This is a genomic window from Streptomyces sp. NPDC032745, assembly GCF_055579465.1.
Genome location: NZ_JBVING010000022.1, coordinates 1 through 90,130, shown reverse-complemented (window position 1 = coordinate 90,130; position 90,130 = coordinate 1). Strand labels below are relative to the sequence as shown.

Sequence of the window (90,130 nt, the reverse complement as noted above, 5' to 3'; positions counted from 1 at the left end):
AGAAACTCTCCCCCCCCCAGACCCAAAAGAAACACACTCTTGATGGTGGGGCCCCCCCCCCCCCCCCTCCCCCCCCCCCCACGCCGGTTTCGCGTCTCCGGGCTCAGCCGCGGGAGCGAAGCCGCCGCAGGAGCACGAACAGAAGCGGAAAGCAGGAACGGAGGGCCCGCGGCGCGTGTGCGCCGCGGGCCCTCCGTTCTCGCCGAACCGCTGGGGCTACTCGCCCCGGCGCAGGCTCGGCTTCAGGTCCTTGAAGCGGGCCAGCAGCCCGTTCACGAACGAGGGGGACTCGTCCGTCGAGAATTCCTTGGCCAGCTGGACGGCCTCGTCGATGGCCACGGCGTCCGGGGTGTCGTCCACCCAGATCAGCTCGTAGGCACCGAGCCGCAGGATGTTCCGGTCCACGACCGGCATGCGGTCGAGTTCCCAGTCCACGGCGTAGGTGACGATCAGGTCGTCGATGCGGTTCACCTTGTCGGCGTAACCCTCGACGAGATCCATCGTGAAGGCGCTGACGGGCGGCTGCCGGTCGTCCGACCGCGCGTGGCGGATCCAGTCCGCGAGGACCTCGCGCACGGGCACCCCGCGCTGGTCGGCCTCGAACAGGATCTGGAAGGCGCGCTTGCGCGCGTTGCTGCGGGCAGCCACGGTTAGCTGCTCACCCGGCCGAGGTAGTCGCTGGTGCGGGTGTCGACCTTGACCTTCTCGCCCGTGGTGACGAAGAGCGGGACCTGGATCTCGTAGCCGGTCTCCAGGCGCGCCGGCTTGGTGCCACCGGTGGAGCGGTCGCCCTGGACGCCCGGGTCGGTGTGCTGGATGACGAGCTCGACGGCGGCCGGGAGCTCGACGTAGAGCACCTCGCCCTCGTGCTGGGCGACCGAGGCGGTGAAGCCCTCGATCAGGAAGTTGGCGGCGTCGCCGACGGCCTTGCGGTCGACCATCAGCTGGTCGTAGGTCTGCATGTCCATGAAGACGAAGTAGTCGCCGTCCATGTACGAGAACTGCATGTCGCGGCGGTCGATGGTGGCCGTCTCGACCTTCGTGCCGGCGTTGAACGTCTTGTCGACGACCTTGCCGGAGAGCACGTGCTTGAGCTTGGTGCGCACGAAGGCCGGGCCCTTGCCGGGCTTGACGTGCTGGAACTCGACGACGGACCAGAGCTGGCCGCCGTCGAGCTTGAGCACCATGCCGTTCTTGAGGTCGTTCGTGGAAGCCACGGTTGCGGAATCTCCTGCACTGGAAGACCACGGGTGCGCGCACAGCCCGCCGCGGCGGGCTAGAGCGCGAGCAGCTCCTTGGTCGTAATGGTGAGTAGCTCGGGACCGCCGTCCGCCTCGGGGCGTACGACGAGCGTGTCATCGATCCGGACACCTCCCCGGCCCGGGAGGTGAACCCCCGGTTCGACGGTGACCGGCACGCAAGCGTCCAGTTTACCCATTGCCGTAGGTGCAAGCTGCGGGTCCTCGTCGATTTCGAGGCCGACGCCGTGTCCGGTCCACGGAGCGAGCGATTCACCGTGGCCTGCGGAGTCCAGTACGGAGCGCGCGGCACGGTCGACCTCGCGGTACGCGGCACCGGGCACGAGGGCCTCGCGTCCTGCCCGCTGGGCCGCGAAAACGAGATCGTAGAGCTCGATCTGCCAGTCGGCCGGGCTGGTGCCGATCACGAACGTCCGGCCGATCTCGCAGCGGTAGCCGCGGTAGTTGGCCCCGAGGCAGACGGAGAGGAAGTCGCCCTCCTCGACCCGGCGGTCCGACGGCCGGTGCCGGGAACTGCCCGAGTTCGGCCCGGTGCCGACGGAGGTCGGGAAGGCCGGTCCGTCGGCCCCGTGGTCGACGAGGCGGCGCTCCAGCTCCAGGGCGAGGTGGCGTTCGGTACGGCCCACCAGGATCGACTCCAGCAGTTCGCCGAGCGCCTGGTCGGCGATCTCGGCGGCGATCCGCAGGCAGGCGATCTCCTCCTCGTCCTTGACGAGGCGCTGCTGCTCCACGGAGGTCCCGAGGTCGGCGAGCCGCAGTTTGGGCGCGACGGAGCGCAGGGCGCGGTGCCGGGCAACGGTGAGGTGGTGCTCCTCGACGGCCAGCGATTCGACGCGCAGGGAGCCGGCCATGTCTCCGGCCGCGACGGCCGCATCGCTGCCGGGGGCGGCCAGCACGGAGAGTCTGAGCCGGTCGTCGAGGCGGCCCTCGTCGGCTTCGCCGCTGGGCGGGCCGACGGTGAACAGCATGTCCTCGCCGCCCGGCCCGACGAGCAGGACGGCGCCCGGCGGGGACGCCCCGGCGAGGTAGCGGACGTTCGCCGGACGCGTGATCAGTGCGGCGGCGTTCCCCGCGGCGGCACAGCGGTCGCGAAGCAGGCCCCGGCGGGCCGCGTACACGTCTGACATGTCTTCGAGCGTACGAGCGCCCCGCGCATCCGGCCTGGTGAGCACGCCCGTACGAGGGCCCGGCCGCGCGGGGCGGTCAGAAGGCGGGTGCCGCGATGGCTCGGGCCAGGGCTTCGTCCAGGGCCCGAGCCGTGCCTTCCACGTCGAGGTCCGAGTTGTCGATGATCGGCAGGCCGGAGCCGTACCAGCCGGCCATCCGGCCGTGGATGCGGGCGACTTCCTCGTCCGAGAGGCGCCGGTTCCCCGAGCGGGCGGCATTGCGCTCCAGGACGATCTCCAGGCCGGGCAGGAGGACGACGGGCAGCAGGGCGGGGCCGACGTGGCGCTTCCAGCCGCCCAGGCCCACCACGGGCCGGTCCGGGAAGACGGCGTCGTCGAGGATGCACGAGATCCCGTTGGCCAGGAAGTTGCGGGCGGCGAAGCCGCAGGTGCGGCGGGCCAGCCGGTACTGGGCCTCGGAGTGGTCGTTCCAGCCGGCCTGCGGGTCCGCGAAGCCCGAGCACACCCATTCCCGGACGTCGTCCAGGCTCACGTGCGCGGTCGGCACCGGCCGGGTGCCGGCCCAGTGCCGGGCCACCGTGGTCTTCCCCGCGCCCGCCGGGCCGATCAGCAGCACGGCCAGCGTGGCGCCGCCGGTGCCGGCCGCCGCGGGCGGCAGCGGAATGTGCCCCGTCGTGGCCTCGGGGCCGGACGGCGGTGGCGGCGGCACGTGCGACGGCGGTGCCTGCGGCGGTGCAGGCACCGGCCACCCCTGCGCAGGGGGTATCGGCGGCTGGGGGGGCGCCGCCGGATGATGTCCCGGCTGCCCCCAGCCCGCGCCGCCGCCCCCCACTCCTTGCTGCATCCGCTGCCACTCCGTCTCGTTCCACCGACTGATGCGAGAACGTTATATGACCGCGGGGGCGGAGCCGCCCACCAGCACCGTCACACTTCGTCCGCCAGCGCGCGCAGCGCCAGCCGGTACGAGCCGATGCCGAAGCCCGCCACCGTCCCGGTCGCCACCGAGGCGATGACCGACGTGTGCCGGAACTCCTCGCGGGCGTACGGGTTGGAGATGTGCACCTCGATCAGCGGCGCGGTGCGCTGCGCCGCCGCGTCCCGCATCGCGTACGAGTAATGCGTGAAGGCGCCCGGGTTGATCACGACCGGGATCTTGCCGTCCGCCGCCTCGTGCAGCCAGCGCACTATGGCGCCCTCGTCGTTGGTCTCGCGGACCTCGACGTCGAAGCCGAGCTCCTCGCCCAGTGTGCGGCAGCTCTCGACGAGCCCGGCGTACGAGGTGGCCCCGTACACGTCGGGCTCGCGCGATCCGAGCCGGCCCAGGTTCGGGCCGTTCAGTACGAGCACCTTGCGGCTCACGCCGACACCTCGCCGTACGCCGCGATGAGGTGCGCCGGGTCGGGGCCCTCGAGGACGGTGGGCTTGGCCAGTCCGTCGAGGACGATGAAGCGCAGCAGGTTGCCGCGGGACTTCTTGTCGACCTGCATGGTCTGGAGCAGCTGGGGCCACTGGTCGCCGCGGTAGGTCAGCGGCAGGCCGACGGAGGCGAGGATCTCCCGGTGCCGGTCGGCCGTCGCGTCGTCGAGCCGGCCGGCGAGCCGGCCGAGTTCGGCGGCGAAGACCATGCCGACCGACACGGCGGCGCCGTGCCGCCACTTGTAGCGCTCGTTCTTCTCGATGGCGTGCGCGAGGGTGTGCCCGTAGTTGAGGATCTCCCGCAGGCCCGATTCCTTCAGGTCGCTCGAGACGACCTCCGCCTTGAACCGGATCGAGCGCACGATGAGCTCCGCGGTGTGCGGACCGTCGGGTGTGCGGGCCGCCGCCGGGTCCGCCTCGATCAGCTCGAGGATCACCGGGTCGGAGACGAAACCGGCCTTGATGATCTCGGCGAGGCCGCTGACGTAGTCGTGGACCGGCAGCGAGTCCAGCGCCGCCAGGTCGCACAGCACGCCGGCCGGCGGGTGGAAGGCGCCGACCAGGTTCTTGCCCTCGGCGGTGTTGATGCCGGTCTTGCCGCCGACGGCCGCGTCGACCATCGCGAGGACGGTGGTCGGCACGGCGATCCAGCGCACCCCGCGCAGCCAGGTGGCCGCGACGAAGCCCGCGAGGTCCGTGGTGGCTCCGCCGCCGACGCCGACGATCACGTCGGTGCGGGTGAACCCGGACTGGCCGAGCGCCTTCCAGCAGTACGCGGCGACCTCGGCCGTCTTGGCCTCCTCGGCGTTCGGCACCTGGATGGCGACCGCCTCGTAGCCCTGCCCGGCCAGGTCGTCGCGCAGTGCCTCACCGGTCGAGGCCAGCGCCTCGGGGTGGATCACGGCGACCCGCTGGGCCTTGGTTCCGATCAGTGCGCCGAGCTCGCCGAGCAGCTGCCGGCCGACCAGCACGTCGTACGCGTCGTGTCCGGCTACGGCGCCGACCTGGATGCGCGTCACCTGGTCTGTCATACGTCCTTCAACTCCAGAGCGTCGAGGACCGCTTGGGCGACCTCTTCGGGGGTGCGGTCGTCGGTGGCCACCACGACGCGCGCGACTTCGGTGTACAGGGGGCGCCGGGCCTCCATCTGCTCGCGCCACTGGCGGCGCGGGTTGACGGCGAGCAGCGGGCGCGCGGCGCCCAGGCCGACGCGCCGGACGGCTTCCTCGACGTCCATGGAGAGATAGGCGACCGGCAGGCCGGCCAGCAGCTCCCGGGTGCCCGCGTCGAGGACGGCGCCGCCGCCGAGGGCGAGGATTCCGGTGTGCTGGGCGAGGGCGGCGGCGACCGCCTGCCGCTCCAGCTCACGGAAGTACGGTTCGCCCTCGTCGATGAAGATGTCCGAGATCTCGCGGCCCTGGGCCGCGACGATGTCGGCGTCGGTGTCCCGGTAGGGGACGCCGAGCCGTTCGGCGAGCAGCGCCCCCACCGTGGACTTGCCGGACCCCATGGGGCCGACGAGGACGACCAGTGGTCCGCCCGTCACCGGATCTGCAGGTTGTCGAGGTACGAGCGGACGTTGCGCCGGGTCTCGGGCACCGAGTCGCCGCCGAACTTCTCGACGACCGCGTCCGCGAGGACGAGGGCGACCATCGCCTCCGCGACGATGCCGGCGGCGGGGACGGCGCAGACGTCGGAGCGCTGGTGGTGCGCGGCCGCGGCCTCGCCGGTGGCGACGTCGACCGTGGCGAGCGCCTTCGGGACGGTCGCGATCGGCTTCATGGCGGCCCGTACGCGCAGCAGTTCACCGGTGGTCAGACCGCCCTCGGTGCCGCCGGAGCGGCCGGAGGTGCGCTTGATGCCCTCGGGGGTGGACACGATCTCGTCGTGCGCCTGCGAGCCCGGTACACGGGCCAGGTCGAAGCCGTCGCCGACCTCGACGCCCTTGATGGCCTGGATGCCCATCAGCGCGGCCGCGAGGCGGGCGTCCAGCCGGCGGTCCCAGTGCACGTGCGAGCCGAGGCCGACCGGGACCCCGTACGCGAGGACCTCGACGACGCCGCCGAGCGTGTCGCCGTCCTTGTGGGCCTGGTCGATCTCCGCGACCATCGCCTTCGACGCGTCCGCGTCGAGGCAGCGCACCGGGTCCGCGTCCAGCTTCTCCACGTCCGCGGGGGTCGGGTACACGCCGTACGGGGCCTTGGCCGCGGCCAGCTCGATGACGTGCGAGACGATCTCGATGCCCGCGGTCTCCTTGATGAAGGACCGGGCGATGGCGCCGAGGGCGACGCGGGCGGCGGTCTCACGGGCGCTCGCGCGCTCCAGGATCGGCCGGGCCTCGTCGAAGCCGTACTTCTGCATGCCCGCCAGGTCGGCGTGGCCCGGGCGCGGACGGGTCAGGGGGGCGTTGCGGCCCGTCTCCTTCAGCTCCGACGGGTCCACGGGATCGGCCGACATGACCTTCTCCCACTTAGGCCACTCGGTGTTGCCCACCATGACGGCGATCGGCGAACCCAGGGACAGACCGTGGCGGACGCCGCCGAGGAAGGTCACCTCGTCCTGCTCGAACTTCATCCGCGCACCGCGCCCGTACCCGAGCCGGCGCCGCGCCAGATGGTCGGCCACCAGCTCGGTGGTGACCGGAACGCCGGCGGGAAGCCCCTCCAGCGTCGCCACCAGCGCCGGACCGTGCGACTCCCCGGCGGTCAGCCAACGCAACCTGCTCAACGATGCTCCTCATGCTCGCGCCTGGTACTGCGGCGGCGCGGCCGGGTGCGCGGCCCGGACCCGCCATACCCGATCCTCCCACGTCCGGGCCGGTGCACCGCCCTCCGGTCCAGCTGGCGGACGCCGGTGCACCCTCCCCACCCTGGCGGGTCCGGTTTCACGCGAGCAAGATCAGTGTGCGCAGTGCATCAGGTGTGCCGCCCGGGCCTCAGTGGCGGGCGCGCAGGGCGGCCTCGCCGGCGGCCCGTATGGCGGCCAGCGGCGCGGTGTGGCGGCCGGTCATCTGCTCGACCTGGAGCACCGCCTGGTGGACGAGGAGGTCCAGGCCGCCGAGGAGGCGGCCGCCGCGCTGCGACCAGGCCGCCGCGAGGGCGGTAGGCCACGGGTCGTACAGGACGTCGAACAGGGTGCCCGGGCCGGCCGGTACGGCGGCTGCCAGCCAGTCCGTGGCGCTGGCCGGCGTGGTCGCGATGACCAGCGGCGCGCCGAGCCCGTCGGCCGCGTCCGTCCAGTCGGCCGTGCGGACGGCCACGCCGAGGCGCTCGCCCCACTCCTGCATCTCGTCGGCGCGGGCCCGGGAGCGCACGTACACCGTGACCTCGCCGGAGCAGATCCGGGCGAGGGCGGCCAGTGCCGAGGAGGCGGTGGCGCCGGCGCCGAGGATGGTGGCGTTCTCCACCTTGTCGACGCCGCGCTCGTGGAGCGCGGCGACGATGCCGGGGATGTCGGTGTTGTCGCCGAGGCGCCGCCCGTCCTTCGTCAGGACGACCGTGTTGACCGCCTCGACGGAGGCGGCGGTGTCGCTGATGCCGTCGAGCAGCGGGATGACGGCCCTCTTGAGCGGCATCGTCAGCGACAGCCCGGCCCACTCGGGGCCGAGGCCGGCGACGAACTGCGGGAGCGCGGCCTCGTCTATCTCGAAGCGGTCGTAGGACCAGTCGCCGAGGCCGAGTTCCTGGTACGCGGCGCGGTGCAGCACCGGTGAGAGGGAGTGCTCGATCGGTGAACCGAGCACGGCTGCGCGTATCACTGCCCTGCCTTCTTCCGTTCCTCTTCGTACCGCTGGCGGTTCTGGTTGTGCTCGGCGTTCGTCACGGCGAAGAGGGTCTCGTTCTCGTTCACCGACACGAAGTAGTACCACGGTCCGGCGGCCGGGTTGATCGCCGACTTGAGCGCGTCCGGGCCCGGGTTGCCGATCGGGCCGGCGGGCAGGCCCTTGATCTTGTAGGTGTTGTACGGGTCGTCGAGCTTGCGCAGGTCGTTGACGGCGCCGACGTCCAGGGTGCTCTGGCCCTTGATGTAGTTGACCGTGGAGTCGAAGTCGAGCAGACCGTACGTCTCGGTGTTGCCCGGCTTCAGACGGTTGTAGACCACCCGGGAGATCTTGTCGAAGTCGTGCTGGTACTTGCCCTCGGCCTGGACGAGGCTCGCGACGGTGACGAGCTGCAGCGGGTTCGCGAGGCCCAGCTTGGACGCCTGCCCCTGGAGGTCCGCGTTCGCGTAGGCCTCGTTGGACTTGGCCACCATCTGCTTGAGCAGCGACTGGGGGCTCGCGTCCTTGCTGAGGTCGTAGCGGGCCGGGTAGAGGAAGCCCTCCAGCGGGTCCTTGATGTCCTTGCTGTTGTTGGCCCACCCGGGCAGACCGAGGTTCTTCGCCTCCTTGGCGGCGATGTCCTTGGTCGTGCCCTCCTTGAGCTTGAGCTTGTCGTCGATGGCCTTGTAGACCTGGATGTTCTTCCATCCCGGGATGACGTCCAGGGCGTTGACCCCGGCGCCGTTCACCATGAGGTCCACGGCAGCCTTGCCCGACATGTGCTCCTTCATCACGTAGGAGCCTGCCTGGATCGCACCGCCCTTGGGGTTGGCCTTGGCGGCGGCGACGAAGGCGTCCGCGCTCTTCACGACGCCGTGCGCCTTGAGGATGCGGCCCATCTCACCGACGCCGGTGCCCTTGGGGATGTCGATGGCGACGGAGCCCTCGCCCTCGCCGGCGTAGTCCTCGCCGGTGCTGAACTTGGACTTGATGTAGTCGTAGCCGTAGTAGCCGCCACCGCCGATGACGGCCACGATGACGACGGCGGCGATCAGGCAGGCCGCGCCGTTGCGGCGCTTGGGCTTGCCCTTCGGGCGGCCGCGGCGTCCACCGGCGTTCGACTCGTCGGAATCGTCGTCGCCTCCGCCACCGGGCAGGATCGAGGCCTCCTCGGCCTCTTCGTCGGCGTACTCCGCCTCCGGCTCCTGCTCGGGCTCCGTGGCCAGGTGGCGCCGGCCCGGGGGCTGCGGCGGCGGGTAGGCCTCGGGGGTGCCGTAGAGGTCCGGGGCCTCGCCCGGGTAGCCGCCGACGGGCTGCTGGGCGTACGGGTCCGCGCCGAGGTACGGGTCGGCCTGCGGGACACCGGTGTACTGGCCCTGGCCGGTGTCCCAGCCCTGGCCGTCGTACACCGGCTGCTGCTGCGGCTGCGGGTGCAGCAGCTGTTGCTGCTGCTGGTGAGCCTGGTGGGGCTGCTGCGGGGCATAGCCCTGCTGCTGCTCCGGGTACTGCCCCTGCTGCCCGTACTGCTGCTGGTACTGGGGGTCCTGGTGGTACTGGTTCTGCTGGTACTGCGGGTTCTGCTGGTACTGCTGCGGGTCCTGCTGGTACTGCTGCTGGTACTGCGGCTCCTGCGGATGCTGCTGCGGGCCACCGGCATAGGGCATCTGAGCCTGCTGGGCCTCGTGCCCGGTCCACCCCTGGTCCCCGTACAGGGGGTCCTCCGGGTGCCACGGTTCGGGGCCACGGCCCCGGCCATACTCAGTCATCGATCCCCTAGAGCCGCGAGACGGAGGCAACGGCTACATCCGCCGCGGCACCCGGTTCCGCCTCTGAAGTGGTGGGCGACGACTGTTCGAATGCCGCCGCATCGCGCGGAACGTTACCGTATCGCGATCAGACAACCACTTCGACGCACTCACCGGGCGGATTACCTGATACCCGTTCGGTCTCAAGAGCGTTCTGAAGGATCACCACTGCGGCCGCCTGGTCGATCACCGAACGGCCCTTCTTCGCGTTCCTCCCCGAGGCCCGCAGCCCCTGGGCGGCGGTGACCGTGGTCATCCGCTCGTCCACGAGACGGACCGTCACCGGCTTGATTCCCTTGGCGAGTTCCGTGGCGAAGGCGCGCACCTTGGCCGCGGCCGGCCCCTCCCGCCCGCTGAGCGAGCGGGGCAGGCCGACCACGACCTCCAGGGGTTCGTACTCCTCGACGAGCTGCCGCAGCCGCCGGTGGGCGAAGGGGATGTCCCGGCCCGGAACGGTTTCCACCGGTGTGGCCAACACCCCATCGGGGTCGCACGAGGCGACCCCGATACGGGCGTCCCCGACATCGATGGCGAGACGGCGGCCGCGGCGCAGAGTCATGGTCAGACCGTCTCGACGACGAGGCGCTCGACCGCGGCGATGGCGTCGGGGATGGCGGCCGGGTTCTGGCCGCCGCCCTGGGCGACGTCGGGCTTGCCGCCACCGCCGCCGCCGAGGGTCTTGGCGGCGGTGCGGACCAGGTCACCGGCCTTGAGACCGCGCTCGCGGGCGGCCTCGTTGGTGGCGATCACGGTCAGCGGGCGGTCATTGGCCGTGGTGAACAGGGCCACGACGGCCGGGCGGTCGCCCTGGATGCGGCCACGGACGTCGAGGACCAGCTTGCGCAGGTCGTCGGCGCCGGTGCCGTCCGGGACGGTGCCGACGACGAGGGCGACGCCGCGGATGTCCTGGGCGTTCTCGGCGAGACCGGCGGCGGCCTGGAGGACCTTCTCCGCGCGGAACTTCTCGATCTCCTTCTCGGCGTCCTTCAGCTTGCCGAGCATGGAGGCGATCTTCTCCGGCAGCTCCTCGGGGCGGCCCTTGACCAGCTCCTGGAGCTGGGCGACGACCGTGTGCTCCTTGGCGAGGAAGTTGTACGCGTCCACGCCGACGAGGGCCTCGACGCGGCGCACGCCGGAGCCGATGGAGGACTCGCCGAGCAGCTTCACCAGACCCAGCTGGGCGGTGTTGCCGACGTGCGTGCCGCCGCACAGCTCCTTGGAGAAGTCGCCGATGGTCACGACGCGCACGCGCTCGCCGTACTTCTCGCCGAACTCGGCGATGGCGCCCTGCTTCTTCGCCTCGTCGATGCTCATGATCTCGGCGGTGACGTCGAGCTCACGGGAGAGCACGTCGTTGATCTTCTGCTCGACGTCGGTGAGGACCGTGCCGGGGACGGCGTTCGGCGAGCCGAAGTCGAAGCGGAAGCGGCCGGGCGAGTTCTCGGAGCCGGCCTGGGCGGCCGTCGGGCCCAGCGCGTCGCGCAGCGCCTGGTGGGTCAGGTGCGTGGCCGAGTGGGCGCGGGCGATGGCCCGGCGGCGGTTCACGTCGATGGCGGCGTACGCGGAGGCGCCCACCGTCACCTCGCCCACCTGGACGGAGCCCTTGTGCACGGAGACGCCCGGGACCGGCTGCTGCACGTCGCGGACGACGATGACGGCGCCCGAGTCGAGCTTGATGCGGCCCTGGTCGGCGAGCTGGCCGCCGCCCTCGGCGTAGAACGGGGTGCGGTCGAGGACGACCTCGACCTCGTCGCCCTCGGAGGCGGCGGGCGCGGAGACGCCGTTGACCAGGAGGCCGACGATGGTGGACTCGCCCTGGTTGGTGGCGTAGCCGGTGAACTCGGTGCCGCCGGCGTTGTCGGCGATCTCCCGGTAGGCGGACATGTCCGCGTGGCCGGTCTTCTTGGCCTTGGCGTCGGCCTTGGCGCGGTCGCGCTGCTCCTGCATCAGGCGGCGGAAGCCGGGCTCGTCCACGGAGAGGCCCTGCTCGGCGGCCATCTCCAGGGTGAGGTCGATCGGGAAGCCCCAGGTGTCGTGGAGCAGGAACGCCTTGTCGCCGGAGAGGACCGTGCCGCCGGCGGCCTTGGTCTCGGTCACGGCGGTGTCGAGGATGTTCGTGCCGCCCTTGACGGCCTTGAGGAAGGCGGCCTCTTCGGCGAGCGCGACGGTCTCGATGCGCTTGCGGTCGGTGACCAGCTCCGGGTACTGCTGCCCCATCGTGTTGATCACGACGTCGACGAGGTCCTGGACGACCGGGCCGGTGGCACCCATGAGGCGCATGTTGCGGATGGCGCGGCGCATGATGCGGCGCAGCACGTAGCCGCGGCCCTCGTTGCCCGGGGTGACACCGTCACCGATGAGCATCACGGAGGTGCGGATGTGGTCGGCGACCACGCGCATCGAGACGTCGGTGTTCTGGGCGGCGCCGTACTGCACGCCGGTCAGCTCGGTGGCCTTGTCCATGACCACGCGCAGGGTGTCGGTCTCGTACATGTTCTGCACGCCCTGCAGGATCATCGCGAGGCGCTCGAGGCCGAGGCCGGTGTCGATGTTCTTCGAGGGCAGGTCGCCGAGGATCGGGAAGTCTTCCTTCCCGTCGCCGGCGCCGCGCTCGTACTGCATGAAGACCAGGTTCCAGATCTCCACGTACCGCTCGTCGTTGACGGCCGGGCCGCCCTCGACACCGAACTCGGGGCCGCGGTCGTAGTTGATCTCCGAGCACGGGCCGCACGGACCCGGGACGCCCATGGACCAGAAGTTGTCCTTCTTGCCCAGGCGCTGGATGCGCTCGGCGGGGACGCCGACGACGTCACGCCAGATCGTCTCGGCCTCGTCGTCGTCGAGGTAGACGGTGATCCAGAGCTTCTCCGGCTCCAGGCCGTAGCCGCCGTCCGCCACAGAGCTGGTCAGCAGCTCCCAGGCGTACTTGATGGCGCCTTCCTTGAAGTAGTCGCCGAAGGAGAAGTTGCCGCACATCTGGAAGAACGTGCCGTGGCGGGTGGTCTTGCCGACCTCTTCGATGTCCGGCGTACGGACGCACTTCTGCACGCTGGTGGCCCGCGGGGCCGGGGGCTTGGTCTCGCCGAGGAAGTACGGCTTGAACGGGACCATGCCCGCGTTGACCAGCAGCAGAGTCGGGTCGTCCGCGATGAGCGACGCCGAAGGGACAACGGCGTGACCGCGCTCCTCGAAGAAGCTCAGCCAGCGGCGGCGGATTTCAGCCGACTCCATCAGTGGTCCTCATTCCGGTTGTGCGAACCCGCCGAGCGGATCTCGCGGGTGGTCTTGTCGTTCTGGATGGCCCGCAGCCGCCGCGGCCCCGGGAGGGCGGTGACGTTGCCGGGCCGGTCGGGATCCTGGTGCAATCCCAGTGCGTCGTTCAGCTCGTCCTCGCGCTGCGACATTCCCGCCTTCACGTCGAGGGCGAAGTCCTTGAGGCGGTGGCCCGCCTCCACGGCCTTGTCGGCGGCCTGGGCGGCGAGGCTCTCCGGTGTCAGCTTCTTGAGCTGGCGGTTGACCTTGGTGGTGGCCCACACGCCGGCGGCTGCGCCGGCGGTGAACCAGAAGGCTCGGCGGAACATCGGAGGTTTCAGCCCTTCTGCTTCCGGCGCCGGGGCGTCGGCACCGTACGGCCAACGATCACGCTACGCCGGGGCGCCTTCTGTGGCGCGTCTTCCGTGGATTTGCCCAGTGCCTTGCGGACCCCGTAGCCGAAGGCGGCCACCTTGACCAGCGGCCCGCCGAAGGTGGAGGCCACGGTGGAGGACAGTGCGGAGGCGTTCGAGGTGACTTCCTGGACGTCGCTCGCGATGGCGTCGACCCGGTCGAGCTGGGTGCGCGCGGAGCGGACCGTGGTGGAGGCGTCCGCCAGCAGCGGGACGGCCTGGTCGGTCACGTCGGCCACCAGCTTGGTCGTCGCCTTGAGCACCTGGGCCAGCCTCACCAGCACCACGGCGAGGAACGAGACCAGAATGGCCCAGAAGACGGCCACGAGGATCCCGGCCACCTCTCCACCGGACACGTTGCACCGCTCTCTGCCTGTTGATCACTACGTAGAAAAGTCGTTCTCCGACCCTATCGCGCCGGAGATCCACCGCCGTACCGGAATTCGCGGTCCGGCGGACCCGCCTTGTACGCAGCGCATGCGGACCAGTACCCTCCGTGTCCCATGCGACAGAGGCCCGTGCGACGGAGGACCTGCGGCAATCTTCCCTCGGAGCTGAGCCGCTTCGTCGGGCGGGGTGCGGAACTCGCCGAGGTGGGGAGGCTGCTGGAGGCCTCCCGGCTCGTCACCGTGACCGGCGTCGGCGGGGTGGGCAAGTCCCGCCTTGCGCTGGCGGCGGCCAGGGAGGCGGTCGGGGCGGCCGGTGCTGCGCAGGAACGCTACTGCGACGGCGTATGGCTGGCCGAGCTGTCCTGCGTACGCGATCCGGCGCTGCTCGGACTCACGCTGGCGGAGTCGCTCGGGCTCACCGACCACACCACGCGGCCGCCCCGGACGGTCCTGGCCGAGCACCTGGCCGAGCGGCGGCTGCTGCTGGTCCTGGACGGGTTCGAGCAGCTGGTCGAGGAGACCGCCGAGATGGTGCGGGAGCTGCTGCGCCGCTCCCCCGGCCTGCGGGTGCTGGCCGCCGGGCGGCGGCCGCTGGACCTCGAAGGGGAGCAGGCCTTCCCGCTCGCCCCGCCGGGCCCCGGGGAGGCGCTGGAACTGCTGGCCGAGCGGGCGGCGGCCGCCGATCCGGGCTTCGCGGTGACCGCGGCCAACCGGGCCGCGCTGGTGGAGCTGTGCACCCGGCTCGACGGGATCCCGCTGGCACTGGAGCTGGCGGCGGGGCGGCTGCGGGCGCTGTCGCCGGAGCAGGTGCTGACCCGGCTGGAGGACCGGTTCGCGCTGCTGACGGGCGGGGCGCGCGGCGCCCTGCCCCGGCACCGGGCGCTGCGTACGGCGATCGGCTGGAGCCACGAGCTGTGCACCGCGCAGGAGCGCCTGCTGTGGGCGCGGCTGTCGGTGTTCGCCGGGCACTTCGACCTCGATGCCGCCGAGTACGTGTGCGCGGGACCGGACCTGCCGGTGGGGTCCGTGCTGGACGTGCTCGGTGAGCTCCTCGCCCAGTCGCTGCTGGCCCGGGAGGAGACGGCGGCCGGGGTGCGCTACCGGATGCTGGAGACCGTACGGGTGTACGGGGCGGGGTGGCTGGAGTCGCTGGGCGACGCCCGGCGGCTGCGCCGGCGCCACCGGGACTGGTACCTGGGACTGGCGACGTGGTGCGAGCTGGACTGGTTCAGCCCGCGCCAGCAGGAGGTGGCCGCGCTGGTGGAGGCGGAGCTGGCGAACCTGCGGCTGGCGCTGGAGTGCTGCTTGGAGGATCCGGACGAGGCCCATCTGGGGCAGTACCTGGCGGGGACGCTGTGGTTCTACTGGGCCGGCTGCGGCCGGCTCACCGAGGGCCGGTACTGGCTGGACCGGACGCTGGAGCCCGGTCCGGCGGAGTCGGAGCACGCGGGGTCGCGGCTGAAGGCCCTGTGGGTGCTGGGCTACGTGGCGGCCCTGCAGGGCGATGCGGTGGCCTCGATGAGCGCCCTGTACGAGTGCCGGGACGGGGCCGCGCGCACCGGGAACCCGGTGGCGGAGGCGTACGCGGTGCACCGGCTGGGCTGCCTGGCGCTGGTCTCGGACGACATGGCGCGGGCCGGGGAGCTGCTGGGCTCGGCCCTGGAGCGGTACCGGGACGCCGGGGAGCTGAACAGCAACGTGCTGATGTGCCAGGTGGAGCTGGCGATGGCGCTGGCGTTCCAGGGGGATCCGGCGGGCGCGCTCTCGCTGTGCCGGGAGGTCCGGGACATCTGCGAGGAGCGCGGGGAGCGCTGGACGAAGGCCTACGCCCTGTACGTCCTCGCGTACGCGGCCCTGGACTCGGGGGCCACGGCCGAGGCCCGGCGGCTGCTGACCGAGTGCGTGACGATCAACCACGCCTTCCGCGACCTGGTCGGGCTGGTGCTGGCGCTGGAGCTGCTGGCTCTGGTCACGGCGGTCGAGGGCCGTCCGGCCGAGGCGGCGGTGCTCCAGGGCGCGGCGGAGCCGATGTGGGACGGGGTGGGTCTGCAGCTGTTCGGCTCGGGCTACTTCAACGCCCCGCGGCTGATGTGCCGGGAGCGGGCGGGCGAGCTGCTGGGGGCGGAGCGGTACGAGGCGTGTGCGCAGCACGGCCGGAGCCTGTCGCCGGAGGAGGCGGTCGAGCGGGCGCTGCGGGCGCCGGAGCCGGCGGCGGCGCCGCCGGAACCACTGCCGAGGCCCCGGGCCGGGGAGGCGTCGGGCACGGCGGGCACGGCGGGCGGTCCGAAAAACAGGAAGCCCGTCGGCTCCCCCAAGGGGGAACCGACGGGCTGACCAGCCTGTGAGGCTACGGCCGCTGGATCAGCGGGCGTAGTACTCGACGACGAGCTGCTCGTCGCAGATGACCGGGATTTCCTTGCGGTTCGGGTCGCGGTCCAGGCGGAAGGCCAGGGCCTTCAGGTTGACCTGCAGGTAGCGCGGGGTCTCGCCCTCGCCTGCGTAGCCACCCTCACGGGCAACCTGGAACGGAACCTTCTCGCGGCTGCGCTCGCGCACGGTGATGACGTCGTCCGGGCGGACACGGAACGACGGCTTGTCGACCTTGCCACCGTTGACCTCGATGTGGCCGTGAACGACCATCTGGCGGGCCTGGTAGATGGTGCGGGCGATGCCCGAACGCAGGACCAGGGCGTCGAGGCGACGCTCGAGCTCGACGACCAGCGCCTCGCCCGTCTTGCCTTCGGCCTTCTTGGCGCGGTCGTACGCGCGGGCCATCTGACGCTCAGAGATGTCGTACTGAGCGCGCAGACGCTGCTTCTCGAGCAGACGAACCTTGTAGTCCGAGTTCTGCTTGCGGCCACGGCCGTGCTCGCCCGGCGGGTAGGGACGAGCCTCGAAGTACTTGACGGCCTTCGGGGTCAGCGCAATGCCGAGGGCACGCGACTTCTTGACCTTGGGTCGCTTCTGGTTCACGGGGAACCTACCTCCATGTAAGTTAGGTGAGGCTTACCTTATCGAGGAGGACGTAATGTCTCGACCACATGGGATCCCCCTGCCCAGTGCGCACCGAAGTTCGGATTCCAACGAAACGGAATCCGCTTTCGACGACGATAAGCAAGGTCAGCCGCGTCCCAGGGAAGGCGTTCGGCAGCTCACCGGAGCCGAACGCGTACGAACCCTCGTAGAGTCCAACGCCTCAGTATCCCTCACGCTGCCGGGTGCTGTTGACCAGCTGCGATCTCTTGACCAGGCAGAGTTCGGGACAGGGATGCCGGCCGCTCGGACCGTCACCCCGGACGGGGACGTGATTCTCCTGGTGTCAGGGGAATCCACGGCTGCCAGGGCAGCCGCTTACGCCCAGGACGACGACCTCACCGCCGTGATCGAGATCACGGATGTGGCGCCGGTGTCCGTGCCCCATCGTATCCGAGGCCGTGCGTGGCTGGCCGGGTGGCTGACGCAGGTGCGCGGGGACGACCGCGCGGCCTGCGCGGCGCTGCTGGCGGACCGCCGGCCGGTGGGCGAACTCCTCGGGCTGCACGGCCGGCCGTCCTTCGTGATGCTGCGCCTGGAGGTCGGCGAGATCTCGGTGGACGACCTGTGGGGCGCGGAGCGCGTCGAACCGGAGGACCTGGCGACGGTGGAGCCGGACCCCATGGTGAACCACGAGACCGAGCTCCTCCAGCACCTGGCCGCCGCGCACCGCGACCGGATCGCGGACCTGTGCGCGCTGCTGGGCCCGCGGGAGAGCGCCGGCATGACCGCGGTGCCCCTGGCCCTGGACCGGCTGGGCCTGCGGGTCCGCTTCACGGGCGGCGGCTCCTCCTTCGACGCCCGCTTCGACTTCCCGGCACCGGTACGCGACGTCTGCGACCTGCGCCGGGCGATGCGCCACCTGTTCGCGGCGGCGGGCCACTAGGTCGTGTCGTCAAAGTCCCGTCTGGCTGGCGGGGCCTGGCACGCACGCTCGCCGCGTTGTCGTCGGTCACCGACGCTCCGCGTCGCTTCCCTCCTCCGCCTTGCGATCGCACGCACCAGACCCCGCCAGCCCCGCCCTTCCGGGCGGCCGACGCTACTTTGACGACACTCCCTAGCCTGCGGCCGGCGGGCAGGTGCCGAGCATGCCCTCCAGGGCGGTCTTCTCCGGCGGGGTCACCGACAGCCCGTACTTGGCCTTGATCCCGACGTAGCGGCGGGCGTACTCGCACCGGTACGCCGTGCGGGGCGGCTGCCACTTGTCGGCGGTCCTGCTGCCCTTGTCCTGGTTGGTCTGCTTGTCCACGGCGAGCAGGACGTCGAGGTCGTTCGCGTACGCGAGCCTGCGCTGCGGCGTCCAGGCGTACGCGCCGCCACGCCAGGCGGCGCCGAGCGCCACGATGTGGTCGGTCTGGATCTGCGAAGCCCGCCGGTAGGAGTACGGGAGGGTCTTGCCGGTGTACGGATCGTGCAGCACCCCGGAGACCACGACGCAGGGGTTGCGGTCGCTCTCGCGCAGGTCGCTCAAGTCGCGGCGCAGTACGTCGTCGCGGGTGTCGCAGCCGTTGCGCCCGCCGACGGCGTCGGTCTCGTCGGACCAGTACCTGCCGAAGTGCTCCCGCTTGTACGTCTGCCAGTTCTTGCCCCACTCGACGGTGAGCCCGGCCAGTTGCCGTCCGGCGGTGACGCCGTCCGGCGGGAACCCGGGGCCGGCGAGCGGCACCCGCCCCACCAGCCCGGCAGCGCTGGCCCTCGCCCGCCCGGCGTCCTGGTGATGGCACCCGCTGATCAACAGTGCCGCCGCAGTGGCGATGAGCACGGACCGACGTCCCATGCCCGGAGCCTAAGGGCTGTCCCGGCCGGGGTTCAGGCACCGCCGCGGAGGCGTTCGCGGACCTTTTCGACCACGTCCGCGTAGCGGGCCTCGGCGCCGTAGCGGGTCGGTTCGTAGTACCGCTTCCCGTGCACCGCGTCGGGGGCGTACTGCTGCGCAGCGATCGCGCCCGGCACGTCGTGCGGGTACACGTACCCCACCGCGTGGCCCAGCTTCGCCGCGCCCTTGTAGTGCCCGTCCCGCAGATGCGTCGGCACCGGGCCCGCCAGCCCCGCCCGGACATCCGCCAGTGCCGCGCCGATCGCGGTCGTCGCGGTGTTCGACTTCGGGGCCAGGGCCAGCGCGATCGTCGCGTGCGAGAGGGTCAGCGCCGCCTCCGGGAAGCCGATCATCGCCACCGCCTGCGCCGCGGCCACCGCGAGCGGCAGGGCCGTCGGGTCCGCCAGCCCGATGTCCTCGCTCGCCGAGATCATCAGGCGGCGCGCGATGAACCGCGGGTCCTCCCCCGCCTCGATCATCCGCGCCAGATAGTGCAGCGCGGCGTCCACGTCCGAGCCGCGGATCGACTTGATCAGCGCGCTCGCCACGTCGTAGTGCTGGTCCCCGTCCCGGTCGTACTTCACCGCCGCCCGGTCGACCGCCTCCTCCACCGTCTGGAGGCTGATCTCGGACTCCCCCTTGGCGATCGCCGAACCGGCACCCGCCTCCAGCGCCGTCAGCGCCCGCCGGGCGTCGCCGCCAGCGATCCGCAGCAGGTGCGCCTCCGCGTCCGCCGGCAGGGTCACCGCACCGCCCAGGCCCCGCTCCTCCGTCAGCGCGCGCCGCATCAGGGCACTCAGGTCCTCGTCCGTGAGCGGCTCCAGCGTGAGCAGCAGCGACCGCGACAGCAGCGGGGAGATGATCGAGAAGTACGGGTTCTCGGTGGTCGCGGCGATCAGCGTCACCCAGCGGTTCTCGACGGCCGGGAGCAGCGAGTCCTGCTGGGCCTTGCTGAAGCGGTGGATCTCGTCGAGGAAGAGGACCGTGTCCTTGCCGTACCCGCCGGCCGCCCGCTTGGCGCCCTCGATGACGGCGCGCACCTCTTTCACGCCCGCCGTGATCGCCGACAGCTCCACGAACCGCTTCTGCGTCGCCTGGCTCACCACGTACGCGAGGGTGGTCTTGCCGATGCCCGGCGGGCCCCACAGGATCACCGACGAGGCGCCGGCCGGACCGCCCGCCCCGTCCCCGACCAGCCGCCGCAGCGGTGATCCGGGCTTCAGCAGGTGCTGCTGGCCGACGACCTCGTCCAGGGTGCGGGGGCGCATCCGGACGGCGAGCGGGGAGCTCGCCGGATCCTTCTCCTGGCGTTCTTCGGCAGCGGCGGTGAACAGGTCTGGTTCCACACGGGAAGCCTATGCGAGCCCACCGACAGCGGGCCCCGGGCGCACGAGGCCGCCCGAGGCCGCCCTCAGGCGGTCCTCAGGAGGTCCAGAAGTCCCACCAGCGCGTCAGGATCAGCATGCCGATGATCCCGACGTGCAGGACGGGCAGCACCCAGGTGAACTCGTCGAGGAAGGACCGCAGCCAGCCCGGCGCGGGCAGCAGGCCCTCCCGCACGTTGTGCGCGGTGACGTACCAGAACATGAAGATCGTGGCGACCCACGCCAGGGAGCACCACAGGCACAGCGAGTTGATGTTGTACAGCGACTGGTACATCAGCCAGGCGCAGAAGACGACGCCGAACAGCATGCCCGCGTTGAGGGTCAGCCAGTACCAGGGGCGGAACCGGGCCCCGGCCAGCACGCTCATGCCGACGCAGACCACGATCCCGTACGCGACCAGCCCCAGCATCGGGTTCGGGAAGCCGAACGCGGACGCCTGCTCGCTCTTCATGATGTTGCCGCACGAGACGATCGGGTTCAGGCTGCAGCCCGGCGTGAAGTTCGGGTCCTCGAGCAGCTTGAACTTGTCGATCGTGATCACCCAGGCCGCGAGCAGCCCCGCGGCGCCCGTGATCACCAGCAGCAGGGCGAGTGCCCGGCTGGCGCCGACCGTCCGCGGCGCGGTGTCTGCGTCCGTACCTCGTGTCGTCATACCGCCCGCTCCACATCTGCAAGGTCAACAAGCACCGGCCATTGTGCCGTACTGGGCCGGTGTCCACCGTTCGGTGGACATAAGGACGTACGCACGGTGGGACCGGTGGAGCCGGTTCCGCCACACCATTTGAGACATGACACGGAATGCGGTGGAAGTACGGGGGCTTCGCAAGCACTACGGCGAGGTCACCGCAGTGGACGGACTCGATCTGACGATCCGGCAGGGCGAGGTCTTCGGCCTTCTCGGGCCCAACGGCGCAGGCAAGAGCACGACGGTGGAGATCCTGCAGGGCCACCGGGAGCGGGACGGCGGCGAGGTCGCCGTGCTCGGCGCGGACCCGGCCACCGCCGGGCGGGCCTGGCGCTCGCGCGTCGGGATCGTCTGGCAGGACGAGTCGGCACCCGCGGAACTGACGGTACGGGAGACGGTCGAGCACTTCGCCCGCTACTACCCGGCCCCGCGCGACCCGGCCGAAGTCATCGCCCTGGTCGGCCTGGAGCAGAAGCGGGACCAGCGGGTGAAGGGCCTCTCGGGCGGCCAGCGGCGCCGGCTCGACGTGGCGCTGGGCGTCATCGGCGATCCCGAGCTGCTGCTCCTCGACGAGCCGACCACCGGCTTCGACCCGGCGGCGCGGCGCCAGTTCTGGGACCTGATCCGGCTGCTCGCCGCCGAGGGCACCACCATCGTGCTCACCACGCACTACCTGGAGGAGGCCGAGGCCCTCGCCGACCGCCTCGCGGTCATCGCGAGCGGCAGGGTCGTCGCCGAGGGCGAACCGGCCGGACTGCGCTCCCGCTTCGGCACCGGCGCCACCGTCGAGTGGACCGAGGCCGACGGCGGCGCGCGCAGCATCGCCACCGAGACCCCCACCCGTACGGTCGCCGAGCTCATGGCCCGCTTCGACGGAGAGATCCCGGGACTGAAGATCGGCCGGCCCACCCTGGAGGACGTGTACCTGCGCCTCACGGGCCAGCTCGTACCCACGACCGCGCAGCAGCCGGAGGACGCACGATGAGCACGACCGCCACGACCACGACGACCGGCGGCAGCACGGCCGCGGCCGCGAAGGCACTGCCCGGTGCCTGGACCCTGGGCCTGAGCCGCGGGGCACTGGAGATCAAGCAGTTCGTCCGCCAGCGCGACGCGATGATCTTCACCTTCGCCTTCCCCATCGTCTTCCTCGCCCTCTTCGCCTCGATCTTCCGCGACAGCGTGGAGAACACCGGGGTCACCGCCTCCCAGCTGTACGCGGCCGGCATGGTCGCCGCGGGCATCATGTCCATCAGCTTCCAGTCGCTCGGGATCTCGATCGCGGTCGAACGGGACGAGAAGGTGCTGCGCCGTCTGCGCGGGACCCCGATGCCCCCGGCCGCGTACTTCCTGGGCAAGGTCTGGATGGTGCTGGCCACCGGGCTCGCCGAGACCGCGATCCTGCTCCTCGTCGGCTCCACCCTGTTCGGCCTCGACCTGCCGGCTTCCGCGGCCAAGTGGCTCACGTTCGGCTGGATCTTCGTCCTCGGCCTGACCGGGTGCGCCCTGCTGGGCATCGCCATCAGCAGCCTGCCCAAGTCCGGCAAGAGCGCGAGCTCGGTGGTCGTCCTGCCGTTCCTGATCCTGCAGTTCATCTCCGGCGTGTTCATCCCGGTCAACGCGATCCCGGACTGGCTGCTGAACATCGGCGCACTGTTCCCGCTCAAGTGGATGTGCCAGGGGCTGCGGGGGGTGTTCCTGCCGGAGTCCGCGGCCGTCCTGGAGCAGACGGGCAGCTGGGAGTACGGAAAGGTCGCCCTGGTCCTGGGGGCCTGGGTCGTCGGAGGATTGGTCCTGTGTCTGCTCACCTTCAAGTGGAAGAACCGCCGCGACGGCTGAACGGGTTCACCGGGACGGCCGGAGCGCGTGAATCCCACGTCTGGGACCGCGCGTTCGGGCCCTGGGACCTCTACTTCGGCTTCGTGTGGGTCGCGACCGTGGCCTTCGTCCTGGGCGCGGACTTCCCCTCGCTGTCGTACCGGGTCCCCGCCGCCGTCCTGCTCACGCTGCTGATCCCCTGGTACGCGTGGGCCGGCCGGCCCCTGCTCCTGAAGGATCCCTGGACCGAACCGGGGCGGTCCCTGCGCTACCTGGGCGTGGTGGTGGGCCTGTTCATGCCCGCCGCGTTCCTGGTGGGCGAGACCCGGCTGATCACCTTCGCGATCGCCCCGCACTGCTTCATGCTGCTGCCGCTGCGCCGGGCGATCGGCACGATGGCGGTGGTGGCGCTGCTGCCGGTGGCCGGGTGGGCGCTGCTGTGGCGGCCGGCCGGACACGTCGTCTTCATCAACGCGGCCAGCGCCTTCGTCACCTTCGCCTTCTCCTCCTTCTTCGGCGCTTGGATCATCCGGATCATCGAGCAGAGCCAGGAGCGGGCCTCGCTGATCGCCGAACTCGACGCCAGCCGGGAGGAGGTGGCCCGGCTCTCCGCCGCGCAGGGCGCCCATGCCGAAAGGGAACGCATGTCCCGCGAGATCCACGACACCCTCGCCCAGGGCTTCACGAGTCTGCTGATGCTGGTCCAAGCCGTGCAGTCGGAGCTGGACACGGATCCGGAGCAGGCCCACCGGCATCTGGAGCTGATGGCCGCCACCGCCCGGCAGAACCTGGCCGAGGCCCGGGCCCTGGTCTCGGGCGGCGCCCCCGCCGACCTGGACGCCGGCTCGCTGCCGGACGCGGTACGCCGCCTCGCGGCCCGGCAGGACCCGCCGGCGGCGGTGTCGGTGACCGGGGAGGTCCGGCCGCTGGCCGCGGTACTGGAGGTGGTGGCCCTGCGGTCCTGCCAGGAATCCCTGTCGAACGCGTCGAAGCACGCGGGGGCGGGTGCGCGCTGTTCGGTGTCCCTGGCCTACGGTGACGGCGAGTTGACCGTCACGGTCAGGGACACCGGGCGGGGCTTCGACCCGGCGGCCCCCGGCCCGGGCCACGGCCTGCGGGGGCTGCGCGCCCGCGCGGCGGAGGTCGGCGGCACGGCGTCGATCGCCGGGGTGCCGGGCACCGGCACGACGGTCACCGTCACCCTCCCGACGACCACTCTCCCGACGACGCTCTGAGGAGCCGCAGAACATGATCCGCATCCTGCTGGCCGACGACCACCCGGTGGTACGGGAGGGCCTGCGCGGCATGCTCAGCGCGGAGCCGGACCTGGAGGTCGTCGCGGAGGCCGCGAACGGCCCGCAGGCGGAGGCGCTGGCCGCGGAGCTGGTGCCCGGCGGCCTGGACCTGATCCTGATGGACCTGCGGATGCCGGGCGGCGACGGCGTCGAGTCCATCGCCCGGATCAGCGCGGCCGGGCTGCCCGTCAGAGTCGTCGTCCTGACGACGTACGAGAACGACCGGGACATCCTGCGGGCGGTGGAGGCGGGGGCTGCGGGCTACCTGCTGAAGGACATGGCGCGGGCCGAACTGGCCGACGCGATCCGCGCGGCCGTACGGGGCGAGACGGTCCTGGCCCCGTCGGTGGCGGGCCGCCTGGTGGACCGCCTCCGCACCCGCCCCGAGCGCCCCCGCCTCTCCGACCGGGAGGTGGCGGTCCTCCGGCTGGTCGCGGAGGGCGCGACGAACGCGCAGATCGGCCGCCGCCTGTTCGTCGCGGAATCCACCGTCAAAACGCACTTGCTGCGGATCTTCGGCAAGCTGGAGGTCACGGACCGCACGGCTGCGGTGACCACAGCCATGCGGCACGAGCTCCTCTGACGGCTTCCGTCAGGCCAGCTTGGTACGGAGGAGGGCGACCACGTCCGTGAGGGCGACCGGGGACTGCTCCCCGGACTCCATGTCCTTCAGCTGGACCACGCCCTCGGCGAGGTCGCGGTCACCCGCGACCACGGCGAAGCGCGCCCCCGACCGGTTCGCGTCCTTCATCGCGCCCTTGAGGCCCTTGCCCCCGTACGAGATGTCGGCCGCGACGCCGGCCTTGCGGAGCTCCGTGACCAGCCCGAACAGCACCGGCTTCGCCTCGCCCAGCGCCACCGCGAACACCGACGTCGCCGGCGGGATGTCCAGCTCGACACCCTCCGCCTCGAGGGCCAGCACCGTACGGTCCACGCCCAGCGCCCAGCCCACCGACGGCAGGGCCGGTCCGCCGATCATCTCGGACAGCCCGTCGTAGCGGCCGCCGCCGCCGACCGCGGACTGGGACCCCAGACCGTCGTGCACGAACTCGAACGTGGTCCGCGTGTAGTAGTCCAGCCCGCGCACCAGCTTCTCGTCGTCCTCGAAGGCGACCCCGGCCGCCGTGATCAGCGCCCGCACCTCCTCGTGGTACGCCTTGCACGCGTCGCACAGGTAGTCCCGCAGCGCCGGCGCGCCGACCAGCTGCTTCTGTACCTCGGCCCGCTTGTCGTCGAGGACGCGCAGCGGGTTGATCTCGGCCCGGCGCACGGTCTCCTCGTCCAGGTCCAGCCCGCGCAGGAAGGCCTGGAGCGCCTCCCGGTACACCGGGCGGCACTCCTTGTCGCCGAGCGAGTTCAGCAGGATCCGGAAGTTGCGCAGGCCCAGCGTGCGGTACGCCTGGTCGGCCAGGATGATCAGCTCGGCGTCCAGCGCCGGGTCCTCGGCGCCGATCGCCTCGGCACCGACCTGCGAGAAGTGGCGGTAGCGGCCCTTCTGCGGGCGCTCGTAGCGGTAGTACGAGCCCGAGTACCAGAGCTTCACCGGCAGGCCGCCGGCCTTGTGCAGGTTCGCCTCCAGCGCCGCGCGCAGCACGGACGCGGTGCCCTCGGGACGCAGCGCGAGGTTGGCCCCGCCCTTCGTCGTGAGGGTGTACATCTCCTTGGTCACGATGTCGGTGGACTCGCCGACACCGCGCGCGAACAGGTCGACGTCCTCGAAGCCCGGCGTCTCGACGTACCCGTAGCCTGACAGCCGCAGGGGGCCGGAGATGGCGTCGCGGACGGCCAGGTACTTCGCCGAGTACGGCGGGATCAGGTCGTACGTGCCCTTGGGGGCCTTGAAGGTGCTCACGAAACTCTCGTCACATTCCTCGTCGTGGAGCGGCGGTGCCGTCTCCGAGCCCGGCGGCGACTTCCCTCAGGTACGGGTTCGTCGCGCGCTCGCGGCCGATGGTGGTCTGGGGACCGTGGCCGGACAGCACCACGGTCGAGTCGTCGAGCGGCAGGCACACGCGGGCCAGCGACTCGAGCATCTCGGCGTGGGAGCCGCCGGGCAGGTCGGTGCGTCCGATGGAGCCGGCGAACAGCAGGTCGCCCGAGAAGAAGACCGGCGGGATGTCGGCCAGCTCGGGCATCCGGAAGGTCACCGACCCCTTGGTATGCCCGGGCGCGTGCGCCACCGAGAAGTCCATGCCGGCCAGCTTCAGCCCGGCGCCGTCCGTCAGCTCGCGGACGTCGTCCGGCTCGCCCACGGTGAGCTCGCCCATCAGCGGCATCCCGATGGAACGCCCCAGCGCCTTCTCCGGGTCGCTCATCATGTAGCGGTCCTCGGGGTGGATCCAGGCCGGTACGTCGTGTGCTCCGCACACCGGGACCACCGAGGCCACGTGGTCGATGTGGCCGTGGGTGAGGACGACCGCGACGGGCTTGAGCCGATGCTTCTTCAGCGTCTCCTCGACACCCTGGGTGGCCTGGTGGCCCGGGTCGATGATGACGCACTCCTCACCGGCGGCGGGGGCGACCACGTAACAGTTGGTCCCCCAGGCCCCGGCGGGGAACCCGGCAATCAGCACGTTCGTCCTCAATCGTCGTCCGGCGGGAGCTTCAGCAGCGGCCGAGATCGGAATGCTGCTGCTCAGAGCCTACCGGCGCCGCTCGTTTCACAGCGAACCCATATACGGTACGGCCTAACCGAGCCCGGACAGCGGTGCCAGACACGTACAAGGAGACGACCCGGTGGTCACGAGCGATCAGCGGCGGCGACAGCTCGCCAGGGAGAAGTACGAGCGCCAGCAGAAGCGCCGGGCCGAGGCCCGGCGGAAGTCGCGCCAGCGGGCGGCCGTGATCGGCGCGGCGGTGGCCGTGGTGGTCGCGACGCTGGTCGGCCTCGTCGTGGGCGGCGTCTTCGACAAGGACAAGAAGGACCAGGCGGCGGATCCGGCGGCGAACCCGTCGGCCTCGCCCTCGCCGAAGCAGTCGCCCTCGCCGGCGATGGCGATCGACAAGAACGCGAAGTACACGTTCGACCTGAAGACCAGCGCGGGCGGGATCAAGTTCGAGATGGACGCGGCGAAGACGCCGGAGACCGTCAACTCGTTCAAGTCGCTCGCGGACAAGGGCTTCTTCGACAACACCAAGTGCCACCGCCTGACCACGTCCGGGATCTTCGTACTCCAGTGCGGCGACCCGGAGGGCACGGGTATGGGCGGCCCCGGCTACACCATCGCGGACGAGAACCTCGACTCGCTGGGCAAGCCGAACGAGCAGGGCCAGGTGATCTACCCGGCGGGCACGGTGGCGATGGCCAATACCGGCCAGCCGCACAGCGGCGGCAGCCAGTTCTTCCTGGTCTACAAGGACAGCCCGCTGGCGCCGTCGTACACGCCGTTCGGCAAGATCGACGCGGCGGGCCTGAAGGCGCTCGAGGCGGTGGCCAAGGCCGGTACCGCAGACGGCGGCCAGGACGGGGCCCCCAAGACCCCGGTGACCATCGAGAAGGGCGCCGTCACCCAGAACTGACGGGTTCCGGCGGCCTCGGGACCGGGCGCTGTCCGCCCCCTACGGCGATATTCCGTCGTGCGGGATGCGGACAGCCGGCCCGGCGGTCGCCTATGTTGGCGTTGTGCAGGGCGGGCGCTGCCCGCCCCAGGAAACTGTGGACGATGCCCAGGGGGTGAACCCCTCGCAGGCATCAGGTGGAGGAGGCGCTGTGAGCAGCGACCCGTGGGGCCGCGTCGACGAGACGGGCACCGTGTACGTGCGTACTGCCGAGGGCGAGAAGGTCGTCGGCTCCTGGCAGGCGGGCACCCCCGAGGAGGCCCTGGCCTACTTCGAGCGCAAGTACGAGGGCCTGGTGGTCGAGATCGGCCTCCTCGAACGGCGGGTGCGGACCACCGATCTGTCCGCCAAGGACGCGCAGACGGCCATCGACCACCTGCGCACGCAGGTGGAGGAGCACCACGCCGTGGGTGACCTCGACGCCCTGCGCGTCCGGCTGGACAAGCTGGTCGCGACCGTGGACTCGCGGCGCGAGGAGCGCAAGGTCCAGAAGGCCAAGCAGACGGACGAGGCCCGTGCGGCCAAGGACGCGCTGGTGGCCGAGGCCGAGCAGCTGGCCCAGAGCGACCAGTGGCGCAGTGCGGGCGAGCGGCTGCGTGCCCTGGTGGACACCTGGAAGGGTCTGCCGCGCCTCGACCGCAAGTCGGACGACGAGCTGTGGCACCGCTTCTCGCACGCCCGTTCCGCCTTCTCCAAGCGCCGCAAGGCGCACTTCGCCTCGCTCGACGCGCAGCGCGAGGACGCCCGCAAGGTCAAGGAGAAGCTGGTCGCGGAGGCCGAGTCGCTGTCGAAGTCGACCGACTGGGGTCCGACGGCCGCCCGCTACCGCGAGCTGATGGCGGACTGGAAGGCGGCGGGCCGGGCGCAGCGCGAGGCCGAGGACGACCTGTGGAACCGCTTCCGCGGTGCGCAGGACGTGTTCTTCGCGGCGCGCGGCGAGGTGTTCGCGGAGCGCGACGCCGAGCAGGTGGAGAACCTGAAGCTGAAGGAGGAGCTGGCCGACGAGGCCGAGAAGCTCGTCCCGATCACGGACCTGAAGGCGGCCCGGGCCGCGTTCCGCTCCCTCAACGAGCGCTGGGAGGGCATCGGCCACGTGCCGCGGGACGCCCGTCCGAAGGTCGAGGGCCGGATGCACACGGTGGAGCGGGCCATCCAGGAGGCCGAGGAAGGCGAGTGGCGTCGCACGAACCCGGAGGCGCGGGCCCGTGCGGCCGGTCTGACGGGTCAGCTCCAGGCTGCGGTGGACAAGCTGCGTGAGCAGATCGACGCGGCCCGTGCGGCGGGCAACAACGCGAAGGCCGACAAGCTGGCCCGCGAGCTGGAGGGCCGCCAGGCCCTGCTGGACCAGGCGCTGAAGGGCCTGGAGGAGTTCGGCGGCTGATCACCGCACGCGGATGCACGAGGGCCCCGGTACGGCATTGCGTACCGGGGCCCTCGTACGTGCGCTGCGCGCGCTCAGGCGGCCGGCTACGGCCGGCGGGCCGAGGTGACGCGGTAGACGTCGTAGACGCCCTCCACGCCCCGTACGGCCTTCAGGACGTGTCCCAGGTGCTTCGGGTCGCCCATCTCGAAGGTGAACCGGGAGGTGGCCACCCGGTCGCGGGAGGTCTGGACCGCCGCGGAGAGGATGTTCACGTGCTGGTCCGACAGGACCCGGGTGACGTCCGAGAGCAGCCGGGACCGGTCCAGCGCCTCGACCTGGATGGCGACCAGGAAGACCGAGGACTGGGTCGGCGCCCATTCGACTTCCAGCATCCGCTCGGGCTGCTGGGAGAGGGAGTCCACGTTGACGCAGTCGGCGCGGTGAACCGATACGCCACTGCCGCGGGTGACGAACCCGATGATCGGGTCGCCGGGGACCGGGGTGCAGCAGCGGGCCAGCTTGACCCAGACGTCGTCGACGCCCTTGACGACCACGCCGGGGTCGGCGTTGCCGCGCCGCTTCCCGCGGGCGCGGGAGGGCGGGACGCTCTCCTCGATGTCCTCGTTCGCGGCTTCCTCGCCGCCGAGGGCCTGCACCAGCTTCTGTACGACGCCCTGCGCGGCCACGTGGCCCTCGCCGATCGCCGCGTACAGGGAGGAGATGTCGGGGTAGCGCATCTCGTGCGCGAGGGTGACGAGCGAGTCGCCGGTGAGGATGCGCTGGATCGGCAGGTTCTGCTTGCGCATGGCCCGCGCGATGGCGTCCTTGCCGTGCTCGATGGCCTCGTCGCGGCGCTCCTTGGAGAACCAGCCGCGGATCTTGTTGCGGGCCCGCGGGGACTTGACGAAGCCGAGCCAGTCGCGGGACGGGCCCGCGCCCTCGGCCTTGGAGGTGAAGACCTCGACGAGGTCGCCGTTGTCGAGGGTCGACTCGAGCGGGACGAGCCGGCCGTTGACGCGTGCGCCTATGGTCCGGTGGCCGACCTCGGTGTGGACGGCGTACGCGAAGTCCACGGGGGTGGCGCCGGCGGGCAGCGCGATGACGTCGCCCTTGGGCGTGAAGACGAAGACCTCGTTGCGGGAGAGGTCGAAGCGCAGGGAGTCGAGGAACTCGCCCGGGTCCTCGGTCTCCTTCTGCCAGTCCAGCAGCTGGCGCAGCCAGGCCATGTCGTTGACGGTGTCCTGCCCGGCGCTGCCCTTGGCGGCCTGCGGGACGTCGGTGCGGACCTTGGAGGTGCCGGCGACGGTCTGCTGCTTGTACTTCCAGTGCGCGGCGATGCCGTACTCGGCGCGGCGGTGCATGTCGAACGTGCGGATCTGGAGCTCGACGGGCTTGCCGCTGGGTCCGATGACCGTCGTGTGGAGCGACTGGTACATGTTGAACTTGGGCATCGCGATGTAGTCCTTGAACCGGCCGGGGACCGGATTCCATCGCGCGTGCACCGTGCCGAGGGCCGCGTAGCAGTCCCGTACGGTGTCGACGAGGACGCGGATGCCGACCAGGTCGTAGATCTCCGCGAAGTCGCGGCCGCGGACGATCATCTTCTGGTAGACGCTGTAGTAGTGCTTGGGCCGGCCGGTGACGGTGGCCTTGATGCGGGCGGCCCGGAGGTCGGTCTGCACCTCGTCGGTGACGACGGTGAGGTACTCGTCGCGCTTGGGCGCCCGCTCGGCGACGAGGCGGACGATCTCGTCGTACATCTTGGGGTAGAGGATCGCGAAGGCGAGGTCCTCGAGCTCCCACTTGATCGTGTTCATGCCCAGCCGGTGCGCCAGCGGGGCGTAGATCTCGAGGGTCTCGCGGGCCTTCTTCTCCTGCTTCTCCCGCTTGAGGTAGCGCATGGTGCGCATGTTGTGCAGGCGGTCGGCGAGCTTGATGACCAGGACGCGCGGGTCCTTGGCCATGGCGACGACCATCTTGCGGACGGTCTCGGCCTGGGCGGCCTCGCCGAACTTGACCCGGTCCAGCTTGGTGACGCCGTCGACGAGCAGGGCAACGGCGTCGCCGAAGTCGCGGCGCAGGTCCTCCAGCCCGTACTCGGTGTCCTCGACGGTGTCGTGCAGCAGTCCGGCCATCAGGGTGGCCGGGTCCATGCCCAGCTCGGCGAGGATGGTGGTCACCGCGAGCGGGTGGGTGATGTACGGGTCACCGCTCTTGCGCTTCTGGCCGCGGTGCCAGCGCTCGGCGACCTGGTACGCCTGCTCGATCTGGCGCAGCGTGGCCGTCTCGATCTTCGGGTCGTTGCTGCGGACTATGCGGAGCAGCGGTTCCAGTACCGGGTTGTACGGGTTGGAACGCTGGACGCCGAGGCGGGCGAGCCGGGCGCGCACGCGGTTGGAGGACCCGGCCGACTTCGCGGACGCGGGCTTCACGGGCGGGGCCGGCGGGGGCGTGGCGGGGGGCGCCGCGGCCTGCTCGGCCTGCGGGTCGGGCTGCGCGGCGGAGAGTGGCTGGACCTCGTCTGGCAAGAGCGCTCCTCTGGGGGTCCCCCCGGACGAAGTGTGGGGGAGGATCCGGTGCCCGTGTCCGGTCCGGATAAACCATGGTAGCGAGGGTTGCGGCACCCTGTTCCCCGAGGCTCCGCGACAACCGCTCCGGTGCGGGTCCGCTCCTGGGGCTCCGCCCCGGCCCACGGCGACCGGCCCGCCGGAAACGGAAGCGGCGGGCACCCGGAAGAACCGGATACCCGCCGCTTCGGCAGAGCAGAGGTCAGACCACGATCAGCGCGTCCAGCGGGGCCCCGCCCAGGGCGGGCGCCAGCTTGGCCCGGCCCGGGAGGAACGACAGCTCCATCAGGACCGCCACACCGGCGACCTCCGCCCCGGCCCGCCGGATCAGCGCCAGCGAGGCGTCGGCGGTACCGCCGGTGGCCAGGACGTCGTCGATGACCATGACCCGGTCGCCGGCCGCCAGGTCCTCCGCGTGGACCTCGATCTCCGCCGTGCCGTACTCCAGCTCGTACGACTGCGCGAGCGTGGCGCCCGGCAGCTTCCCGGCCTTGCGTACCGGCACGAAGCCGATGCCCGCCTGGACCGCCACCGGCGCCGCGAGGATGAACCCGCGCGCCTCCAGCCCGACGATCTTCGTCGCGCCGTACTGCCCGGCCAGCTCCACCAGTGCGTCCGTCAGCGCCGCGAAGGCCTTCGGGTCCGCCAGCAGCGGGGTGATGTCCTTGAACATCACGCCCGGCTTCGGGTAGTCCGGAACGTCCTTGATCCGGCTGAGCAGCAGCTCGCGCGCCTCGGGGGACAGCTTGCTCACCGGCGCCGTCCCGGCCGGCCCTGGGCCACGACCTGCGGGGCGTCGCCCGTCTCGGTGCCCTCGTCGTCGGCGGACTCGCCCTTCGCCGCCGCGGCCGCCCGCTTGGCGAGCACCCGCTTCTTCAGGGCCTTCATCGCCGGCTCGCGCTCCTTGAGGTCCACGACCAGCGGGGTCGCGATGAAGATCGAGGAGTACGCACCGGCCGCGAGGCCGACGAAGAGCGACAGCGAGATGTCGTTCAGCATGCCGGCGCCCAGGAAGCCGCCGCCGATGAAGAGCAGCGCCCCGACGGGGAGCAGCGCGACGACCGTGGTGTTGATCGAGCGGACCAGGGTGCCGTTGATGCTGCGGTTGGCGATCTCGCTGAACGTGTAGCGGGTCTGCTTGGTGATGTCCTTCGAGCCCTCCTTCAGACCGTCGAAGACGACGACGGTGTCGTAGAGGGAGTAACCGAGGATCGTCAGCAGACCGATCACGGTGCCCGGCGTGACCTCGAAGCCGACCAGCGCGTACACGCCGACGGTGATGGTGAGGTCGTGGATCAGGGCGATCAGCGCGGCGACCGCCATCCGCCACTCGAACGCGATGGCGAGGTAGATCACCACGAGGACCATGAAGACGCCGAGGCCGGTCCAGGCCTTGTTCGCGATCTGGTCGCCCCAGCTGGGGCCGACCAGGTCCGCGTTGATGTCGGCCTCGGTGACCTTGAGGTCGGTGGCGAGCTGCTTCTTGACGCCCGCCGCGTCGTTCGTGTCCAGACCCGAGATCTGGATGCGCATGCCGCCCGTGCCGAGCTCCTGGACGATCGCGTCGTGGCCCGAGGCCTTCTCCGCGACCTCGGTCGCCTTGGCGACGGAGACGGCCGTCTTCGGGGTGGTGAAGACGGCACCGCCCTTGAACTCGATGCCCATGTTGAGGCCCTGAACGGCCAGGGCCACGATCGCCGTGATGGTGATCAGGATGGAAACGCCGTACCAGATGAAACGCTTGCCGACGAAGTCGTAGCCGACCTCACCGCGGTACAGCTTGGCGCCGAGATCTCCCAGCTTCGACATCTCTCACGCCTCCTTTGCGTCGACGGGAGCGGTGACGGAACCGGAGCCGGTACGGCGGGACCGGCGCAGCGGCGGCTTGGCGCCGAGCCGCTTCGGGTCCAGTCCGGACCAGGGGTGACCGCTGGAGAAGAACTTCGTACGGGCCATCAGCGTCATGATCGGCTTGGTGAAGAGGAACACCACGACCACGTCGAGCAGGGTGGTCAGACCCAGGGTGAAGGCGAAGCCCTGCACCTTGCCGACGGTGACGATGAACAGCACCGCGGCGGCCAGGAACGACACGAAGTCGGACACCAGGATGGTGCGCCGGGCGCGCGGCCAGGCCCGCTCCACGGCCGGACGCAGGGTGCGGCCCTCGCGGATCTCGTCGCGGATGCGCTCGAAGTACACGATGAACGAGTCCGCCGTGATGCCGATCGCGACGATCGCACCGCAGACGGCGGGCAGGTTCAGCGCGAAGCCGATGCCCTTTCCGAGCAGCGCCATGATCGAGTACGTCAGGATCGCGGACACCAGGAGGCTGACGATGGCGATGAAGGCCAGGCCCCGGTAGTACACGAGCAGGTAGATCACGACGAGGATGAGGCCGATGGCACCGGCGATCAGGCCGGCCTTCAGCTGCTCGCCGCCGAGCGCGGCGGTGACGGTGGTGACGCTGTCCTCGCTGAAGGAGAGCGGCAGGGCGCCGTACGAGAGCATGTTGCCCAGGTCCTGCGCGGACTGCTGGTCGAAGCCGCCGGAGATCTCGGCGTTGCCGCCGGTCAGCGCCTGGCTGACGGACGGGTCGGAGACGACCTCGCCGTCGAGCACGATCGCGAACTGGTTCTGCGGCATCTGCTTGGTGGCCAGCTCACCGGTGATCTTGGCGAACTTGTCGGCGCCCTTGTCGGTGAACTGCATCGTGACGATCCACTGGCCGCGCTGCGGGTCGATGACGCCCTTGGCGTCCTTGACGTCCGTACCGGCGACACCGGCGGGGCCGAGGATCCACTTGCCCCACGCGTCGCCGCGCTTGCCACAGGCCAGCGTCGCGTCCTCGGGCTTGGCGCCCTTGCCGGCGGCGGTGCGCTGCGCCTCGTTGGTGCAGTCCAGCGCGGCGAACTTCGCCTGCAGGTCGGCGGCGGCCGCCTCGATGCCCGACGGGGCCGGGGTCGGGGCCGGAGCCTTGTTGTCGTCTGCCTTCTTCGACTCGCTCGCCGAGGGCGAGGGAGTGGCGGTGGCGGCCGGGGCCTTGAGGGCCTCGCTGAGCACACGGCCCTGGGAAGTGGCGCTGGACGACGGGGTGGCCGGGGCGCCGGGCTTGCCGCTGCTCTCGGCCTTCGGGGCGCCGGAGCTGCTCGCGGAGGGGCTCGGCGTGGCCGCGGGGGCTGCCGGGGCACCGTCGGCGAAGGCCAGGACGGGGCGGAAGTACAGCTGGGCGGTGGTACCGACCTGCTCGCGAGCCTGCTTCTCGTTCGTCCCCTTGGGGATGTTCACGATGATGTGGTCGCGGCCCTGGGTCTGGACCTCGGACTCCGACACGCCGAGACCGTTGACACGGCGCTCGATGATGCCGACCGCCGTCTCCATGTTGGTCTTGTTGATCGCGTCCGGCTTGCCGGGCTCGCTCTTGGCCTTGAGCGTGATGCTCGTACCGCCCGCGAGGTCGATGCCGAGCCGGGGGGTCGTCTGCTTCGTGAGGAACATCCCCGCGGTGAGCGCCACCATCGCGATCAGGATGATGGCCAGGGCGCGCCCCGGCCTCCCCTGAGCCCCCGTGGGCCGCCGGCCCTTCTTCGGTGCTGCCACCTTGTCGTATCTCCCTGTCCAACCGCCCCGCGCCGGGTCAGCGCGCGGACGGCCACGAAAATGTGTGGTGGGGACCCCTGCCCCCCGCAGAAGTGTCACTGACGGGGACCGCGCCGGCCGCCGGTCAGGCGCCTTCGCGGTCCCCTGCCGCGCGCTACTTCGTGCCGGCCTCGCCGTCGGCCTTGCCGTCCTTGGGCTCCGTGTCGTCCGACGCGTCGGCCTTGGGCTCGTCGGCCTTGGGCTCGTCCTTCTTGCCCAGGTCGAGCTTCGGGGCGTCGCCCTCGGGCTTGTCCGCGTCCTTGTCCGCGTCCTTGTCCAGGGTCAGCGAGGAGGCGTCGTCCGGGACGACCGGCGTGTCGATCGTCAGATCATCACCGGTGCCGTGGACGATGCGGTTGTACTCCGCATCCTCCAGGACGGCGCCGATGGCGTTCTTCGCGTAGATCGCGTGAACACCGGGGGCCACCTCAAGGGTGACGGTGTCGTCGCCGATCTCCTTCACCGTGGCGTACATGCCGCCGATGGTGCGGACACCGGTGCCGGGCACCATGTGGTCACGCATCTGCGCGGCCGCCTGCTGCTTCTTCTTCGCGGAGCGGGTCATCAGGAACATCGCCCCGATGAGCACGATGAACGGGAGGAGTGTCACGAGATTCACGGGACGGAGATCCTTCGCACGACCGCACGGGAGACGGCCTTTTTCTACGGGGGTGGGCATACCGACCTGAAGGGTCGGCATCGGCGGAGTCTAGGCGAGTCCGCACCGATGGAACAACGCCCAGCATGGCACCGCAGTTCCTGAGCGGGCGAACCTCCGCGCCGTCAGGCCCCGAACAAGCCCTGTTGTCCGCTTGATCCGCTCCCGCCGTGCTGCGGCGGGACGAGTCCCAGGTGAGCCCATGCGGCGGGGGTCGCCACCCGGCCCCTGGGGGTGCGGGCGAGCAGTCCCTCCCGTACCAGGAACGGCTCGGCCACTTCCTCCACGGTCTCGCGCTCCTCGCCGACGGCGACGGCGAGCGTGGACAGCCCGACGGGACCGCCGCCGAACAGCTTGAGCAGGGCTTCGAGCACGGCCCGGTCGAGCCGGTCGAGCCCGCGCCCGTCCACCTCGTACACCTGCAGGGCGGTGCCGGCCACCTCGCGGTTGATCACGCCGTCGGCCCGGACCTGCGCGTAGTCCCGGACCCGGCGCAGCAGGCGGTTGGCGATGCGCGGGGTGCCGCGGGAGCGGCCGGCGATCTCGGCGGCGCCGGCGGTGTCGATCTCCACGTCGAGGAGGCGGGCGGAGCGGTGAATGACGCGTTCCAGCTCCTCGGGGGCGTAGAACTCCATGTGCCCGGTGAATCCGAAGCGGTCGCGCAGGGGCGGGGGGAGCAGGCCGGCGCGGGTCGTCGCCCCGACGAGGGTGAAGGGCGGCAGCTCGAGGGGGATGGCGGTGGCTCCGGGCCCCTTGCCGACGATCACGTCGACGCGGAAGTCCTCCATGGCCATGTAGAGCATCTCCTCGGCGGGCCGGGACATGCGGTGGATCTCGTCGAGGAAGAGGACCTCGCCCTCCTGGAGGGAGGACAGGATCGCGGCGAGGTCGCCGGCGTGCTGGATGGCGGGGCCGGAGGTGATCCGGATGGGCGCGCCCATCTCGGCGGCGATGATCATGGAAAGGGTGGTCTTGCCGAGGCCGGGCGCACCGGAGAGCAGGACGTGATCGGCGGTGGCGCCGCGCTGGCGGGCCGCCTTCAGCACCAGATCGAGCTGCTGGCGGACCTTCTCCTGGCCGACGAACTCGCCGAGGTCCTTGGGGCGCAGGGCCGCCTCGACGGCGGTGTCCTCGCCGTCCGCTGCCGCCGCCACGATCCGGTCGTCGCTCTCGTCATCCCAGTTCACGCTGTCAGTCTGCCTTCTGCGTCGTTGCGGTGGTCGGTCCGGGTCCTGCCGGGTGCGGGGCCCGCACAGGCTGCCGGGGCGGTGGCCGGGACTGCCCCGCTGCGCGGTGTTTCCCCCCGCCCCGCCCGCGCACCGTTTCTCCCCCGGCTGCCGCGGGGAGGCGCCCCCGGGGACCCTGCCCGGATCCCTGCGCCGGCGGCTCCGCCCTCCAGAGCCCCGGCGCGGCGCCCGTACCAGGCCCCGGGCCGCGGCCCCGGATCTTTGGAGCCGCGCCCCGGCGATCGAGCCTGGAGGTCCCCCGGACGGAGTCCGGGGGAGAACGGCGGCAGGGCGGGGAGGGGCGACCCGCGCAGGGCAGCCCCGTCAGCGCGCGCGGTTCAGGGACTGGAGGGCCGCCCGCAGCAGCTGGGGCACCGGGGCCGACCCGCCGGAGGCAATGGCCGCCTCCGCCTGCGGGGTGACCGCCGAGACGGCCTCCTCCGCCTCCCGGGAGGCGTAGCCCAGGCCGATCAGGGCCGCTGCGAGCTGTTCCGTCCACGGCGCCGGACCCGCCGCCACAGGGGCGCGCTGCGCGCCCACCAGCGGGGTGCCCAGCTTGTCCTTCAGCTCCAGCAGCAGCTTCTGCGCGCCCTTCTTGCCGATCCCCGGCACCGCCATCAGCGACTTCTCGTCCCCCGTCGAGACGGCCATCCGCAGCGCATCCGGACTGTGCACCCCCAGCATCGCCTGCGCGAGCCTCGGCCCCACCCCGCTCGCGGTCTGCAGCAGTTCGAAGACCTGTCGCTCGTCGTCGTCGGCGAAGCCGTACAGCGTCAGCGAGTCCTCCCGTACGACCAGCGACGTGGCCAGCCGCGCCTTCTCGCCGATCCGCAGGCCGGCGATGGTGTTCGGCGTGCACTGCACGGCCATGCCCACTCCCCCGACCTCGATCACGGCCAGGGTGGGGGCGAGCGCGGCGACCGGGCCGCTGACGAAGGCGATCATGAGGGGCGGCCTTTCGAGGCGTGCAGGGCGACCGCCTGCTGGAGGCGGTTCTGGGCGGGGGCCCGCCAGATGTGGCAGATGGCAAGCGCGAGGGCGTCCGCGGCGTCGGCCGGCTTGGGCGGGGCGGAGAGCCGCAGCAGCCGGGTCACCATCGCCCCGACCTGTGCCTTGTCGGCCCGGCCGGAGCCGGTGACGGCGGCCTTGACCTCGCTGGGGGTGTGCAGGGCGACCGGTATCCCGCGGCGCGCGGCGCAGAGCATGGCAACGGCGCTCGCCTGGGCGGTCCCCATCACCGTCCTGACGTTGTGCTGGCTGAACACCCGCTCCACGGCGACGACTTCGGGCCGGTGCTCGTCGAGCCACTCCTCGATGCCCGCCTCGATCGCGACGAGCCGGTGTCCCAACTCCGCGTCCGCGGGCGTCCGTACGACCCCCACCGCGAGCATGGTCAGCGGACGGCCGGCGACGCCCTCGACCACGCCGACACCGCACCGGGTCAGCCCCGGGTCCACGCCGAGTACGCGCACGCCCCACCCTCCTTCGACAACCAGTGCGTGCAGGCTAACCGGTGGCACTGACAAAGCGGCGGGCCGACGGGGTGTGTCCCCGTCGGCCCGCCGCTGATGCCCGATCAGGCGTCGACCTTCTCCATGACCTCGTCCGAGACGTCGAAGTTGGCGAAGACGTTCTGCACGTCGTCGCTGTCCTCCAGCGCGTCGATCAGCTTGAAGATCTTGCGCGCGCCCTCTTCGTCCAGCTCGACCTGCATGGTCGGCAGGAAGTTGGAGTCGGCCGAGTCGTAGTCGATGCCCGCCTCCTGGAGCGCGGTGCGGACCGCAACCATGTCGGTGGCCTCGCTGATGATCTCGAAGGTGTCGCCGAGGTCGTTGACCTCTTCGGCACCCGCCTCGAGCACCGCACCGAGGACGTCGTCCTCGGAGAGCTCGCCCTTGGGCAGCAGGACGACACCCTTACGGTTGAACAGGTACGAGACCGAGCCCGGGTCGGCCATCGAGCCGCCGTTGCGGGTCATGGCGACACGCACGTCGGACGCGGCACGGTTGCGGTTGTCGGTGAGGCACTCGATGAGCACCGCGACACCGTTCGGACCGTAGCCCTCGTACATGATCGTCTCGTAGTCGGCGCCGCCGGCCTCGAGACCACCGCCGCGCTTGACCGCGGAGTCGATGTTCTTGTTCGGGACCGAGCTCTTCTTGGCCTTCTGGATGGCGTCGAAGAGCGTCGGGTTGCCGTCGATGTCGGCACCGCCCATACGGGCCGCGACCTCGATGTTCTTGATCAGCTTCGCGAAGAGCTTGCCGCGCTTGGCATCGATCACGGCCTTCTTGTGCTTCGTCGTAGCCCATTTAGAGTGGCCGGACATCCGCCTGTCTCCTTCGCGTAACCAACAGTGTTCACCTCAGATCCTACCGGGACCTGATTACAGCCCCGCGCGCACCATGTCGACGAAGTACGCGTGGACTCGGTCGTCGCCGGTCAGCTCGGGGTGGAACGAGGTGGCGAGGACGTTGCCCTGACGCACGGCGACCGTGTGGCCGTCGTACGAGGCGAGCACCTCGGCGGAGGCTCCGACCGACTCGACCCACGGGGCGCGGATGAAGACGCCCTCGACCGGGCCGCCTGCTATGCCGGCGAAATCGATCTTCGCTTCGAAGGACTCGTTCTGGCGGCCGAAGGCGTTGCGGCGGACGATCATGTCGATGCCGCCCAGCGTCTCCTGGTCCTCACGGCCGTCGAGCAGCTTGTCGGCGAGCATGATCATGCCGGCGCAGGTGCCGTAGACCGGCATGCCGGCCCGCACGCGCTCGCGCAGCGGCTCCAGCATGCCGAACAGGACGGCGAGCTTCGACATGGTCGTCGACTCGCCGCCGGGGATCACCAGGGCGTCGACCTCGGCGAGCTCCTCGGGACGCCGGACCGGCCTGGCCACGGCGTCCGCCGCGGCCAGGGCGATCAGGTGTTCCCGTACGTCGCCCTGGAGGGCCAGGACACCGATGACGGGGTTGGTCATGGTGATTACCAGCCGCGGTTGGCGTAGCGCTCGGACTCGGGGAGGGTGTCGCAGTTGATGCCGACCATGGCCTCGCCCAGGTTGCGGGAGGCGTCCGCGATGATCTTCGGGTCGTCGTAGAAGGTGGTGGCCTTCACGATGGCGGCGGCGCGCTTGGCCGGGTCGCCCGACTTGAAGATGCCGGAGCCGACGAAGACGCCCTCGGCGCCGAGCTGGCGCATCAGGGCGGCGTCGGCCGGGGTGGCGACGCCACCGGCGGAGAACAGCACGACCGGGAGCTTGCCGAGCTCGGCAACCTCCTTGACGAGCTCGTACGGGGCGCGCAGCTCCTTGGCGGCGGCGAACAGCTCGTTGTTGTCGTAGCCGCGCAGGCGGGCGATCTCGTTCTTGATCTGGCGCAGGTGGCGGACGGCCTCGACGACGTTGCCGGTACCGGCCTCACCCTTGGAGCGGATCATGGCCGCGCCCTCGGCGATGCGGCGCAGGGCCTCGCCCAGGTTGGTGGCACCGCAGACGAAGGGGGTGGTGAACGCCCACTTGTCGGAGTGGTTGACCTCGTCGGCCGGGGTCAGGACCTCGGACTCGTCGATGTAGTCGACGCCGAGGGACTGCAGGACCTGGGCCTCGACGAAGTGGCCGATGCGGGACTTGGCCATGACCGGGATGGAGACGGCCTCGATGATCTCTTCGATCATGTTCGGGTCCGACATGCGCGCGACGCCGCCGTCCTTGCGGATGTCGGCGGGGACCCGCTCCAGGGCCATGACGGCCACGGCGCCGGCGTCCTCGGCGATCTTCGCCTGCTCGGCGTTGACCACGTCCATGATCACACCGCCCTTGAGCTGCTCGGCCATGCCGCGCTTGACGCGGGAGGTGCCGATCGCGGACTCAGCGGACTGCGGGGTGGAGGGAAGCGTGCTCACGGATTGACCTCACTCGAAGGGAAGACGGGCGCTGCGGTGGTACTCCGCGCAAGTGCTGCGGTGGTACTCCGCCGAGCAAACCGTCCCCGACCAGTCCACCGCAAGGGCCAATGAGGAGCCGGTGGCCTCTTTCGAATTGGCCTTTGGGTACAACTAGGGCCGCCCGGGGCCGCTACGGCCGGTCGGCAAGATCCGCCGGAGGCTCATCGTCCATTTCGAACGCGAGCGGGAACGGGGCGTGGCCCGCCAGCCGGAACCAGCGGACCTTGCGGTGGCGGCGCAGCGCCCGGGCGGCCCGTACGGCGTCGTTGTGGAACCGCCGCGCCATGGGCACCCGGCGGACCGCCGCGGCCAGCTCCTCGGCGGCCGCCTCGCCGCCGGGGGCGGCCTTGAGCACCTCGACCTGGGCGGCATCGGAGAACACCGCGCGCAGCGCCTGGCTGAGCTCGCTCTCGGCGACCTCCCGGTGCTCCTCCTCGGCCTGGCGGGCGGCGTGGGCGGCCTCGTACAGGACGATCGAGGAGGCGGGGTCGAGCGCCCCGGAGGCGGCCACCTCGATCACCACCGAGGCGCGCCGCACGAGCTGCGCGTCGAGGGCGGCGCGGGCGGCGTCCATCCGCGAGTGCAGCCGGTCCAGCCGTCCGGCGGTCCAGCTGAGGTAGACCCCGATGACGCCGAGCGCCAGGGCAGTCCAGACAAGGGTTTCGATCACGGCCCGCGACAATACCCTCCTCGTCGACGCGCCCCTCCCACGGCTGCGCCCCGGCCGGCCCGGCCGCGGCCCGCCGGGCCCCGTGAGGGGTCCGTCAGGCCGACGGGTCCCGGGTGAGGCCGAGGCGGGTGCGCAGGCGGACGCGCTCGTCCGTGGCCACCGCCGCCGCGCCGTCCGTCACCGTTTCGTAGACCGCGAGGATGTCCGCGCCGACCGTGGACCAGTCGAAGCGGCGTACGTGCGCCGAGCCGCGGGCGCTGAGCTCCGCCCGGCGGGCCGGGTCGCGCAGCAGGGCCACCGCGCCGGCGGCCAGCGCGTCCGCGTCCTCGTTGGTGAACAGCTCCCCCGCCGACCCCTGGTCCAGGACCTGCGCGAACGCGTCCAGGTCGGAGGCGAGCACCGCGGCCCCCGCCGAAAGCGCCTCGACGAGGATGATGCCGAAGCTCTCACCGCCGGTGTTCGGGGCCACGTAGACGTCGACGCTGCGCAGCAGCCGCGCCTTGTCCTCGTCGGAGACCATGCCGAGGAACTCCACCCGCGCCCGCAGGTCGGCGGGCAGGGAGGCGACCGCCTCCTCCTCGTCGCCGCGCCCGGCCACGAGGAGCCGTACGTCCGGGCACTCCTCCACGATGCGCGGGAAGGCCGCCATCAGCACCGGCAGGCCCTTGCGGGGCTCGTCGATCCGGCCGATGAACCCGAGGGTCTGCCCGGACCAGGCGGGATTCGGCTCGGCCTTGGCGAAGAAGTCCACGTCGACGCCGTTGGGGATCACGACCGCGTCCCCGCCCAGGTGCTCGACCAGCGTGCGGCGCGCGTACTCGCTCACCGCGATCCGCGCGCTGATCTTCTCCAGCGCCGGCTGGAGGATCGGGTACGCGGCGATCATGGCGCGCGAGCGCGGGTTCGAGGTGTGGAACGTGGCCACGATCGGGCCCTGCGCCGCCCAGCAGGACAGCAGTCCCAGCGACGGCGAGGCCGGCTCGTGGATGTGGATCACGTCGAAGACGCCGTCGTGCAGCCATCGCCGCACCCGGGCCGCCGACAGGAAGCCGAAGTTCAGCCGGGCCACCGACCCGTTGTACGGCACCGGCACCGCCCGCCCGGCCGAGACCACGTACGGCGGCAGCGGAGTCTCGTCGTCCGCCGGGGCCAGCACCGATACCTCGTGGCCGAGGCGGATCAGGTGCTCGGCGAGGTCCCGGATGTGGAACTGGACGCCGCCGGGCACGTCCCACGAGTAGGGGCAGACAATGCCGATCTTCACTCGGAGCGCTCCTCCAGGTCGTCCAGCCACAGCCGCTGCAGCATGTGCCAGTCCTCCGGGTGCTCGGCGATCCCCTGGGCGAAGGCGTCGGCCACGGCCTGGGTCATGACGGCCGTCTGCTCGGCCCGGGTCCCCGCCTTCGGCACCGCCACCTCGGGGTGGATCCGGCCGTACATCTTCGGCGAGTCGCCGTAGTGCAGGGTCGCCGGGAGCAGCACCGCCCCCGTCTGTTGCGCCAGCAGCGCCGGCCCGGCCGGCATGCGCGCCGCCGAACCGAAGAAATCCACCTCGACCCCGGAGGCCGACAGGTCGCGATCCGCGACCAGGCACACCAGGCCTCCGGAGCGGAGCCGGCGGGCCAGGGTCCCGAAGGCCGCGCCGCCGCTGTGGGGCAGCACCTCCATGCCGAGGCTCTCCCGGTAGGCCACGAAGCGGTCGTAGAGGGTCTCCGGCTTGAGCCGCTCGGCGACCGTGGTGAACGGGACGCCGATGTGGCCGATGGCCCACGCTCCGGCGAGATCCCAGTTGGCCAGGTGCGGCAGGGCGACGACGACCCCGCGCCCGGAGGCGAGTGCCTCGCGCAGGAGGTGCTCGTCCTTGAACTCGACGTCCGTGCTGAAGCGCTCCGGGTCCATCGTCGGCAGCCGGAAGGATTCCATCCAGTAGCGCATGTACGAGCGCATGCCGGCCTGCGAGAGCTCCCGCAGCCGCTCCGGCCCGGCGTCCGGTACGACTCGAGCCAGGTTCGACTCCAGCCGCAGCACGCTCTTACCACGCCTCTTCCACGCATAGTCGGCGATCCGGCGGCCGAGGGCCACCGCGGCCGGCTCCGGCAGCTTCTTCACCCCGGCCCAGCCGAGCCCGTACAGGCCGTCGACCAGCTTGTCCTGCACCCGGCCCATCAGGCCGCGCCGCCCTCGGCCACGGAGGCCGCGGCGTCGGCCTCCGCCGCCTCACGGCGTACGGTGACCACCCGCTGGATCAGCGTGACCAGCGAGCCCACCGCCACGACCCACAGCGCGATCGGCAGCAGCACCCCGATCCAGGACGGCACCCCGAAGGTCTCCAGCCCGGACAGGCCGGCCGCGACCAGCGAGATCACCAGCCGCTCGGCGCGCTCGATGAGTCCGTTGACGGCGACCGGCAGCCCGATCGACTCGCCGCGGGCCTTCGTGTACGAGACCACCTGGCCGCTGGCCAGGCAGAAGATCGCCACCGCGCACAGCACGTTGTCGTTCCCGTTGCCCGCGTACCAGAGCGCGAGGCCGCCGAAGATCGCCGCGTCGGCCACCCGGTCGAGCGTCGAGTCGAGGAAGGCGCCCCAGCGGCTGGAGACGCCTGCCTGGCGGGCCATGTTCCCGTCCACCAGGTCGGAGAACACGAACAGGGTGATGGTGATCGTGCCCCAGAAGAACTCTCCCCGGGGGAAGAAGACCAGCGCTCCCGCCACCACTCCGGCCGTGCCGATCAGGGTGACCGCGTCCGGGCTCACCCCCCGCCGGAGGAGAAAAGCGGCGAATGGCGTGAGAACACGCGTGAAGAATGCACGCGCGTACTTGTTCAGCATGGCCTTCCCGGAGGGTCGCTGGGCCGCACGGCCACATCGGCCACCGGCTGGCCCATCGTAGCCAGCGCCCCGGGCCCCCAATGCCGCGCACCCACCGGTTCGCGCCAGACAATCGCCGGTCCATGCACGCGACACGCTCCGGACGGCGCCGGGTACTACGTATGGACGCAGTGTGACGCCAGTGCAAAGCTCGAAGGACCCCGATCAACCTCCTCACCGTCACACCGGGAGGCACGAGCACCATGGGAGCCACATCACACCAAGCCGGAGCCGCCGGCAGGGCACCGACGGTCGACCGGCCGTCGTCCGTACGGAACGTCGTGCTGGTCGGCCACAGCGGAGCCGGCAAGACCACGCTGGTCGAGGCCCTCGCCCTGACGGCAGGCGCCGTCAACCGGGCCGGCCGGGTCGAGGACGGCACCGCCGTCTCCGACTACGACGAGATCGAACACCGGCAGCAGCGGTCCGTACAGCTGTCCCTCGTCCCCGTCGAATGGGGCGGAATCAAGATCAACATCCTGGACACCCCCGGATACGCCGACTTCGTCGGCGAGCTCAGGGCCGGTCTGCGCGCCGCGGACGCGGCCCTTTTCGTCGTCTCCTCCTCCGACGGCATCGACGGCGCCACCCGCATGGTCTGGGACGAGTGCGAGGCCGTCGGCATGCCCCGCGCCATCGTCGTCACCCATCTGGAGGCCGCCCGGGCCGACTATGCGCAGATGACCACCGTCTGCGGCGAGATCTTCGGCGCCGAGGACCCCGACGCCGTCATCCCGCTCTACCTGCCCCTGTACGGGCCCCCCGGCCCCGACGGGCACGCGCCGGTCGCCGGCCTGCTCGGCCTGCTCTCCCAGCGCGTGTACGACTACACCTCCGGGGAGCGCGTGGAGCGCGACCCCGCGCCCGACGAGCTCGCCCTCATCTCCGACGCCCGCTCCCGCCTCATCGAGGGGATCATCGCGGAGAGCGAGGACGAGAGCCTCATGGACCGCTACCTCGGCGGCGAGGACATCGACATCAAGACACTCGTCGACGACCTCGAGCGCGCCGTGGCCCGCGGTACCTTCCACCCCGTCCTGATGGCCGCCCCCGCCACCGACGGCGCCCGCCAGGGCCTCGGCACCGTCGAACTCCTGGAACTGGTCACCGGCGGCTTCCCCACGCCCCTCGAGCGCGCCGCCGTCGCCGTCACCGCCCCGGACGGCGCCGACCGCCCGGCCGTCACCTGCGACCCCGACGGGCCCCTCGTCGCCGAGGTCGTCAAAACCTCCTCCGACCCCTACGTCGGCCGCGTCTCCCTCGTCCGCGTCTTCTCCGGCACCCTGCGCCCCGAGGAGACCGTGCACGTCAGCGGCCACGGTCTGGCGGACCGCGGGCACGAGGACCACGACGTGGACGAACGGATCGGCACCCTCACCTCCCCCTTCGGCAAACAGCAGCGCAGCCTCACGCAGGTCATCGCGGGTGACCTCGCCTGCGTGGCCAAACTCAGCCGCGCCGAGACCGGCGACACCCTCTCGGCCAAGGACCGGCCCCTGCTCATGGAGCCCTGGCCGATGCCCGACCCCCTGCTCCCCCTCGCCATCGCGGCCCACAGCAAGGCCGACGAGGACAAGCTCTCCCAGGGCCTGGCCCGGCTCGTCGCCGAGGACCCAACGATGCGGCTGGAACAGAACCCGGACACCCACCAGGTCGTCCTGTGGTGCCTCGGCGAGGCCCACCAGGACGTCGCCCTCGAACGGCTGCGCACCCGCTACGGGGTCCAGGTCGACCCCGTCCCGCACAAGGTGAGCCTGCGCGAGACGTTCGGCGCCAAGGCCGCCGGCCGCGGCCGCCACGTCAAACAGTCCGGCGGACACGGCCAGTTCGCCATCTGCGAGATCGAGGTCGAACCGCTCCCGCCCGGCAGCGGCATCGAGTTCGTCGACAAGGTCGTCGGCGGCGCAGTGCCCCGCCAGTTCATCCCGTCCGTCGAGAAGGGCGTACGCACCCAGGCCGCCCGCGGGGTCGCGGCCGGCTACCCGCTGGTCGACGTACGCGTCACCCTCCTCGACGGCAAGGCGCACTCGGTGGACTCCTCCGACGCCGCCTTCCAGACCGCGGGCGCCCTGGCCCTGCGCGAAGCCGCCGCCGAGGCCCGCATCCACCTCCTCGAGCCGGTCGCCGAGCTCGCCGTGCTCGTCCCCGACGAGTACGTCGGCGCCGTCATGAGCGACCTCGCCGGCCGCCGCGGCCGCGTCGTCGGCACCGAACAGGCAGACCCCGGCCGCACCTGTGTCCGCGCCGAGATCCCCGAGATCGAGATCGGCCGGTACGCCGTCGAACTGCGCTCGGTCTCGCACGGCACGGGCCGGTTCACCCGCGCCTACGCCCGGCACGAGCCCATGCCGCCCCAGATCGCCGACAAGGTGCGTGAACAGGCCGAGAAGGGAACCTGATTGACATAGCGCCAGGGGCCGCCCACCCAACCCGCTTGCGGTGGGCGGCATTTCCCTGTCCCATGACCATGGGAAGAGATACGCCGATAGGCTCATCTGCGCGGCAAAAGAGCACAACGCACAGCGATGGGGGCAACGGTGGCGGACGACGGATTCGACTTCAGGCCCGGGGCGCAGATCCCCTTGCAGGGGGCCGGCGGCCAGACCGCGGCGACCAACGCCCTCGCGTCGGCCGCGTACCGGGACGGCGGCAAGGACAGCAAGCTGTCCGACATACTCAAGGCCGACAACGAGTACCACAAGTCCACGATCAAACCGCCCAAGATCTCGCTCTTCGAGCCCAGCCTGGGCGAGGCCTTCTGCCGTGCCGTCGAGGCCCGCACCCTCGCCTCCGGGCGCAAACCGCTCATCCAGTCCTTCGGACTGGACCCGCAGACCGTCGTCGAGCACTGCCTGGCCGCCTCCCGCATCCGCAAGGAGCGCGACCGCAAGCTGCGCCTGGTCATGCTGGTCGCCGGGGTGCTGTTCCTGCCCGGCCTGCTGCTGTGGCTGGGCCTCTTCCAGCTCCGCAAGACGCTGGCCAAGGGCGAGGGCAAGCGCTCGTCCTGGCTGGGCACCCTGGTCCTCGTCGGCATCGCCGTCGTGGCGGCCGTCCTCATGTTCCGCCTGCCGTTCACCGGCTTCTTCGGCCTCTACCTGCGGGGCATGATCATCGTCCCCGCCGCGGGATGGCTACTCGCCCGCCGGATCTGTGAAGCCACCGCCGCCGACCTGCGCTCCCGCTGGGACGGTCTGCTCGCGGGCGACGGCATCGGCGCCAAGATTCCGGAGGCCGTGCCCGGCAACCCCGACGAGAAGGCCCGCGAAGACCTGCGTCACTCGCTCGCGAAACTCACGGCCGAGGACCGCAGCAACTCCGTCTTCTACGCCGGCCCCAAGGGCATCCTCGGCATGGGCACCCGCTGGGGCAGCTGGCAGATGGCCGAGGAACTGGCCCCCAGGACGGAGGGCGCCGAGATCCACCCCTTCCGCAGCTGGGACGTCATACGAGCCATCGACACCGAGCTGCGCAAGCTCGAGCGCGGCCCGCTGCACACCGGCGGCCTGCCGCCCGCCTCGATCCAGCACTGGATCGTCACCCCGGTCGGCGAAGGCGCCGCGGAGGTGGCCCGCCCCACCGGCGCCGACGTGGACACCTTCCTCATCAAGGCCCACGAGATCACCCGGATCTGCAACGAGCAGCAGTTCAGCGGCGGCAACCGGCACTACCTCGGCATCCAGTACCCGCTCTGGGACGGCCAGCTGGTGATCACCATGCTGGTGACGGTCACCGTGCTGTACAAGACCCTGCGCGTCGAGGTGACCGGCCACGCGCTCGGACCGGTGCACGGCCTGTTCACCAGCAAGTCCGCGGCCCCGAAGATCGAGGTACCGAAATCCGTCCGGTTCTGGGAGACCGTGGAGCGCTCGCTGCCCCTGGTGGACGCCCAGGAAGTGGTCCGCCTCTCAGTCCGCGCCCCGCTGACCTGGTTCCCGCCGATCCTCGATTTCTTCGGCGGCAAGCTGGTCCTGCCCGAGCCCTTCGGCCTGCGCCACGTCTGGGCGGGCCAGCCCTGGCGCCACCGCTTCATGGCCGACGACGCGCTGCGGGCCGCCACCCCCGTCCTGCGGGCGGTGCACGCGGCCGCGATGCGGGTCCTCGAGGAGAACGGCGCCGACATCGACCGCTTCAGCAACCGTTCGATGATCGTCAGCGGGCTCGTCCAGGACGCCGCCCCGCGCAAGGCGGACGCGTACGACGCCTAGGCAGGACCCTCCGGGCCGCGGCCGGTACGCGCGAGCGGCCGGCCTGCGGCACCCGGAGCTCTCAGTCGTTGGGCCAGGCGTCGGCGAGCATCTGGCGGGTGTCCGCCAGGAGTTGGGGCAGCACCTTGGTGTGGCCGACGACCGGCATGAAGTTCGTGTCCCCGCCCCAGCGGGGCACGATGTGCTGGTGCAGGTGCGCCGCGATGCCGGCCCCCGCGGCCGCGCCCTGGTTCATGCCGATGTTGAACCCGTGCGCCCCGGACGCCTTGCGCAGCGCGATCATGGCCCGCTTGGTGAGATCGGCCAGCTCGGCCGTCTCCGCCGCGTCGAGCTCCGTGTAATCGGCGACGTGTCGGTACGGGACGACCATCAGGTGGCCGCCGTTGTACGGGTACAGATTGAGCACCGCGTAGACGTGCTTGCCCCGGGCCACGACCAGGCCGTCCTGGTCGGACATGTCCGGAATCCCACAGAAGGGACAGCCGTCCCCGGCCTCCGGACCGGTCGGCTTGTTCTCCCCCTGGATGTACGCCATCCGGTGGGGCGTCCACAGACGCTGGAACGCGTCCTGCGTGCCCACACCGATCTGCTGCTCCGGCTCAGTCGTCATGGGATGCAGCATATGACCTTGCCCCGTCAGGGCGTGTCGCCGGGGGGAAGACGGCCACCGGCACCGCGATGCTGGGCCCATGCGTGCCGAAGCAGAGCCCCGTGATCGAGTCTGGGAGCGGCGTACCGAGCTGCCGCTCTTCTACGCTTCCCTGGTCTTCATGGCCGGGTACGCCGTCCGCGTCCTGGCCACCGACACCGAGCACATCTGGCAGGACGTCGCGGCGGTCGCGATCCTGGTGACCTGGGGCTGCTTCCTCGCGGACTTCCTGATCCGGCTGGTCCTGAGCGGCGAGAAACCGCGGCGCTTCGTCCGCCGGCACTGGCTGGACGCCGTGGTGGTCCTCCTGCCCACGCTGCGGCCGCTGCGCCTGGTCAAGGTCCACGACGCGATCCGGGCCAAGGGGCACCGACCGCGCCGCAGCCTGTACCCGCGGGTGATCACGTACGCCGGGCTCACCTCGGTGCTGCTGGGCTTCTCCGGCTCGCTCGGCATCTACCAGAGCGAGCGGACGGACCCGGCTTCCCCCATCCAGACCTTCGGGGACTCGGCGTGGTGCGTGGTCCAGACCCTGACGACGGTCGGCTACGGGGACGTGGCCCCCGTGACCCCGACCGGACGGGTGATCGCGGTCGGCCTGATGGTCTGCGGCCTGGCCCTGCTCGGGGCGGTGACGGGTGCGTTCTCGTCCTGGCTGATCCAGGTCTTCCGCGAGGAGGGCGAGGAAGGCGGCGAGGGGACCCCGGGAAACGGAAGTTCCCCGGGGCCCCCTCGATAGGCCCCTGCGAGGGCCGCTGCGCCCGTCAGACCTGGACGCGGTCCTCGACGACCTTGGCGAGCTTGGCCAGGGCCTCGTCCTTGGCGATGCCGTTCTCCTGCGAACCGTCGCGGTAGCGGAAGGAGACGGTGCCCGCGGCCATGTCCTCGTCACCGACGATGATCATGAACGGGACCTTGAGCTTCTGGTGGTTCCGGATCTTCTTCTGCATCCGGTCGGACGAGGCGTCCACCTCGACCCGCAGGCCCTTCTTCTTCGCCTCGGCGGCGAACTCCTGCAGGTACTCCACGTGCCCGTCGCCGATCGGGATGCCGACGGCCTGGACCGGGGCCAGCCACGGCGGCATGGCGCCCGCGTAGTGCTCCAGCAGCACGGCGAAGAACCGCTCGATGGAGCCGAACAGTGCGCGGTGGATCATGACCGGCCGCTGGCGGGAGCCGTCGGGCGCGGTGTACTCGAGGTTGAACCGCTCCGGCAGGTTGAAGTCCAGCTGGACGGTCGACATCTGCCAGGTACGGCCGATGGCGTCGCGCGCCTGCACCGAGATCTTCGGGCCGTAGAAGGCCGCGCCGCCCGGGTCGGGGGTCAGCGGGAGGCCCTGCTTCTCGGCGACCTGCTGGAGGACCGCGGTGGCCTCCTCCCAGACCTCGTCCGAGCCGACGAACTTCTCCGGGTCCTTGGTGGACAGCTCCAGGTAGAAGTCGGTCAGACCGTAGTCGCGCAGCAGGTTCAGCACGAAGGTGAGGGTGCGGTCGAGCTCCTCGGCCATCTGCTCACGGGTGCAGTAGATGTGCGCGTCGTCCTGGGTGAAGCCGCGGGCGCGGGTCAGGCCGTGGACCACGCCCGACTTCTCGTACCGGTACACGGTGCCGAACTCGAACAGGCGCAGCGGCAGTTCGCGGTAGGAGCGGCCGCGCGCGTCGAAGATCAGGTTGTGCATCGGGCAGTTCATGGGCTTGAGGTAGTAGTCGGTACCACCGTCGAGCTGCATGGGGGGGTACATGCCCTCCGCGTACCAGTCCAGGTGGCCGCTCTTCTCGAACAGCGCGCCCTTGGTGGCGTGCGGGGAGTAGACGAACTCGTAGCCCTCTTCCTCGTGCCGGCGGCGCGAGTAGTCCTCCATGGTCCGGCGGATGATGCCGCCGCGCGGGTGGAAGACGGCCAGGCCGGAGCCGATCTCGTCCGGGATGGAGAAGAGGTCCAGCTCGTTGCCGAGCTTGCGGTGGTCGCGCTTCTCGGCCTCGGCGAGGAAGTCGAGGTGGGCCTTCAGCTCGTCCTTCGAGGGCCACGCGGTGCCGTAGATGCGCTGGAGCATGGGGTTCTTCTCGCTGCCGCGCCAGTAGGCGGCCGCGTTGCGCATCAGCTTGAACGCCGGGATGTTGCGGGTGGTGGGCAGGTGGGGACCGCGGCAGAGGTCCTTCCAGCACAGCTCGCCCGTCTTGGCGTCCAGGTTGTCGTAGATGGTCAGCTCGCCGCCGCCCACCTCGACGTTCGCACCGTCGTCGGTCGAGGCGGAGCCCTTGATGCCGATGAGCTCGAGCTTGTACGGCTCGTCGGCGAGCTCCTCGCGGGCCGCCTCGTCGGTGACGACGCGGCGGGAGAACTTCTGCCCGCGCTTCTGGATCTCCTGCATCTTCTTCTCGATGGCCTTGAGGTCCTCCGGGGTGAAGGGCCGGGCCACGTCGAAGTCGTAGTAGAAGCCGTTCTGGACCGGCGGGCCGATGCCCAGCTTGGCCTCGGGGAACAGCTCCTGCACGGCCTGCGCCATGACGTGCGCGGTCGAGTGGCGCAGGATGTTCAGGCCGTCCTCGGAGGAGATCTCGACGGGCTCGACGATCTCGCCGTCCTGGACGGCGTACGCAAGGTCCTTGAGCTCGCCCGCGACGCGCGCGGCGACGATGGTGCGCTCGCCGGCGAAGAGCTCGGCCGCCGTAGTGCCCGTGGCCACCACGCGCTCGTCCCGCTCGGAATCGCGTTGGATGATCACACGGACGTCTGACACCGGTCTCTCCTGACTCAGGGGATGCGCGAGCGAACGCTGCGCGCCTGAATCGTACCGAGCCGAGAGGCTCCGCCGCGAAACGGTTGTGCGTTGCCGGGTTCGTTACGGTGGACCCGCAGCGCCCCCGCCCGTCACTCCGGAGGAATCGTGCCCGTGCAGAGCCCGCTCGACGTCCGGCGGCTGGACCTGGCCGAGGACGCCACGGCGACGGCGGTGCACCGGATCGGCCGGGCCGCGTACGCGGTGGAGGCGGAGCTGATCGGCTTCGACGGCATCCCGGCGCTGCGCGAGAGCCTCGCGCAGATGCGGGAGCAGCCGCTGCACTGGCTCGGCGCGGTCGCGCAGGACGGCGGGATCGCCGGCTTCCTGGCGTGGCAGGAGGAGCCGGACGGCAGCGCCTGCATCGACCGCCTCTGCGTGTCCCCGGCCTGGTTCCGCCGCGGCGCCGCCTCGCTCCTGCTCCGCCACGTCCTGTCCGAGCTGCTCCCCCACCGCACGGTCACGGTCACGACGGGGGCGGCGAACACCCCCGCGCTGACCTTGTACACCCGCTTGGGCTTCACCCGCGGCCCGGACTTCTCCCCCGCCCCGGGTCTCACGATGGCCTCCTTCACATCAGGCCCCTCCGGCGTCTGAGGCCGCAAGGTCCGGGGCCGAGCCCTGTGCCCCCGTCAGTCGTCCGCCGCGAGGACGTCCCCCGGATCGAGCGCTTCGTCCAGCGACTTCATCAGCCGGTCCCGCTCGACCTCGTCCAGCGGCACCGGCGTCACATCCGCGGCATCGGTCAGCCGCCGGAACCCGCCCCGGCGCTGCAGCCGTCCGCTCACCCGGATCGGCACCCCCGCCAGATGCGCATGCCCCGCCACCCGGTACGCCTCCTCGTCGAGGACGGCCCGTACGTACGGGATCTCCGCCCCGGCGAGGACCCGCAGCCGGATCGTGCCCCCGCCGCCCGGGGCCGAGCGCCGCATCCGGACCACCGCGCCCGCCACCCGCACGGGAACCGCCGGTTCGTCCCGGGTGTAGCGCGCCGCCGCCTCCCGCAGCACCGGCAGGTCCCCCGGCGAGAACTCCACCGGCTCCGGCCGGGCCGCGCACCCCGCCGGAACCCCGGCCGCCGGCGCCCAGGCCAGGGCGATCCGAGCCCCTTCCGAACCCCGCACGAGCGCGATCAGCGCATCGGCCAGCTCCCGGCTGACCCCGGCCTGGACCGCCGCGTCGAAGGCCTCCATGCCGCCGGTGGCCCGCCGGTAGTCCACGGCCTCCCGCGCCGCGTGCAGGGCGTGGTGCAGGCGGGTCATGGTGCCCCGGCCGCCGTCCACCGGGACGTACGCGGTGAGCCTGCGCCCGCCGGGGGCCGGCCCCACCAGGACCCCGTCCAGGGCGCGTTCGGCCTGTCGGCGGTGGCGGGCCCCGTAGTACCCGGCCCTGGCCCGGTCCGCGAGGGCCCCGGCGAGCAGGAGCTGCCGGGCAGCTGAGCGGAGCTGTTCCTGCACGGTCCACGCCGCCGCGCCCCGGGGCCCGTACGGCCCCTCGGGGCCCTCCGGGATCCGGCGGTCCCAGCGGATCTCGTCGCTGGGCACGCTCAGTCCGTACAGCACCTCCCGCGCTGACGGCAGCGCGCTGCGCGCGAGCGCGGTCAGGGCCTCCTCAAGCAGGTCGGAGCTGTCGGGGAAGGCCCGGCTCTCCGGGACGAGGAGGCTGGTGCCCCCGCCGGCCGGCCCGTGGGGGGCCGGCGGCGTCCACCGCCCGTACCGCCCGGCGGCCCCGCCCCGGCGCTGCCAGCCGTGCCGGTGCAGCAGGGCCCCCAGCACGGCCGGGTCGACGTGTGCGGGATCGGGCGTCCCCGAGTCGGAGAAGTCCCCGTACTCGGACGGGGACGTCAGCGGTTCGAGGTTCGGTGAGTGCCAGTGCATCAAGGTGTCCCTCCCGACCCGACCCGGGTCATGATCTCGCACAGGGCCCGGTCGTCGAAGATCCGCGTGGTGGGGATCCGTACGGTGGTCCGGCGCCGGCCGGTCACGGGGTGCCCGGCGAGGTTGGTCCAGTAGCAGCAGTGCCGCAGGTCGAGCCGGTCGTGGCCGGCGGCCAGCCACTGGTCGCGTTCTCGCGGGACGAGCATCACGACGAGGATCTTGTGGACGGCGACCGGCGTGCGGGCCAGCTTCACCAGGTGCTCGTTGTCGAGCGTGAACGCGAAGGTGGGCCCAGCCGGTCTGGGCGGTATCTGGTAGGTCGCCTTCAGCTGCACCTTGATGGTGATCTCGTCGTCGACTGCGTGCTCGGGCGCGCCGTGGTTGACCTGCCAGTCGATGCCGTTGTCCGGAAAGGGCTGGGAGAGCGAGCAGCCGGCCGCGGCGGCGACGGCGTGCAGGTATCCCACCTGGAGGGTCTCCATGCAGGCGGTGGTGGCGAGCGTGCCGCGCAGCGGTCCGGTCCGCGGATCGGTCCGCCCCTGCAGCATCCCGCCCGGTTCGGGCTGCGCGAGCGCCATGGCCGGCTCCCCATGCCTTCCGGGCTCTGCCGAATGAGGGTGGACGGGGTGATGACCGGTCATGTGTGCGGTCCCCCAGGGAAGTTGTCTCCGTACCGGAGGGCCCGCAAACGGCGTACGGCGCAAACAGGCCGGGTATCACCGATGCGGGCGAGGGTGGCACGTTCCGAGGCGGCGGCGCCCGGTTGCACCCAACTGCCGATCGGTAACGAGGAGTTCGCCATGACGCGCTGGTACGAGGGGCCGCTGGCCGCATTCGACACGGAGACGACCGGGGTGGACGTGGAGCAGGACCGGATCGTGTCCGCCGCTCTCGTCGTGCAGGAGTGTGCGGGCGGCCGGGTCCGCTCCACCCGCTGGCTGGTCAATCCGGGGATTCCGGTGCCCCCGGGCGCCACGGAAGTACACGGTCTGACCGATGACCACCTCCAGCGCAACGGGCGGTGGCCCGCGCCGGTCGTGGAGGAGATAGCCCGTGCGCTCGGGGAGCAGCAGATGGCCGGCCGGCCGGTGGTGGTGATGAACGCGCCGTTCGATCTGACGCTGCTGGACCGGGAGTTGCGCCGGCACCGGGCGTCGACGCTGGCGCGCTATCTGGACAACCGGCCGCTGACGGTGCTGGATCCGCGGGTGCTGGACAAGCATCTGGACCGGTACCGCAAGGGCCGCCGGACGCTGACGGATCTGTGCGCGCACTACGGGATAGAGCTGGAGGGCGCGCACGACGCGGCGGTGGACGCGCTGGCCTCGCTGGAGGTCGTACGGGCGGTGGGGCGCCGGTTCGCGGCGCGGCTGGAGCGGCTGACGCCGGCGGAGCTGCACACGCTGCAGGCGGTGTGGCACGCGGCGCAGGCGCGCGGCCTGCAGGCCTGGTTCGCGCGTCAGGGGACACCGGAGTCGGTGGATCCGCACTGGCCGCTGCGGCCGGAGCTGCCGGCGGCGGCGTAGGGCAACGGCCAACGGGTAACGGCCCCCGGAGATGCGGAAGGCCGGTCCGTCGTGTGACGGACCGGCCTGACCCGGTGGGCGATACTGGGATCGAACCAGTGACCCCTTCGGTGTGAACGAAGTGCTCTCCCGCTGAGCTAATCGCCCGGGAACGAGTTGAACCATACAAGAGGCACGGGGTCTGGTTCAAACCGCTTCCGGTGGGGCCGCCAGACGGGCGGCGAGGGCGCGCCGGCCGGCCCGCATCATCAGGGCGTGGTTGAGCCGGAACGCGGGCCGCGCGGGCACCGCGAGGCGCCGCAGCAGGGGGCTGCGCACCTCCACCTCCTGCTCGTACAGGGCCCGTGTCCCGCGCCCGCCGGCGCCCCGGCGGGCGCGTACGGTCCACCGCGCCCAGCCCTCGATGTCGCCGTGCAGGGCAGCCTCCAGAAGGCCCCGGCCGGGGTCGCGGAGGAGTTCGGTGGCGGTCGTCCGGATCTCGTACGGGAGGACGGAGCGGATGTGCAGGGTGCCGCTGTGTCCGTCGATCTGCTCGACCGCGCGGACCTGGGGCCACCAGTGGGGGTAGTCCCCGGTCTGTTCGAGTACGGCGTAGACCCGGGCGGGCGGGGCGTCGAGGTCCCACACGCTGCGGAAGCGGTAGCGGTTCCAGCGGTCCCGGTGGCGGCGGTCCGAGTTCCCTGCGCGGCTGCGGTCCATGTCTGCAGTCTGGACCGACGGGCCTTCGCGCGGGCCCCGCTCTCGTACATCCACTCCTTCCGTGCGTACTCAGGGCGGATCTGAGTACGCACGCCCATACCCTGACGGCGTGACGGGCACCACACTCCGGAACATGGCGACTCCACCACCCGGCACGCCCCTCCCGCCCGACCGGGAGCTCGTGCTCATCGACCGCGAACTGGCCCAACTCGATGCCCGGCGCGGATATCTGCTGGCCCGCCGGGACTGGCTGCTACGGCTTCCGGCGCCCGGCGGGTGGGTGGCGCCGGGCGTTCCCGCCCGCCCTCAGGAGGCCTCGGCCCCGAGTGCGCAGAACGTGCTGCTGACCTTGGGCGCGGTGCTGCTGGCGGTGGCTGCGCTGGCGTTCACGCTGGTCAGTTGGGGATCCATGGGGATCGCCGGGCGCAGTGCGGTGCTGGCCGTGGTGACGGCGGCCGCGCTGGGTGCGCCGGCGCTGCTGCTGCGCCGGGGGCTGCGGTCGACGGCCGAGTCGGTGGCGGCGGTGGGGCTGCTGCTGACGGTGCTGGACGCGTACGCGGTGTACGCGGTCGCGGTCCCGGGGGTGGACGCCGCGACGTACGCGGCGGGGGCGGCGGCCGTACTGGCGGCGCTGTGGGCGGGGTACGCCCGGGTGCTGCCGGGGCTGCTGATCCCGCTGCCGGCGGCGGTGCTGACGGCGCAGCTGCCGTTGCCGCTGGCGGCGGTGGCCTCGGCGGCGGACCCGGTGGGGGTCGGCTGGGCGCTGCTGGTGACGGCGGCGCTGGACGCGGCGCTGGTGCTGTCGGCGCCCGGGGTCCGCGCGCGGGCGTCGGTGTTCGGTCCGGCGGCGGTGAGCGCGGCCGTCCTCGCGGCGGGGGCCCTGCTGACCGGGCTGTCGGAGTCGGCGCAGGCCGGCTCGGCGGCCGCGGCGGCCGGTCCGTCGCTGCTGCTGGCGGCGTGCGCGGCGCTGGGCGTCGGGGTGGCCTGGCGGGAGCCTTCGGCGATGGCGGCCGCGGTCGCCGGCGCTCTGGGGGCGGTGGCGGCGCTCGGCGGTCCGGCCCGGCCCGGGCTGTCGCGGGAGTGGACCGTGGTGGTGTTCCTGCTGCTCGCCCTGCCGCTGCTGGCGGCGGTACGGGCGAGCGCGCTCCCTGCGGCGGTCCGCCGCGGCGTGGCCCTGGCCGGGGCGGGGGTCGCGGCCCTGGCCGCGGTGTCGGCGCTGCTGCCCGCGCTGGGCTCGCTGGTGTTCCGGCTCGGGGTGCTGGGCGAGGTGTGGGCGGCGACGACGCCGCCCCGGGACGCGTACGGGCCGGGCCCGGCGGCCGCGGTGACCCTGCTGGTCGCGGCGGGGGCGGCCGGGTGGCTGGCGCGGGTGCTGCCCCGCCCGGAGCCGGGCATGATCGCGGTGGTCCTGGCCTGGGCGGGCCTGTTCACGGCGCCGATGGCGTACGGGCTGCCGGTCGCGGCGGTGCTCGCGGCCCAGCTGGCGGTGACGGCGGCCGCCGGGGTGTGGGCGCTGCGGATCGCAGGCGGTCCGGGGTACGCGGCTGCGGTGTGTGCCGCGGTGGGGGCGCTGAACCTGTCGGTGGCCGCGCTGGACGGCCGTACGGCCACCTTCGCGGTGTTCGGGCTGCTGGGTGCGGGCTGCGCGGCAGGGGCGGCGTACGGGCCCGCCGCGCTGCCCGCACGGGCCGGCGGGGCTGTGCTGGCCGTCGGGTACGCGGCGGGCACGGTGGCGGCGCTGGGGGCGGTGTGGGGGCTCGCGGTGCCCTGGTGGGCGCTGCCCCTGCTGGCGGTCCCGACGGCGGTGGCGGCGCTCGGCCCGCGCCTGGGCCGGGTGCGGATCCCGGCGGAGATCGCGGCGGCCGTCGTCGGCGCGGTGGCGCTGCTCCTCCCCGTCCGGGAGCCGGCGCTGTCGGCGCTGGTGTGCGCGCTGGCCGGGGTGGTCTGCGCCGGCGCGGCGGTACGGGCGGACCGGCGCGGGCTCGGCTGGGCGGCCGGGGCCCTGTTCGTGGCGGCGACCTGGATCCGGCTCGGGGCGTCCGGGGTGGCGGCGCCGGAGGCGTACACGCTGCCGGTGACGGTGCTCGCCCTCGCGGTGGGCTTCCTGCGCCGCCGCAGGGATGCGCAGGCGTCGTCGTGGACGGCGTACGGGCCGGGGCTGGGGGCGACGCTGCTGCCGAGCCTGGTCGCGGCCTGGGGCGACCCGCACTGGCTGCGGCCGCTGCTGCTGGGCCTCGCGGCGCTCACGGTGACCCTGCTCGGCGCGCACCGGCGGCTCCAGGCCCCGCTGCTGCTCGGCGGCGGCGCCCTTGCGGCGGTGGCCCTGCACGAGCTGGCCCCGTACGTGGTCCAGGTGGTCGACGCGCTGCCGCGCTGGCTGCCGCCGGCGCTGGCGGGGCTGCTGCTGCTCGTGGTGGGGGCGACGTACGAGAAGCGGCTGCGGGACGCGCGCCGGCTGCGGGCGGCCCTGGGCCGGCTCAGGTGACGGCCGGATAGGGCGGAAGGGGCGGAAACGCCAAGGGCCCGGAGACGGTGAAAGTCTCCGGGCCCTTGGTCCGGGTGGGCGATACTGGGTTCGAACCAGTGACCCCTTCGGTGTGAACGAAGTGCTCTCCCACTGAGCTAATCGCCCGGACGCACCGCAAACATTACCCCATGTCAGCGGTGGTTCCCGACCATCACTGGTCCTTGAGGTCCCAGGGCGGCGTGAGGCCGTACTTCCAGAGGTAGAAGCCGATCAGCGCGCCTGCGATCACGAGTCCGACGCTGGTCAGGATGATGTTGCGGCGGCGGACCTTCGGGTCGAGTGCCTTCTGCGCGGCCTCGGTGACCTTGCGCTTGGTCCAGCGGAGCACGAGCGAAGCCCAGGCGAACTCGGTGGCCCAGATCGCGAGGCCCGCGAAGATCGCGACCCAGCCGGGCCCGGGCAGGACGAGCATGGCGACGCCGGCACCGATGACGGCGAGGCCGACGATGAAGACGCCGACCTGCCAGCTGAGGTGCAGGGTGCGGCGCGACTTGATGAAGGCGGGAGCCTTCGATACGTGCGGCGCTTCTTCCGTGGTCTGCTGAGTGCTGGTCTCGTCGGCTGCGGACGCTTCCGTCCCGCGGTCACTCCCCGTATTCATGGGGGCGAATCTACCGGAGCCGGAAGCACACGTGAATGGTGGTTTGGATCCGCCGTCCGAGGGACCCAGAGGTCCGCAAAACGGTCAGAGGGGTTTACAACGGCACCGTAGGTGGCATGTCGATTTCGCCGACGTGCGAATCCCCGAGCGCACACTGAGCGAAAGGCCCTGGCGCTTATGAACACCACGGTCAGCTGCGAGCTGCACCTGCGCCTCGTTGTGTCGAGCGAGTCCTCACTGCCTGTCCCGGCGGGCCTGCGGTATGACACGGCCGATCCCTACGCCGTGCACGCCACCTTCCACACCGGCGCCGAGGAGACGGTCGAGTGGGTATTCGCCCGAGACCTCCTCGCTGAGGGCCTCCACCGGCCCACCGGAACCGGAGACGTCCGCGTCTGGCCGTCCCGCAGCCACGGTCAGGGCGTCGTCTGCATCGCCCTGAGCTCACCGGAGGGAGAAGCACTGCTCGAAGCACCCGCCCGCGCACTCGAGTCGTTCCTCAAGCGGACGGACGCCGCGGTTCCACCCGGGACCGAACACCGGCACTTCGACCTCGACAAAGAGCTCTCCCACATCCTGGCCGAAAGCTGAACCAGGCTCGCAGGGAGCACCTCCCGGCATGCGCCGGGGGCCACTCCGCACCGTCCGACTCGGGGCGACGGTGCGGGCTGGACAAAAACCACATACGACAGTGCCGGCGCTGTTCTTGCGGAAACCACCCGCGAGGACGGCGCCGGTGTGCGTGACGCAGTCGCAACAGAGGTACCTCCCGGCGCCGCCCGGGGACGACTAGAGTCGGCCACCAGCGGCGGCACTGGTCCGTCGCCGCAGGCCCGGCCCCCAGGGAGCGACCACCGTGCAGATTCCCCACGACACCCGTCGCGCGCTCGACGTCGTCGTCGCGCTGGTGAACACCACGGCCGAGACGGACCAGCCCGACGGGCTGGCGGACGTCGGCTCGCTGCGCGAGTTCGTACGCGAGTACGAGATCAGCGACGTCGGCGAGCTCGGCGCCCGCGACCTCGCGGGGGTGCGCACCGTCCGCGGCAAATTCGCCCAGGTGTTCGGGGCCGCCAATCCCCGGACCGCGGCCGGACTGATCAACGAGCTGGTGGCGACCGCCGGCACCACCCCGCAGCTGACCGACCACGACGGCTACGACTGGCACGTCCACTACTTCGCGCCGGGTGCCTCGCTCGGCGACCACCTCGCGGCCGACGGCGGCATGGCGCTGGCCTTCATCGTGGTCTCCGGGGAGCAGGAGCGGCTGCGCCGCTGCGAGGCCCCCGACTGCCGGCGGGCCTTCGTGGACCTCTCGCGGAACCGCTCGCGGCGCTACTGCGACAGCCGGACCTGCGGGAACCGGCTGCACGTGGCGGCGTACCGGGCCCGGCGCAAGGAAGCCGACGCGGGACCGTCAGAGCAGGAAGAGGTCATGCACGGCGGCCAGCAGCAACAGGGTGCCGATCACCCCTAGGAAGATCATCAGGGGCGGCTGGGAGAGCGCGAAGAGGCAGCCTCGCGGCTCCTCTGCAACGGGGGCGGGGAGCGGGGCCGGCGCGGGAACCGTCGGCTCACCCTGCGATGTGTCGAGCATGTCGGGGCGATGATGACCCACGGCGCCCCGATCGTGCCCTCAACACGCCAGCGTTGACGCGGGAGTTCACCCCTTCTCGTCAGGCCTGCGGCATTTTCGTGCGCGGGCCTCAGATGCCGTGCTTCTTCAGAATCGCTTCGATGTCGGAGAAGTCATCCGCAGGAGTGGCGGGGGGCGGCGCTGCGGCCGGGCTCCGGCTGCGGACGGGCGCCCGGCCCGAGCGAGGGGGCGGACGCGGCCGGGGCCACGGCCTCCTGCGCGGGGCGCCCCTTGGCGGCCTTCGCCGGCTTGACCGCCTTGGCCGGCTTCTCCCCGCCGCCGAGGCTGCGGCGCTCGATGGCCCGCGTGGTCATGAACAGCACCCAGGACAGCCCGAGCAGCCCGAAGCCCGCCCAGACGGCCGGATCGAAGACCATCCCGGACACCCACTCCACGAAGCCCGTCATCACCAGGGCGACCGGCACCAGCGCATACGCCGCGATGCGCGTGGCGGCGAGGAAGCGCTTGCGGTACGCGGTCACCGCGGCGACGCCCAGGCCCGCCGCGGACACCGCGGAACATATGGTCTCGGCAAGCATGCGGTCCTCCAGGGGTGGGCGAACTGTCCCTTCCATCCTGCACCGGGCAGCGCCGCAGCGGCCATGTCCCGAGCGGATCCCGGACCGATCTCCGGGAGATCTCGGGGTCGCGCCTCCTCCTCAGGGGTCTCGGGGGTGCGTTTGGGTGGCTGCGCCCGGCGGCTGGGAGACTGTCCGCATGACCGATTCCGTGATCCTCGACGTCTGGTGCGAACTCCAGTGCCCGGACTGCCACCGCGCCCTGGGCGACGTACACGCCCTGCGGGCCCGCTACGGCGACCGGCTGGACATCCGGCTGCGCCACTTCCCGCTGGAGAAGCACAAGCACGCCTTCGCCGCGGCGCAGGCCGCCGAGGAGGCCGCGGAACAGGGCCGGGCCTGGCCGTACGTGGAGGCCGTACTGGCCCGCACCGCGGAGCTCGGTGATCGCGGCGAGGCCGTGCTGCTGGACGTGGCGCGTGAACTCGGCCTCGACGCCGAGGAGTTCGACACCGCCCTCATCGACGGCCGGCACATCCTGATCGTCGACGCCGACCAGGCCGAGGGCAAGGCGATCGGCGTGACCGGCACGCCGACGTACGTGATCGGCGGCGAGCGCCTGGACGGCGGCAAGAGCCAGGAGGGCCTGCGCGCCCGCATCGAGGAGATCACGGACCGCCTGCTGGCCGCCGACAACGGCTAGCCAGCCGGCATCGGCCGCCCCGAGCCGCTCAGAGCAGGTCCTTGGCGTAGTTGACGTCGGTCGTCCGGTAGCCGAGGGACTCGTAGAGCCGCAGGGCCGGGGTGTTGCCGGCGAAGACCTGGAGCCCGAGGGTGCGGTGGCCCGCGGCGAGGGCCTCGCGTTCGGCGAGCAGCATCAGGTCCCGGCCGTATCCACGGCCCCGGTGCTCCTCAGCGACCGCGACGTCGAAGACGTACGCGCCCTCCCCGGCCGGCGCCACCCACACGTGGCCGACCGGGGCGCCCTGCGCCTCCACGACGCAGAGGGTGGTGCCCTCCGTGGCCAGTCCGTGGGGCAGCTGGCGCTCGTGGTCGGCCACCGACTTCGCCCGCGCGGCCTCCTCCGGCATGCCCCGGCTGGTCCAGTCGGCGGTGTAGCCCTCGATCGCGTCGACGAGCCAGACCTCGTACTCTGCCTCCGTCATGGGGCGGCCGGTGACCCCCGCCCGGAGCTCCGGCGGCTCCGCGGGGAGCTCCTTGGCCATGATGCGGCTGTACTCGGCGTACCCGAGTGCCTGCGCCATCCGCAGGCCGGCCGCCGAGGCGGCGGGTACGGAGACCCGGACGCGGCGGCAGCCCCAGCCGCGCAGCACCTCCTCGGCGGCGAGCGCACCGACCGTGGCGCGGCCGCGCCGCCGGTCGGGTTCGTCGACGCAGAGGTCGCGGATCTCGCCGACCGTCGGCCCGAAGGGGGTGTCGCAGGCGACCAGCAGCGCACCGACGCGCCTGCTGTTGACCCGGATCTCGTACGGGCGCGACCGCGCGCCCCCGGTGCTCTGCTGAAGCGGGCCGCTCGGCCGCAGGGTGGTGGTCATCAGTCGAGTTCTACCCCGCCCTGCGGCCCGTGCGACAGCCATTAACGGGGCAGTCCGGGCGCCGCCACCTCACGGCGTCATGGGCGGCATGCGGCTCAGGGGTCCACGTCCTCGCCGGAGCGCGCGTCGAAGATCCGCATCGCCTCGGCCGTGACGGGTCCCGGCACCTCCGCGGCCGTCGTACGGTCGTCGACCCGGTGGACGGCCTGCACATCGCGCAGCGTGGAGGTCAGGAAGATCTCCTCGGCCTGCTCGAGCGCCTCGAAGGGCAGGTCCGTCTCCTTGGCTCCGGCCCACTCCACGACGAGGGCGCGGGTGATGCCGGCCAGGCAGCCGGAAGCGACGGGCGGCGTGTGCAGCTCCCCGTCGAGTACGACGAACACGTTGGAGCCGGTGCCCTCGCACAGCCGCCCGACGGTGTTCGCGAACAGGGCCTCGGAGGCCCCGGCCCGGTGGGCGGCGGCCAGCGCCACGACGTTCTCCGCGTACGAGGTGGTCTTCAGGCCGGTCACGGCGGAGCGCTCGTTGCGCACCCAGGGCACGGTGATCACGGCGGTGGTGTCCGGCCGGCGGGCGGTCTCGCCGACGGCCACGACCAGGGTGGGGCCGGACTCCCCGCGGTCGGAGCCGAGCGGGGAGACGCCGCCGGTGTACGTGATGCGCAGCCGGCCGAGCGGCATCGGATTGGCCTCCAGGACGGCCGCGCAGGCCCGGCGCACCTCGTCCAGGTCGGGGTCGGGCAGCCCGAGACCGCGGGCCGAGCGGGTCAGCCGGTCCAGATGGCGGGTGAGTGCGAAGACCGTGCCGCGCTCCGCCTTCAGCGTCTCGAACACACCGTCGCCCACGGTCAGCCCGTGGTCGAACACGGACACCTGTGCGCTGTCGGCGTCCCGCAGCGCGCCGTCGAGCCAGATCCTCACCGTACGATCCCTCCGCTCACCCAGGGGTACCAGTCACCTCATGGGCTCCTGACGCTACCCGGAGCAGCCGGGCGGCCTTCAGTTCGGTCTCGGCCCATTCGCGCTCGGGGTCGGAGCCCCAGGTGATGCCGGCTCCGGTGCCGAAGAGCAGGCGCGGGCCGCCCGGGCCCTGGCGGTCGATCCAGAAGGTGCGGATGCCGACGGCGAGCTCGGCGGTGCCGCGGTCGGCGTCGACCCAGCCGATGCCCCCGCAGTAGGGGCCGCGGGGGGCGGTCTCGAGGGCTTCGATGATCCGCAGCGCGGAGGACTTGGGGGCGCCGGTGACGGAGCCGGGCGGGAAGGTGGCGGCGAGCAGCTCGGGCCAGCCGGCGCCGTCGGCGAGTTCGCCGCTGACGGTGGAGACGAGGTGGACCAGGCCCGGGTGCTCCTCGACCGCGCACAGTTCGGGGACGGCGACGGAGCCGGTGGCGCAGACCCGGCCGAGGTCGTTGCGTACGAGGTCCACGATCATCACGTTCTCGGCGTGGTCCTTGGGCAGGAGGTCGGCGGCGGTGCGGCCGGTGCCCTTGATGGGGCCGGACTCCACGTGGCGGCCGGCCCGGCGCAGGTACAGCTCGGGGGACGCGGTGGCGATCTCGACGCCGTGGGCCGGGAGGCGAATCGTTCCTGCATACGGGGCCGGGTTGCCGCGCGCGAGCAGCGCCGTGAGGGCGTCGACGTCGGCGCGGTCCGGATCGGGCAGCGGCGCGGACATCACGCGGCAGAGGTTGGCCTGGTAGACCTCGCCGGCGGCGATGTACTCGCGGATGCGGCGTACGCCGGCCGTGTACGCGGCGCGGTCCAGGGAGGAGGACCACCGGTCGGCGGCGGGGCCGCGCCACGCCCCCGCGACGGGCGCCGGGACGGGGTCGGGGCGTATGTCGCCGAAGCGGGCGCAGACCAGACGCCCCTCGAAGTCCGCGGACACCGCCCAGAAGCCGGTGGAGTCGAGGGCGGAGGGGTCGCTGGTGACGTCTCGGAGGTCGGTCGCGAGGAGGCCGCCGAAGCGGGCCAGGGGGAGCAGGTCGTGCACGGCTGCGAGTCTATGACCGGTGACGCCGCGGCGCCGGTGAGGTGACTGCCGGGTGACCGGTGGTGATCGAGCGGCAGCACGCTGCGGAAACGCGTTTTTGAGCTGGCCCGGGAATCCGCTAGAGTTCAACACGTCGCCAGGGAGCGAAGGGGGAAAACCCCGGAGCGAACACGGTGACCTGCGGACGTAGCTCAGTTGGTAGAGCACCACCTTGCCAAGGTGGATGTCGCGAGTTCGAGTCTCGTCGTCCGCTCGAAGTGGGGGATCTTCCCGAGAACCCCTGCAGCTCCGGGTGGAGTGGCCGAGAGGCGAGGCAACGGCCTGCAAAGCCGTCTACACGGGTTCAAATCCCGTCTCCACCTCCAAGGACGATTAGCTCAGCGGGAGAGCGCTTCCCTGACACGGAAGAGGTCACTGGTTCAATCCCAGTATCGTCCACTGGTCCGCAAGGATCCCCGCGCGATTAGCTCAGCGGGAGAGCGCTTCCCTGACACGGAAGAGGTCACTGGTTCAATCCCAGTATCGCGCACGCAGTACACGCACCACCTGCGGTTTCGTACCGCGGTCCCGCGCGATTAGCTCAGCGGGAGAGCGCTTCCCTGACACGGAAGAGGTCACTGGTTCAATCCCAGTATCGCGCACCACCTCCGCAAGCCCCGGCCGTTTCGACGGCCGGGGCTTGCGCGTTGTCGAGGCGGCTCAGGAGGAGAAGAGCATCCGGCCGAAGCCGCCCTTGTGGTGGCCGTGGTGACCGTGGCCGTGGCCGCCGTGGTGCGGGGCGCCCCAGGCGGGGGCGGGCGCCGCGTGTGCGGCCGGGTACGGGGCCGGCGGCGCGGCGGGCGGCGGGACCTGGCCGTACTGCCCGGCGATGTACTGGGACTCCAGGCGGGTCAGCGCCTCCAGCTCGCCGTAGTCGAGGAAGATGCCGCGGCAGCCGCTGCACTGCTCGATCTGGACACCGTTGCGGTTGTAGGTGTGCATCATCGCGTGACACTTCGGACACTGCATGACCGGATCAACTCCTCGCCGTCTGCTTCGACACCGGATGCATGCCCGGTGGCGTGAAGCTCACCCTACGACGGAGCCAGCGGCTCCAAGTCGGGCGGGAGGGTGGCGATTCGGGCACAGGAGTCCACCATCAGCCGTTCCACGTCGTCGAGTCGGCGGTGGTTTTCTGCCGATTTGGCCAGGGCCAGGGCTGCGGTCTGCACGGTCAGGGCCCGGGCGGCGAGGTCCAGTTCCGGCCAGGGGTCGGAGCCGGGCGGCCCGGCCGCCGGGCCGCCGGCCGCGCGGTAGGAGTCGAGGAAGCGGACCCAGGTGCCGGTGTCGAGCAGCCCGGCGGCGTACCAGGCGGCGGGCCGGGCCAGATCCCAGGCGGGGGTCCCGATCCCGAGGTCGTCGACGTCGATGAGCCGCCAGTCCCCGTCGGGTCCGGGGCCGCGGACCAACTGCCCGAGGTGCAGGTCCCCGTGGCACAGCGCCCCGCCCCGGGGCGCCGGCGCCTCTCCCCGCACCCAGGCGGGCAGGGTCCGCGCGGCGGCCCGTACGAGGTCGCCGGCGGGGCGGCCCTCGGCGGGGCTGGGCACGAGGGCCGAACCGGTACGGGACCCGGCCGGGCTGGCGAAGCCGGCCGCACCGGTGGCGGCGGGGACGCCCTCGGGCCCGGCCGCCCCTGCGGGACCGGCGGCAGCGGCAGCCCGGCCGGGAGCCGTCGCCCGTGCCAGGCGGCGCAGGGCCCGGGCCAGTTTGGCCGGACCGCGCATCGGCGGGACCGGGCCCGGCAGCCGGTGCACGGGCACCTGGTGCAGGGCCGCCAGCAGCCGGGCGGCCGCCTCCCAGGGGGCGTCCTCGGGGCGCTCCGGGTCGACCGGGGCCCCGTACGGCCACAGGGACACGGGCCGGCCCCCCAGGTAGCCGACCTCGGGGCGCAGCGGGGCCAGCAGCACCCCTGCCAGCGCCTCGTCCGCGGCGATCCGCATGCGCACGGCGAGGCCTTCGCGGTCGCTGTCCCCGGCGTGCGCCTTGGCCACGACCTCGCCGCAGCGCACGACGGTCCCGTCCTCCCGCTCGGCGAGGAGTTCGTACGGGGCGCCCTGCTTCCCCGCACCGGCGTACGCCGCGAGGGCGGCGGGCAGTGGCTCCTGGTTCATCGCGGCTCCACGGCTCCCGTCGCTGGCGTCTCGGGAGCAGGTTACGGAACTGCGGGACCCCGTGAAAAAGGGTGCTGCCCGTCCGACTCCCCAGTCGGACGGGCAGCACCCTTCTCCTGCCGTCCGTCGCGCCCCCGTCCCCACGGGGTGCAACGGGCCGATGTCCCGGTCCGGGCCGCTCTCCCGGACCCGGGGCGCCGCTCAGCGCCCCAGCATCACGCCCACGGACGACGCCTGTACCGCCACCTGGTCGAATCCTCCGAAGAGGAAGAGCAGGAGGGCGGCCAGGGGGAGCACCATGGCCGCGGCCACCAGTGGGTGGCGCGTGCCGGACTCATGGCCGTTGAACGCGAATGCCTTGCGTCCTTGCCGTGCGATGTCCGCCATGGTCCTCTCCCTGTCGGTTGCAGCGGCGGGTTCGTGACCTCGGGGGACGAGTGCGCCACCCGCCGCTTGTCTTCAACACTAGGCGGGCGCACGGCCCCTGGCCTCCTGCCCTCGTACCCATTGGCAGGCCTCCAGGAGGATGACGGGGCCACCCCTCGTGTACTCCCCTGGGTGGAGACCGCTCCCCCGTACTGGGGGTCTTCCCGGAGGGGATGACCGGAGGGTAGTGAGTTCGCTCACTTCCGTCACCCCCCGCGCATGCGTGTCCGTCGACGGGGTACGGACAAGATCCCCCGCCCGCCGGCCCCGCGCACGCGCCCACCGCCCGCCGTGCGCCCGGCGCACCACCCTTGCGAGTGCGTCAATCCCCTTGGCTCCAGGGCCGTTTGGCCGTACCGGCAAGTGCCGTACGGACACGGGTCCGTGTGGGTGAGGAACCCTCAAGTGGGCTGTGCCGCACTGACAATCGAATCCCCGGGCGAGGGCGCGGCCTCTGAGCGCTCGTGGCGGATGGTCCGTAAGCTGTGGCACGTCAACAGGACGACCGGTCAGCGGGGTGGACATGGCGATGATGCGGCTCCGGCGCGAGGACCCGCGTGTCGTCGGCTCATTCAGGCTGCACCGACGGCTCGGTGCCGGCGGTATGGGCGTGGTCTACCTGGGATCCGACCGGCGCGGCCAGCGTGTCGCGCTCAAGGTGATCCGGCCGGATCTGGCCGAGGACCAGGAGTTCCGCTCGCGCTTCGCGCGCGAGGTGTCCGCCGCCCGGCGGATCCGCGGCGGGTGCACCGCGCGCCTGGTGGCCGCGGACCTGGAGGCGGAGCGGCCGTGGTTCGCCACCCAGTACGTGCCCGGCCCGTCCCTGCACGACAAGGTGGCCGAGGAGGGTCCCCTCACGGCCGCGCAGATCGCCTCGATCGGCGCCGCGCTCTCCGAGGGACTGGTCGCCGTGCACGAGGCGGGGGTCGTCCACCGCGATCTCAAGCCTTCGAACATTCTTCTGTCTCCCAAGGGCCCCCGGATCATCGACTTCGGGATCGCCTGGGCGACAGGTGCGAGCACCCTCACCCATGTGGGCACGGCCGTCGGCTCGCCCGGCTTCCTCGCGCCCGAGCAGGTGCGCGGGGCCGCCGTCACCCCGGCCACCGACGTCTTCGCGCTGGGCGCCACCCTCGCGTACGCGGCGACCGCCGACTCGCCCTTCGGGCACGGCAGTTCCGAGGTCATGCTGTACCGCGTGGTGCACGAGGAGCCGCATCTGGTCGGGGTCCCGGACGCGCTCGCGCCCCTGGTACAGGCCTGCCTGGCCAAGGATCCCGAGGAGCGGCCCAGCACGCTGCAGCTGTCGATGCGGCTGAAGGAGATCGCGGCCCGCGAGGCGCAGGGGCTGTCCGACGGGCGCCCGCCGGTGCAGCGTGCGCGGACCGAGCGTCCCACCGGGCGGCTCCCGGAGCGGGCCGACGCGTACGCCGACCACCGCACGGAGCGCCGTACGGGCGGCACGCCCGTGTCCCAGGCGCCGGACCAGGGCCAGGGACAGGGCCGGGGGCAGGGCCCGGACAGCGGACCGCACGCCCGGCCCTCCGGCGCACGGCCTCCGTCCTCGCGCCCCTCGTCCTCGCGGAACCCGGGCGGCCCGTCCTCCCGGCCGACCGCGGGGCGTACGGGCGGCCGCCCGGCGCCGCGTACGACGGGCACGGGGCGGCGGTCGTCTCGGCCGGACCCCAGACTGATGCGGCAGCGGCTGATCGTGTTCGTCGTGGTGACGCTGATCGTCGCGCTGGGCATCGCCGCGGCCCAGAAGTTCTGACGTCCCGGAGTTCCGACGTACTGAAGTTCTGACGTACTGACGTACTGAAGTCCTAGAGCTCCGGCGGGGTGGCTGCCGGGGACCGGGGCGGGCGGGTCGCGTAGAAGGCCACCGCCGAGGCCGCGGCCACGTTCAGCGAGTCGATGCCCTCCGCCATCGGGATCCGGACCCACTCGTCGGCGGCCCGCAGCGCGTACGTGGACAGGCCGTGCCCCTCGGACCCGAGCATGATCGCGGAGCGCTCGAAGCGCTCCGGCGGGACCTGGTCCAGCGGCGTGGCCTTCGGGCTCGGCGTCATGGCCAGGATCCGGTAGCCCGCCTCGCGGACCTTCTCGAGGTCGGCGGGCCACTTGTCGAGGCGCCCGTACGGTACCGAGAACACGGACCCCATCGAGACCTTGATGGCGCGCCGGTAGAGGGGGTCCGCACAGTCCGGGGAGAGCAGTATCGCGCTGATGCCGAGGGCGGCTGCGCTGCGGAACGCGGCGCCCAGGTTGGCGTGGTCGACGAAGCCCTCGAAGACGGCGATCCGGCTGCCCGCCCCCTCCCCCGCGAGCAGCTCGTCGGCGGTCGGGAGCGGCTTGCGCTGCATCGAGGCGAGGGCGCCGCGGTGCACGTGGTAGCCGGTGACGCGTTCGGCGAGCTCGGGGGTGACGGCGTAGACCGGCGCCGGGAGCTCGTCGATGACGTCGCGCATGACGTCGACCCACTTCGCGGAGAGCAGCATCGAGCGCATCTCGTACCCGGCGTCCTTGGCCCGTCTGATGACCTTCTCGCCCTCGGCGATGAACAGGCCTTCTTCGGGCTCGCGCCGACGCCGCAGTTCGACGTCGGTCAGGCCCGTGTAGTCGCGCAGGCGCGGGTCGTCGGGGTCTTCGACGGTGATGAGATCAGCCACAGGGTGATACTGCCTTGTCCGGAGTGTGGTGCCAACGGCCCTGCCGGGCGCGGGCGGTTCAGGCGGTGGGGGTACCGACGTTGACGACCTCGCCGATCACGATGACCGCGGGCGGACGGATCTCCTCCGCCCGTACGGTCTCGCCGACGGTGGCGAGGGTGGCGTCGACGCGGCGCTGGGTGGCGGTGGTGCCCTCCTGGACGACCGCGACCGGGGTGTCGGCGGAGCGGCCGTGCCGGACCAGGGCCTCGGCGATCAGGCCGATCTTGTCGACGCCCATCAGGATCACCAGGGTGCCGGTGAGCTTGGCGAGGGAGGCCCAGTCCACCAGGGAACGCGGGTCGTCGGGGCCGACGTGGCCGCTGACCACGGTGAACTCGTGCGCCACGCCGCGGTGGGTGACCGGGATGCCGACGGCGCCCGGCACCGAGATGGAGCTGGAGATGCCGGGGACGACGGTGCACGCGATCCCGGCCTCGGCGAGGGCCTGGAGCTCCTCCATGCCACGGCCGAAGACGTACGGGTCCCCGCCCTTGAGCCGGACCACGGCCTTGCCGGCCTTGGCGTGCTCGATCAGGGCGTTGTTGATGGCCTCCTGGGCCATGAAGCGGCCGTACGGGATCTTCGCGGCATCGATGACCTCGACGTGCGGCGGGAGTTCGTCGAGCAGGTCGCGGGGGCCGAGCCGGTCCGCGATGACGACATCGGCCTCGGCGAGGAGGCGGCGCCCGCGGACGGTGATCAGGTCGGGGTCGCCGGGGCCGCCGCCGACGAGGGAGACGCCGGGGGTGCGGGTGCGGGCCGTGGCCAGGGAGCCGTCGCGCAGCCCCTCGACGACGGCGTCGCGGACGGCGGCGGAGCGGCGGGGGTCGTTGCCGCTCAGGACGGCGACGGTCACGCCCTCGACGCGACCGGTGGCCGGGGTCCAGGCGGTGGCCGCCTCGGCGTCGTCGGCCCGCACGCACCAGACCCGGCGGCGCTCGGCCTCGGCGGAGGCCTCGTCGTTGGCGGCCCGGTCCCGGGTCGCGATGAGCGCGTACCAGGCGCCGTCGAGGTCGCCGTCCTGGTAGCGGCGGCGCTCCCAGCGGATCTCGCCGGTCTCCGCCATCGCGTCCACGGAGGGCGTGGCGGAGGGGGAGATCAGCAGGACGTCGGCGCCGGCCGCGACGAGCGCGGGCAGCCGGCGCTGCGCGACCTGGCCGCCGCCGATGACGACGACGCGTCGGCCGGCGAGACGGAGTCCTACGGGGTAGGCGGGGTGTTCGGCCATAGCGGTGCGGCTCCTGATGCGGCGGTGCTCTGCGTTGCCGCTGCGGCTTTGGAGCGGCGGGGTACTGACGTGCGGTTATGCGGTGCGGGTCCACCATACGGCGCGGGCCGGGCGGTGGCGTGGGGCGGGCCGGGCCCGTTGCGCGGGAGCTCTGGGGCTCCGCCCCAGCCCCTGCTCGTCAAACGCCGGAGGGGCTGGATTTCGGCTGATGCCGTCCGCCGGGCGCGGCCGGCACACCCCGGCTCCGCCGGCGGGCCGGGTTGCCGCGGAGCGGGAATTCCAGCCCCGCCGGCGTTTGAGGCGCGGGGGTCCGGGGGCGGAGTCCCCGGCAGCGGCCCTGCGGGCTACTTTTCCGTGACGCCCGCCGAGTCGAAGGTGGCCACCTCGTGCATCGCGCGGGCCGCGCTCTGGACCAGCGGGAGGGCCAGCAGGGCGCCCGTGCCCTCGCCCAGGCGGAGGTCCAGGTCCACGAGCGGGCGCAGACCGAGCTTGTTCAGGGCCGCCACATGCCCCGGCTCCGCGCTGCGGTGGCCCGCGATGCAGGCCGAGAGGGACTCGGGGGCGATGGCCCGGGCCACCAGGGCTGCCGCGCCCGCGCTCACGCCGTCCAGGATGACGGGGGTGCGCAGGGACGCCCCGCCCAGGAGCATGCCGACGATGGCCGCGTGCTCCAGGCCGCCGATGGCCGCCAGGACGCCGATCGGGTCGGCCGGGTCCGGCTGGTGCAGTTCCAGGGCGCGGCGTACGACCTCGACCTTGCGGGCGTGCGTCTCGTCGTTGATGCCCGTGCCGCGGCCCGTCACCTCCGCCGGGTCGACCCCGGTGAAGACCGAGATCAGGGCTGCGGAGACCGTCGTGTTCGCGATGCCCATCTCGCCGGTCAGGAGGGCCTTGTTGCCTGCTGCGACGAGGTCGCGGGCCGTCTCGATGCCCACCTCGATGGCCGCGATCGCTTCCTCGCGGGTCATCGCCGGGCCCGTGGAGAGGTCGGCCGTGCCCGGGCGGACCTTGCGAGGGAGCAGGCCCGGGGTGGCGGGCAGGTCGCCCGCGACACCGACGTCGATGACGCAGACCTCGGCGCCCACCTGGTTCGCGAACGCGTTGCAGACCGCGCCGCCGCCCAGGAAGTTGGCGACCATCTGCGTGGTGACCTCCTGGGGCCACGGGGTGACGCCCTGGGCGTGGACCCCGTGGTCGCCCGCGAAGATCGCGACCGCGGCCGGCTCCGGGATCGGCGGCGGGCAGACCCTGGAGAGGCCGCTGAGCTGGGCGGAGATGATTTCGAGCATGCCCAGGGCCCCGGCGGGCTTGGTCATGCGCTTCTGGCGCTCCCAGGCCTCGCCCAGCGCCTTCGCGTCGAGCGGGCGGATGCTGGCGACCGTCTCCGAGAGCAGGTCGTGCGGCTCCTCGCCGGGCAGCGCGCGGCGGCCGTACGTCTCCTCGTGCACGACCCAGGCCAGCGGCCGGCGCTGCGACCAGCCGGCCTGTGCCAGCTCCGGCTCCTCCGGGAACTCGTCGACGTAGCCGACGCACAGGTACGCGACGACCTCGAGGTGCTCCGGCAGGCCGAGCTCGCGCACCATCTCGCGCTCGTCGAAGAAGCTGACCCAGCCGACGCCGAGGCCCTCGGCGCGCGCGGCGAGCCAGAGGTTCTCGACGGCGAGGGCCGAGGAGTACGGGGCCATCTGCGGCTGGGTGTGCCGGCCGAGGGTGTGACGGCCGCCGCGGGTGGGGTCGGCGGTGACGACGATGTTCACCGGGGTGTCGAGGATGGCCTCGATCTTGAGTTGCTTGAACTGCTTCGCCCGGCCCTTGGGCAGCGACTTCGCGTAGGCCTCGCGCTGGCGCTGGGCGAGCTCGTGCATCGCGCGGCGGGTCTCGGCCGAGCGGATGACGACGAAGTCCCAGGGCTGGGAGTGGCCCACGCTGGGCGCGTGGTGCGCGGCCTCCAGGACGCGGAGCAGCACCTCGTGCGGGATCGGGTCGGTGCGGAAGCCGTTGCGGATGTCGCGGCGTTCACGCATGACGCGCAGGACGGCCTCGCGCTCGGCGTCGGTGTACGCGGGGGCCGCTTCGCCGGCCGAGGGCTCCACGACGGGCTCGGGAGCGGCCTCGGCGACCGGCTCGGCCACTGCTTCGGCCTCCGGTACGGCAACCGGCGCGGGGGTGGGCTCGGGAGCGGCTTCGGGCTGCACCGCCACGGCCTCCGGCGCGGTCTCCGGTACGGCTTCCAGCGCTACGGGGGCCGCAGGGGCCTCGGGAGCGGCCGGCTCGGCGGCGATGGGCTCCTCGGCGACGGGCTCGACGGCCTCGGGGGCCTCGGGGGCCTCGGGGGCGTGCACCACCGGTTCTGCAGGCAGGGCCTCCGGCTCCGGCGCGGCGGCCGGTGCCTCCACCACGGCTGCGTCCGCGACGGCTGCCGCCACCGCGCCTGCGTCCGCCACCGGTACGTCCACCGGCGCGGCCTCGGCCACGACCGGCTCCTGCTCGGCGGCGGGCGCCACCGGGGCTTCGACGGGCTCCGCAGCAGCAGGCTCAGGCGCCTCGGCGACGGGCTCCGGCACGGCCTCCACGACCGGGGCGGGCTCCGGCACGGCGACCGGCTCCGGCTGAGGGGCTTCCGGGGTCTCGGGGGCTTCGGCGGCCACGGGTGCGAGGACGGGCTCGGGGACCACGACCGGCTCAGGGACCACGACCGGCTCAGGGGCCACCACCGGCTCGACGGCCACCGCGGGCTCGGCAGCCACCGCGGGCTCCGGCGCGGCCACGGGCTCGGCGGCCACAACGGGCGCCGGCTCTGCCACGGGCGCCGGCTCCGCCGTCCACGGCTCACCGGCCTGCGGCGGGGTCTCGCCCGGCTGCGGCGCGGCCGGTACGGCGGCGGCCTCGGGGCGCGGCACGTCCAGGTACTCGGGGCCGAGGGTCGGCGGCCCGGCCACCTGCACCGGAATCGGAGCGGGGGCGCTCACGGCAGCGGCGACGACCTGCACGACCGGTGCGGCGGGCGCCGCGGCAGCCACGGGAGCCGCCGCCGGACCCCGGTCGGCGAGCGAACGTACGACTCCGCCGGTGGCCTCGGGCACGGGCGGACCCATGTGCAGCGGCCGACGGGCGGTCACGGCCGGGGCGACGGGCGCGGCCGGGGCCATCGGGGCGGCCGCCTGTGGCGGGACCACGAGGCCGCCGAGGTCGAGCGCGCCGGAGTCGCGGCCGCCGGCCTCGTGCGCACCGGCGCTGTACGAGGCGTCACCGTAGGAGGGATCGGGGAACGCGGGCTGAGCGGGGAACACGGGCTCCGCGTACGCGGCCGGCGCCTCGGGGTACTCGGCGTAGGGTGCGTCGCCGTAGGCGGTCTCGACGGGGAAGACGGGCGCCGGCGGGACGACCTGCGGGTCGCTCCACGCACCCTGGCCGCTCGGCATCAGCAGCAGTTCCTCGTCCTCCGGCTCGGCCGGGTTGTCCACGAGGTCCTGGAAGGCGTAGCCGCCCTGGACGGGAGCGGGGACGGGGCCCGGGTTCTGGACCGGCGTGGGAATGCCCTGATCCACCATGCCCGCGTTGTCCGGGTGACCCTCGCCCGGTACCTGGCCGGTGTCAGTCATGCGTACCCCTCGCCCATCGATTGTGCCTCTTCGATCGCCCGGTCTCCCACAAGGCCGCCGGGCGGCGTTGCCGTGCGGGGTTGCCGTGCGATGCGTTTCGTCTCTCGCACACCCTGCGCGACAACCAGTAAGCATTGTCGCGCCCGTTAGCCACCACGGCAGCCATAACTGCCATGGTCCGCTGTGGACTGCGCCACGTCGCGCATCGGGCGGTGCCGTCGCCCCCGGACACAGCAGGGCTGTACGACGATCGGCCAGCCTACCGCGGGCGCCGCTCAGCGGTTCACGGGGCGTTCGGCTGCCAGGAGGAACACGACGGAACGGTCCTGTTCACCCCACGTACGGGTGTCCAGGCCCACGGACTGGAGCAGCGCGCACTCGACGGTGTAGCCGCCCTCGGTGAGCGCGCGGCCGATCGCCTCGGCCTCGTCGCGGGTGGAGGCGTGGCTGACGATCCGTTCGGGGCGGCGGTCGGCGACGGCCCGGGCGGCCTCGGCTCCCCCGCCGCCGATGCGGACGACGTCGGGTTCGGGGAGGTCTTCCAGTACGTGCGGTGCGCGTCCGGCGACGACCTGGAGCTGTACGCCCCGCTTGCGGGCGGCGGCAGTTGCGCGTTCGCAGGCGTGTGGGTCGGCGTCCACCGCGATGACGGCGGCGCCGAACGCGGCGGCCTCCACGGCGAAGGCGCCGGAGCCGGTGCCGATGTCCCAGACGAGGTCTCCGGTGCGCGGGCCGAGGCGGGCGAGCTGGGCGGCGCGCAGCTGGGCCGACTCGCCTTCCCCGGCGTCGGCCAGGGGGCGGGCCCAGCCGCGGGCTCCGGTCTGGGCGGGGCTCTGGCCGAGCAGCCATGCCGGTTCGGCGGTGGCGGAGGAGGAGAGGGAGGAGGCCTGTCCGCCGATGACGATGACGACGTTGGGGTCGCGCCAGCTGTGGTCGGCGGCCCGGTCGGAGGTCAGGACGGTCACCTGTTCCCTGGCGGTGCCGAGCTCCTCGCAGATGACGAAGGTGCGGTGGACCCCGCCGAGCAGGAGAGCGAGTTCGGCGGGGCCGGCGCCGGGCGAGGTGAGGACGGCGACCTTGGCGTGGGCGCGGCAGACGTTGACGGCGCGGCGCAGGGTGCGCGGGTGGGCGACGACGACCTGGGCGTCGTCCCAGGGCATGCCGGCGCGGGCGAAGGCGGCGGCTACGGAGGACACGGCGGGGACGACCTCGACCTCGAGGCCGTGCTCGGGGGCGCGCAGGGTGCGTACGGCGCCGAAGAAACCGGGGTCCCCGTCGGCGAAGACGACGGCGGTGCCGCGGTGGCCGGCGATGCGGCGGGCGGCGAGGCCGAGGCTGCCCAGGCGGATGCGTTCGGCGGTGGGCGGGACCTCGGGGAGTGCGAGGTGGTGCGCGGCGCCGGCCACGAGGGTGGCTGCGGAGAGCGCGGACCGGGCGGCCGCGGTCAGGGGCGAGCCGTCCCAGCCGATCACCGTGACCCGGTCGGCCATCGTCGTCAGTCTCCTGGGGTGGGGGCGGGCGAGGTTTCGCCGGCAGGGGCGGGCACGGTGAGACTACCTGGTCATCGGGTCAGCTCCAGTCGGCGCCGACGGCGTAGCCGCTCGCGTCCGCCTGTGCTCCGGGGCCGTACCCGTAGTCGTCGTGGCCGTTGTAGCCGTCGGGGTCCTCGAGGTCTTCGGGGACGAGGCTCCAGACGATGAGGTCGGTGCGGGTGTCCGCCCAGGAGCCGTCGGGGTTCTGGGTGCGCACTATCCACGCGTTGCGCAGGACGCCTTCGCTGATGCAGCCGATCTTCTGGGCGACCTGCTGGGAGGCGGTGTTGTCGGCGGCGGTGCGCAGTTCGAGGCGTTCGAAGCCCTGGTCGCGGAAGAGCCACTGGGCGATGGCGAGTACGGACTCGCTGGCGTAGCCCTCGCCGCGGGCCCAGGGGGCGGTGACGTAGCCGACCTCGGTGCTGCGGGTGCGCCAGTTGGTGTTCTGCAGGTGCACGATGCCGACGAGGCGCTGGGTGAGGAACTCGGCGACGGCGAAGACGATGCCTCTGCCCTCGGTGCGTTCCGTGTGGGAGTCCCGGGTGGCCCAGGCCTGGGCGTCGGCCTGGGTGTAGGGGTGCGGTACGGAGGTCCAGGCGGTGATGTGCTCGTCGTTCATCATCTCGGCGAGCGCGGTGACGTCCTCCCCGTCGAACGGCCGCAGCACCAGCCGGTCCGTGCTGATGGTGACGTCCGGGAAGGTGGTAGTCATGCGCAGCTCCATGCCGTTGCTGGACCGTTTGTGCGGGTCGTAGGCACAGCATGCAGCATCGGCAGCGGGATGTGGCGGCCGGGTTGCCCGGAAGCGGGCAGCACGCGGCCCCGCACACCCGGTGGGGGCGTACGGGGCCGGACGGCTGGGCGATCAGGCCTTCGGGGCGCCGAAGGCGGGGACGACCGAGCCCTGGTACTTGTCCTCGATGAACTTCTTGACCTCGTCGGAGTTGAGGAGCTTCGCGAGCTTCTCGATCCGCGGGTCCTTCTCGTTGCCGGCCTTCACCGCGAGGAAGTTGGCGTACGGGTTGCCCTCGGCCTTTTCCAGGACCAGCGCGTCCTTGGCGGGCGAGAGCTTGGACTCGAGGGCGTAGTTGCCGTTGATGACCGCGGCGTCCACGTCGTTCAGGGCGCGCGGGACCGTGGCGGCCTCCAGCTCCTTGAACTCCAGGCCCTTCTTGTCGGTGATGTCGGACAGCTTGGCGCTGGTGCCGACGCCTTCCTTGAGGGTGATCAGGTTGTTCGCGGCGAGCAGCTGGAGCGCGCGGCCCTCGTTGGTGGTGTCGTTGGGGACGGCGATGGTCTGGCCGGCCTTGATGTCCGTGAGGGCCTTGACCTTCTTGGAGTAGAGGCCGAGGGGCTCCAGGTGCACGTTCACGACGGGCACGATGTGGGTGCCGTTCTTCTTGTTGAAGTCGTCGAGGTACGGCTTGTGCTGGAAGTAGTTGCCGTCGACCTGGCCCTGCTCGGTGGCGGTGTTGGGGAGCACGTAGTCCGTGAACTCCTTCACCTCCAGCTTGAGGCCCTCCTTGGCCGCGAGCTTGTCCTTGACGAAGTTCAGGACGTCGGCGTGCGGGCTCGGGGACGCCGCGATGACGAGCGGCTTGCTCTCGTCGGCCTTGCCGCCGCCGGCCTTGGTGGAGGACGGGTCCGAGGAGCTGCCGCAGGCGGTGAGGCCGAGGGCGAGCGCGGCGGAGGCGGCGGTGAGGGCGGTGGCCTTGATGTTCTTACGCACGAAGAGTGCCTTTCATTGCGGTGCAAGTGCGCAGGTCGTGCGCGGTTCTTGCGGGTGGTGGCGGCCCAAGCACGACAAGTGCGGGCTTTCTGGGGTGGAGAAATCCGGTGGTGCGGCCCGTGCCGTTCAGGCTGTCCGGCCGCGGCGGGCGAGGAGGCGGACCACGCCGTCGCCGATCAGCTGGATCACCGTGACGATGACGACCAGGACCACGACGGTGGCGAGCATGAAGCCGGTCTCGAAGCGCTGGAAGCCGTAGGTGATGGCCTTGGAACCGAGTCCTTCGCCGCCGACCGCGCCGGCCATGGCGGAGTAGCCGATCAGCGTGATCAGGGTGGTGGTGACGCCGGCGACCAGTGAGGGCAGGGCCTGCGGGAGGAGCACCTTGCCGACGAGGGTGGGGACGCCGCCGCCCATGGACTCGACTGCCTCGATCAGGCCGTGGTCCACCTCGCGGACTGCCGTCTCGACGAGGCGGGCGAAGAAGGGGATCGCGCCGATGGCGAGCGGGACGATCATGGCGGTGGGGCCGATGAAGGTGCCGACGACGGCGGTGGTGACCGGGATCAGGGCGATCAGCAGGATGATGAACGGCAGCGAGCGGCCTATGTTCACGATCACGCCGAGGACCTTGTTGAGCGGCCGGTTCTGCAGGAGGCCGCCCTTGTCGGTGAGGACGAGCAGGATGCCGATGGGCAGTCCGCCGAGGACGGTCACCAGGGTGGACCAGAGCACCATGTAGAGGGTGTCGTACGTGCCCTGGCTGAGCAGGGGCTGCATCTCGGACCAGGTCACTGGGCACCATCCTTGACGAGCCGGGCGAGCTCGGCGTCGGCGTCTTCTGTGTTTTCGAGGTCGTCGGTGACGACGGCGACCTGCAGGCCCTGCTCGCGCAGGAAGCCGACGGGCACGACGTTGTCCTCGTAGCGGCCGGGCAGCTCGATGCGCATGCGGCCGATCTGGCGGCCGGCGACGGTGTCCATCGCGGCGCCGAGGATCGAGATGTCGATGTTGTACGTCCGCGCCAGCTGGGAGATGACCGGCTGGGTGGCGGCGTCCCCGTGGAAGGTGACGTCGACGACGGTGCGGTCGGGGCCGGTGGCGGCGCCGCTGACGGGGAAGAGTTCGCCGGCGAGCTCGGAGCCGGGGGTGGCGAGCAGTTCGGCGACGGTGCCGGACTCGATGATCCGGCCCCGCTTCATCAGGGCGGCCGAGTCGCAGACGGTCTTGACGACGTCCATCTCGTGGGTGATGAGCAGGACGGTCAGGCCGAGCTGCTGGTTGAGGTCGCGCAGCAGCTGGAGGATCGAGCGGGTGGTCTCGGGGTCCAGGGCGCTGGTGGCCTCGTCGGAGAGCAGCACCTTGGGGTCGCCGGCCAGGGCGCGGGCGATGCCGACGCGCTGCTTCTGGCCGCCGGAGAGCTGGCCGGGGTAGGCCTTGGCCTTGTCGGAGAGGCCGACGAGGTCGAGGAGTTCGAGGGCCTTGCGGGAGCGCTCGCGGCCGGAGACGCCGAGGATCTCCAGGGGCAGTTCGATGTTGCTCTGCACGGTGCGCGAGGACAGCAGGTTGAAGTGCTGGAAGACCATGCCGATGCGGCTGCGGGCCTCGCGGAGCTCCTTGCCGGCGCGGCGGCCGCGGCCGGCCAGCGCCGTGAGGTCGACGCCGTCGACGGTCACGGTGCCGGTGGTGGGGCGTTCGAGCAGGTTCACGCAGCGGATCAGGGAGGACTTGCCGGCACCGCTCTGGCCGATGACTCCGTAGACCTCGCCCTCGCGGACGTGCAGATCGACGCCGTCCAGGGCGGTGACCTCGCGGCCACGGGACTGGTAGACCTTCGTGAGGCCCGATGTGGTGATCACAGGAATTCCGTCGCTGTCGAGTGCGCGGCGCAGCGGGTGCCGGGCACGGGGCAAACATCTGGGGACGCGATACGGGTCAGATCATCAGAAAATGACGCTGACGACGCGTGCGCGGGGCAGGAGCGATCCGGTGCCGCTTCGGGGCGGCGGTACGAACGGGCTCGGCCGGTCTCGCTTCGGGGCGCGAGACTGCAAGGAGAGGGGCCCTCAGAAGGCGCACATTCGACACATACAACGAGCACCGGGCGTCATCGTCGCCTCGGTCGCAAGGGTGCGGCTGCTCGTCGTGGTCATGGGCCCCAGTAAAGCAGACCTATCCCTTCACCGATCAACGGTGTCCGTATAGCGGACGGAATCTGGTCGCATTCCGGACAGCACCGGTCAGCGAAGGTCATCCGCGACGAAGGTCCAACCGGCCACGCTGACCTGCGCGGACACGGCCCGGGAAGCCCGTACGCGGCGATACCCGCAGGCCCGGGCGGAAGCCTCCGCTGTGGCCAAGGCCACGACGTACGGGGGCCGCGGGCCGCCCGCCCACAGGGGCGGGCGCGGCCGGTCCGGCGGCCCGTAATACCCTCGCTGCATGCTCGACGCCCTGACCGTCGCCCTCGGCGCGGCCGCACTCGCCCTCGCCGCCTGGTGCGGATACGCCGCCCTGCGGGACCAGCCGACCAAGGACTGGCACTTCATCGGCATGGGCGTGGTGACCCTGCTGGCCCTGGCCCAGCTGGTGGTCGGCGTGGTGAAGCTGGCGCAGGGCGGCAAGCCCGACGAGGGCACGGTGATCTTCGTGGCCTACCTGGTGGGCGCCCTCGCGGCGGTCCCGGCCGCCGGGCTGCTGTCGCTGAGCGAGCGGACCAAGTGGGGCTCGGTGACGGTGGCCGCGGGCGCGCTCGTCCTCGCCGTGCTCGAAGTACGCCTCTATGACATTTGGGGAACGCCCGGTGCCTGACACGCAGATGGACGACACGGCCGCCACCCCCGCCGAGCGCAAGCGGCTGGTCTCCGGCCCCGGGCTGCTGCTGGTCTGGCTCTACGGGGTGATCACGGTCGGCGCGGTCTCGCGCTCGGTCTACCAGATCTCCACCGAGTTCGACCGGGCCCCGCTGCCCTACACCCTGACCGGCCTGGCCGCACTCGTCTACTGCTTCATCACGTACTCACTGGTGCGCGGCGGGGAGACGGCCCGCAGGGCGGCGCGCGCGTGCTGCGCCGCCGAGCTGGCCGGGGTCCTCGTCGTGGGTACCTGGACCCTGGTGCGGCCCGAGTCCTTCCCCGACTCGACGGTGTGGTCGCAGTTCGGGATGGGCTACCTGTTCATCCCGGTGATCCTGCCGATCACCGGGATGCTCTGGCTGCGCACCAAGCGCTGAGCCTCCGACGCCGAACGTCAAGCGTCAGGCCCCGAGCGTCAGGCACTGACCGCGAAGTCGGCCGCGTCGGTGGCCTCCTTCTCCAGGATCACCAGGCGTACGCCGTCGGAAGCCGTCCGGCCGCCGACCTGTACGTAGCCGGCCTTGCGGTAGAGACGCAGGTTGGACTCGCTCTTGTGGCCGGTGTGCAGGCGGAAGCGGGTGGTGTCGCCGTGGCCCGCGAGTGCCTCCTCGACGGCGCGCAGCAGCCGGGCACCGAGCCCGTGACCCTGCAGGCGCGGGTGGACGCAGAGCTTGGCGATCTTGCCGGTGCCGTCCTCGTCGACCTTGCCGCGCACGGTGCCGACCACTTCGTCGCCGAGCCGGGCCACCAGTACCGTGTCCGACTCGAGCTCCGCCTTGAGGGAGTCCAGGGTCTGGGTGAGCGGCTGGATGCGGTAGTTGCCGTACAGCTCGGCCTCGCGCTGGAACGCCAGGTACTGCAGTTTGAGGATCTGCTCAGTGTCCTCGGCAGCTGCCGCCGAAATGGTCACGCTCATGCCCATGTGCGCATGCCTCCCGCTCACCTGGTGGCCCATTGGTCTACCGCTCCCTTCCCCGAAGGCGGGGAGCCGCAACCTCTGACGCCAGCATTCTGCGCAGACATCCCAGGCAACGGGAACGGACGGGTCCCAAACTTCCTTGTGAGATACCCAACTCTCCTGCGATTTCACGGTAAGTGAGGTCTCTGGGCGAAAGAAGTGCCCTCATGAGCTCCGGACACCGTCCGGGCAATCGGGCGACCGCCGACCGGAGGGCACGGTTCTCCTCCCCGTGCAGCAGGGCGTCTTCGGGTTCGGCGCCCGCACTCCCGGGCCGGCAGCCGTACGGGATCTCGCGCCGGGCGCGGCGCCGGGCGAGGCGGGCTTCGGCGCGCACCGCCCGGCGCAGCCAGCGCGCCGGCTCGGCGGGGGCGGGGTCGTGTTCCAGCAGCCTGACCCAGACGGCTTGTTCCAGGTCGGCCGCCTCCACGCCGGCGCCCGGGGCTTCCGCGGCGGCCTCGGCGGAGAGCAGCGGGCCCAGTTCCTTCAGGAGGTCGGAGTCCTTCAGCAGGTCCATGCCGGGCGGGACGCACGGGCCGTGCCCGGCGGTTTCCCCGCCCGGCACAGCCCACCCGTACGTGATGTTCCGCTTGTCTGTTGACGCCTCTAGCGGCCGCGGCCCGGGCGGAAGGCCTCCGCCGCGAGCAGGCCGGTGTCCGCGTTGTCCGTGAAGATGCCGTCGATGCCCTGCTCGAAGTACCTCTTGAAGGCGCCGAAGGCGTCCCCGTAGGCAGCCGGGTCGGTGCCCTTGCGGTACTCGGCCGGCAGGAAGCTGTTCTCGTTGCGCGCGGTGTAGGGGTGCAGCACCAGCCCTCGGGCGTGGGCGTCCTTGACCAGCGTGGTGGGGGTTCCCAGCTTCCCGGCGGCGTCGCGCGGGATGATCAGGTCCATGGTGGGGCCGATGCCCTGGGCGAATCCGGCGATCCACTTCAGGCCCTCGGGCTTGACCAGGTCCGCCACCGTCCGCGGATCCTTGGCCTGCTCGAAGTCCCAGGGCCGGGTGCCCGCCGCCGACAGCAGGACCACGCGCGGCGCGGAGACCAGCTTGGAGAGCCGCTGGATGCTGGAGGGCTCGAAGGACTGGAGGAAGAGGGGAGCGTTCCGGCCGTCGCGGCCGTAGCGGCGCAGCAGCTTGGCGAGCGGCTCCTCGAGGCCCAGGCCGAGGGACCGGAAGTACGTGGGGTGCTTGGTCTCGACGTGCAGCCAGACGCGCTTGCCGCGCCGCTTGCCCTCGCGGTCGGCCCAGCGCAGCACCTCTTCGAAGGTGGGCACGTCCCACCGGCCGTCGTAGAGCGTGTTGCGCTGGCGGACGGCGGGGATACGTTCCTTCGCCCGCAGGGTCTTCAGCTCGGCGAGGGTGAAGTCCTCGGTGAACCAGCCCGTGACCGCGACCCCGTCGATCGACTTGGTCGTACGGCGGGACGCGAACTCGGGGTGGTCGGCGACATCGGTGGTGCCGCCGATCTCGTTCTCGTGGCGGCACACCAGGTGGCCGTCCTTGGTGGGCACCAGATCCTGCTCGACGACGTCCGCGCCCAGGTCGAGGGCGAGCTGGTACGACCCGAGGGTGTGCTCGGGCCGGTAGCCGCAGGCGCCGCGGTGGCCGATGACCAGCGGGACGGGGAGGTCCCGGTAGCCGCCGCCGTGGCGCGCGTCGGCCGCGAAGGCCGCCTCCGCCGAGTCCGCGGCCTGTGCCGTCTGCGCCGTCTGTGCCGCCGAGGCGGATCCCGCCGAGAGCCCGGCCATGCCGCCGCCCGCCGCCAGGACCGCCGCCCCCAGGACCGTGCGCCGTGCTGCCCCACCCTGCGTCATGAGTGCCACTCCTGTCGTATGGAAGGGCCGGCGGCGCCCCGGGGTCTCCGGGTTCCTGCGGCCCGATTCTGCGTGGCGATCGTAGGCAGCAGCCGGTGGCGCGGGGGCGGGCCCACGGGAAACATGGCGGAAACGTGCGTCAACACTGCGTATCCACCTCGTGAACCCGATGTGCACTCGGAGCTGACCCACGAGTATCGTCCTCACCTGCACTACCGCCGCGTGGTGCGAAACCCGCTTTTCGATGCCGGAGGGCTCACGTTGTTCCGTACATCGCTCATCAAGGCCACTGTCGGACCGGTCATGCGCATGATGTTCCGCACCCGTGTGGAGGGCATCGAGAACATCCCGGGCACCGGGCCGGTGATCCTGGCGGGCAACCACCTCACCTTCATCGACTCCATGATCCTTCCGCTGGTGTGCGACCGCACGGTCCACTTCATCGGCAAGGACGAGTACGTGACGGGCAAGGGCATCAAGGGCCGCGCCATGGCCTGGTTCTTCACCGGCTCCGGCATGATCCCCGTCGACCGCGACGGTGCGAACGGCGGTGTCGCGGCCCTGATGACCGGCCGCCGCATCCTCGAGGAGGGCAAGATCTTCGGGATCTACCCCGAGGGCACCCGCTCCCCCGACGGCCGGCTCTACCGCGGCCGCACCGGCATCGCCCGCCTGACGCTGATGACCGGCGCCCCCGTGGTCCCGTTCGCGGTGATCGGCACCGACAAGCTCCAGCCCGGCGGCGCGGGCATGCCGCGTCCGGGCCGGGTCACCATCCGCTTCGGCGAGCCGATGGAGTTCTCCCGGTACGAGGGCATGGACCGCGACCGCTACGTGCTGCGCGCCGTCACCGACTCGGTGATGGCGGAGGTCATGCGGCTCTCGGGCCAGGAGTACGTGGACATGTACGCCACCAAGGCGAAGGCCGCGTAGCTGCTACTGCCGCTGGAGTGACCGGCTGACGCCCGCCGCGGTCGTCGTGGCGAGGACCCAGCCGGTCACGATCAGCACGTACGACAGCCACTGGTACCAGCCGCTCGGCGCGTACGCGGACTCCTGGCCGAAGCCGATGATCGGCAGCATCAGGTCGATCGTGTAGAACACCGCGTTGAAGTCCGGCGCCTCCCCCGTCTTCAGCGGCCGGGGCGGATGCAGGCTGTATGCGATCGAGCCCACGAGCAGCAGCGCCAGCAGCCAGCCCGCCGCGCGCAGCGGCCGGAAGCCGTAGCCGACGGTGGCGTCCTGGAGCAGCCCCCAGACCCTGGCGTGCCGGGGCAGGGTGCGCCGGTGGCGTCGCAGCTTGGCGAGCTGCACGGTCCGGGCGGCGGCCTCGTCGCCGGCCGTACGGTAGGCGGCGGCGAGCTGTTCGTAGAGGTACGGAAGGTAGCCCGACTCCTCACGCTCCAGGACGGACAGCCGCTGCTCGGCGGGGAGGTGCGGGCTCATCGCCCGGTAGCCGAGCCCGGCCAGCCGCACCGTACCTGGCCAGGTCTCCGGCGCTATGTGCAGCAGGTCGACCTGGGAACGGCGCAGGTTGACCATCCCCTGGATGGTGTCGCAGCCCCGCAGCCAGAGCTCGCCGACGGCGCAGCTGCTGGCCCGCAGGGCCACGCCGCCGGGGTTGGCGAGCCGGGCGTAGGCCAGGTTGAGCTGGCCCGGAATGCGGGAACCGCTGAGGTTGACCCGCCCCCGGGCCTCCAGCCGCATGGCGCGCAGGTCGGTGCCGACGGACAGGGTCTCGGCGTGCAGGGCCGTGCCGCCGGGGGCGAGCAGGCGGGCGTCGTCGAGGTTGATCTGGCCGCCGACGGTGGCGCCGTTGATGCGGGTCTGGCCGTGGACCGTGAGTTGCATGGCGATGACGTCGGTGCCGATGTCGGCGTGGTTGAACTGGAGCGGGGGCTCCTGGCTCTCTGCTTGCGTTTCCGGGTCGCCGATGACGGCCCGCTGGAGGAAGAGGCCGCCGGTGATCCGGGCCCCTTGCAGCCTCACGGGTCCGGTGATGCGGCAGCAGGACAGCCGCAGGACGATGTCGACGGCGAGAGTGGCGGCGGTCAGGCCGGGCAGCGCCGAGTCGGACAGCACGAGGGCGCGCAACCGGGCCCCGTAGAGGAGGGGTTTGCGCTCGAACCAGCAGGCGCGGAGCCGGATCGCATGCTCGATTACCGCGTACTTGAGGTTCAGCTTGCCGGTGATCCGGGCTCCGCGGACGTTGAGCCCGGGAACCTGGCCCACCACACCGGCACCGCTCAACAGGAGGGCGCTGAGCACCTCGGCACGCAGGGTGCGCTCGGGCCCCCACCCCGCGCCGTCGAAACCGTTCTCGTCGGGGTGCTCGCGGAAATCGACGCCCTCGCCGCGCGGGAAGGCGTCCCATACGCGGCGTTCCGCCGGGGTCAGATCGTTGATCTCCATCGCGGGGATGGTGTCCTGCGCGTCAACGGACTGTCAACTCTGTGCAGGACACCACCCCTTGGGGGCGCAGAGCTCGGAGGCTCAGTGCGCGATACCGTCCTGGAGCTTCTGCCCCTTGAGCAGGAACCAGGCCGCCACCGCGGTGGCCAGCAGTACGGCCGCGCCCACGCCGGAGGCGAACCGCAGGCCGTCCACGAAGGCCTCCTGGGCCGCGGAGACCATGGTCTGCGCGGTCGCCGGGTCCACGGCCTTGGCGGCCTCGACGGCGCCGCCCAGCGATTCGTGCGCGGCGTCGGCGACCGGTCCGGAGACCGAGGCCGGGGCGGTGAAGCCCTGGTAGACGCCCGTGACGATGGAGCCGAGCAGGGCGATGCCGAGGGCCGCGCCGAGTTCGTACGCGGTCTCGGAGACGGCCGAGGCCGAACCCGCCTGCTCCTTGGGGACGCTGGAGAGGATCACGTCGGCGGTGACGGTGAAGGAGAAGCCGGCGCCGAGGCCGACGACCAGCAGGGCCGCGCCGAGCAGCGGGTAGCCGCTCTCCTTGTGGACCAGCGTGAGCGCGCCGAGCGCGAGTCCGATGGCCGCGAGGCCGCCGGTCACGATCGACCGTACCGAGTACCGGCGGGCGTACCGGCCTGCGATCAGGCCGGTGACCACCGCGCCGATGGCGGCGGGCAGTTCGGCCAGGCCCGCCTCCAGGGGGTCGCGGCCCTGGACGAGCTGGAGGAACTGGGAGAGGAAGAAGACGAGGCCGGAGAGGCCGAAGACGGTCAGCAGGTCGGCCAGGACCGCGCCGGAGAAGCCGCGGTGCCTGAAGAGCCGCATGTCGAGGAGCGGCGACGGCAGGCTGAACTGGCGGCGGACGAAGGCGTACAGGCATGTGGCGCCGATGACGGCGGCGGCCCCGACGCCCCAGGTGACGCCGTGGGTGGCGACTTCCTTGACGGCGTAGACGACACCGATGACTCCGACGAGGGAGAGGGCGACGCTGACCAGGTCCCAGGGGCCGGCGACCGGGTTCTTGGACTCGGGCAGCAGCTTGATGCCGACGAGGACCAGGGCGATCATCACGGGCAGGTTGATGAGGAAGACCGAGCCCCACCAGAAGTGCTGGAGCAGGGCGCCGCCGACGACGGGCCCGATGGCCGCGCCGGCCGAGGCGGTGGCGCCCCAGATGCCGATGGCGAGGCTGCGCTCCTTGGGGTCGTGGAAGATGTTCCGGATCAGCGCGAGGGTGGACGGCATCAGCGTCGCGCCGGCCACGCCGAGCAGGGCCCGGGCCGCGATCATCATCTCGGGGCTGGTGGCGTAGGCGTTCAGGACGGAGACGGCGCCGAAGGCGGTCGCGCCGACCAGGAGCAGCTTCTTGCGGCCTATGCGGTCGCCGAGGGAGCCCATGGAGACGAGCAGGCCGGCGATCACGAACGAGTAGATGTCGCCGATCCACAGCAGCTGGGTGCCGGACGGCTTGAGGTCCTCGCTGAGCGAGGGCGTGGCGAGACCGAGTACGGTGGCGTCCACCGCGACCAGCAGAACGGCCAGGACGAGCACGCAGAGCGCCAGCCAGCGCCCCCTGCTCTCCCGCCCCGTGATCGCCTCCGTCCCCTTCTCCCGGGTCAGCTGTTCCATGCGGCTCATTTCTCCACACTCCGTCGGGCGCCACCGAGCAGCAGCTCGATGATCATGTACTGGAAGTCCTTCGCGGCGACCCGGCCGTCCATGACGGCCCAGGCGCAGGTGCCGATGAGGCCGTAGAGGGCCTCGGTGAGCCAGGCGGGGCTCAGGTCGATCCGGATGTCGCCCTCCTCCTGGCCGCGCCGGAAGAGCGCGCTGACGCGCGCGTCGAGCCGGGCCCATCCCTCGTTGACCTGATCGCCCTCGAAAAGCTGGTTCTCGGTGACGAGGAAGGCCAGCAGCTGGGCGTCGCGCTCGGCCTCGGCGACCAGCCGGCGCAGCGCCTCGACCGCCGTGCCCTCGTCCAGGCGGGCGTTGTCGAAGGCCGTCTCGAACTGGCGGATGCCGAGTTCCTCGAGGGCACGTACGAGGGCGTCGCGCCCGGCGAAGTGCCGGTGGAGGGTCGCGCGCCCGATGCCTGCGGCGCGGGCGACCTCGTCCATCGTGGCGGTCGATTTGCGGGAGAGCAGGGCTGCGGCGTCGCGGAGCACCTGGTCACGATCCATGGCCATGAGACAAGCATACCCCGAATGAGACGTTCATGTCTCACTCAATAAATGGGGTGCCCCGAGGCACCCGGAACGGAAGGCTGCCGAGATGACGCCCAAGCCCTTGCTGCTGATCGACGTGGACGGGCCCCTGAACCCCTACGCGGCCCAGGCCCAGCGCCGCCCCGAGGGGTACTCCACCCACCGGATGCGCCCGACCGGCTGGACCGGGGCGGAGAGCCGGCGGCCCCTGCGGGTCTGGCTGAACCACACCCACGGCACGGAGCTGCTCGCCCTGGCGCGCTCGTACGAGCTGGTCTGGGCCACCACCTGGAAGGACGAGGCGAACGACTGGATAGGCCCGCACCTGGGCCTGCCGCGGCTCCCGTACATCGACTGGCCGCAGATGCACGGGCGGGCCCCGCGCGGCACCTTCTGGAAGACGCAGTACATCCTGGAGTACGCGGGCGCACGGGAGTTCGCGTGGATCGACGACGACATCACGGCGATGGACCGGGAGTACGTGGACCAGCGCCACCCGGCGCGGGCGCTGTTGATGCGCATCGACGAGCGGATCGGCCTGGTCCGGGGGGACTTCGAGCGGCTCGCCGGCTGGGCGGCGTGACCGGCCGGGCCGGGCCGCGGTTTTGATCATGCTCACCGGCTCGATCTAGCATGCGCATGCCACCCCCCGCGATCTGCCGTCCGACGAAAGCGACCCATGCGCATCAAGCGGATCCTCGCCACGACCGCCGCCCTCACCTGTCTCGCCGCCCTCCCCGCCTGCAAGGGGGACGGTCAGGCGGCCCCACCGGGCGCGGCCGCCTCCTCCTCCGCCGCCTCCTCCTCCGCTTCCTCCGCCGGCGCCGCCCCCGCGGGCTCGCTCACCGGGGCGCAGCAGTACATGCGCGAGTTCACCGGGTGCGAGGACCTGGGCACGGAGCCCGACGACCCGAGGCTGCCGAGCGGCGACTTCCCCAAGGTCGGGCAGTGGTCGGTCACCGAGGTCGGCGTCTGCAGCGACGGGCGCCGGGGGGGCAGCATCGCCATCGCCGTCCCCAAGGACATGAAGGCGTTCCAGGCGGGCTACAAGCAGTACGTCATGGACAAGATCGCCGGGGGTGACGGGGCCTACGGGCTCTTCAGCAACGTCCTGGTCGGCAAGGGCTTCGTCGCCTTCCCCACCAAGTCGAAGAGCGCCATGGCCCTGGTCCAGTCGAACATGCGGGTCCTGGTCTGCAACCCGGGCGGCCGGACGCCCGAGGGCTACAAGTACGAGAAGCCGCTGGTGGAGGGCTGCGGCCTCACCGACTTCTTCTCCGCCGAGGACGGATCGGGCAGTCCGAACTTCGAGACCCCGCAGGACCCGGCGGGCGGCGGCGAGAAGCTCGGCCAGCCGAAGACCGGCAGCCTCGGGCTCCCCCGCGCGGGCAGCATCACCGAGCTGCGCAAGCTCGTGGGCAACAGCCTGGACTGCGAGAAGCACTTCTCCACGGACCCCGAGGCGGTGGCCATCGAGTCCATCGACTACCAGCCCGCCGTGAAGGGGAACGCGCTGGACTGGGGGATCACGGGCCGCGCGCTGTGCGGTCAGCCCGCCGGGGCGCAGCGCGCCGTCAACCTGAGCTGGCTCGACACCGTCGGGGACATGAAGAAGCTCCAGACCAAGGCGAAGGCCGCCCAGCAGGCCGACCTGAAGGACGACGGCGAGCTGAGGGCGACCGCGAGCATGCTGCTCGTCGGGGAGAACATCGCGGTCGAGACCAACAACCCGTCGTCCCGGTTCGGCCTGTACCAGCTGCAGTTCCTCTACCTGAACTGCGTGCCCGGCTTCTCCGCCCCTTCCGGGTACCGCCTGGAGAAATCCCAGGTCGAAGGCTGCGTCCTGACCAACTACGAGCCGGAGCACCCGGTGCGCTGAACGCGCAGGCGCGGACCGGACGGAGGGGCGGCCGGAGCCGGTCGGATCGTGGCATCGGAGGTCCTCCCGATTCGGTGGCCCCGCAGGGCGGCAGCCCCATAACGTCACCGGGGGCGACGAGGT

85 protein-coding genes, 7 tRNA genes and 1 pseudogene are annotated in these 90,130 nt (G+C 72.0%); 28 read left to right on the top strand and 65 right to left on the bottom strand.

Features of this window, described 5'->3' with window-relative positions; genetic code table 11:
* Nucleotides 1-216 precede the first annotated feature (216 nt).
* The 14 genes from nusB to ACZ5WG_RS37815 all read right to left on the bottom strand — a co-directional run bounded on the left by nusB (nt 217) and on the right by ACZ5WG_RS37815 (nt 13,388).
* Nucleotides 217-648, bottom strand: a complete 432-nt coding sequence (gene nusB, locus ACZ5WG_RS37880) for a transcription antitermination factor NusB (protein WP_030294584.1) — start codon at nt 646-648, stop codon at nt 217-219.
* Nucleotides 649-650: 2 nt separating this feature from the next.
* Nucleotides 651-1,217, bottom strand: a complete 567-nt coding sequence (efp, locus tag ACZ5WG_RS37875) for an elongation factor P (protein ID WP_468729201.1) — start codon at nt 1,215-1,217, stop codon at nt 651-653.
* Nucleotides 1,218-1,276: 59 nt separating this feature from the next.
* Nucleotides 1,277-2,386 (bottom strand): M24 family metallopeptidase, encoded by a 1,110-nt coding sequence (locus ACZ5WG_RS37870; protein WP_468729200.1) that lies wholly within the window; start codon nt 2,384-2,386, stop codon nt 1,277-1,279.
* A gap of 76 nt (nt 2,387-2,462) precedes the next feature.
* Nucleotides 2,463-3,230 (bottom strand): AAA family ATPase, encoded by a 768-nt coding sequence (locus ACZ5WG_RS37865; RefSeq protein WP_468729199.1) that lies wholly within the window; start codon nt 3,228-3,230, stop codon nt 2,463-2,465.
* Nucleotides 3,231-3,310: 80 nt separating this feature from the next.
* Nucleotides 3,311-3,745 (bottom strand): type II 3-dehydroquinate dehydratase, encoded by a 435-nt coding sequence (aroQ, locus tag ACZ5WG_RS37860; RefSeq protein WP_468315673.1) that lies wholly within the window; start codon nt 3,743-3,745, stop codon nt 3,311-3,313.
* Nucleotides 3,742-4,833 carry a 3-dehydroquinate synthase gene (aroB, locus tag ACZ5WG_RS37855; RefSeq protein WP_468729198.1) on the bottom strand — a complete coding sequence of 364 codons (1,092 nt, stop codon included), beginning with the start codon at nt 4,831-4,833 and terminating at the stop codon, nt 3,742-3,744. The genes aroQ and aroB overlap by 4 nt, the downstream gene beginning before the upstream one ends.
* The gene (locus ACZ5WG_RS37850; protein ID WP_468729197.1) at nt 4,830-5,348 is read right to left on the bottom strand and encodes a shikimate kinase; all 519 of its coding nucleotides are present in this window, start codon (nt 5,346-5,348) and stop codon (nt 4,830-4,832) included. Before ACZ5WG_RS37850 ends, aroB begins: the two co-directional genes overlap by 4 nt.
* The gene (gene aroC, locus ACZ5WG_RS37845) at nt 5,345-6,529 is read right to left on the bottom strand and encodes a chorismate synthase (protein ID WP_383512062.1); all 1,185 of its coding nucleotides are present in this window, start codon (nt 6,527-6,529) and stop codon (nt 5,345-5,347) included. The genes ACZ5WG_RS37850 and aroC overlap by 4 nt, the downstream gene beginning before the upstream one ends.
* A 208-nt stretch (nt 6,530-6,737) precedes the next feature.
* Entirely contained in the window at nt 6,738-7,559 is an 822-nt protein-coding gene (locus tag ACZ5WG_RS37840) for a shikimate dehydrogenase (RefSeq protein ID WP_468729196.1), read from the bottom strand.
* Nucleotides 7,556-9,328: an endolytic transglycosylase MltG gene (mltG, locus tag ACZ5WG_RS37835; RefSeq protein ID WP_468729195.1), complete on the bottom strand. Its 1,773-nt coding sequence runs from the start codon at nt 9,326-9,328 to the stop codon at nt 7,556-7,558. The genes ACZ5WG_RS37840 and mltG overlap by 4 nt, the downstream gene beginning before the upstream one ends.
* 127 nt (nt 9,329-9,455) lie before the next feature.
* Nucleotides 9,456-9,926: a Holliday junction resolvase RuvX gene (gene ruvX, locus ACZ5WG_RS37830; protein ID WP_046780370.1), complete on the bottom strand. Its 471-nt coding sequence runs from the start codon at nt 9,924-9,926 to the stop codon at nt 9,456-9,458.
* A gap of 2 nt (nt 9,927-9,928) precedes the next feature.
* Complete coding sequence (gene alaS, locus ACZ5WG_RS37825) at nt 9,929-12,598, bottom strand: alanine--tRNA ligase (RefSeq protein WP_468729194.1); 2,670 nt, start codon at nt 12,596-12,598, stop codon at nt 9,929-9,931.
* The gene (locus ACZ5WG_RS37820; RefSeq protein WP_468729193.1) at nt 12,598-12,948 is read right to left on the bottom strand and encodes a DUF6167 family protein; all 351 of its coding nucleotides are present in this window, start codon (nt 12,946-12,948) and stop codon (nt 12,598-12,600) included. Before ACZ5WG_RS37820 ends, alaS begins: the two co-directional genes overlap by 1 nt.
* Before the next feature lie 8 nt (nt 12,949-12,956).
* Nucleotides 12,957-13,388, bottom strand: a complete 432-nt coding sequence (locus ACZ5WG_RS37815; RefSeq protein ID WP_399245426.1) for a DUF948 domain-containing protein — start codon at nt 13,386-13,388, stop codon at nt 12,957-12,959.
* Between the two features lie 147 nt (nt 13,389-13,535).
* Between ACZ5WG_RS37815 and ACZ5WG_RS37810 the strand changes: the two genes are divergently transcribed.
* Entirely contained in the window at nt 13,536-15,755 is a 2,220-nt protein-coding gene (locus ACZ5WG_RS37810) for an ATP-binding protein (protein WP_468729192.1), read from the top strand.
* Nucleotides 15,756-15,782: 27 nt separating this feature from the next.
* Here ACZ5WG_RS37810 and rpsD read toward each other — a convergent pair whose 3' ends face one another.
* Nucleotides 15,783-16,394: a 30S ribosomal protein S4 gene (rpsD, locus tag ACZ5WG_RS37805; protein ID WP_030294564.1), complete on the bottom strand. Its 612-nt coding sequence runs from the start codon at nt 16,392-16,394 to the stop codon at nt 15,783-15,785.
* Nucleotides 16,395-16,689: 295 nt separating this feature from the next.
* Here rpsD and ACZ5WG_RS37800 point away from each other — a divergent pair, with 295 nt between their 5' ends.
* Entirely contained in the window at nt 16,690-17,340 is a 651-nt protein-coding gene (locus ACZ5WG_RS37800) for a DUF2470 domain-containing protein (RefSeq protein WP_468729191.1), read from the top strand.
* A 171-nt stretch (nt 17,341-17,511) separates the two neighbouring features.
* Here the strand turns inward: ACZ5WG_RS37800 and ACZ5WG_RS37795 are convergent, their stop codons facing one another.
* The 3 genes from ACZ5WG_RS37795 to ACZ5WG_RS37785 all read right to left on the bottom strand — a co-directional run bounded on the left by ACZ5WG_RS37795 (nt 17,512) and on the right by ACZ5WG_RS37785 (nt 20,307).
* Nucleotides 17,512-18,231, bottom strand: coding sequence for an HNH endonuclease family protein (locus ACZ5WG_RS37795; protein WP_468729190.1), 720 nt, complete (start codon nt 18,229-18,231; stop codon nt 17,512-17,514).
* A gap of 32 nt (nt 18,232-18,263) precedes the next feature.
* A complete protein-coding gene (locus ACZ5WG_RS37790; RefSeq protein ID WP_468729189.1) occupies nt 18,264-19,616 on the bottom strand; it encodes a replication-associated recombination protein A in 1,353 nt (450 codons plus the stop codon).
* Between the two features lie 76 nt (nt 19,617-19,692).
* Nucleotides 19,693-20,307 (bottom strand): vitamin K epoxide reductase family protein, encoded by a 615-nt coding sequence (locus ACZ5WG_RS37785; protein WP_365954763.1) that lies wholly within the window; start codon nt 20,305-20,307, stop codon nt 19,693-19,695.
* Between the two features lie 136 nt (nt 20,308-20,443).
* Here ACZ5WG_RS37785 and ACZ5WG_RS37780 point away from each other — a divergent pair, with 136 nt between their 5' ends.
* The 4 genes from ACZ5WG_RS37780 to ACZ5WG_RS37765 are packed head-to-tail and all read left to right on the top strand — an operon-like array spanning nt 20,444 to nt 24,036.
* Nucleotides 20,444-21,325 (top strand): ABC transporter ATP-binding protein, encoded by an 882-nt coding sequence (locus ACZ5WG_RS37780; protein ID WP_468729188.1) that lies wholly within the window; start codon nt 20,444-20,446, stop codon nt 21,323-21,325.
* Nucleotides 21,322-22,179: an ABC transporter permease gene (locus ACZ5WG_RS37775; protein ID WP_468729187.1), complete on the top strand. Its 858-nt coding sequence runs from the start codon at nt 21,322-21,324 to the stop codon at nt 22,177-22,179. The genes ACZ5WG_RS37780 and ACZ5WG_RS37775 overlap by 4 nt, the downstream gene beginning before the upstream one ends.
* Nucleotides 22,137-23,393, top strand: a complete 1,257-nt coding sequence (locus ACZ5WG_RS37770) for a sensor histidine kinase (protein ID WP_468729186.1) — start codon at nt 22,137-22,139, stop codon at nt 23,391-23,393. Before ACZ5WG_RS37775 ends, ACZ5WG_RS37770 begins: the two co-directional genes overlap by 43 nt.
* A gap of 13 nt (nt 23,394-23,406) precedes the next feature.
* Nucleotides 23,407-24,036 (top strand): response regulator, encoded by a 630-nt coding sequence (locus tag ACZ5WG_RS37765; protein WP_468729185.1) that lies wholly within the window; start codon nt 23,407-23,409, stop codon nt 24,034-24,036.
* A gap of 9 nt (nt 24,037-24,045) precedes the next feature.
* Here ACZ5WG_RS37765 and hisS read toward each other — a convergent pair whose 3' ends face one another.
* Together hisS and ACZ5WG_RS37755 are read right to left on the bottom strand one after the other, a co-directional pair.
* Nucleotides 24,046-25,305: a histidine--tRNA ligase gene (gene hisS / locus ACZ5WG_RS37760; protein ID WP_468729184.1), complete on the bottom strand. Its 1,260-nt coding sequence runs from the start codon at nt 25,303-25,305 to the stop codon at nt 24,046-24,048.
* 10 nt (nt 25,306-25,315) lie between these two features.
* Complete coding sequence (locus ACZ5WG_RS37755) at nt 25,316-26,026, bottom strand: MBL fold metallo-hydrolase (RefSeq protein ID WP_327363262.1); 711 nt, start codon at nt 26,024-26,026, stop codon at nt 25,316-25,318.
* Between the two features lie 163 nt (nt 26,027-26,189).
* Here ACZ5WG_RS37755 and ACZ5WG_RS37750 point away from each other — a divergent pair, with 163 nt between their 5' ends.
* Nucleotides 26,190-26,972, top strand: coding sequence for a peptidylprolyl isomerase (locus tag ACZ5WG_RS37750; protein WP_468729183.1), 783 nt, complete (start codon nt 26,190-26,192; stop codon nt 26,970-26,972).
* Nucleotides 26,973-27,162: 190 nt separating this feature from the next.
* The gene (locus ACZ5WG_RS37745; RefSeq protein WP_468729182.1) at nt 27,163-28,392 is read left to right on the top strand and encodes a DUF349 domain-containing protein; all 1,230 of its coding nucleotides are present in this window, start codon (nt 27,163-27,165) and stop codon (nt 28,390-28,392) included.
* Between the two features lie 86 nt (nt 28,393-28,478).
* On the opposite strand, the gene ACZ5WG_RS37740 is transcribed toward ACZ5WG_RS37745, so the two are convergent.
* From ACZ5WG_RS37740 to pgsA, 15 genes are all read right to left on the bottom strand, one after another.
* A complete protein-coding gene (locus ACZ5WG_RS37740; RefSeq protein ID WP_468729181.1) occupies nt 28,479-30,902 on the bottom strand; it encodes a RelA/SpoT family protein in 2,424 nt (807 codons plus the stop codon).
* Between the two features lie 241 nt (nt 30,903-31,143).
* Nucleotides 31,144-31,695 (bottom strand): adenine phosphoribosyltransferase, encoded by a 552-nt coding sequence (locus tag ACZ5WG_RS37735; RefSeq protein WP_468729180.1) that lies wholly within the window; start codon nt 31,693-31,695, stop codon nt 31,144-31,146.
* Complete coding sequence (gene secF / locus ACZ5WG_RS37730; RefSeq protein ID WP_468729179.1) at nt 31,692-32,750, bottom strand: protein translocase subunit SecF; 1,059 nt, start codon at nt 32,748-32,750, stop codon at nt 31,692-31,694. The genes ACZ5WG_RS37735 and secF overlap by 4 nt, the downstream gene beginning before the upstream one ends.
* Before the next feature lie 3 nt (nt 32,751-32,753).
* The gene (secD, locus tag ACZ5WG_RS37725) at nt 32,754-34,538 is read right to left on the bottom strand and encodes a protein translocase subunit SecD (RefSeq protein WP_468729178.1); all 1,785 of its coding nucleotides are present in this window, start codon (nt 34,536-34,538) and stop codon (nt 32,754-32,756) included.
* A 154-nt stretch (nt 34,539-34,692) separates the two neighbouring features.
* Nucleotides 34,693-35,196 (bottom strand): preprotein translocase subunit YajC, encoded by a 504-nt coding sequence (yajC, locus tag ACZ5WG_RS37720; RefSeq protein ID WP_468729177.1) that lies wholly within the window; start codon nt 35,194-35,196, stop codon nt 34,693-34,695.
* A gap of 164 nt (nt 35,197-35,360) precedes the next feature.
* Nucleotides 35,361-36,422, bottom strand: coding sequence for a Holliday junction branch migration DNA helicase RuvB (ruvB, locus tag ACZ5WG_RS37715; protein ID WP_389411761.1), 1,062 nt, complete (start codon nt 36,420-36,422; stop codon nt 35,361-35,363).
* 363 nt (nt 36,423-36,785) lie between these two features.
* Nucleotides 36,786-37,406 (bottom strand): Holliday junction branch migration protein RuvA, encoded by a 621-nt coding sequence (gene ruvA, locus ACZ5WG_RS37710; protein ID WP_468729176.1) that lies wholly within the window; start codon nt 37,404-37,406, stop codon nt 36,786-36,788.
* On the bottom strand, nt 37,403-37,933 hold the full coding sequence (gene ruvC / locus ACZ5WG_RS37705) for a crossover junction endodeoxyribonuclease RuvC (RefSeq protein WP_468729175.1): 531 nt from the start codon (nt 37,931-37,933) through the stop codon (nt 37,403-37,405). Before ruvC ends, ruvA begins: the two co-directional genes overlap by 4 nt.
* Nucleotides 37,934-38,037: 104 nt before the next feature.
* Nucleotides 38,038-38,790: a YebC/PmpR family DNA-binding transcriptional regulator gene (locus tag ACZ5WG_RS37700; protein ID WP_468729174.1), complete on the bottom strand. Its 753-nt coding sequence runs from the start codon at nt 38,788-38,790 to the stop codon at nt 38,038-38,040.
* 57 nt (nt 38,791-38,847) lie between these two features.
* Complete coding sequence (gene pdxT, locus ACZ5WG_RS37695) at nt 38,848-39,438, bottom strand: pyridoxal 5'-phosphate synthase glutaminase subunit PdxT (RefSeq protein WP_468729173.1); 591 nt, start codon at nt 39,436-39,438, stop codon at nt 38,848-38,850.
* Between the two features lie 5 nt (nt 39,439-39,443).
* Nucleotides 39,444-40,361: a pyridoxal 5'-phosphate synthase lyase subunit PdxS gene (pdxS, locus tag ACZ5WG_RS37690; RefSeq protein WP_030294529.1), complete on the bottom strand. Its 918-nt coding sequence runs from the start codon at nt 40,359-40,361 to the stop codon at nt 39,444-39,446.
* A gap of 172 nt (nt 40,362-40,533) precedes the next feature.
* Nucleotides 40,534-41,073 carry a hypothetical protein gene (locus ACZ5WG_RS37685; protein WP_468729172.1) on the bottom strand — a complete coding sequence of 180 codons (540 nt, stop codon included), beginning with the start codon at nt 41,071-41,073 and terminating at the stop codon, nt 40,534-40,536.
* Between the two features lie 94 nt (nt 41,074-41,167).
* A complete protein-coding gene (locus tag ACZ5WG_RS37680) occupies nt 41,168-42,337 on the bottom strand; it encodes a glycosyltransferase family 4 protein (RefSeq protein WP_468729171.1) in 1,170 nt (389 codons plus the stop codon).
* The gene (locus ACZ5WG_RS37675; protein ID WP_468729170.1) at nt 42,334-43,239 is read right to left on the bottom strand and encodes a phosphatidylinositol mannoside acyltransferase; all 906 of its coding nucleotides are present in this window, start codon (nt 43,237-43,239) and stop codon (nt 42,334-42,336) included. The genes ACZ5WG_RS37680 and ACZ5WG_RS37675 overlap by 4 nt, the downstream gene beginning before the upstream one ends.
* Complete coding sequence (gene pgsA, locus ACZ5WG_RS37670) at nt 43,239-43,904, bottom strand: phosphatidylinositol phosphate synthase (RefSeq protein WP_468729169.1); 666 nt, start codon at nt 43,902-43,904, stop codon at nt 43,239-43,241. The genes ACZ5WG_RS37675 and pgsA overlap by 1 nt, the downstream gene beginning before the upstream one ends.
* A 242-nt stretch (nt 43,905-44,146) precedes the next feature.
* Here pgsA and ACZ5WG_RS37665 point away from each other — a divergent pair, with 242 nt between their 5' ends.
* Both ACZ5WG_RS37665 and ACZ5WG_RS37660 read left to right on the top strand, forming a co-directional pair.
* Nucleotides 44,147-46,342, top strand: a complete 2,196-nt coding sequence (locus ACZ5WG_RS37665; RefSeq protein ID WP_468729168.1) for an elongation factor G-like protein EF-G2 — start codon at nt 44,147-44,149, stop codon at nt 46,340-46,342.
* A 138-nt stretch (nt 46,343-46,480) separates the two neighbouring features.
* Entirely contained in the window at nt 46,481-48,148 is a 1,668-nt protein-coding gene (locus ACZ5WG_RS37660; RefSeq protein ID WP_468729167.1) for a hypothetical protein, read from the top strand.
* A 61-nt stretch (nt 48,149-48,209) separates the two neighbouring features.
* Here ACZ5WG_RS37660 and ACZ5WG_RS37655 read toward each other — a convergent pair whose 3' ends face one another.
* A complete protein-coding gene (locus tag ACZ5WG_RS37655; RefSeq protein WP_468729166.1) occupies nt 48,210-48,770 on the bottom strand; it encodes an HIT family protein in 561 nt (186 codons plus the stop codon).
* Between the two features lie 67 nt (nt 48,771-48,837).
* Here ACZ5WG_RS37655 and ACZ5WG_RS37650 point away from each other — a divergent pair, with 67 nt between their 5' ends.
* Nucleotides 48,838-49,536, top strand: a complete 699-nt coding sequence (locus tag ACZ5WG_RS37650) for a potassium channel family protein (protein WP_468729165.1) — start codon at nt 48,838-48,840, stop codon at nt 49,534-49,536.
* A 25-nt stretch (nt 49,537-49,561) separates the two neighbouring features.
* Here ACZ5WG_RS37650 and thrS read toward each other — a convergent pair whose 3' ends face one another.
* A complete protein-coding gene (gene thrS / locus ACZ5WG_RS37645; RefSeq protein ID WP_468729164.1) occupies nt 49,562-51,538 on the bottom strand; it encodes a threonine--tRNA ligase in 1,977 nt (658 codons plus the stop codon).
* A gap of 147 nt (nt 51,539-51,685) precedes the next feature.
* Here thrS and ACZ5WG_RS37640 point away from each other — a divergent pair, with 147 nt between their 5' ends.
* Nucleotides 51,686-52,174 carry a GNAT family N-acetyltransferase gene (locus tag ACZ5WG_RS37640; protein ID WP_468729163.1) on the top strand — a complete coding sequence of 163 codons (489 nt, stop codon included), beginning with the start codon at nt 51,686-51,688 and terminating at the stop codon, nt 52,172-52,174.
* A 35-nt stretch (nt 52,175-52,209) separates the two neighbouring features.
* On the opposite strand, the gene ACZ5WG_RS37635 is transcribed toward ACZ5WG_RS37640, so the two are convergent.
* Together ACZ5WG_RS37635 and ACZ5WG_RS37630 are read right to left on the bottom strand one after the other, a co-directional pair.
* Complete coding sequence (locus tag ACZ5WG_RS37635) at nt 52,210-53,454, bottom strand: hypothetical protein (protein WP_468729162.1); 1,245 nt, start codon at nt 53,452-53,454, stop codon at nt 52,210-52,212.
* A complete protein-coding gene (locus ACZ5WG_RS37630) occupies nt 53,454-54,032 on the bottom strand; it encodes a DUF4365 domain-containing protein (RefSeq protein ID WP_468729161.1) in 579 nt (192 codons plus the stop codon). Before ACZ5WG_RS37630 ends, ACZ5WG_RS37635 begins: the two co-directional genes overlap by 1 nt.
* 222 nt (nt 54,033-54,254) lie before the next feature.
* Here ACZ5WG_RS37630 and ACZ5WG_RS37625 point away from each other — a divergent pair, with 222 nt between their 5' ends.
* Complete coding sequence (locus ACZ5WG_RS37625; protein WP_468729160.1) at nt 54,255-54,980, top strand: exonuclease domain-containing protein; 726 nt, start codon at nt 54,255-54,257, stop codon at nt 54,978-54,980.
* 75 nt (nt 54,981-55,055) lie between these two features.
* Here ACZ5WG_RS37625 and ACZ5WG_RS37620 read toward each other — a convergent pair.
* Nucleotides 55,056-55,127, bottom strand: a tRNA-Val gene (locus tag ACZ5WG_RS37620).
* A gap of 39 nt (nt 55,128-55,166) precedes the next feature.
* Nucleotides 55,167-55,679, bottom strand: a complete 513-nt coding sequence (locus ACZ5WG_RS37615) for an SRPBCC family protein (RefSeq protein ID WP_468729159.1) — start codon at nt 55,677-55,679, stop codon at nt 55,167-55,169.
* 133 nt (nt 55,680-55,812) lie between these two features.
* Between ACZ5WG_RS37615 and ACZ5WG_RS37610 the strand changes: the two genes are divergently transcribed.
* Nucleotides 55,813-58,164 (top strand): SCO7613 C-terminal domain-containing membrane protein, encoded by a 2,352-nt coding sequence (locus ACZ5WG_RS37610; RefSeq protein WP_468729158.1) that lies wholly within the window; start codon nt 55,813-55,815, stop codon nt 58,162-58,164.
* A gap of 75 nt (nt 58,165-58,239) precedes the next feature.
* Here ACZ5WG_RS37610 and ACZ5WG_RS37605 read toward each other — a convergent pair.
* Both ACZ5WG_RS37605 and ACZ5WG_RS37600 read right to left on the bottom strand, forming a co-directional pair.
* A tRNA-Val gene (locus ACZ5WG_RS37605) sits at nt 58,240-58,311 on the bottom strand.
* 46 nt (nt 58,312-58,357) lie between these two features.
* The gene (locus tag ACZ5WG_RS37600) at nt 58,358-58,807 is read right to left on the bottom strand and encodes a TIGR02611 family protein (RefSeq protein WP_468729157.1); all 450 of its coding nucleotides are present in this window, start codon (nt 58,805-58,807) and stop codon (nt 58,358-58,360) included.
* A 177-nt stretch (nt 58,808-58,984) separates the two neighbouring features.
* Here ACZ5WG_RS37600 and ACZ5WG_RS37595 point away from each other — a divergent pair, with 177 nt between their 5' ends.
* Both ACZ5WG_RS37595 and ACZ5WG_RS37590 read left to right on the top strand, forming a co-directional pair.
* On the top strand, nt 58,985-59,398 hold the full coding sequence (locus ACZ5WG_RS37595) for an SsgA family sporulation/cell division regulator (RefSeq protein ID WP_030011909.1): 414 nt from the start codon (nt 58,985-58,987) through the stop codon (nt 59,396-59,398).
* A gap of 265 nt (nt 59,399-59,663) precedes the next feature.
* Nucleotides 59,664-60,284, top strand: a complete 621-nt coding sequence (locus tag ACZ5WG_RS37590; RefSeq protein ID WP_468729156.1) for a CGNR zinc finger domain-containing protein — start codon at nt 59,664-59,666, stop codon at nt 60,282-60,284.
* On the opposite strand, the gene ACZ5WG_RS37585 is transcribed toward ACZ5WG_RS37590, so the two are convergent.
* Nucleotides 60,225-60,404: a hypothetical protein gene (locus ACZ5WG_RS37585; protein WP_468729155.1), complete on the bottom strand. Its 180-nt coding sequence runs from the start codon at nt 60,402-60,404 to the stop codon at nt 60,225-60,227. The genes ACZ5WG_RS37590 and ACZ5WG_RS37585 overlap by 60 nt on opposite strands.
* A gap of 109 nt (nt 60,405-60,513) precedes the next feature.
* Nucleotides 60,514-60,982: pseudogene (locus tag ACZ5WG_RS37580) on the bottom strand (hypothetical protein).
* Between the two features lie 178 nt (nt 60,983-61,160).
* Between ACZ5WG_RS37580 and ACZ5WG_RS37575 the strand changes: the two are divergent.
* The gene (locus ACZ5WG_RS37575) at nt 61,161-61,664 is read left to right on the top strand and encodes a DsbA family protein (RefSeq protein WP_468729154.1); all 504 of its coding nucleotides are present in this window, start codon (nt 61,161-61,163) and stop codon (nt 61,662-61,664) included.
* Between the two features lie 28 nt (nt 61,665-61,692).
* Here ACZ5WG_RS37575 and ACZ5WG_RS37570 read toward each other — a convergent pair whose 3' ends face one another.
* The 3 genes from ACZ5WG_RS37570 to ACZ5WG_RS37560 all read right to left on the bottom strand — a co-directional run bounded on the left by ACZ5WG_RS37570 (nt 61,693) and on the right by ACZ5WG_RS37560 (nt 64,509).
* A complete protein-coding gene (locus ACZ5WG_RS37570; RefSeq protein WP_468729153.1) occupies nt 61,693-62,517 on the bottom strand; it encodes a GNAT family N-acetyltransferase in 825 nt (274 codons plus the stop codon).
* 95 nt (nt 62,518-62,612) lie between these two features.
* Nucleotides 62,613-63,437, bottom strand: a complete 825-nt coding sequence (locus tag ACZ5WG_RS37565; RefSeq protein ID WP_468729151.1) for an aminotransferase class IV — start codon at nt 63,435-63,437, stop codon at nt 62,613-62,615.
* Nucleotides 63,438-63,453: 16 nt separating this feature from the next.
* On the bottom strand, nt 63,454-64,509 hold the full coding sequence (locus ACZ5WG_RS37560; protein WP_030294487.1) for a chorismate-binding protein: 1,056 nt from the start codon (nt 64,507-64,509) through the stop codon (nt 63,454-63,456).
* A 180-nt stretch (nt 64,510-64,689) separates the two neighbouring features.
* Here ACZ5WG_RS37560 and ACZ5WG_RS37555 point away from each other — a divergent pair.
* The 5 genes from ACZ5WG_RS37555 (at nt 64,690) to ACZ5WG_RS37535 (ending at nt 65,153) form a co-directional block, all read left to right on the top strand.
* A tRNA-Gly gene (locus ACZ5WG_RS37555) sits at nt 64,690-64,762 on the top strand.
* 38 nt (nt 64,763-64,800) lie between these two features.
* Nucleotides 64,801-64,874 (top strand) — tRNA-Cys (locus ACZ5WG_RS37550).
* Between the two features lies 1 nt (nt 64,875).
* Nucleotides 64,876-64,947: transfer RNA gene (locus ACZ5WG_RS37545), tRNA-Val, on the top strand.
* A gap of 19 nt (nt 64,948-64,966) precedes the next feature.
* Nucleotides 64,967-65,038: transfer RNA gene (locus ACZ5WG_RS37540), tRNA-Val, on the top strand.
* A gap of 40 nt (nt 65,039-65,078) precedes the next feature.
* Nucleotides 65,079-65,153 (top strand) — tRNA-Val (locus ACZ5WG_RS37535).
* 55 nt (nt 65,154-65,208) lie between these two features.
* Here ACZ5WG_RS37535 and ACZ5WG_RS37530 read toward each other — a convergent pair.
* The 3 genes from ACZ5WG_RS37530 to ACZ5WG_RS37520 form a co-directional block, all read right to left on the bottom strand.
* Nucleotides 65,209-65,517, bottom strand: coding sequence for a TFIIB-type zinc ribbon-containing protein (locus ACZ5WG_RS37530; RefSeq protein WP_468729150.1), 309 nt, complete (start codon nt 65,515-65,517; stop codon nt 65,209-65,211).
* A gap of 65 nt (nt 65,518-65,582) precedes the next feature.
* Nucleotides 65,583-66,659: a phosphotransferase family protein gene (locus ACZ5WG_RS37525; protein WP_468729148.1), complete on the bottom strand. Its 1,077-nt coding sequence runs from the start codon at nt 66,657-66,659 to the stop codon at nt 65,583-65,585.
* Nucleotides 66,660-66,860: 201 nt separating this feature from the next.
* Complete coding sequence (locus ACZ5WG_RS37520) at nt 66,861-67,046, bottom strand: hypothetical protein (RefSeq protein WP_030294485.1); 186 nt, start codon at nt 67,044-67,046, stop codon at nt 66,861-66,863.
* Between the two features lie 562 nt (nt 67,047-67,608).
* Here ACZ5WG_RS37520 and ACZ5WG_RS37515 point away from each other — a divergent pair.
* Complete coding sequence (locus ACZ5WG_RS37515) at nt 67,609-68,856, top strand: serine/threonine-protein kinase (RefSeq protein WP_468729147.1); 1,248 nt, start codon at nt 67,609-67,611, stop codon at nt 68,854-68,856.
* A gap of 52 nt (nt 68,857-68,908) precedes the next feature.
* Here the strand turns inward: ACZ5WG_RS37515 and ACZ5WG_RS37510 are convergent, their stop codons facing one another.
* The 8 genes from ACZ5WG_RS37510 to ACZ5WG_RS37475 all read right to left on the bottom strand — a co-directional run bounded on the left by ACZ5WG_RS37510 (nt 68,909) and on the right by ACZ5WG_RS37475 (nt 79,746).
* Nucleotides 68,909-69,754, bottom strand: a complete 846-nt coding sequence (locus tag ACZ5WG_RS37510) for a TrmH family RNA methyltransferase (protein WP_468729145.1) — start codon at nt 69,752-69,754, stop codon at nt 68,909-68,911.
* A gap of 58 nt (nt 69,755-69,812) precedes the next feature.
* Nucleotides 69,813-71,024 (bottom strand): uroporphyrinogen-III C-methyltransferase, encoded by a 1,212-nt coding sequence (gene cobA / locus ACZ5WG_RS37505; RefSeq protein WP_468729144.1) that lies wholly within the window; start codon nt 71,022-71,024, stop codon nt 69,813-69,815.
* A 344-nt stretch (nt 71,025-71,368) separates the two neighbouring features.
* On the bottom strand, nt 71,369-74,626 hold the full coding sequence (gene cobT / locus ACZ5WG_RS37500) for a nicotinate-nucleotide--dimethylbenzimidazole phosphoribosyltransferase (protein ID WP_468729142.1): 3,258 nt from the start codon (nt 74,624-74,626) through the stop codon (nt 71,369-71,371).
* A 275-nt stretch (nt 74,627-74,901) separates the two neighbouring features.
* A complete protein-coding gene (gene cbiE, locus ACZ5WG_RS37495) occupies nt 74,902-76,116 on the bottom strand; it encodes a precorrin-6y C5,15-methyltransferase (decarboxylating) subunit CbiE (protein WP_468729141.1) in 1,215 nt (404 codons plus the stop codon).
* 79 nt (nt 76,117-76,195) lie between these two features.
* On the bottom strand, nt 76,196-76,870 hold the full coding sequence (locus tag ACZ5WG_RS37490; RefSeq protein ID WP_468729139.1) for a GNAT family N-acetyltransferase: 675 nt from the start codon (nt 76,868-76,870) through the stop codon (nt 76,196-76,198).
* 153 nt (nt 76,871-77,023) lie between these two features.
* Nucleotides 77,024-77,887 (bottom strand): MetQ/NlpA family ABC transporter substrate-binding protein, encoded by an 864-nt coding sequence (locus tag ACZ5WG_RS37485; protein WP_468729138.1) that lies wholly within the window; start codon nt 77,885-77,887, stop codon nt 77,024-77,026.
* A 126-nt stretch (nt 77,888-78,013) separates the two neighbouring features.
* The gene (locus tag ACZ5WG_RS37480; RefSeq protein ID WP_468729136.1) at nt 78,014-78,682 is read right to left on the bottom strand and encodes a methionine ABC transporter permease; all 669 of its coding nucleotides are present in this window, start codon (nt 78,680-78,682) and stop codon (nt 78,014-78,016) included.
* Entirely contained in the window at nt 78,679-79,746 is a 1,068-nt protein-coding gene (locus tag ACZ5WG_RS37475; protein WP_468729135.1) for a methionine ABC transporter ATP-binding protein, read from the bottom strand. The genes ACZ5WG_RS37480 and ACZ5WG_RS37475 overlap by 4 nt, the downstream gene beginning before the upstream one ends.
* A gap of 583 nt (nt 79,747-80,329) precedes the next feature.
* Here ACZ5WG_RS37475 and ACZ5WG_RS37470 point away from each other — a divergent pair.
* Together ACZ5WG_RS37470 and ACZ5WG_RS37465 are read left to right on the top strand one after the other, a co-directional pair.
* Nucleotides 80,330-80,698 (top strand): hypothetical protein, encoded by a 369-nt coding sequence (locus ACZ5WG_RS37470; protein ID WP_327363237.1) that lies wholly within the window; start codon nt 80,330-80,332, stop codon nt 80,696-80,698.
* 7 nt (nt 80,699-80,705) lie between these two features.
* Nucleotides 80,706-81,119, top strand: coding sequence for a hypothetical protein (locus ACZ5WG_RS37465; RefSeq protein WP_468729213.1), 414 nt, complete (start codon nt 80,706-80,708; stop codon nt 81,117-81,119).
* A gap of 38 nt (nt 81,120-81,157) precedes the next feature.
* Here ACZ5WG_RS37465 and ACZ5WG_RS37460 read toward each other — a convergent pair whose 3' ends face one another.
* The 3 genes from ACZ5WG_RS37460 to ACZ5WG_RS37450 form a co-directional block, all read right to left on the bottom strand.
* The gene (locus ACZ5WG_RS37460) at nt 81,158-81,664 is read right to left on the bottom strand and encodes a GNAT family N-acetyltransferase (protein WP_030294460.1); all 507 of its coding nucleotides are present in this window, start codon (nt 81,662-81,664) and stop codon (nt 81,158-81,160) included.
* A 37-nt stretch (nt 81,665-81,701) separates the two neighbouring features.
* Nucleotides 81,702-82,217 carry an RNA polymerase sigma factor gene (locus ACZ5WG_RS37455; protein ID WP_078613185.1) on the bottom strand — a complete coding sequence of 172 codons (516 nt, stop codon included), beginning with the start codon at nt 82,215-82,217 and terminating at the stop codon, nt 81,702-81,704.
* 89 nt (nt 82,218-82,306) lie between these two features.
* On the bottom strand, nt 82,307-83,512 hold the full coding sequence (locus ACZ5WG_RS37450) for a glycerophosphodiester phosphodiesterase (RefSeq protein ID WP_468729132.1): 1,206 nt from the start codon (nt 83,510-83,512) through the stop codon (nt 82,307-82,309).
* A gap of 303 nt (nt 83,513-83,815) precedes the next feature.
* Between ACZ5WG_RS37450 and ACZ5WG_RS37445 the strand changes: the two genes are divergently transcribed.
* Nucleotides 83,816-84,445, top strand: a complete 630-nt coding sequence (locus ACZ5WG_RS37445; RefSeq protein WP_468729130.1) for a lysophospholipid acyltransferase family protein — start codon at nt 83,816-83,818, stop codon at nt 84,443-84,445.
* Nucleotides 84,446-84,448: 3 nt separating this feature from the next.
* Here ACZ5WG_RS37445 and ACZ5WG_RS37440 read toward each other — a convergent pair whose 3' ends face one another.
* The 3 genes from ACZ5WG_RS37440 to ACZ5WG_RS37430 form a co-directional block, all read right to left on the bottom strand.
* Nucleotides 84,449-85,924 (bottom strand): membrane-associated oxidoreductase, encoded by a 1,476-nt coding sequence (locus tag ACZ5WG_RS37440; RefSeq protein ID WP_468729128.1) that lies wholly within the window; start codon nt 85,922-85,924, stop codon nt 84,449-84,451.
* Nucleotides 85,925-86,005: 81 nt separating this feature from the next.
* Nucleotides 86,006-87,553, bottom strand: coding sequence for an MFS transporter (locus ACZ5WG_RS37435; protein WP_468729212.1), 1,548 nt, complete (start codon nt 87,551-87,553; stop codon nt 86,006-86,008).
* Between the two features lie 5 nt (nt 87,554-87,558).
* Nucleotides 87,559-88,110, bottom strand: a complete 552-nt coding sequence (locus ACZ5WG_RS37430; RefSeq protein ID WP_053786012.1) for a TetR/AcrR family transcriptional regulator — start codon at nt 88,108-88,110, stop codon at nt 87,559-87,561.
* A gap of 85 nt (nt 88,111-88,195) precedes the next feature.
* Between ACZ5WG_RS37430 and ACZ5WG_RS37425 the strand changes: the two genes are divergently transcribed.
* Nucleotides 88,196-88,711, top strand: coding sequence for an HAD domain-containing protein (locus ACZ5WG_RS37425; protein ID WP_468729127.1), 516 nt, complete (start codon nt 88,196-88,198; stop codon nt 88,709-88,711).
* Nucleotides 88,712-88,807: 96 nt separating this feature from the next.
* Nucleotides 88,808-90,007 (top strand): hypothetical protein, encoded by a 1,200-nt coding sequence (locus tag ACZ5WG_RS37420; RefSeq protein WP_468729126.1) that lies wholly within the window; start codon nt 88,808-88,810, stop codon nt 90,005-90,007.
* The last annotated feature ends 123 nt before the right edge of the window (nt 90,008-90,130 follow it).

Coding starts and splice junctions, on each gene's coding strand:
- ACZ5WG_RS37870 (WP_468729200.1), bottom strand. CDS start 2,386: ATGTCAGACGTGTACGCGGCCCGCCGGGGCCTGCTTCGCGACCGCTGT.
- ACZ5WG_RS37865 (WP_468729199.1), bottom strand. CDS start 3,230: ATGCAGCAAGGAGTGGGGGGCGGCGGCGCGGGCTGGGGGCAGCCGGGA.
- aroB (WP_468729198.1), bottom strand. CDS start 4,833: ATGACAGACCAGGTGACGCGCATCCAGGTCGGCGCCGTAGCCGGACAC.
- mltG (WP_468729195.1), bottom strand. CDS start 9,328: ATGACTGAGTATGGCCGGGGCCGTGGCCCCGAACCGTGGCACCCGGAG.
- ruvX (WP_046780370.1), bottom strand. CDS start 9,926: ATGACTCTGCGCCGCGGCCGCCGTCTCGCCATCGATGTCGGGGACGCC.
- alaS (WP_468729194.1), bottom strand. CDS start 12,598: ATGGAGTCGGCTGAAATCCGCCGCCGCTGGCTGAGCTTCTTCGAGGAG.
- ACZ5WG_RS37820 (WP_468729193.1), bottom strand. CDS start 12,948: ATGTTCCGCCGAGCCTTCTGGTTCACCGCCGGCGCAGCCGCCGGCGTG.
- ACZ5WG_RS37810 (WP_468729192.1), top strand. CDS start 13,536: ATGCGACAGAGGCCCGTGCGACGGAGGACCTGCGGCAATCTTCCCTCG.
- ACZ5WG_RS37800 (WP_468729191.1), top strand. CDS start 16,690: ATGCCGGCCGCTCGGACCGTCACCCCGGACGGGGACGTGATTCTCCTG.
- ACZ5WG_RS37795 (WP_468729190.1), bottom strand. CDS start 18,231: ATGGGACGTCGGTCCGTGCTCATCGCCACTGCGGCGGCACTGTTGATC.
- ACZ5WG_RS37785 (WP_365954763.1), bottom strand. CDS start 20,307: ATGACGACACGAGGTACGGACGCAGACACCGCGCCGCGGACGGTCGGC.
- ACZ5WG_RS37780 (WP_468729188.1), top strand. CDS start 20,444: ATGACACGGAATGCGGTGGAAGTACGGGGGCTTCGCAAGCACTACGGC.
- ACZ5WG_RS37775 (WP_468729187.1), top strand. CDS start 21,322: ATGAGCACGACCGCCACGACCACGACGACCGGCGGCAGCACGGCCGCG.
- ACZ5WG_RS37765 (WP_468729185.1), top strand. CDS start 23,407: ATGATCCGCATCCTGCTGGCCGACGACCACCCGGTGGTACGGGAGGGC.
- secF (WP_468729179.1), bottom strand. CDS start 32,750: ATGTCGAAGCTGGGAGATCTCGGCGCCAAGCTGTACCGCGGTGAGGTC.
- ruvA (WP_468729176.1), bottom strand. CDS start 37,406: ATGATCGCCTTCGTCAGCGGCCCGGTCGCCGCGCTCGCCCCCACCCTG.
- ACZ5WG_RS37700 (WP_468729174.1), bottom strand. CDS start 38,790: ATGTCCGGCCACTCTAAATGGGCTACGACGAAGCACAAGAAGGCCGTG.
- pdxT (WP_468729173.1), bottom strand. CDS start 39,438: ATGACCAACCCCGTCATCGGTGTCCTGGCCCTCCAGGGCGACGTACGG.
- ACZ5WG_RS37675 (WP_468729170.1), bottom strand. CDS start 43,239: ATGGGCCGGGTGCAGGACAAGCTGGTCGACGGCCTGTACGGGCTCGGC.
- pgsA (WP_468729169.1), bottom strand. CDS start 43,904: ATGCTGAACAAGTACGCGCGTGCATTCTTCACGCGTGTTCTCACGCCA.
- ACZ5WG_RS37665 (WP_468729168.1), top strand. CDS start 44,147: ATGGGAGCCACATCACACCAAGCCGGAGCCGCCGGCAGGGCACCGACG.
- ACZ5WG_RS37655 (WP_468729166.1), bottom strand. CDS start 48,770: ATGCTGCATCCCATGACGACTGAGCCGGAGCAGCAGATCGGTGTGGGC.
- ACZ5WG_RS37650 (WP_468729165.1), top strand. CDS start 48,838: ATGCGTGCCGAAGCAGAGCCCCGTGATCGAGTCTGGGAGCGGCGTACC.
- ACZ5WG_RS37635 (WP_468729162.1), bottom strand. CDS start 53,454: ATGCACTGGCACTCACCGAACCTCGAACCGCTGACGTCCCCGTCCGAG.
- ACZ5WG_RS37630 (WP_468729161.1), bottom strand. CDS start 54,032: ATGGCGCTCGCGCAGCCCGAACCGGGCGGGATGCTGCAGGGGCGGACC.
- ACZ5WG_RS37625 (WP_468729160.1), top strand. CDS start 54,255: ATGACGCGCTGGTACGAGGGGCCGCTGGCCGCATTCGACACGGAGACG.
- ACZ5WG_RS37615 (WP_468729159.1), bottom strand. CDS start 55,679: ATGGACCGCAGCCGCGCAGGGAACTCGGACCGCCGCCACCGGGACCGC.
- ACZ5WG_RS37610 (WP_468729158.1), top strand. CDS start 55,813: ATGGCGACTCCACCACCCGGCACGCCCCTCCCGCCCGACCGGGAGCTC.
- ACZ5WG_RS37600 (WP_468729157.1), bottom strand. CDS start 58,807: ATGAATACGGGGAGTGACCGCGGGACGGAAGCGTCCGCAGCCGACGAG.
- ACZ5WG_RS37595 (WP_030011909.1), top strand. CDS start 58,985: ATGAACACCACGGTCAGCTGCGAGCTGCACCTGCGCCTCGTTGTGTCG.
- ACZ5WG_RS37585 (WP_468729155.1), bottom strand. CDS start 60,404: ATGCTCGACACATCGCAGGGTGAGCCGACGGTTCCCGCGCCGGCCCCG.
- ACZ5WG_RS37575 (WP_468729154.1), top strand. CDS start 61,161: ATGACCGATTCCGTGATCCTCGACGTCTGGTGCGAACTCCAGTGCCCG.
- ACZ5WG_RS37570 (WP_468729153.1), bottom strand. CDS start 62,517: ATGACCACCACCCTGCGGCCGAGCGGCCCGCTTCAGCAGAGCACCGGG.
- ACZ5WG_RS37530 (WP_468729150.1), bottom strand. CDS start 65,517: ATGCAGTGTCCGAAGTGTCACGCGATGATGCACACCTACAACCGCAAC.
- ACZ5WG_RS37525 (WP_468729148.1), bottom strand. CDS start 66,659: ATGAACCAGGAGCCACTGCCCGCCGCCCTCGCGGCGTACGCCGGTGCG.
- ACZ5WG_RS37520 (WP_030294485.1), bottom strand. CDS start 67,046: ATGGCGGACATCGCACGGCAAGGACGCAAGGCATTCGCGTTCAACGGC.
- ACZ5WG_RS37515 (WP_468729147.1), top strand. CDS start 67,609: ATGGCGATGATGCGGCTCCGGCGCGAGGACCCGCGTGTCGTCGGCTCA.
- cobA (WP_468729144.1), bottom strand. CDS start 71,024: ATGGCCGAACACCCCGCCTACCCCGTAGGACTCCGTCTCGCCGGCCGA.
- cobT (WP_468729142.1), bottom strand. CDS start 74,626: ATGACTGACACCGGCCAGGTACCGGGCGAGGGTCACCCGGACAACGCG.
- cbiE (WP_468729141.1), bottom strand. CDS start 76,116: ATGGCCGACCGGGTCACGGTGATCGGCTGGGACGGCTCGCCCCTGACC.
- ACZ5WG_RS37490 (WP_468729139.1), bottom strand. CDS start 76,870: ATGACTACCACCTTCCCGGACGTCACCATCAGCACGGACCGGCTGGTG.
- ACZ5WG_RS37470 (WP_327363237.1), top strand. CDS start 80,330: ATGCTCGACGCCCTGACCGTCGCCCTCGGCGCGGCCGCACTCGCCCTC.
- ACZ5WG_RS37465 (WP_468729213.1), top strand. CDS start 80,706: ATGGACGACACGGCCGCCACCCCCGCCGAGCGCAAGCGGCTGGTCTCC.
- ACZ5WG_RS37460 (WP_030294460.1), bottom strand. CDS start 81,664: ATGGGCATGAGCGTGACCATTTCGGCGGCAGCTGCCGAGGACACTGAG.
- ACZ5WG_RS37455 (WP_078613185.1), bottom strand. CDS start 82,217: ATGGACCTGCTGAAGGACTCCGACCTCCTGAAGGAACTGGGCCCGCTG.
- ACZ5WG_RS37450 (WP_468729132.1), bottom strand. CDS start 83,512: ATGACGCAGGGTGGGGCAGCACGGCGCACGGTCCTGGGGGCGGCGGTC.
- ACZ5WG_RS37445 (WP_468729130.1), top strand. CDS start 83,816: ATGCGCATGATGTTCCGCACCCGTGTGGAGGGCATCGAGAACATCCCG.
- ACZ5WG_RS37440 (WP_468729128.1), bottom strand. CDS start 85,924: ATGGAGATCAACGATCTGACCCCGGCGGAACGCCGCGTATGGGACGCC.
- ACZ5WG_RS37435 (WP_468729212.1), bottom strand. CDS start 87,553: ATGGAACAGCTGACCCGGGAGAAGGGGACGGAGGCGATCACGGGGCGG.
- ACZ5WG_RS37430 (WP_053786012.1), bottom strand. CDS start 88,110: ATGGCCATGGATCGTGACCAGGTGCTCCGCGACGCCGCAGCCCTGCTC.
- ACZ5WG_RS37425 (WP_468729127.1), top strand. CDS start 88,196: ATGACGCCCAAGCCCTTGCTGCTGATCGACGTGGACGGGCCCCTGAAC.
- ACZ5WG_RS37420 (WP_468729126.1), top strand. CDS start 88,808: ATGCGCATCAAGCGGATCCTCGCCACGACCGCCGCCCTCACCTGTCTC.